The sequence below is a fragment of the Actinomyces sp. zg296 genome (assembly GCF_009829695.1).
GTDB lineage: Bacteria > Actinomycetota > Actinomycetes > Actinomycetales > Actinomycetaceae > Actinomyces > Actinomyces marmotae.
Window position 1 is genome coordinate 345,801 of record NZ_VWPG01000002.1, and the last position, 113,716, is coordinate 459,516.

At 72.0% G+C, this 113,716-nt stretch carries 102 protein-coding genes, 2 tRNA genes and 1 riboswitch (2 of these 105 only partly in view); of the genes, 65 read left to right on the forward strand and 39 right to left on the reverse strand.

The features are described 5' to 3' along the window. On the forward strand, positions 1–90 hold the end of the coding sequence (nth, locus tag GVV76_RS01805; protein WP_328703512.1) for an endonuclease III. 552 nt of this gene lie to the left of the window's left edge; 90 of the gene's 642 nt are visible here — the last part of the coding sequence; its start codon lies beyond the left edge, outside the window; it ends in the stop codon at positions 88–90. 122 nt (positions 91–212) lie between these two features. After that, complete coding sequence (locus tag GVV76_RS01810; RefSeq protein ID WP_159624516.1) at positions 213–1,109, forward strand: alpha/beta fold hydrolase; 897 nt, start codon at positions 213–215, stop codon at positions 1,107–1,109. 13 nt (positions 1,110–1,122) lie between these two features. On the opposite strand, the gene GVV76_RS01815 is transcribed toward GVV76_RS01810, so the two are convergent. The 4 genes from GVV76_RS01815 to GVV76_RS01830 all read right to left on the reverse strand — a co-directional run bounded on the left by GVV76_RS01815 (position 1,123) and on the right by GVV76_RS01830 (position 5,196). Further along, positions 1,123–1,446 (reverse strand): branched-chain amino acid transporter permease, encoded by a 324-nt coding sequence (locus GVV76_RS01815; RefSeq protein ID WP_201288693.1) that lies wholly within the window; start codon positions 1,444–1,446, stop codon positions 1,123–1,125. Beyond that, positions 1,446–2,291, reverse strand: a complete 846-nt coding sequence (locus GVV76_RS01820; RefSeq protein WP_236263151.1) for an AzlC family ABC transporter permease — start codon at positions 2,289–2,291, stop codon at positions 1,446–1,448. Before GVV76_RS01820 ends, GVV76_RS01815 begins: the two co-directional genes overlap by 1 nt. Further along, on the reverse strand, positions 2,288–4,051 hold the full coding sequence (locus tag GVV76_RS01825) for a hypothetical protein (RefSeq protein WP_159624520.1): 1,764 nt from the start codon (positions 4,049–4,051) through the stop codon (positions 2,288–2,290). The genes GVV76_RS01820 and GVV76_RS01825 overlap by 4 nt, the downstream gene beginning before the upstream one ends. A gap of 113 nt (positions 4,052–4,164) precedes the next feature. Then, a complete protein-coding gene (locus GVV76_RS01830; protein ID WP_159624522.1) occupies positions 4,165–5,196 on the reverse strand; it encodes a hypothetical protein in 1,032 nt (343 codons plus the stop codon). Positions 5,197–5,235: 39 nt separating this feature from the next. Here GVV76_RS01830 and GVV76_RS01835 point away from each other — a divergent pair, with 39 nt between their 5' ends. The 6 genes from GVV76_RS01835 (at position 5,236) to GVV76_RS01860 (ending at position 11,936) form a co-directional block, all read left to right on the forward strand. Continuing rightward, positions 5,236–6,369, forward strand: coding sequence for a cell filamentation protein Fic (locus GVV76_RS01835; protein WP_159624524.1), 1,134 nt, complete (start codon positions 5,236–5,238; stop codon positions 6,367–6,369). Positions 6,370–6,654: 285 nt separating this feature from the next. Further along, positions 6,655–8,034: a cellulose synthase operon protein YhjQ/BcsQ gene (locus GVV76_RS01840; protein WP_159624526.1), complete on the forward strand. Its 1,380-nt coding sequence runs from the start codon at positions 6,655–6,657 to the stop codon at positions 8,032–8,034. Continuing rightward, positions 8,031–9,260, forward strand: coding sequence for a TadA family conjugal transfer-associated ATPase (locus GVV76_RS01845; protein ID WP_159624528.1), 1,230 nt, complete (start codon positions 8,031–8,033; stop codon positions 9,258–9,260). The genes GVV76_RS01840 and GVV76_RS01845 overlap by 4 nt, the downstream gene beginning before the upstream one ends. Continuing rightward, the gene (locus tag GVV76_RS01850; protein WP_159624530.1) at positions 9,257–10,567 is read left to right on the forward strand and encodes a hypothetical protein; all 1,311 of its coding nucleotides are present in this window, start codon (positions 9,257–9,259) and stop codon (positions 10,565–10,567) included. Before GVV76_RS01845 ends, GVV76_RS01850 begins: the two co-directional genes overlap by 4 nt. Before the next feature lie 19 nt (positions 10,568–10,586). Beyond that, the gene (locus GVV76_RS01855; RefSeq protein ID WP_159624532.1) at positions 10,587–11,330 is read left to right on the forward strand and encodes an HAD family hydrolase; all 744 of its coding nucleotides are present in this window, start codon (positions 10,587–10,589) and stop codon (positions 11,328–11,330) included. Positions 11,331–11,423: 93 nt separating this feature from the next. After that, a complete protein-coding gene (locus tag GVV76_RS01860; protein ID WP_159522715.1) occupies positions 11,424–11,936 on the forward strand; it encodes a PH domain-containing protein in 513 nt (170 codons plus the stop codon). Between the two features lie 119 nt (positions 11,937–12,055). On the opposite strand, the gene GVV76_RS01865 is transcribed toward GVV76_RS01860, so the two are convergent. Further along, positions 12,056–12,586, reverse strand: a complete 531-nt coding sequence (locus tag GVV76_RS01865; protein ID WP_159522716.1) for a carboxymuconolactone decarboxylase family protein — start codon at positions 12,584–12,586, stop codon at positions 12,056–12,058. A 47-nt stretch (positions 12,587–12,633) separates the two neighbouring features. Then, a complete protein-coding gene (locus GVV76_RS01870; protein WP_159522717.1) occupies positions 12,634–13,215 on the reverse strand; it encodes a peroxiredoxin in 582 nt (193 codons plus the stop codon). 294 nt (positions 13,216–13,509) lie between these two features. On the opposite strand from GVV76_RS01870, the gene GVV76_RS01875 reads away from it, so the two are divergent. Next, the gene (locus GVV76_RS01875; RefSeq protein ID WP_159624534.1) at positions 13,510–14,430 is read left to right on the forward strand and encodes a phosphatase PAP2 family protein; all 921 of its coding nucleotides are present in this window, start codon (positions 13,510–13,512) and stop codon (positions 14,428–14,430) included. Between the two features lie 249 nt (positions 14,431–14,679). Here GVV76_RS01875 and GVV76_RS01880 read toward each other — a convergent pair whose 3' ends face one another. Beyond that, positions 14,680–16,350 carry a sensor histidine kinase gene (locus tag GVV76_RS01880; RefSeq protein ID WP_201292173.1) on the reverse strand — a complete coding sequence of 557 codons (1,671 nt, stop codon included), beginning with the start codon at positions 16,348–16,350 and terminating at the stop codon, positions 14,680–14,682. Beyond that, positions 16,347–17,132, reverse strand: coding sequence for a response regulator transcription factor (locus GVV76_RS01885; protein WP_159522719.1), 786 nt, complete (start codon positions 17,130–17,132; stop codon positions 16,347–16,349). The genes GVV76_RS01880 and GVV76_RS01885 overlap by 4 nt, the downstream gene beginning before the upstream one ends. Before the next feature lie 284 nt (positions 17,133–17,416). Between GVV76_RS01885 and GVV76_RS01890 the strand changes: the two genes are divergently transcribed. The 4 genes from GVV76_RS01890 to GVV76_RS01905 all read left to right on the forward strand — a co-directional run bounded on the left by GVV76_RS01890 (position 17,417) and on the right by GVV76_RS01905 (position 23,584). Further along, the gene (locus tag GVV76_RS01890; protein WP_159624537.1) at positions 17,417–17,959 is read left to right on the forward strand and encodes a hypothetical protein; all 543 of its coding nucleotides are present in this window, start codon (positions 17,417–17,419) and stop codon (positions 17,957–17,959) included. A gap of 190 nt (positions 17,960–18,149) precedes the next feature. Further along, positions 18,150–19,496, forward strand: a complete 1,347-nt coding sequence (locus tag GVV76_RS01895) for a diguanylate cyclase (RefSeq protein WP_159624539.1) — start codon at positions 18,150–18,152, stop codon at positions 19,494–19,496. Between the two features lie 142 nt (positions 19,497–19,638). Beyond that, on the forward strand, positions 19,639–22,572 hold the full coding sequence (gene topA / locus GVV76_RS01900; RefSeq protein WP_159624541.1) for a type I DNA topoisomerase: 2,934 nt from the start codon (positions 19,639–19,641) through the stop codon (positions 22,570–22,572). Between the two features lie 628 nt (positions 22,573–23,200). Beyond that, complete coding sequence (locus GVV76_RS01905) at positions 23,201–23,584, forward strand: hypothetical protein (RefSeq protein WP_159624543.1); 384 nt, start codon at positions 23,201–23,203, stop codon at positions 23,582–23,584. A 105-nt stretch (positions 23,585–23,689) separates the two neighbouring features. Here the strand turns inward: GVV76_RS01905 and GVV76_RS01910 are convergent, their stop codons facing one another. From GVV76_RS01910 to GVV76_RS01940, 7 genes are all read right to left on the reverse strand, one after another. Further along, on the reverse strand, positions 23,690–24,295 hold the full coding sequence (locus tag GVV76_RS01910) for a TetR/AcrR family transcriptional regulator (protein ID WP_159522724.1): 606 nt from the start codon (positions 24,293–24,295) through the stop codon (positions 23,690–23,692). Between the two features lie 128 nt (positions 24,296–24,423). Then, positions 24,424–25,809 (reverse strand): MFS transporter, encoded by a 1,386-nt coding sequence (locus GVV76_RS01915; protein WP_159624702.1) that lies wholly within the window; start codon positions 25,807–25,809, stop codon positions 24,424–24,426. Between the two features lie 94 nt (positions 25,810–25,903). After that, positions 25,904–26,932, reverse strand: coding sequence for a DMT family transporter (locus GVV76_RS01920; RefSeq protein ID WP_235905108.1), 1,029 nt, complete (start codon positions 26,930–26,932; stop codon positions 25,904–25,906). A 154-nt stretch (positions 26,933–27,086) separates the two neighbouring features. Then, a complete protein-coding gene (locus tag GVV76_RS01925) occupies positions 27,087–28,214 on the reverse strand; it encodes a serine/threonine protein kinase (protein WP_159522725.1) in 1,128 nt (375 codons plus the stop codon). A gap of 147 nt (positions 28,215–28,361) precedes the next feature. Continuing rightward, on the reverse strand, positions 28,362–29,327 hold the full coding sequence (locus GVV76_RS01930) for a carbamate kinase (RefSeq protein WP_159522726.1): 966 nt from the start codon (positions 29,325–29,327) through the stop codon (positions 28,362–28,364). A 3-nt stretch (positions 29,328–29,330) separates the two neighbouring features. After that, positions 29,331–30,341: an ornithine carbamoyltransferase gene (gene argF / locus GVV76_RS01935; RefSeq protein WP_159522727.1), complete on the reverse strand. Its 1,011-nt coding sequence runs from the start codon at positions 30,339–30,341 to the stop codon at positions 29,331–29,333. Between the two features lie 56 nt (positions 30,342–30,397). Then, positions 30,398–31,627, reverse strand: a complete 1,230-nt coding sequence (locus GVV76_RS01940; protein ID WP_159624545.1) for an arginine deiminase — start codon at positions 31,625–31,627, stop codon at positions 30,398–30,400. A 406-nt stretch (positions 31,628–32,033) separates the two neighbouring features. Between GVV76_RS01940 and tmk the strand changes: the two genes are divergently transcribed. Next, on the forward strand, positions 32,034–32,795 hold the full coding sequence (gene tmk, locus GVV76_RS01945) for a dTMP kinase (RefSeq protein ID WP_235905110.1): 762 nt from the start codon (positions 32,034–32,036) through the stop codon (positions 32,793–32,795). Then, a complete protein-coding gene (locus GVV76_RS01950; protein WP_159624547.1) occupies positions 32,792–34,012 on the forward strand; it encodes a DNA polymerase III subunit delta' in 1,221 nt (406 codons plus the stop codon). The genes tmk and GVV76_RS01950 overlap by 4 nt, the downstream gene beginning before the upstream one ends. On the opposite strand, the gene GVV76_RS10545 is transcribed toward GVV76_RS01950, so the two are convergent. Further along, positions 33,981–34,115 carry a hypothetical protein gene (locus GVV76_RS10545; RefSeq protein WP_268891757.1) on the reverse strand — a complete coding sequence of 45 codons (135 nt, stop codon included), beginning with the start codon at positions 34,113–34,115 and terminating at the stop codon, positions 33,981–33,983. The two genes, GVV76_RS01950 and GVV76_RS10545, sit on opposite strands and share 32 nt — an antisense overlap. Positions 34,116–34,154: 39 nt before the next feature. On the opposite strand from GVV76_RS10545, the gene GVV76_RS01955 reads away from it, so the two are divergent. Continuing rightward, positions 34,155–35,798, forward strand: coding sequence for an alpha/beta hydrolase (locus GVV76_RS01955; RefSeq protein ID WP_159522732.1), 1,644 nt, complete (start codon positions 34,155–34,157; stop codon positions 35,796–35,798). Here GVV76_RS01955 and GVV76_RS01960 read toward each other — a convergent pair. After that, positions 35,782–36,831: an asparaginase gene (locus tag GVV76_RS01960; RefSeq protein ID WP_159624549.1), complete on the reverse strand. Its 1,050-nt coding sequence runs from the start codon at positions 36,829–36,831 to the stop codon at positions 35,782–35,784. The genes GVV76_RS01955 and GVV76_RS01960 overlap by 17 nt on opposite strands. A 52-nt stretch (positions 36,832–36,883) precedes the next feature. Further along, positions 36,884–38,353: an amino acid permease gene (locus GVV76_RS01965; protein WP_159522736.1), complete on the reverse strand. Its 1,470-nt coding sequence runs from the start codon at positions 38,351–38,353 to the stop codon at positions 36,884–36,886. A 351-nt stretch (positions 38,354–38,704) separates the two neighbouring features. On the opposite strand from GVV76_RS01965, the gene GVV76_RS01970 reads away from it, so the two are divergent. The 6 genes from GVV76_RS01970 (at position 38,705) to GVV76_RS01995 (ending at position 43,488) form a co-directional block, all read left to right on the forward strand. Continuing rightward, positions 38,705–38,777, forward strand: a tRNA-Thr gene (locus tag GVV76_RS01970). A gap of 419 nt (positions 38,778–39,196) precedes the next feature. Continuing rightward, positions 39,197–39,517, forward strand: a complete 321-nt coding sequence (locus GVV76_RS01975) for a histone-like nucleoid-structuring protein Lsr2 (RefSeq protein WP_159522738.1) — start codon at positions 39,197–39,199, stop codon at positions 39,515–39,517. A gap of 175 nt (positions 39,518–39,692) precedes the next feature. Next, positions 39,693–40,430, forward strand: coding sequence for a phosphoglyceromutase (locus tag GVV76_RS01980; protein WP_159522740.1), 738 nt, complete (start codon positions 39,693–39,695; stop codon positions 40,428–40,430). A 153-nt stretch (positions 40,431–40,583) separates the two neighbouring features. Further along, positions 40,584–41,078 (forward strand): CarD family transcriptional regulator, encoded by a 495-nt coding sequence (locus GVV76_RS01985; protein ID WP_159522742.1) that lies wholly within the window; start codon positions 40,584–40,586, stop codon positions 41,076–41,078. A 38-nt stretch (positions 41,079–41,116) separates the two neighbouring features. Continuing rightward, entirely contained in the window at positions 41,117–41,878 is a 762-nt protein-coding gene (ispD, locus tag GVV76_RS01990; RefSeq protein WP_159624551.1) for a 2-C-methyl-D-erythritol 4-phosphate cytidylyltransferase, read from the forward strand. A gap of 122 nt (positions 41,879–42,000) precedes the next feature. Then, positions 42,001–43,488: an MFS transporter gene (locus GVV76_RS01995; protein ID WP_159624553.1), complete on the forward strand. Its 1,488-nt coding sequence runs from the start codon at positions 42,001–42,003 to the stop codon at positions 43,486–43,488. A gap of 37 nt (positions 43,489–43,525) precedes the next feature. Here GVV76_RS01995 and GVV76_RS02000 read toward each other — a convergent pair whose 3' ends face one another. Both GVV76_RS02000 and GVV76_RS02005 read right to left on the reverse strand, forming a co-directional pair. After that, positions 43,526–43,894 (reverse strand): heavy metal-binding domain-containing protein, encoded by a 369-nt coding sequence (locus GVV76_RS02000; protein ID WP_159522748.1) that lies wholly within the window; start codon positions 43,892–43,894, stop codon positions 43,526–43,528. 65 nt (positions 43,895–43,959) lie between these two features. Beyond that, positions 43,960–44,520: a SprT-like domain-containing protein gene (locus GVV76_RS02005; RefSeq protein ID WP_159624554.1), complete on the reverse strand. Its 561-nt coding sequence runs from the start codon at positions 44,518–44,520 to the stop codon at positions 43,960–43,962. Between the two features lie 89 nt (positions 44,521–44,609). Between GVV76_RS02005 and GVV76_RS02010 the strand changes: the two genes are divergently transcribed. The 3 genes from GVV76_RS02010 to GVV76_RS02020 all read left to right on the forward strand — a co-directional run bounded on the left by GVV76_RS02010 (position 44,610) and on the right by GVV76_RS02020 (position 49,044). Then, positions 44,610–45,575 (forward strand): hypothetical protein, encoded by a 966-nt coding sequence (locus GVV76_RS02010; RefSeq protein ID WP_328703531.1) that lies wholly within the window; start codon positions 44,610–44,612, stop codon positions 45,573–45,575. A 105-nt stretch (positions 45,576–45,680) separates the two neighbouring features. Further along, the gene (locus tag GVV76_RS02015; protein WP_159624706.1) at positions 45,681–47,270 is read left to right on the forward strand and encodes a phospholipase D-like domain-containing protein; all 1,590 of its coding nucleotides are present in this window, start codon (positions 45,681–45,683) and stop codon (positions 47,268–47,270) included. Between the two features lie 190 nt (positions 47,271–47,460). After that, the gene (locus GVV76_RS02020) at positions 47,461–49,044 is read left to right on the forward strand and encodes an IS1096 element passenger TnpR family protein (RefSeq protein ID WP_159624556.1); all 1,584 of its coding nucleotides are present in this window, start codon (positions 47,461–47,463) and stop codon (positions 49,042–49,044) included. Positions 49,045–49,056: 12 nt separating this feature from the next. On the opposite strand, the gene hrpA is transcribed toward GVV76_RS02020, so the two are convergent. After that, positions 49,057–53,670: an ATP-dependent RNA helicase HrpA gene (hrpA, locus tag GVV76_RS02025; RefSeq protein ID WP_159624558.1), complete on the reverse strand. Its 4,614-nt coding sequence runs from the start codon at positions 53,668–53,670 to the stop codon at positions 49,057–49,059. 167 nt (positions 53,671–53,837) lie between these two features. Further along, positions 53,838–54,671, reverse strand: coding sequence for an alpha/beta hydrolase family protein (locus GVV76_RS02030; RefSeq protein ID WP_159624560.1), 834 nt, complete (start codon positions 54,669–54,671; stop codon positions 53,838–53,840). 181 nt (positions 54,672–54,852) lie between these two features. Further along, positions 54,853–54,934, forward strand: a riboswitch (SAM riboswitch). 4 nt (positions 54,935–54,938) lie between these two features. Here GVV76_RS02030 and GVV76_RS02035 point away from each other — a divergent pair. Together GVV76_RS02035 and metE are read left to right on the forward strand one after the other, a co-directional pair. Continuing rightward, the gene (locus GVV76_RS02035; protein WP_159624562.1) at positions 54,939–56,015 is read left to right on the forward strand and encodes a methylenetetrahydrofolate reductase; all 1,077 of its coding nucleotides are present in this window, start codon (positions 54,939–54,941) and stop codon (positions 56,013–56,015) included. Between the two features lie 24 nt (positions 56,016–56,039). Next, on the forward strand, positions 56,040–58,466 hold the full coding sequence (metE, locus tag GVV76_RS02040; RefSeq protein ID WP_159624564.1) for a 5-methyltetrahydropteroyltriglutamate--homocysteine S-methyltransferase: 2,427 nt from the start codon (positions 56,040–56,042) through the stop codon (positions 58,464–58,466). A 31-nt stretch (positions 58,467–58,497) separates the two neighbouring features. On the opposite strand, the gene GVV76_RS02045 is transcribed toward metE, so the two are convergent. Together GVV76_RS02045 and GVV76_RS02050 are read right to left on the reverse strand one after the other, a co-directional pair. After that, positions 58,498–59,433, reverse strand: a complete 936-nt coding sequence (locus GVV76_RS02045; RefSeq protein ID WP_175993993.1) for a copper homeostasis protein CutC — start codon at positions 59,431–59,433, stop codon at positions 58,498–58,500. Positions 59,434–59,556: 123 nt separating this feature from the next. Further along, complete coding sequence (locus GVV76_RS02050) at positions 59,557–60,489, reverse strand: cation diffusion facilitator family transporter (RefSeq protein ID WP_159624708.1); 933 nt, start codon at positions 60,487–60,489, stop codon at positions 59,557–59,559. Positions 60,490–60,757: 268 nt separating this feature from the next. On the opposite strand from GVV76_RS02050, the gene GVV76_RS02055 reads away from it, so the two are divergent. Then, entirely contained in the window at positions 60,758–61,618 is an 861-nt protein-coding gene (locus GVV76_RS02055) for a trimeric intracellular cation channel family protein (protein WP_442858359.1), read from the forward strand. 50 nt (positions 61,619–61,668) lie between these two features. On the opposite strand, the gene GVV76_RS02060 is transcribed toward GVV76_RS02055, so the two are convergent. The 5 genes from GVV76_RS02060 to GVV76_RS02080 all read right to left on the reverse strand — a co-directional run bounded on the left by GVV76_RS02060 (position 61,669) and on the right by GVV76_RS02080 (position 67,040). Then, positions 61,669–61,983, reverse strand: coding sequence for a YtxH domain-containing protein (locus GVV76_RS02060; RefSeq protein WP_159624566.1), 315 nt, complete (start codon positions 61,981–61,983; stop codon positions 61,669–61,671). Between the two features lie 239 nt (positions 61,984–62,222). Continuing rightward, positions 62,223–63,359 carry an App1 family protein gene (locus GVV76_RS02065; RefSeq protein WP_159522764.1) on the reverse strand — a complete coding sequence of 379 codons (1,137 nt, stop codon included), beginning with the start codon at positions 63,357–63,359 and terminating at the stop codon, positions 62,223–62,225. Between the two features lie 10 nt (positions 63,360–63,369). Beyond that, the gene (locus GVV76_RS02070) at positions 63,370–64,671 is read right to left on the reverse strand and encodes a glycosyltransferase 87 family protein (protein ID WP_159624568.1); all 1,302 of its coding nucleotides are present in this window, start codon (positions 64,669–64,671) and stop codon (positions 63,370–63,372) included. Further along, entirely contained in the window at positions 64,668–65,933 is a 1,266-nt protein-coding gene (locus tag GVV76_RS02075; RefSeq protein ID WP_159522768.1) for an MFS transporter, read from the reverse strand. The genes GVV76_RS02070 and GVV76_RS02075 overlap by 4 nt, the downstream gene beginning before the upstream one ends. 54 nt (positions 65,934–65,987) lie before the next feature. After that, on the reverse strand, positions 65,988–67,040 hold the full coding sequence (locus GVV76_RS02080) for a variant leucine-rich repeat-containing protein (protein ID WP_159624570.1): 1,053 nt from the start codon (positions 67,038–67,040) through the stop codon (positions 65,988–65,990). A 176-nt stretch (positions 67,041–67,216) separates the two neighbouring features. Between GVV76_RS02080 and GVV76_RS02085 the strand changes: the two genes are divergently transcribed. The 11 genes from GVV76_RS02085 to GVV76_RS02135 all read left to right on the forward strand — a co-directional run bounded on the left by GVV76_RS02085 (position 67,217) and on the right by GVV76_RS02135 (position 78,035). Beyond that, the gene (locus tag GVV76_RS02085) at positions 67,217–68,041 is read left to right on the forward strand and encodes a PP2C family protein-serine/threonine phosphatase (RefSeq protein WP_159522772.1); all 825 of its coding nucleotides are present in this window, start codon (positions 67,217–67,219) and stop codon (positions 68,039–68,041) included. Further along, positions 68,028–69,152, forward strand: coding sequence for an FHA domain-containing protein (locus GVV76_RS02090; protein WP_236263153.1), 1,125 nt, complete (start codon positions 68,028–68,030; stop codon positions 69,150–69,152). The genes GVV76_RS02085 and GVV76_RS02090 overlap by 14 nt, the downstream gene beginning before the upstream one ends. Positions 69,153–69,168: 16 nt before the next feature. Beyond that, positions 69,169–70,005, forward strand: coding sequence for a hypothetical protein (locus GVV76_RS02095; RefSeq protein WP_159624574.1), 837 nt, complete (start codon positions 69,169–69,171; stop codon positions 70,003–70,005). Next, positions 69,998–70,828 (forward strand): LmeA family phospholipid-binding protein, encoded by an 831-nt coding sequence (locus GVV76_RS02100; protein WP_159624576.1) that lies wholly within the window; start codon positions 69,998–70,000, stop codon positions 70,826–70,828. The genes GVV76_RS02095 and GVV76_RS02100 overlap by 8 nt, the downstream gene beginning before the upstream one ends. A 17-nt stretch (positions 70,829–70,845) precedes the next feature. Continuing rightward, positions 70,846–71,970 (forward strand): LmeA family phospholipid-binding protein, encoded by a 1,125-nt coding sequence (locus tag GVV76_RS02105; RefSeq protein WP_159624578.1) that lies wholly within the window; start codon positions 70,846–70,848, stop codon positions 71,968–71,970. A gap of 220 nt (positions 71,971–72,190) precedes the next feature. Beyond that, a complete protein-coding gene (locus GVV76_RS02110; protein WP_159624581.1) occupies positions 72,191–73,462 on the forward strand; it encodes an AAA family ATPase in 1,272 nt (423 codons plus the stop codon). Further along, positions 73,459–74,508 (forward strand): DUF58 domain-containing protein, encoded by a 1,050-nt coding sequence (locus tag GVV76_RS02115; protein WP_159624583.1) that lies wholly within the window; start codon positions 73,459–73,461, stop codon positions 74,506–74,508. Before GVV76_RS02110 ends, GVV76_RS02115 begins: the two co-directional genes overlap by 4 nt. Beyond that, the gene (locus tag GVV76_RS02120) at positions 74,505–75,029 is read left to right on the forward strand and encodes an alpha-amylase (protein WP_175993995.1); all 525 of its coding nucleotides are present in this window, start codon (positions 74,505–74,507) and stop codon (positions 75,027–75,029) included. The genes GVV76_RS02115 and GVV76_RS02120 overlap by 4 nt, the downstream gene beginning before the upstream one ends. Then, positions 75,023–76,081 (forward strand): vWA domain-containing protein, encoded by a 1,059-nt coding sequence (locus GVV76_RS02125; RefSeq protein WP_159624585.1) that lies wholly within the window; start codon positions 75,023–75,025, stop codon positions 76,079–76,081. Before GVV76_RS02120 ends, GVV76_RS02125 begins: the two co-directional genes overlap by 7 nt. Next, on the forward strand, positions 76,078–77,205 hold the full coding sequence (locus GVV76_RS02130) for a vWA domain-containing protein (RefSeq protein ID WP_159624587.1): 1,128 nt from the start codon (positions 76,078–76,080) through the stop codon (positions 77,203–77,205). The genes GVV76_RS02125 and GVV76_RS02130 overlap by 4 nt, the downstream gene beginning before the upstream one ends. Before the next feature lie 17 nt (positions 77,206–77,222). Then, a complete protein-coding gene (locus tag GVV76_RS02135) occupies positions 77,223–78,035 on the forward strand; it encodes a tetratricopeptide repeat protein (RefSeq protein WP_159624590.1) in 813 nt (270 codons plus the stop codon). Between the two features lie 81 nt (positions 78,036–78,116). On the opposite strand, the gene GVV76_RS02140 is transcribed toward GVV76_RS02135, so the two are convergent. After that, positions 78,117–78,812: a TetR/AcrR family transcriptional regulator gene (locus GVV76_RS02140; RefSeq protein WP_159522792.1), complete on the reverse strand. Its 696-nt coding sequence runs from the start codon at positions 78,810–78,812 to the stop codon at positions 78,117–78,119. Between the two features lie 131 nt (positions 78,813–78,943). After that, positions 78,944–79,456, reverse strand: coding sequence for an NUDIX domain-containing protein (locus GVV76_RS02145; RefSeq protein ID WP_159624592.1), 513 nt, complete (start codon positions 79,454–79,456; stop codon positions 78,944–78,946). A 78-nt stretch (positions 79,457–79,534) separates the two neighbouring features. Between GVV76_RS02145 and GVV76_RS02150 the strand changes: the two genes are divergently transcribed. Both GVV76_RS02150 and GVV76_RS02155 read left to right on the forward strand, forming a co-directional pair. Next, entirely contained in the window at positions 79,535–80,275 is a 741-nt protein-coding gene (locus GVV76_RS02150) for a M50 family metallopeptidase (protein WP_236263154.1), read from the forward strand. A gap of 196 nt (positions 80,276–80,471) precedes the next feature. Next, positions 80,472–80,897, forward strand: a complete 426-nt coding sequence (locus tag GVV76_RS02155) for a DoxX family membrane protein (protein ID WP_159522796.1) — start codon at positions 80,472–80,474, stop codon at positions 80,895–80,897. Positions 80,898–81,046: 149 nt separating this feature from the next. Here the strand turns inward: GVV76_RS02155 and GVV76_RS02160 are convergent. Further along, a tRNA-Gly gene (locus GVV76_RS02160) sits at positions 81,047–81,120 on the reverse strand. Positions 81,121–81,337: 217 nt separating this feature from the next. Here GVV76_RS02160 and GVV76_RS02165 point away from each other — a divergent pair. From GVV76_RS02165 to GVV76_RS02180, 4 genes are all read left to right on the forward strand, one after another. Next, positions 81,338–81,763, forward strand: coding sequence for a TM2 domain-containing protein (locus GVV76_RS02165; RefSeq protein ID WP_159624594.1), 426 nt, complete (start codon positions 81,338–81,340; stop codon positions 81,761–81,763). A 78-nt stretch (positions 81,764–81,841) separates the two neighbouring features. After that, the gene (gene dcd / locus GVV76_RS02170; RefSeq protein ID WP_159522800.1) at positions 81,842–82,450 is read left to right on the forward strand and encodes a dCTP deaminase; all 609 of its coding nucleotides are present in this window, start codon (positions 81,842–81,844) and stop codon (positions 82,448–82,450) included. After that, positions 82,447–83,574 carry a hypothetical protein gene (locus GVV76_RS02175; RefSeq protein ID WP_159624596.1) on the forward strand — a complete coding sequence of 376 codons (1,128 nt, stop codon included), beginning with the start codon at positions 82,447–82,449 and terminating at the stop codon, positions 83,572–83,574. The genes dcd and GVV76_RS02175 overlap by 4 nt, the downstream gene beginning before the upstream one ends. Positions 83,575–83,767: 193 nt before the next feature. Beyond that, positions 83,768–85,936: a sialidase family protein gene (locus tag GVV76_RS02180; protein WP_159624598.1), complete on the forward strand. Its 2,169-nt coding sequence runs from the start codon at positions 83,768–83,770 to the stop codon at positions 85,934–85,936. A 139-nt stretch (positions 85,937–86,075) separates the two neighbouring features. Here the strand turns inward: GVV76_RS02180 and GVV76_RS02185 are convergent, their stop codons facing one another. From GVV76_RS02185 to GVV76_RS02200, 4 genes are all read right to left on the reverse strand, one after another. After that, the gene (locus GVV76_RS02185) at positions 86,076–86,798 is read right to left on the reverse strand and encodes a 3'-5' exonuclease (RefSeq protein WP_236263155.1); all 723 of its coding nucleotides are present in this window, start codon (positions 86,796–86,798) and stop codon (positions 86,076–86,078) included. 112 nt (positions 86,799–86,910) lie between these two features. Next, entirely contained in the window at positions 86,911–87,726 is an 816-nt protein-coding gene (locus tag GVV76_RS02190) for a serine hydrolase domain-containing protein (protein ID WP_159624603.1), read from the reverse strand. Positions 87,727–87,745: 19 nt separating this feature from the next. Further along, positions 87,746–88,510: a nitroreductase family protein gene (locus GVV76_RS02195; RefSeq protein WP_159624714.1), complete on the reverse strand. Its 765-nt coding sequence runs from the start codon at positions 88,508–88,510 to the stop codon at positions 87,746–87,748. 165 nt (positions 88,511–88,675) lie between these two features. After that, positions 88,676–89,488 (reverse strand): exodeoxyribonuclease III, encoded by an 813-nt coding sequence (locus GVV76_RS02200; protein ID WP_159522810.1) that lies wholly within the window; start codon positions 89,486–89,488, stop codon positions 88,676–88,678. Between the two features lie 97 nt (positions 89,489–89,585). Here GVV76_RS02200 and GVV76_RS02205 point away from each other — a divergent pair, with 97 nt between their 5' ends. The 12 genes from GVV76_RS02205 to GVV76_RS02260 all read left to right on the forward strand — a co-directional run bounded on the left by GVV76_RS02205 (position 89,586) and on the right by GVV76_RS02260 (position 100,434). Continuing rightward, positions 89,586–90,410 carry an SDR family NAD(P)-dependent oxidoreductase gene (locus GVV76_RS02205; RefSeq protein ID WP_159522812.1) on the forward strand — a complete coding sequence of 275 codons (825 nt, stop codon included), beginning with the start codon at positions 89,586–89,588 and terminating at the stop codon, positions 90,408–90,410. A gap of 123 nt (positions 90,411–90,533) precedes the next feature. Continuing rightward, a complete protein-coding gene (gene tpx, locus GVV76_RS02210) occupies positions 90,534–91,031 on the forward strand; it encodes a thiol peroxidase (RefSeq protein ID WP_159522814.1) in 498 nt (165 codons plus the stop codon). Between the two features lie 69 nt (positions 91,032–91,100). Next, positions 91,101–91,670, forward strand: a complete 570-nt coding sequence (gene pyrE / locus GVV76_RS02215; protein WP_159624605.1) for an orotate phosphoribosyltransferase — start codon at positions 91,101–91,103, stop codon at positions 91,668–91,670. Between the two features lie 139 nt (positions 91,671–91,809). After that, positions 91,810–92,145: a helix-turn-helix transcriptional regulator gene (locus GVV76_RS02220; protein WP_159624607.1), complete on the forward strand. Its 336-nt coding sequence runs from the start codon at positions 91,810–91,812 to the stop codon at positions 92,143–92,145. Continuing rightward, positions 92,142–92,981: an ImmA/IrrE family metallo-endopeptidase gene (locus tag GVV76_RS02225; protein WP_159624609.1), complete on the forward strand. Its 840-nt coding sequence runs from the start codon at positions 92,142–92,144 to the stop codon at positions 92,979–92,981. Before GVV76_RS02220 ends, GVV76_RS02225 begins: the two co-directional genes overlap by 4 nt. Positions 92,982–93,034: 53 nt before the next feature. Next, the gene (locus GVV76_RS02230) at positions 93,035–93,685 is read left to right on the forward strand and encodes a TrmH family RNA methyltransferase (protein WP_159624611.1); all 651 of its coding nucleotides are present in this window, start codon (positions 93,035–93,037) and stop codon (positions 93,683–93,685) included. A gap of 152 nt (positions 93,686–93,837) precedes the next feature. Next, positions 93,838–94,887, forward strand: coding sequence for a class II fructose-bisphosphate aldolase (gene fbaA / locus GVV76_RS02235; RefSeq protein ID WP_159522824.1), 1,050 nt, complete (start codon positions 93,838–93,840; stop codon positions 94,885–94,887). A gap of 305 nt (positions 94,888–95,192) precedes the next feature. Beyond that, a complete protein-coding gene (locus tag GVV76_RS02240) occupies positions 95,193–96,524 on the forward strand; it encodes an ABC transporter substrate-binding protein (RefSeq protein WP_159522826.1) in 1,332 nt (443 codons plus the stop codon). 126 nt (positions 96,525–96,650) lie between these two features. After that, positions 96,651–97,490, forward strand: a complete 840-nt coding sequence (locus tag GVV76_RS02245; protein WP_159522828.1) for a carbohydrate ABC transporter permease — start codon at positions 96,651–96,653, stop codon at positions 97,488–97,490. Continuing rightward, a complete protein-coding gene (locus GVV76_RS02250; protein ID WP_159522830.1) occupies positions 97,487–98,386 on the forward strand; it encodes a carbohydrate ABC transporter permease in 900 nt (299 codons plus the stop codon). The genes GVV76_RS02245 and GVV76_RS02250 overlap by 4 nt, the downstream gene beginning before the upstream one ends. Before the next feature lies 1 nt (position 98,387). After that, entirely contained in the window at positions 98,388–99,056 is a 669-nt protein-coding gene (locus GVV76_RS02255) for a DUF624 domain-containing protein (protein ID WP_159624613.1), read from the forward strand. Positions 99,057–99,147: 91 nt separating this feature from the next. Next, the gene (locus tag GVV76_RS02260; protein WP_159624615.1) at positions 99,148–100,434 is read left to right on the forward strand and encodes an adenylosuccinate synthase; all 1,287 of its coding nucleotides are present in this window, start codon (positions 99,148–99,150) and stop codon (positions 100,432–100,434) included. Positions 100,435–100,565: 131 nt separating this feature from the next. Here the strand turns inward: GVV76_RS02260 and GVV76_RS02265 are convergent, their stop codons facing one another. Next, positions 100,566–101,432, reverse strand: a complete 867-nt coding sequence (locus tag GVV76_RS02265; RefSeq protein ID WP_159522836.1) for an LppM family (lipo)protein — start codon at positions 101,430–101,432, stop codon at positions 100,566–100,568. Positions 101,433–101,518: 86 nt separating this feature from the next. Beyond that, complete coding sequence (locus tag GVV76_RS02270) at positions 101,519–102,295, reverse strand: LppM family (lipo)protein (protein WP_442858360.1); 777 nt, start codon at positions 102,293–102,295, stop codon at positions 101,519–101,521. A gap of 223 nt (positions 102,296–102,518) precedes the next feature. Between GVV76_RS02270 and GVV76_RS02275 the strand changes: the two genes are divergently transcribed. The 7 genes from GVV76_RS02275 (at position 102,519) to purQ (ending at position 109,540) form a co-directional block, all read left to right on the forward strand. After that, positions 102,519–104,363, forward strand: a complete 1,845-nt coding sequence (locus tag GVV76_RS02275; protein WP_159624619.1) for a phosphoenolpyruvate carboxykinase (GTP) — start codon at positions 102,519–102,521, stop codon at positions 104,361–104,363. A gap of 177 nt (positions 104,364–104,540) precedes the next feature. Beyond that, positions 104,541–105,794, forward strand: a complete 1,254-nt coding sequence (purD, locus tag GVV76_RS02280) for a phosphoribosylamine--glycine ligase (RefSeq protein WP_159624621.1) — start codon at positions 104,541–104,543, stop codon at positions 105,792–105,794. A 92-nt stretch (positions 105,795–105,886) separates the two neighbouring features. Beyond that, positions 105,887–106,810, forward strand: a complete 924-nt coding sequence (locus tag GVV76_RS02285) for a phosphoribosylaminoimidazolesuccinocarboxamide synthase (RefSeq protein ID WP_159624623.1) — start codon at positions 105,887–105,889, stop codon at positions 106,808–106,810. 68 nt (positions 106,811–106,878) lie between these two features. Further along, entirely contained in the window at positions 106,879–107,478 is a 600-nt protein-coding gene (locus GVV76_RS02290) for a hypothetical protein (protein WP_235905124.1), read from the forward strand. Next, complete coding sequence (locus GVV76_RS10300; RefSeq protein WP_236263156.1) at positions 107,479–108,411, forward strand: PsbA protein; 933 nt, start codon at positions 107,479–107,481, stop codon at positions 108,409–108,411. It abuts the gene before it with no gap. Positions 108,412–108,568: 157 nt separating this feature from the next. After that, positions 108,569–108,823 (forward strand): phosphoribosylformylglycinamidine synthase subunit PurS, encoded by a 255-nt coding sequence (locus GVV76_RS02300; protein ID WP_159522846.1) that lies wholly within the window; start codon positions 108,569–108,571, stop codon positions 108,821–108,823. Between the two features lie 3 nt (positions 108,824–108,826). Next, positions 108,827–109,540 carry a phosphoribosylformylglycinamidine synthase subunit PurQ gene (gene purQ / locus GVV76_RS02305; protein WP_159522848.1) on the forward strand — a complete coding sequence of 238 codons (714 nt, stop codon included), beginning with the start codon at positions 108,827–108,829 and terminating at the stop codon, positions 109,538–109,540. 565 nt (positions 109,541–110,105) lie between these two features. On the opposite strand, the gene GVV76_RS02310 is transcribed toward purQ, so the two are convergent. Further along, positions 110,106–111,551: a glycosyltransferase gene (locus tag GVV76_RS02310; RefSeq protein ID WP_159624625.1), complete on the reverse strand. Its 1,446-nt coding sequence runs from the start codon at positions 111,549–111,551 to the stop codon at positions 110,106–110,108. A gap of 176 nt (positions 111,552–111,727) precedes the next feature. On the opposite strand from GVV76_RS02310, the gene purL reads away from it, so the two are divergent. Further along, positions 111,728–113,716, forward strand: partial view of a phosphoribosylformylglycinamidine synthase subunit PurL gene (gene purL / locus GVV76_RS02315; RefSeq protein WP_159624627.1) — the 5' portion only. 393 nt of this gene lie beyond the right edge of the window; only the first 1,989 of its 2,382 coding nucleotides appear in the window; the start codon lies at positions 111,728–111,730; the stop codon falls past the right edge of the window.

Sequence of the window (113,716 nt, forward strand, 5' to 3'; positions counted from 1 at the left end):
CACGGCCGGGCCGTGTGCCGCGCCCGCTCGCCGCGCTGCGGGGACTGCGCGCTGGCCGCTGAGGGACTCTGCCCCCGCGTTGGGGTGTAGCGACGCCCCGCTTGCCGAGACCGGTCGAAAATAGGAGCGAGACCGGTCCACGGACCGGTCTCGCTCCTATTTTCGACCGGTCTCGCTTATAGGGGGTGGTGGGGCGCCGATAGGGTGGGGCCATGCCAGTCGCCATCGCCCGCCCCGGTCCGTGGACCCACCGCGACCTCACCGCCGGTGGGACCCGCTTCCACGCCGCTCTGGCCGGGCCGGAGGACTCCGACTTCCTCGTCCTCCTCCTGCACCCTTTCCCGGAGTGCTGGTGGGCCTGGCGCCACGTCATCCCGCGCCTCGCCGAGGCCGGGCACCGCGTCGCCGCCCTGGACCTGCGCGGATTCGGCGGCTCGGACCGGCCTCCCTCCGGCTATGACCTGCACACCCTCGCCGACGACGCCGTGCGCGTCGTCGCGGCCCTCGGCCACGAGCGGGCCGCCGTCGTCGGCGCCGGCCTGGGTGGGCAGGTCGCCTGGGTCATGGCCGGGATGCGCCCCGACCTCGTCGCCGGGATCGTGCCCGTCGCCGCCCCGCACCCGGTGGCGGTGCGCTCCCTGCTCGGCCGGGCCTTCTTCTCCGGCACCGCCCTGCAGCACCTGTCCCTGCGCGTCCCCGGGCTGGCGGAGCGCACTCTCACGACGCACCGGGGCATGGAGCGGGTCCTGCGCTCCTGGGTCGGCCAGGGCAGGGTGGGCCGCGTCCTGGCCTCCTCCGACTACTACGCCGACCTGCTCGCCCGGCCCGGGGCCGCGCGCGGCCCCATCGAGACCCTCAAGCGCAGCCGGCTGCGCCGCGCCGAGATGACCGCCCTGGCCGCCCCGATCGCGGTGCCCGTGCTGTCCATCCTGGGGGAGAGCGACCCGGTCCAGCCCGCCCAGGCCCATGCCCGGGACACCCACCACGTCTCGGGGCTCATGCGCACAGCGGTGCTGCACGGCGTCGGCCACTTCCCGGCCGAGGAGGCCCCTGACGAACTCGTCGAGGCGATCCTGCCCTTCCTGGCGGAGGTCGCCCCGGCCGCCTGAGGGCGCGCCCTCCCTACGCGATGGCCAGGCTCGCCGCCACGTACACGGCCGTCCCGCCGATGAGTGACAGCCCGATCGAGCGGCGCCACAGGTGCAGCCCGGCCGTGGACGCGATGCCGGCGACGGCGGGAAGCCAGGACGCCGGGGCCAGGCTCACGCCGTCGAGCGTGTAGGCCGTCAGGACGATCATGACGCCCAGCGGCATGGCGTTGGCCAGGAAGGCCAGCAGCGGCGAGCGCCTTCCGCGCAGCAGCGCGAAGGGCGCGAGGCGGCAGGCCAGGGTGATCGCGGCCACCACGACGACGGCGATCGCGATCCCGGTATTCGACAGCGGCATCACTCGCCCCCGTCCCGGCACGTCGCGCCCGGGCCGGCCGCGCACTGGTCGGCCGTCTGTGGGCGGGCCGTCTGCGGGCGGGCCCGGTCCGCGCCGCCGTGATCGAGGCCCCGGCCACCGACGCCCTCGGTGCCAGGCGCGCGACGTTGCCGCACGGCGTACAACCCGACGAGCCCGAGGGCCAGCGTCCCCAGCGCGCTCAGCAGCGCCGCCGAACCGCCCAAGGCCAGGCCCACCGCCCCCGCCATGAGCCCGACGCCCAGGGCCGCGACATCGGGATGGGCGCGCCAGTTCTCAATGGCCAGCACGACAAACAGCGCGGTGAGCACGAAGCCCAGCAGGCTGATCCTCTCGCCGACCGCGTCCGCCAGCCATCGCCCGGTCAGCGCCCCCGCCGTCGCGCCGGCGACCCAGGCGGAGTGGCTGATCACCTCCACGGTGAGCACGTACCGGCCCGTCATCGCGTGGCGGTCCTTGGAGGACAGCAGCGCGTAGACCTCATCAGTGATCGCGTGGACGGCGTACAGGCGCGCCAGGGCCCGGCCTCGCACGCGTTCTAAGGGGAAACTCAGCCCGTAGAAGACATGCCGCCCGGAGACGAACAGCGTCGAGGCGGCGATCGCGCCCAGCGGCACGCCCGCCCCGGCCAGCGGCACGAGCAGCAACTGCATCGTGCCCGAGTAGATGGCGACGCTCCACACCGGTGCCCACCACCAGGCCAGGCCCTGGGCCGCCAGGAGTATCCCCGCGGCCGATCCCAGTGTCAGATAGCCGACGACGATCGGCGTCGCATCGCGGGCGGCGTCCCTGATGCTCGCCATGGCGGCGGGCGCGGGGGCCGTCATGAGGCCTTGCGCACGCGGTCGATGACCTCCTGCTCGCGGCGCCCGGCGCGGCGCGCGGAGTGGGAGACGATCCCGACCATGAGCACCACGATGCCGACTAGGAGGAAGGTGCCGCGGGACAGGTCGAGCCACAGGAACTCCAGGAGGTCCTTGCCCAGGGAGGTGCGGTCGGCCGCCGCGCCGAGGGCCTGCTCAAGGACCCGATGAGTGGCGGCGGGGGAGATGAGGCCGGGGATGCCCGCCAGCGCCGTGAGAGCGCCCACGAGGATCGTGCCTAGGGAGGAGCGGCGCGCCATCCACAGCCCGATGCCCAGGCAGAGGGCGCTCAGGGCGATGACGATGACCCCGTTGACGCTCATCGCACCCTCGGGGTTGCGGGCGGCGGTGGTCCCGAAGGAGTGGCGCGCCGAGTGCCCGAAGAACCAGGACAGGGGCAGCAGAACGACGGCGATAAGGATCCCCGCCCAGTGCGCTCCGAAGCGAGAGGCGGGCTTGCCGACGACGGTCGAGCCATCCAGCAGCACGTCGTCGTCGACGTCTGGCTCCTCATCGACGAAAGCCGGCTTGCGGGCCTCCGCGCGACGACGGCGCCGGACGGGGGCCGCGGCGGGTGAGGCGGCGGAGGCGGTGTCGTCCTCGCCGTCGGAGGCGCCCGGGGCGATGACGGAGGACCAGTCCGGGGCGGCCTCCTCGGGCGAGGCCACCGGCGCGGCCGTCGAGGAGGGCAGCGGCGGCGCGGGGGGAAGGGGGCTGGAGGAGGGGTCCGGCGTCCAACTGGACTTGCTCGTCCAGTGCGAGCCGGAGGGCTCCGGCTCGTCCGGGGCGCTGGCCGCCTCGACGCGCAGGGCGGGGGTTCCAGCGCCGGGCGTGGGGGCGGAGCCGCCGGTGAGCGCGCTGGTGGCGCTAGTGGGACTGGTGGCGCTAGAGGCGCTGCTCGCGCTGGCGGCGCTCACGGGGGCGCCAGCGATCCCGGCGTCATCGGCGCTCGCGGAGGCCCCAGCATCGTCCACGGCCTGAGAGCCGTCCCTTGCGGCGTCCTCGACCGGGACCGTCTGCGGGAACAGCGAGCGGCGCCGCACCGCAGTCGACTCCCGCTCATCATCCGGGTCGCGGGGGCGGCTGCGGCGCCGGATGGGGGCGCCGGGAAGCGGGGGAGGGACCGTGACGGCCTGCGCGGTGGCCTCGGGCTCCGTCATGACGGGCTCGTCCGGCGGGGCCCCGGCGGCGGCCGGCTCAGCGCCGTCGTCGGCCATCCCGCCCGCGGCCTCCTCGTCCCCGGCCTCCTCGCTCCGCTGGGCGCGGGCGGCCTGGGAGGCCTCATACTCGGCCTCGATCTCCTCGTCGGAGCGGAAGGGGTCGGAGGCCGGGCGCCCCATCGGGTAGGTCGCGGGGCCCACGGCCAGGGCCTCCTCGTCCAGCGCGGCGAAGCCTTGCCCGGCGTCGTCGGCGTCGTCGGCAGCGGCGCCCTGATCGTCCTGGATGTGCCCGTCGCGAGGGGCTCCCTCAGCGTCCCGCGTCTCCTGGCCGCGCCGCGCGGCGAGGGCCGCGCCGGTGCCAGGGGGGATCGCCCCGGGCAGCCCGTCGGGAAGGGAGGGGCCGCCAGTGGTGATGATCTCGCCGTTGTCGCCGACGATGGGCGCCGGGGCGGGCAACTCCAGGGAAGGAGCGGACTCGCCGGCCGAGTCGAGGGGCTCGATGGTCTGCTCCGGAGTGCTGGCGCTGCCGAACTCATCGGGCTGGTCGGGACGATGGGTGGTCACGGGGCCTCCTTCTTCGGGGCCACCGTAGTGGCGGGCGGGCGCCGAGCCCGGGAGGCGTGCCGGTGGCCCGCGGATCGCGCGCTCGCGGGCGTGGGCCCGGCTGCGGAGCCCGCCTAGGCCTCCAGGGCGACGGCGCGCTGGTCGGCCCAGGACTCCTTCTCATCGGCGATGCCCTGGCGGCGCGCCACATGGGCCCCCCAGCCGATCGCGCTCACGACCGCGCCCAGCATGAGCACGGCGCTGGCCGTGGGGTCGGTGGTCAGATGGGGCACCAGCGCGCTCTTGCCGGAGGCGGACGCGGACAGGAAGGCCGGGAGTGCCCCGATGAACACGATCGGGCCCGCCACCCTGGCGCCCAGGGAGGAACGCGTGACGCCGGCGCCCGCCCCGATCGAAGCGAGGAGGATGCCGGCCAGAGCCCACGGGGAGACGGGCGCGTCACCGCTGGCGACGATCGCGGGGTGGGCCCGGTCCGCCAGGGCGATCGAGGCGAGTGAGCAGACGGTCACCCACGCCAGGGAGAAGAGGTGGTCATTGCGGCGCGACGGCGGGGCGGTGGGAGTGCTGCCCTGCTCCTGGTCCAAGCGCCCCAGGCGCGCGGACAGGCGCGCCCACGCGCGCCCGGTGCGGCGCGCGTGGCGCAGGCCGAGGGAGCCGCCGATCAGCAGGCCCGCCAGGATGAGCACGGCGCCGGTGGGGATGAGTTGGCGGGCCCAGGCATGCGGCGCGGAGGCGGCGCGCCCGCTGGAGGCGAGGATGGCCGCCTGCGCGGCGAGCGCCACGAGGCCGCCGATAAGGCCACCCAGGGAGGAGCGCCGGCCGAAGGCGGCCTGTACCGCCGTGCTCACGATGACGAGCGCTATGAGGAGCCCCACCCCAACGAACAGGCGGCCCTGCGAGGAGGCCTGGCCGGCGAGCCCGGTCAACGCCAGGGTGAGGGGCGCCACTGCGGCGCCCAGTGCTGCGGCGGCGATGTGGTCGAGGCGGCGCCCGCGCGGCGCGGGGGAGCCCATGGGGCTGGTCTGGGAGGCGGGGGCGGGGTCAGCGGCGGGAGGGGGCGTGGGAGCGCCGGTGGCGGCTCCACTGCCCGGTGGCGACACCGCGCTGGGATGAGCGCCCTGGGGATGGGATTCCGAGGAGGTCACGGGCTCAGAGTAGTTCCAGGAGGCCCGTAGAGTGGCAGCGTGATCACCATGGGAGCGAGCATCGGCCGGTCGTCGGGCGCCTCGGGCGGGCGCCCGGGCGGCTCCGCGGTCCCCGCTGGGACCGGTGGGGCGCGGCTCACCGGCGGCGCTGGCGGCGCTGGCGCGCCTTCCCGAAGCGCGGCGGGCGCCGGGGTGGGAGGCGCCGAGCGCGCCCTCGTCAGCGCCCTGGCGGCCATCGCCGAGGACGCTCGCGTCGCCCGGGCGCAGGAGGCCGTGCGCGAGGCCAGCGCGGAACTGCGCTGGCACGAGGCGCTTCGACGGCGCTGGCGCGAGGCTCGGGCGGAGGCCGCCATCCGGGGGGCCATCGCCTCGGGCGCGATCGAGGGAGCGCTGGTGAGCGCATCCACGCTGCGCGAGCAGGTGGCCGCGGGCCGCCTGGAGCGGCCGCTGAGCGGGGACCCCTCGCTCGACGCCGTCGCCGGGATCTGGCGCGCGGGCGTGCGATTGACCGGGTTCATGCCGGACCTGCGTGGGCAGGGCCGGCCCGCTGAGCCCTCCCCACGATCCCTCCTGGCCGGCCTGCACCGCGATCTCGCGGGCCCGCTGGCGGCCTCGGGGGCCATCGGGCTCGACGAGGTGGCCGTGCCGCGCACTGCGCTCCCGCCCGGCAGGGGCGGAGCGGCGGGCGAGAATGGCGCTGACGGCGTCGCGGGCGCGCGGAGCAGCGGGGGGGCCGTCAGCTCTGTGGCGCTGGGGGCGGCGCCGCGCGAGGGAGGGCCCGGCATGGCCCCCCGGGGCAGGGCCCTGGCCGAGCGGCTCGACGCGCTCCTGGCGATCATCGCCGCCCCCGGCGTCCCGGCGCTGGTGCGCGCCGCTGTCGTCCATGGCGAGATGATCGCCGCGCGACCCTTCACGGCCGGTAACGCGGCACTCGGCCGCCTCCTCGTGCGCCATCTCATCACCCGCGACGGACTGGAGCCCACGGGCGTGGCCGTCCCCGACGCCTACGCGCGCCGCGCCCCCGGGGCCTACAGCGACGCGGCGGCCTCCTACGCGCGAGGCGACGCCGAGGGCGTCATCGCCTGGACGATCTGGCAGGCCGAGGCGATCCTCGTGGGCATCACGGAGGGCGTCGAGCTGTGCCGCGCCATCCAGGCGGGGCGGACGGGGTGAGCGGGCGACGGCGCAGCGCCTGACGCCGCCCGGCCGCGCCGGGGCGCGGCCGGGGGCACCCAGAAGCGCCCGGCCACCGTCGCGGCGAGTTGCGGTGGGGTTGCGGCAGGGCGCGGCGGAAAGCGCGCTGGAGGGCGTGGCCGGGGGCGCGGCGGCCGGGAACCACATGCGCTCGGACGCGCCTCCTCCGGCCCCCTATGTGGAGGCCATCACCGCGGGTGATCCCCGGTGGGCGACCCTGGAGCGGTACCGCGCCCCGCCGATCCGTCCGCGAAGGAGCCCACCATGAGACACGCCGCCCCCCGCTCCACCCATCCAGGCCTCCCTGCGCTGCGCGGCCGTCCGGGAGCGCCCGCCCCCGGCGCGCGCGGCGCCGGTGGTGCCGGAGGGCCGGGAGGCGTCGAGGGCGGGCGGCCCCGCGAGGAGGATCCCGTTGACTGGCCCCTGGGTGAGCATGAGGAATGGGGATCCTCGGCCCCGGGGGGATCCGCGGGGGACGCCCTGGCCGACGGCGTCGTCGTCGCCGTCCTGCTCCGCCCCGGCCACCAGGGTGGGCCCCCTGAGGAACCACTGCCCGGATGGGCCGCCGACATCGTGCTGGCCTGCACGGGCCTGGAGCCTCAGGCGCTGGTCTGCTCATATCCCGAGGCGCCCCGGGCGGCTTCCGACCTCGTCCAACGCGCGCGAGCCCTGCGCCGCCGCACAGGCGCCACCCACGCCCTCATCCTCGTGCCCGACGACCTCCCCGCCCTGGCGGAGAGCCTGTCGCAGCGCCCGGACATCTCCGCCGCCACGCTCCACGAGGCGCTCGACGCCCCGCAGTCCGGTGCGCTCGCCTCCCTCATCATCGCGACCGGGCACCCGGGGCGCGCCCGCGTCATCGCTCTGACAGGGGCCAGGGGAGGACTGGGGACCACGACGATCCTGCTGCTCCTGGCTCGCGCCATGGCCGCGGCGGGGCGCGGTGTGGCCATCGTCGACCTCGACCCCGCGGGCGGCATCGACCTCATGATGGGGGAGGGCGTCCGGCCCGGGCTGCGCTGGCGGGACCTGCCCGAGAAGGAGGGCTCTTACCACCCCGAGCGCCTCGCCGAGGCCCTGCCGCGATGGTCGGGGATCCGCTTCCTGACCGGTGACCCCCGCGGCGGCCCGGTGAGCGCTCCGCAGGCCGCTGCCGCGCTCGCGGCGATCGAGGCCTGCCACGACGTCGTCCTGGTGGACCTCCCCCGGGGCGCCGAGCCGCCGCCAGAGGCCGAGGTCGTCATCGTCATGGGATGCGATGTTCGCTCAGCCGAGGCCGCCGAGTCCATCGTCGCCCGCCTGGGCGGGGGCGAGCCGGGCCCGGAGGATGGCGCCCGCCCGGTGGCCGGGAGCCTGGGGCGGGAGCGCGCTGAGGGGCCGCGATGCCTCGGCCTGGTCCTGCGCCAGATCGGGGAGGACCTCGCCCCCGAGGAGATCACCGGGCTCACCGGCGCGAAGGTGCTCGGGCGGGCGCCGTCGGACCACTCGGTCGCCTCCCGCATCGCCCGGGGCGACGACCCCGCCCGCAGCCGCGGGCCCCTGCGTCGGGCCATCCGCCCACTGGCCGCCCACCTCCTGGAGGGCGACGACGCCGTCCTCTCGCGAGCCCCCTGGGAGGCTGAACTGGAAGAGGGGCGGCCATGAGCCCGGAGCCCGCCCTACGCGGCGCCCAGCGCCCCGGCCACGGCACCGCCCCGGACCTCGCCCGCGTTCGTGGCGCCCTCGCCCGGGGTGCGGGTCTGGGGCGGGCACTCAGCGAGGGGGCCGCCTCCACCACCGGCGCCACGGGGATCGCCTCCCTCACCCGCCTCGTCCACGCCGACGTCGACGGCGCCGGGGCGGCCCTCACGCCCCTGCTCGAGGCTGAGGGCGTCACCGATGTGCTCGTCGGCGGCGGGATGACCTGGATCGACCGCGGCAGCGGCCTCGAGCCCGTCCCGCAGGCGCGCCTGGACGAGCCCGAGGCCCGGGCACTGGCGGTGCGCATGGCCGCCTCGGCCGGGCGCCGGCTCGACGACGCCGCCCCGATCGTCGACGCCACCCTGCCCGACGGCACCCGTCTCAACGCCGTCCTCCCACCGCTCAGCGCCGACGGCACCCTCATCTGCCTGCGCACGAAGCGCCGCCGCGCCTTCACCCTGCCCGAGCTCGTCGAGGCCGGCACGATCGCCCCCGGACTCGATCGGATCCTCGCCGCCCTCGTGGAGCGGCGCGCCTCCTGCCTCATCACCGGCGCCACCGGGACCGGCAAGACCACTCTCCTCGCCGCGCTCCTCGGGCTCGTGCCCGCCGACGAGCGGATCGTGTGCATCGAGGAGGCCAGCGAGCTCGCCCCGGACCACCCCCATGTCATCCATCTCCAGGAGCGCGGGGACAACGTCCAGGGCGTCGGCGCCGTCCCCATGACCGCCCTCGTGCGAACCGCCCTGCGCATGAGGCCCGACCGCATCGTCCTGGGGGAGTGCCGCGGCCCCGAGGTCCGTGATGTCCTCACGGCCCTCAACACCGGCCATGAGGGCGGGTGGGCCACCCTCCACGCCAACTCCCCGGCCGACGTCCCCGCCCGCCTCACCGCGCTGGGGGCGCTCGCGGGCCTCGACGAGATCGCGGTGGCCGCGCAGGCCGGTAGCGCCCTCGACGCCGTCATCCACCTGCGGCGCGAGGCCGACCCATCCGGGGCGCGTCGTCGCGTCTCCTCCCTGGGGCTGCTCTCCCGTGAGCGGGATGGCCGCCTGGCCTGCCACGAGGCCCTGCGCATCCAGCCCGATGGCGCCATGGAGGCGGCGGCGGCCCACGAGGGGCTCTTGGCGCTGACCGGGGGAGCGGGCGCCCTGGCGGGTGGCGCTCGTGGAGCGGGGGAGGGATCATGAGCGGCGCGGCCGGCGGCTCGACACCCCTCCTCACAGCACTCCTCGCTGCCACGGCGGTGGCCGTCCTCCTCCTGCCCGCCCGCCGCGAGATGCGCCCGCCGCCCGGGGTCTCGGGCGAGGGGGTCTCGGGCGCGGGAGGCTCAGCCGGTCGGGGAAGCGCGCGCGGCACCGCCGCAGGGGGCCGGGCGACTGCGCGAGCCGGCCGGGGCCGCGCGGGGGGAGCGGACATCGGGCTCACCCTCACCGAGGTCGCAGCCCTGCTGAGGGCCGGGGCCACCCCCGATCGGGCCTGGTCACGGGCCCTGAGCCGCTCGGGAGTCCCGGAGGACGCGGGCCTCATCCCCGCCGACGACGGCGTCCCGCCCGCCCTAGCCTCCCTCACATGTGGTCCCGCGCCCTCCTGGTTGCCCAGGCGCGACGCGGGCCGCTGGTCGTGGCGGCCGCCTCTCAGAGGAGCGGTCGCGGCGGACCAGGCCATGCGCGCCGCCGTGCCCGGAGCCGTCGCCGCCTGCCGCCTCACCCGAGCCCTGGGCTCGCCATTGGCCGGAGTGCTGGAGTCCGTCGCCGAGGGCGTCTCAGAGGCGGGCCGGGCCCGGGCCTCGCGGCAGTCCGCGCTCTCCGGGCCCCGCACCACCGCGCGCCTCCTGGCCGGTCTGCCGCTGGTGGCGCTTGCCCTGGGGGCGCTCGTCGGGGCCCATCCCGAGGACCTTCTCCTGGGAGGGTCCTGGGGGAGCGCGCTCGGTCTGGCCGGGATCGGCCTCATGGTCGTCGGACACCGCCTCACCCGACGGCTTGAGCGCGCCGCCATCCACGGGCCTCCCGCGCCGGGTCGATGGGGCCGGGGCGGGAGGTGGGGCCCGGCGCGGCGCGAACCGGTTGACGAGGCTCTCGTCCTCGACCTCGCCGCGGCCGCCCTTGAGGCGGGCGCCTCCCTGCCCGGGTCCCTGGGGGCCCTCGGCCAGGCGCTCGGCGAGGATCAACTCGGCGTCGTCTCCCGCGCCCTCCTCATCGGCGCGAGCTGGGGGGAGGCCTGGGACGCGCCGCAGGACGCCGCTTGGAGGGCCTCGCGTGGTCGCCTCGAGCACTGCCTGCGGCCCGGCTGGGAGGACGGAGCATCGCCGTCGTCGCTGTTGAGCCGCACGGCCACCTCGATCCGGGCGGGGCGGCGCGCCTCCGATGAGGAGGCCGCCGAGCGCCTCGCCGTCCGCCTCGTCATCCCCCTGGGCCTGTGCCATCTGCCCGCTTTCGTGCTGCTGGGCATCGTCCCCGTGGTCGCGGGTGCCGGATTGGACATCCTGGCCGGATGAGGGAGGGCAGACTGGGCGCATGAGTCCCCTCCGCCTGCCGCCGCCCACTCGCGCCGTGCTCGTTGATATCGACGGCGTCCTCGTCGACCACCGCCGCGCCTCCGACCGCGCCTCCTACCTGTGGGCCTCCGGCCTGGAGGGCTGGGAGCTCGGCCCGCGGGAGACCGCCGAGCTGTGGGAGGCCATCGACCGGCGCCACTTCGCCCGCTACCAGGCCGGCGAGCTCGACTTTTCCGGCCAGTTGCGCGAGCGGGTGCGCGAGTTCGTGCCCGGCGGGAGCGCTCTCAGCGATGCCGAGGCAGATTCCCATATGGCCGCCTACCGCGCCATCTATCGCCGTTTGTGGCGCGCCTACGACGACGTCCCCTCCTTCCTGGCCCGACTGGAGGCCCTGCGCGCCGCTCGCGAGCAGGCCGCGGCCGCCGGCGGGCCCGCCACCCCGCTGGCGGTCGCCTACCTCACCAATGGCGACGCCCCCAGCCAGGAGGAGAAGCTCGCCGCCGTCGGCGCCCGCGTGGCCGGCTGGGAGATGCTGGCCTCGGCCCAGATGGGTGCCACGAAGCCCGATCCCGCGATCTTCTTCGCCGCTTGCGCGCGCCTCGGCGTGGCACCGGCCGAGGCCCTCATGATCGGCGACGACGTCGGAGCCGACGTCGACGGCGCCCTGGCCGTGGGGATGCCGGTAGTCCACCTGCGGCGGGGCGATCAGGGGCCGTCGCGCGCGGTCCCCACCGTCACGAGCCTCGACGAGATCGAGTTCTGAGCCCCGGCTCGGCGCCCGCTTAGCGCCCGCCGTCGTCCTGGCGCCGCTCCCGGCCGCCTCGCCCCGGAAGGTGATTGCTGGCACGATGGGGCCATGGCATTGTCGAAGAAGCAGCTGAGCCAGGACGAGGTCATCGTCCGGCACATGCATACCCACCTCAAGGTCCTCCTGTGGCGGATCATCGCGCAGGTCGTCCTCATCGCCGTCGGCATTGCGGCCTCGATCCTCCTGCCGGGCGACTGGTCTCCGTGGAGCCACCTCGCCGTGTGGGTCGTCGTCCTGGTGGTCTCGGTGCCCGTGTTCCTCCTGCCCTGGTTGGTCTGGGCGACGACGACCTACACGATCACCTCCAAGCGCGTGATCACGCGCTCGGGCATCCTCAACAAGCGCGGCCATGACCTCCCGCTGTCGCGCATCAGCGACGTCCAGCAGAACCGGGCGCTGACCGACCGGATCTTCGGGGCGGGCACCCTGCGACTGGAGACGAGCGCGGGCGACCCCCTCATCCTTGAGGACGTCCCCAGCGTGGCAATGGTGCAGGTCGAGATCTCCAACCTGCTGTTCAACGACATTCAGGGCGCGATCGACGCCGATCCTGACCACTGAGGCCGCTGAGGCCCCTGGCCCGGCCGCGCCGCAGTGGCCTCGGCCCGAGCGTATGACGGATCCCCGTACCGGGCGGTACGGGGATCCGTCATACGTGGTGAGCCGCGCGTGGCGGAGCGTCAGCCGATGGTCTCGACGACGGCGACGGCCTGGGCCACGCCGGTGAGGGTGGAGGCGATACGCACGGCCTCCCAGACCTGCTCGGTGCTCAGGCCCTCGCCGCGAACGGTGGCCTCGTGCGAGGTGATGCAGCGCTCGCAGCCGTTGATCGTGGACACGGCGAGGCTCCACAGCTCGAAGTCGACCTTCTCAACGCCGCCGGCAGTGCCGATGATGTTCATCCGCAGGCCCATGCGCTCGTTCTCATAGGCGTCGCCCAGGAAGTGGCGGGTGCGGTAGGCGACGTTGTTCATCGCCATGATGGAGGCTGAGCCCAGGGCGGCATTGATGGCCTCCTCGCTCAGGTGGGCGCGGGCGTCCTCGAGGACCTGCACGAGGACGGACTCGTTGCGGGTCGCGGCGGCGGCGGCCACGAAGGTGCCCCACTGCTGCTGCTCGGTGAGCGTGGAGGAGCGGGACAGGGTGGACAGGTTGAGGGAGAGGTCCTTGGCCCACTCGGGCAGGGCGGAGCGGAGGTTGTCGATGCTCATATCTGTGTTCTTTTCTTGTCAGGGCTCGTTTGTGCGGGGGGGGGGGCTCAGTGGGCCATCTCGCCCAGGGCGTCGATGGTGGCGGCGCCGGCCTGCCAGTTGCAGGCGCACAGCTCGTCGGACTGGAGGGCGTCGAGCTGGCGGAGGGTCTCGTCGGTGTTGCGGCCCACGGAGTCGGAGGTGATGGACACCGACTGGATGACGTTGTTGGGGTCGATGATGAAGGTGGCGCGGTCGGCGACGCCGTCGGCGTTGAGGACGCCCGTGGCGGCGGCCAGCTCGCGCTTCAGGTCCGAGGCCATGGGGAAGGGCAGGTCCTGCAGCTTCTCGTGGCTGCGGCGCCAGGCGTAGTGGGTGTACTCGTTGTCCACCGAGACGCCCACGATCTGGCAGTCGCGGTCCTCGAAGTCCTGGTAGAGGTCGCCGAAGGCGGAGATCTCGGTGGGGCACACGAAGGTGAAGTCCTTGGGCCAGAAGAAGACGACGCGCCAGGTGCCGGCGGGAACGGTGGAGGAGACGGTGGTGAAGTAGTCCTCGGGCTTGCTGGCCTCGACGTCCTTGAGGTTGCCGGGGACGACGGCGGTGAGCTCGTAGGTGGGGAACTGGTCGCCGATGGTGAGAACGGCCATGGAAGAACCTCCTGGATGTGATGAAGCGCTGCTAGACCAGAGGGACGCCCTCTGTTCAGTCCTAGGGTACGGCCCCAGACCGATAAGTGCAACACCTATATATCACATCATTGGTCAACCCCACCTATTTCCGAGACCGGTCGATATCACGAGCGAGACCGGTTCTCGAACCGGTCTCGCTCGTGATATCGACCGGTCTCGGCGAGGAGGGGGAGGGGCGCGGGGTGGCGCGCGCCACCGTGAATCGCGAGACCTGAGCGCCACCGCGGCGCGGCGGGGATTTAGCATCGTTGGATGCGATCCCCCCGACCGGCCCAGAGTGCCCTGGCGCATCCGCGCGCCAGGGGCCTCGCCCTCGCGGTCGCGTGCTTCGCCGGTCTCCTCGCGCTGTGGTGGGCCTTCGTGGACACCTTGCCGGGACAGTTCCTCGAGGCCGCCGCTCTGGCGGGCTCGGAGATCGGCTCGCACCGGGTGGACGGGCATGCGCGCATGGTCCTCTCGGCCATCTCAATGCCGGCGGCGGTGCTGCTCGTCGTCGTCATCCTGCTGGTCGGCCTCCTGCGGCGCAGTCACCGGCGCGCCCTGTGGGCCCTCGTCGCCGTCATCGGGGCGAGCGCCAGCGCGCAGGTCCTCAAGCACTGGATCCTCTTCCGCCCGGACTACGGCATCACCGCGCGCTGGGACAACGCCAACACGCTCCCCTCGGGGCACACCGCGATGGCGGCGTCGGCCGCGGTGGCGCTCATCCTCCTCGTGGACGCCCGCTGGCGGGTGTCCGCAGCCTGGCTCGGCGCGGCGATAACGGTGGCGATGGGCTATTCGACGCTGGTGTGCCAGTGGCACCGACCGGCTGACGTCATGGCCGCCGTGCTGCTGGCGGTGGGCTGGGGCGCGCTCGCGGTGGCCGGTGGCGCGTGGAATGACGCGGGGCCCTCCTCCCACGCGCCCCCCGACGGCGCCGATCGCGGGGCCGGCCCGGCACCGGCCCTGGCCGCTCTCTGGCTTCTCGGGGCGTTCGGCGCGGCCCTCGCCCTCGCCCTGGGCCTGTGGGTGCTGACCCGCATGGACTCACCCCTGGGCCGTTGGGAGTACTTCGCCTCCTACGCCACCGGATCGGTCGCCCTCGTGGCGGCGAGTTGCCTGTCCATGGCGGGGCTCGTGGCGCTCGCGCCCGACGGCGAGGCTCGGGCTCCGTTGGCCCTGGAGGCTCCTTAGGCCTTGGGGCTTGGGCCTACGGCCTTGGGGCTTGGGCCGCCTCGTCATCCCCTCCATCCACTCCGAACTCACCGGCCACACCGGCCTGGGCGCCGCCGTCGCTTTCGCACCCACAGGTGCGCTCCGCACCCACAGGTGCGCTCTGCACCCACAGGTGCGGGCAGGACGCACCAGTGGGTGCTAACAGCACCGCTCAGTGTGGAACGCACCGCTGAAGGCTCCGCGAGCGCGCACGCCGCCCGGCCCGCCCTACTCGACGTCGGCGGCGGGCAACTCCACGGTGAACACCGTCCCGTGGTCGGCCTCCTCCGTGCTCGTCTCCACCGTGAGGGCGCCCCCGTGCGAAGCGACGATCGCCAGCGCGATCGACATGCCCAGACCCGTTGAGCCCGTCGAGCGCTCCCGGGAAGCGTCCCCGCGGGCGAAGCGAACGAAGATGCGATCCCGCATGGACTCCTCGATCCCCGGGCCGTTGTCCGCCACTCGGATCACCAGGCGCTTGCCGTCCCGCTCCAGGGTGGTGGTCACGCGCGTCCCCGCGGGCGTGTGCACCCGGGCATTGGCTAGCAGATTGACGATCACTTGGCGCAGGCGCGCCTCCTCGCCCTCCACGATCGCGGGAGTGGGCTCGAAGTCCTCGGCCTCGTCCTCACTCATGCCCTCCGGGGGGTTCAGGATCGCCAGGTCAAGGGACCACTCGTGGTCAGGGCCGGCCGCCCGGGCGTCGGCGACGGCGTCGACGAGGATCCCCACCAGATCCACCTCCTCGCGGGCCACCGGGCGCCCGGAGTCGAGCCTGGCCAGCAGGAGGAGGTCCTCGACGAGCGCCGTCATCCGCAGGGACTCCGAGTGGACCCGGTCTAGCGCGTAGGAGGCCTCCTCCGACAGCCCGAGCGGGCCCGCCGCTTGGCTCGCGTCTCCGGGCGTGCCGGTTCCACCGGGGTGCTCCCGCTCCCCGCTCCCGCGCCGTATGAGCTCGGTGTAGCCGCGAATCGAGGCCAGGGGGGTGCGCAGCTCGTGGGAGGCGTCGGCGACGAACTGGCGCACCTGGGTCTCCGAGCGCTGGCGCGCCGCCAGGGCGGAATCGACATGCCCTAGGAGCGTGTTGAGGGCCCCGCCGACTTGGCTGACCTCTTGCGAGGTCGCCAGGTCGGCGTCGTCGACCCGCTCGTCGATGCTCACCTCGCCGCGGTCCAGAGGCAGGGAGGCGACGCGCTGGGCAGTGCACGCCACCCGCTCCAGGGGCGCCAGCGAGGAGCGCACGAGGGCGCGGCCGCTGAACGCCGCGATCGCCGCCCCCGCCAGGGCGATGAGCCCGAGGAAGAGGATCTGGCCGCGCACCAGGTCGTTGTCCTCCTCCATGGACAGGCCCGTGATCACCTTGTCCCCGGTGCGGCTGTCGTGCTCCACGAGCACCCTGTAGACGCCGAGTGAGTCGATGCGCACGCTCACCGGCTTGCCGGTGTCCTTCAGGTCCAGCAGGGAGGAGACCTCGGCGGCGCTCAGCGCGCGATAGGTGCCGTCGTCGCGGATGTAGCCGGCCGTGATCGCACGGGACGTGGCCGGGGTGCTTCCGCCCGCCTGCTCACCCGCGATGACGGCGGTCAGCGTCCCCGCCCGCTGCCCCACCGCGTCCAGGCCCTTGGGCACCGAGTGGTCGTGATGATCGGGGGGCGTGGAGCGCGTCCCGTTATCCGCCTCATCCTCGTTGGGCACCACCTCCAGGGTCTGCTCGGGGACGTCCCCGTGGCGCCGGAACTCGACGCGGTTCGCGGCCGCCCGCACCTGGCTGTCGAGGCGCTCGATGAGGCCGTTGCGCAGGGATAGCGTGGAGATGGCGCCGATGACGGCGGCCATGATGAGGACGATGCCCAGGACGCCCGCGACCAGGCGCGTGCGCAGGGAGCGGGGCCTGCTCACCCCTGGGTCCCGGCGCCCGCCCCGCCCGGGCCCGCCGCGCGCTCGGAGCGCTCCTGGGCCTCAGTGGGCTTGAGGACGTAGCCCACGCCGCGCATCGTGTGGATCATCGGCTCGCGGCCCTTGTCGATCTTGCGGCGCAGGTAGGAGATGTAGAGCTCGACGATATTCGCCTGGCCCCCGAAGTCGTAGTTCCACACCCGGTCCAGGATCTGGGGCTTGGACAGCACGCGGCGGGGATTGCGCATGAGGAAGCGCAGCAACTCGAACTCGGTGGCGGTCAGGCGGATCTCGGTGTCGCCGCGCCAGACCTCGTGGGAGTCCTCATCCATGCGCAGGTCGCCGACCGCCAGGATGTTGGCCGGCTCGGCGGTCGAGGCCCCGGAGCGGCGCAGCAGGGCGCGCAGCCGGGCCACCACCTCCTCCAGGGAGAAGGGCTTGGTGACGTAGTCGTCGCCCCCGGCGGTCAGGCCGGCCACGCGGTCCTCGACCGCGTCCTTGGCGGTCAGGAACAGCACGGGGACGCCCGGGGTGTGGTCGTGGATGCGGCGCATGACCTCCAGCCCGTCGAAGTCGGGCAGCATGATGTCCAGGACGACGACGTCCGGCTGGATCTCCTTGGCGGCGCGCACCGCGGCCACGCCCGTGGAGGCGGTCGTCACCTCCCAGCCCTCGTAGCGCAGGGCGGAGGCCAGGAGATCGGCGAGCATCTGCTCATCGTCGACGACGAGGACGCGGACCGGTGAGCCATCGGATCGGGTCAAGGTCTCGGCGGGAGTACTCATATCGCCTATCCAACACTCCTTCCCTGTGTCTGCGCTGTGAAACTGTGACCATTTCCAGGATGACTCAGGCTGTCCTCACTTGAAGTGAATCGGGCTTCGATGGAATCGAAGCCCTACACCCTGACGGAAGTGACTCCACTGGAAACGACCATCGGGAACCGCCGCTACTTCGACGCCGAGGACGTGTTCTTCTCCTCGACAGATGACAAAGGCGTCATTCGCGCCGCGAATGAGACATTCCTTCAGAGGTCTACGGACGGGTGCGCGCCGCCGAGCGAGAGCGAATGGACTCGGGTGCCAACCGCCGCGAGGGGGCCGAGGGCCCCGCGGCCGAGATCCTGGGCGGGGCCCGCCGCGTCGAGGCTTCCAGCGACAGCCTCGTGGGCCGTATCGGGGACTTCCGGGAGGTCGTCTCCTCCCTGGGGGCCTGGCTCGACGGCGCGGAGTCCATCCGAGACCGCACCCAGCGCGCCGCCGCCCTCGTACGGGCTCTGGCCAGTGAGGATCCGGAGTCGTCCGCGCCCGGGCTGGCTGAGCGGATCATCGAGCGCTGCGAGCGGGCCGCCATCGCCGTGACCGGTCTGAAGGATTCCGTGGCCTCCTTCACCGATGCCATGGAGTCGATGTCCTTCAGTGCCGCGCTCATCCGCCTGCACACCCTCGTGCTGGGCGCCTACGCCGCCTCCGTCGTCGACGGGGCCGAGGCCGGCGAATCCCTCGCCATGCACGAGCTCGTGCACGGCCTTGAGGCCGACCTGAGCACCGACGACGAGGCCCTGGGTGGCGCCATTGAGCGGATGCGGGCCGCTCTCGCCGCGCTCAACTAGGCGCTGCGCCGTCGAGCGGTGATCCTCGTGACGGCGCCCGCACCGCTTCGATAACGATTCGGTAGCAGTGTTGAGGGGTTTTGCCGGATACTGTGTCTGAAAAGCGACCTTCGTTGGTAGGTTTCTGCTGGTCGGCGGCTTCCCGTGCGCGTCGGCTTCCTCCCTGGGATAGCAGCAAAGGACATCTACGTTGGAATCGCAGATCGGCTACGAGAGATTCTTTGACCCTGAGGACATCTTCTTCTCGACCACCGGCCCCAAGGGCGTCATCCGCCGCACGAATCGGACCTTCGACTCCCTGTCGCGCTACTCGCGGGACCGCCTCCAGCGCGCGCCGCACAACATCGTCCGCCACCTGGATATGCCCGCGGGCCTGTTCAAGCTCATGTGGGATGACCTGGGCGCCGGGCGGCCCGTGAGCGCCTATGTCCTCAACCGCGCCGCCGACGGCGTCGACTACCGCGTCTTCGCCACCATCGTCCCGATCCGTGACGGCTTCCTCTCCGTGCGCACCAAGCCCCTGCGCGAGGGCGCCCAGCGCGCCATCGAGGAGGCCTACCGCCGCGTGCGGGCCCGTGAGCGCGAGTTCGCCGGCCGGGGTGCCTCCCGCTCCCAGATCGGTGAGATGGGTGCCGCCGAGCTCGCCGCCGAGCTGGCCGGCCTGGGCTACCCCGCGCTTATCGACGCCACCCGCGCCTTCCTGCCCGCGGAGGTCAGCGCCCTGGTCTCCCAGGGTGTGCGCGTCCCGGACTCCACCGGCGTGAGCGGGCCCGTCGCCGACATCCTGCGCGCCGCCGCGGACCTCGAGCGCTCCACCAACCGCCTCGTCTTCCAGCTCGAGGAGTACCTCAGGCTCTTGGGTTCCCTGGAGGCAACGAGGGACTCGATGCTCCGGGTCGCCGAGCGCGTCGAGCTCACCGGCCGGGTCCTGGGAGCCCAGGCCCGCACCTCCTGGCAGCGCACGCGCAGCGACGAGATCGCCGAGCGCGTCGTCGAGTTGGCCGGCCAAGCCGCCCCCGCCCTGCGGGCGCTGCCGAGGCGGATGAGCGCGGCCCGGGACGGCGTCCTCGACCTGCGCTTCTCAGTGGCCCTCATGCGGCTCATGACCCTCATGGTCGGGCGCTTCTCCCGCTCGATCCTCGACGGCAGTGAGGAGGACCCGATCGGCTCCATCTCCGACCTGTGCGAGGCCCTGCACTCCGTCGTCGGCGCCATGGACGCCGTCTGCGCCCGCGCCCGCCAGGCCGCGGAGACCCTCGACGCCGATCTGCGCGCCGTCACCCCCCAGATCGATCGGATCACCCGCCGCACCCGCCAGTGGGTGGATGACAAGGCGGCGACGCGCGCCGTGACCCCGGCCGACACCATCGACCAGGACATGCTGGAGGTCCGCTCCTTCGCCCAGCAGGGCGCGCCCGAGGTGCGGCCGATGGCGGCGCTGGCCGCCGAGTGCCGCACGATCGACCTCCCCTTCGACTCCGCCGCCGCCCATCAGCTCATCGGCTCCATCATCACCGCGCTCGGCCAGCTGTCCTGACCCCGGGCGGTCCGCCGGCCGGGCGGGGAGCGCCGGGCGCCGATGGGTTAGAGTCGGCTCGGGCGCCCGCAAGGGGCGTCGAGGTTGTGCCGTCCGCTGCTGCGCGCGCGGCGGTTTCCCAACGTCGCAGGAAGGTTCCCCCGTGCCCCGCAAGCTCGTCATCGTCGAGTCCCCCAACAAGGTCCGCTCGATCGCCGGATACCTGGGCCCCGATTTCGATGTTGAGGCCTCCGTGGGCCATATCCGCGACCTCGCCCAGCCCTCCGAGCTGCCGGCGGCGGAGAAGAAGGGCCCCTACGGGCGCTTCGCCGTCGACGTCGAGGACGGGTTCAAGCCGTACTATGTCGTCAACCCCGACAAGAAGAAGACCGTCACCCAGCTCAAGAAGGCCCTCAAGGAGGCCGACGAGCTCTATCTGGCCACCGACGACGACCGCGAGGGCGAGGCCATCGCCTGGCACCTCCTGGAGGTCCTCAAGCCCAAGGTGCCGGTCAAGCGCATGACCTTCACCGAGATCACCAAGGAGGCGGTCACCCGCGCCCTGGACTCCACGCGGGACATCGACTCCCACCGCGTGGACGCCCAGGAGACCCGCCGCATCCTCGACCGGCTCGTCGGCTACGAGGTCAGCCCCGTCCTGTGGCGCAAGGTCCGCGCGGGCCTGTCCGCCGGGCGCGTGCAGTCCGTGGCCACCCGCCTCGTGGTGGAGCGCGAGCGCGAGCGCATGGCCTTCGTGCCCGCCGGCTACTGGGGCGTTGAGGCCCGCCTGAGCACGGGCCTGGGCGGGCTCGATGAGGCCGCTCGCGCCGAGGGCTCCTTCACCGCCCGCCTGGCCGCTCTCGACGGGCGCCGCGTGGCCACCGGGCGCGACTTCACCGACGGCGGCGAGCTGACGGCGTCGGCCCGCAAGGCGAGCACCGTCCACCTCCACGAGGGCGCGGCCAAGGCCATCGCCGAGGCCGTCATGCGCGCCGTCCCACGCGTGGCCGAGGTGGAGGAGAAGCCCTACAAGCGGCGTCCCGCCGCTCCCTTCACCACCTCCACCCTCCAGCAGGAGGCCTCCCGCAAGCTCCGCATGAACCCGCGTGAGACCATGCGCGTGGCGCAGGGCCTGTACGAGAACGGCTTCATCACCTACATGCGCACCGACTCCACGGTGCTCTCCGGCCAGGCCGTGGCCGCCGCCCGCGCGCAGGTCGCCGAGCTCTACGGGCCCGAGTACGTGCCCGCCAAGCCGCGCGTCTACGCCGCGAAGACCAAGGGCGCCCAGGAGGCCCACGAGGCCATCCGGCCCGCCGGCGACCACTTCCGCACCCCCGCGCAGGTCAGCGGCGAGCTCAGCGGCGCGCAGTTCCGCCTCTACGAGCTCATCTGGAAGCGGACCGTCGCCTCGCAGATGGCCGACGCCGTCGGCTCCACCGCAACCGTCCGCGTGGAGGTGCCCCTGGCGCCCGCCGATGGCGGCTCGCGCGACTCCGGGCACACCTTCTCCACCGCGTCCCTCACCGCCTCGGGCACCGTCATCACCTTCCGCGGATTCCTGGCCGCCTACGAGGAGGGGCGCGACGCCGAGCGCTACTCCGAGGCCGTCGCGGGCAGTGCCGGTGAGGCCGTGAGCGGCGGCGAGGTTGGCGGCGCGGGCGCCGGGGGCGCTGCGGGTGCTGGGGCCGGTGGTGGGGGCGCGCAGTCGCGCGAGGCGCGCCTGCCCGCCATGATCGCCGGGCAGGAACTCGCGGCCCTCGGCGCCGAGGCCGCCGGGCACGAGACCACGCCGCCCCCGCGCTACACCGAGGCCTCCTTGGTCAAGGCCCTGGAGGAGCGCGAGATCGGCCGCCCCTCCACTTACGCCGCCACCATGTCCACCATCTCCGATCGCGGCTATGTCGATCACCGGGGACAGGCCCTCGTGCCCACCTGGCTGGCCTTCGCCGTCACGCGCCTGCTGGAGGAGAACTTCGCCGAGCTGGTGGACTACGACTTCACCGCCTCCATGGAGGCCGACCTCGACCGCATCGCCGCCGGGGAGGCCGACCGGGTCGCTTGGCTGGCCCGCTTCTACTTCGGGGCGGACGGGGCGGGCTCGTCGGGGGCCGCGCGGGATGCTGGGAGCGCCGGGGGAACGGGCCAGGATGGCGAGCGCGGCCTGCGCGCCATGCTCGACACCCTCGGCGAGATCGATGCCCGGGCCATCAATTCCGTGCCGATCGGCGAGGGCATGACCCTGCGCGTGGGCCGCTACGGCCCTTACCTGGAGTCCGACGACGGCAAGCGCGCCAACGTGCCCGCCGACCTCGCCCCGGATGAGCTGACCGTTGAGCGCGCCCGTGAGCTCTTCGCCCGCGCCGCCGACGACGGCCGCGAGCTCGGCGTCGACCCGTCCACCGGCCACACGATCATCGCCAAGGACGGGCGCTACGGGCCCTACGTCACTGAGGTGCTGCCCGCCCCGGAGGGCGGGGCCGACGCGGAGGAGGCGTCGTCGTCGGGGGCGAAGAAGAAGCGGACCACGAAGAAGGCTGCCGGGCCCAAGCCGCGCACGGCGAGCCTGCTGAAGTCCATGGACCTGTCCACCGTCACCCTGGAGCAGGCGCTCGACCTGCTGAGCCTGCCGCGCGTGGTGGGCCAGGATGCCGAGGGCGTGGACATCACTGCGCAGAACGGGCGCTTCGGGCCGTACCTGAAGAAGGGGACGGACTCGCGCTCCCTGGCCACCGAGGAGCAGATCTTCACGGTCACCCTGGAGGAGGCGCTCGCGCTCTTCGCCCAGCCCAAGACCCGCCGCGGCCAGGCCGCCGCGCGCGGGCCCCTGCGCGAGCTCGGCACGGACCCGGCCACCGGCAAGCCCGTGGTCATCAAGGATGGGCGCTTCGGCCCTTACTTCACCGACGGCGAGACGAACGTGACGCTGCGCCGGGGTGATGACCCGGCCACCGTCACCCCCGAGCGCGCCTACGAGCTCCTCGCCGAGAAGCGCGCCAAGGGCCCCGCCAAGAAGCGCGCCACCCGCAAGACCGCCACGAAGAAGACGACGACAGCCAAGAAGAAGTCCCCCTCCGCCGAGACCGGTCGAAAATAGGAGCGAGACCGGTCGAAAATAGGAGCGAGACCGGTCCTCGCGAGGGTGCGCACGAGTGCGGCTGGGCGAGCAACGGCATGGAGGCGCTCACCGGAAAGCCGTCAACGAGCCGTTCCACGGGCAGTTACAGCGCGGCCGGCCTCAAGGTGGGAAATCGAGCGGGGGCACGCCGTCGCGCTCAGTTCGCAGGGGGGAGCCTTGGTCGCCCTGGGATGAGAATCCTCTGCACGACGACCACCCCAAGGACTCGAAGGGCAACGAGTTGCCGGCACGGCTGGAGGGCAGTGCTGTTCTCGGTGGAGACCGGTGGCGCTAAGGTGCAGGTCTGGTCGGCTGATGAATCCGGTGAGGTTGTGAGTGAGTTTCTTGAGGATGGATGGTACGAGCGGTGTGGTTGGCTCGTGCACCGTCGCCGTGCTGGAGACCCACCCTGGTCGGTCCGGGCGTGCGCCGGGCAGCCAGACCAGCTGGGCGCTGCTGCACATCAGCTGGCCTCCTCATCCCATCACCAGCCCCAACGAGACGGCCACGACCGGTGCGAGCGCGAGGCCATCCGCCACCCCCGGCGCCACCACGGACAAGGGCTGACCGGACCGCCTCCACCGGCCGCCTCACCCCGGACCTGACGATGCCGCTGACTTCCCGGGCGGGCATCACCGTCTCCCCGGCACGCTGCAATGAGCCGGGCGTCCTCGCCGGCGGCTCCACGGTCGTCAGCGGCGACGACGGCGTGGTGACGAACAACGGTCAGTCCTCGGTGATCAACGACCGTCACGGTGCAGGCCTCTACACCGACGGCAAGTTGAGCATCACCAACAACGGCGACGGCACAGCGCTGGTCGTCTCGCCGACCCGGAACCGCACCGTGAAGGCTGAGCCGCTGCCCAAGGCGCCGCGCGTGGGACGCTTCCCCAGCATCGATGCCGCCAAGCCGATCGAGTCCTGCGGAACGGTCGTCACCCTCACTGATGGTGTCCTGTTGCCGCCCTCCGGGACGCTGCGCCGGGGGTGATGACCCGGCCACCATCACGCCCGAGCGCGCCACGCGCTCCTCGCCGAGACCGGTCTCGCTCTTAATTTCGACCGGTCTCGCTCCTATTTTCGACCGGTCTCGCTCCTATTTTCGACCGGTCTCGGCGAGGGCGCGGACGAGGGCGGCCGCGGTCTCGCGCACGTCGCGGCGCTCGGACAGCGCGGTGACGACGGCGCCGTCCACGACCGCGATGATGATCTCGGCCGAGTAGCGCAGCGAGAAGCTCTCCGCGATGCGGCTGATGGCGGCGTTGAGCCGCTGGCGCCCCTCGCGGTAGGCCGACCCGACTGGCGCCGAGGCCCCGGCGGAGATCAACTGGAGGTAGTGGCCCAGGTACGGGCCCTTCTCGGGCAGGGTGGCGCGCAGCAGGAACTCGATCCGCTCATCGAGGCCGGGCCGCTCCTCCAGGGCCTCTACGGCGTCGGCCACCCGCTCCGCGCGCGCGGCCCACAGGCTGATGTTGAGCAGGCCGGCCTGGTGGAGGAGATCGTCGAGGCCGTCGAAGTAGTACGTGGTGGCCGACAGTGAGCACCCGGCGCGCTGGGCCACGGCCCGATGAGTGACTTCCTTCGGGCCGGATTCGCGGATGATGGCGGCCGCGGCGTCGATAATCGCCTGCCTGCGGGCCTCCCCCTTGGCAGTCGACGCCTTCTCCCGCCGGTCACTGGTTGTTTCCACGGCGCTGCACATGCTGACACGATAAGGCCAAAACGGCGCCGTGGGGATGTGAATCCAGATGACGGCGTGTGAGTCGGCCCCAGGAGCCGCGAGATCTCGCGCCCGCTGGCCGTCCGCCGTCGGCGGGGGGGCGAGGCCACTCAGCGCGATGGCAAGGATGCCGCGGACTTCGCGCCCTCCTCGGTGAAGGCGGTGAGGTCGGCGTCGGAGTGCTCCGGCGCCACGATCATCGCGCCCAGCGCGGCCAGCGCTACGACGCTGAGGTAGACCGCGGGCGCCAGTGGGGAGCCGGTGACGGAGATGAGCCAGGTAGCGAGGAAGGGCGCCGTGCCGCCGAAGAGGGCGTTCGCCGTGTTGAAGGACAGGGCGAAGCCGGAGTAGCGCACCTCGGTGGGGAAGGACTCGGCGAGGAAGGTGGCCAGGGTCCCGTCATTGGCGGTCAGGATGACAGCGAAGATCAACTCGCAGGCGAGGATGACCCAGATGTCGCCGCCCTTCATGATCCAGAACAGTGGCACGGACAGCGCGATGAAGGCCACGCAGGCGCCGATGAGCATCTTGCGGCGCCCAATGGTGTCCGAGAAGTGCCCCATGACGAAGATCGAGGAGATGTAGCCGCAGAGCATGATTGAGGTCAGCAGGTTGGAGGTGCTCTTCCCGATGCCGATCTCCTCCTGCAGGTAGGTGGGCATGTAGCTCAGCAGCAGGTAGAAGCCGACGGCGTTGAGGCAGGAGACCCCGAAGGCGATCGCCACCGTCCGGCCGTGCCTGCTCAGGACATCGAGCACGGGCGTGCGCTGCGACGGGCCGGCGGCGGCCTCGAGCTGCGCGCTCATCTCCTGGAAGGCGGGGGAGTCCTCCAGGTGCACCCGGATGTAGCGACCGACGACGCCCAGGGGGCCGGCCAGCAGGAACGGGACGCGCCAGCCCCAGGACTCCATGGAGGCGTCGTCGAGGAGCCAGTGGAGCAGGGCCACCAGGGTGGAGCCCGCGAGCAGCCCGGTCGCCGTGGAGGCGGGCACGAGGCAGGTGTACAGGCCGCGCCTGCCCGTGGGGGCGTACTCGGCCAGGAAGGTGCCCGCGCCCGCGTACTCGCCGGAGGCGGAGAATCCCTGGATGAGCCGCAGGAGCAGCAGGAGGATGGCGGCGCCCAGCCCGATCATCGAGTACCCGGGCAGGAAGGCGATGAGGAAGGTGGAGCCGGACATGATGAGGATCGACCACGACAGCGCCCAGCGCCGCCCGAACCTGTCCCCCCAGGCTCCCCAGACGACGGCGCCGATGGGCCGAAGGAGGAAGGACATCGCGAAGACGGCGAAGGTGGACATGAGCTGGACGGAGGTGTCGCTCTCGGGGAAGAAGACCTTGCCGATGACGACGGCGAGGTATCCGTAAGAGGCGTAGTCGAACCACTCGATGAAGTTTCCGATGAAGGACGCCGCCGCCGCTCGGCGTACTGTCGCCCCCTGGGCGCTGCTGGGGATCGCGGTTGAGGGGGGAGGGGCAGTACTACCGTCGGCGGTCATGGGCATCTCTCCGGGTTCGTGGACTGTCAGGGGCTGTTCAGTGGCGACGGCCGCCCCTCGCGCCATGGCGATACGGGGGCGGCCGTCGATGAGGTCAGGCGGTAGCGACAGAGCGTTTACCGGCTCGAGCGAGAGCATCGACGATGATCGGGGCGAAGCCTCCTCCCACGATCAGGGCTCCACCGATCATACCGATCGGGGTCAACTGCTCGTGGAAGATCAGCAGGCCGCAGACGATCGCCACCGGGCACTCCCAGTAGGAGATCGTGGACATCTCCACGGCGGGCAGGTTCCTTCCCGCCACGACGAGGAACCCGAGGGCGACCAGCCCGCTGAAGACGAACAGCAGCGCGGCCGAGCCCCAGTTGGAGCCGGTGAAGGCGCTCACCCCGTGCCAGGGGCGCAGGATGAGCGCCATGCTCAGCGCCGCGACGGAGGCCCACACGAAGTTCCACACGCCGCGGACGATGGAGTCCACGTCCTTGCGGTACCCGTTGAAGAACAGGGCCATGCCGTAGAAGGCGCCGGACAGCAGGCCCAGGAGGTCCCCCATGGCCTTCTTCGGGTACTCGGCCGAGGTCACCGACAGGTCCAGCCCGAAGGAGAGCGCCCCGTCCTTGTAGTCGATGATCCCGATCGTCATGAGCATTCCGACGAACACGATGAGCAGGAAGAGCCCGTTGAGGCGGCTGATCTTCTCCTTGCGGAAGATCCTGGCCAGGATCGTGCAGAACAGGGGCCCGGTGTAGATGAGGAAGACCGCGTTGGCGATCGTGGTCAGCAGCGTGGAGGAGATGTAGCAGCCCAGCGACAGGCCGATGGAGATCCCGCCCATGATGATGGCCGGGCTGAGCCGGGTGGCGCGGAATAGCGCGGCCTTGTGGGTCGCGAGGAGCAGGATGGTGAAGCCCACCACGCCCGTGAGCATGCGGCCCGAGGCGAGGAAGGAGCCGATGACGGCCTTGTCATCGGGTATGAGGCCATTGGTGGCGCCCCGGCTGAAGGTCCCCACCAGGCCCATGCCTGTGGCGGAGATGAGCATGGCGATGGCGCCGAGCTTCTTGTCCATGACGTAGGTGGACCCGGCGGCCTTGAGATCAGGGGTGGTCGAGGTGTCGTTCATTGGGGTGCGTCCTATGCGTCCTTGCACGTGGTGGATCCGGTTCAGGCGCCGTTGCCTGGAAGGCCCCGGTGGGCACAGGGACCGGGCGCGAATGCCTGGTCAGGTGGATGGTCCCTGGGGGCCGGCAGGCACCGGCCCCCAGGGACCCGGTGTCTCAGACGAGGGTCGGGTCCTCGACCTGGTTCGGGAAGTAGTCCTCGCAGCCGCCCTCGCGGTAGACGTCCGCCGTCGCGCAGTGCAGGGCACCGCCGAACGGGTAGGCGTCGCGGAACGGGACGGGGATGACGTTCATGCCGAGCTTGTCCATCTGCTCCATCTGGTGGACCTCGCTGGCCTCGCAGATGACGGTCTTGTGGTCCAGGACCAGGCAGTTCATGGACAGCCACACCGAGGAGTAGCACAGCGGCGGCGGGGTCTCGTGCGCCGGCATGGCGGCGTCGACGATCTGCCAGTCGTTGGCCTCGAAGATCTTCCTCTGCTCCTCGGGCAGGTGGCGGTGGGGGTTGTTGATGATGAGTCCCGGCCGCAGCGGCACGAAGGTGGCGTCGATGTGGATCGGGTAGGGGTCACCCGGGAAGTTGACGGCGTGGACGCGCAGGTCCGGGTAGTAGCGCTTGAACCACTCCATCGCGGTGCGGTTGGTGGTCAGGCCGTGCTGGATGAACAGGTCCTTGCCCAGCCGCAGGACGTCGGCCGCGTCCCACATGGGCTCGGCCTCGGTGGTGACGAAGTCCTTCGCGGCGGTGCGCTCGAGGCGCTCCTCCAGCGAGATCTTCTCGTCGTAGTAGTTGTGCTTGTAGGAGGCGTTGGTCAGGCGCGGGCGGGGGGCCTGCGTCCACTTGAACTCCGGGTCCTCGTCGAAGTACTTCTTCATGAGGGGCCAGTAGGCCAGGTACTCGAAGTAGCGGCAGCGGAAGGAGTTGGCCGAGGCCATGATCTCGTTGCCGATGGTCAGCAGGATGTCGCGGGGCGGCATGCAGGTCATCATCGAGTCGGTGCGGAAGTCCGGGGTGATGACGGGCTGGTTCCACTGGAGCGGGGTCGGGCGGTCGACGATGACGCCGTGGTCCTCACAGACCTTGGCGAGGTAGTCGAGCTGGGCGTTCGCCTTCTCGACGGTCTCCGTGGGGCGGGGGCCCCACATACCGCGCATCTCGGAGTCGATCGGCACCTTCTCGCTGGTGGCGGGCTCCTCGGGCGGGATGACTGAGAAGTCGGCGCGTCCGACGATGACGCGCTTGAGGGGGTCGAAGTCGTTCCACGAGTTCACGATCTTCGTCATGGGGAAATCACTCCTTTGTGAGTGCGGCGGTGCGCCGCGGGTTTCGATGCATCGAATGAATGGTTGACGGATCCGCTCAGCGGAAGAGAGGTCCTCCTTCCTGGGGCTCGTGGGCGTTCCGGGCGCTGACGGCCGATCGGCGCCCGGTCAGTTGGTCGTGCGGTCGGGCACCGGCGGCCGGATGTCGTCCGGCCCGCCGTAGTTCCCTCCCGGGGTCACGATCGTCCCGGAGACCCCCTCGATGATCCCGATGGCGTCCTCGAGGCGGCCGATGGCGGCCATGTCCCCCGTGAGCTCCACGAAGCGGCACACGGCCTCCACCTTGGGGCCCATGGATCCTGCGGGCAGGTCCATGGCGCGCAGCGAGGCCGGGGTGGCGCGGTCCACCCGCTTGGCCTGCGGTGTCCCGAATCCCTCCTGGACGCCGTCGACGTCGGTGAGGATGAGCAGGGCGTCGGCATCGAGGTGCTCGGCGAGCACCGCGGCGGTCAGGTCCTTGTCGATGACCGCCTCGACCCCCTGGAGCTTGCCGTGCTCGTTGCGGATGACCGGCACGCCCCCGCCGCCGGCGCAGATGACGACGGCGCCCGCGTGGAGGAGGGCCCGGGCCATCCGGGTCTCGATGACGCGCTGGGGCCTGGGCGAACCGACGACGCGGCGGAAGTGCTCGCCGTCCTTCTTGACCGTCCAGCCCCTCTCGGCGGCCAGCCTGTTGGCGGTGGCCTCGTCGTAGACCTCGCCGACGAACTTCGTCGGGTTGGCGAAGGCCGGGTCCCCGGCCAGGACGAGGGTCTGGCTCAACAGGGAGGCGACCTGCCTGCCGGGCAGGGCGTTCTGCATGGCCTGGAGGAGCCAGTAGCCGATCATCCCCTGGGTCTCCGCGCCCAGGGTGTCGAAGGGGTAGCACTCGCTCAGGCGGTCATCGTTGGCGGACTCCAGGGCGAGCACGCCGACCTGCGGGCCGTTGCCGTGGGTGATGATGAGCTCGTGCTTCTCGGCCAGCAGGGCCAACTGCTTGGCGGCCGCCTGCACATTGGTGATCTGGGTGCGGGCGTCGGGTTTGTCCCCCCGGCGCATCAGGGCGTTGCCGCCCAGGGCAGCGACAATGCGCATGGGTCAGTCCTCCCAGTCGCCCAAGGTGGCGACCATGACGGCCTTGATGGTGTGCATGCGGTTCTCGGCCTGCTGGAAGGAGACGTTGCGCTCGGTCTCGAAGACGTCGTCGGTGACCTCCAGGCCGTCCATGCCGGTGGCCTCGAAGAGCTGCTGGCCGACCTTCGTGTTGCGGTCGTGGAAGGCCGGCAGGCAGTGGAGGAACTTGACGTCGTCGTTGCCGGTGCGCTTCACGAGCTCGCCGTTGACCTGGTAGTCCTTGAGCAGGGCGATGCGCTCGTTCCAGACCTCCTTGGGCTCGCCCATGGAGACCCACACGTCGGTGTAGAGGTAGTCGACGCCCTTGACGCCCTCGTCGACGTCGTCGGTGATCGTGATGCGGGCCCCGGAGACGGCGGCGAGCCCCTCGGCGATGGCCACGACCTCGGCCTCGGGCTGGAGCTCCTTGGGCGCCACCAGGCGGATGTCCATGCCGACCAGCGCGCCGGAGACCAGCAGGGAGTTGGCGACGTTGTTGCGGGCGTCGCCCAGGTACGCCAGGGAGATCTCGGTGATCGGCTTGTCCACCAGCTCGATCATGGTCAGCTGGTCGGCGAGCATCTGGGTGGGGTGCCAGGCGTCGGTCAGACCGTTCCACACGGGCACGCCGGACAGCTCGGCCAGGGTCTCGACCTTGGCCTGGTCGTCACCGCGGTACTCGATGCCGTCGTACATGCGCCCGAGCACGCGGGCGGTGTCCGCCACGGACTCCTTGTGACCCAACTGCGAGCCGGAAGGGTCGAGGTAGGTGGTGTGGGCCCCCTGATCGGCGGCGCCGACCTCGAAGGAGCAGCGGGTGCGCGTGGAGGTCTTCTCGAAGATGAGGGCGATGTTCTTGCCCTTGAGGCGCTGGACCTCCTTGCCGGCCTTCTTGTCCGCCTTGAGCTGGGCGGCGAGGTCCAGCAGGCTCATCCACTCGGCGGTGGTGAAGTCCGTCTCCTTGAGGAAGTGGCGGTTGTGCAGGGGGTGGGTCATGTCGATCCGTCCTTCATTGGAATTGAGGTGAATGTGGGCGACGGGAGGAAGAGTAGTCACGAGCCGAGGGGCTCGCGGACAACGGGGCAACTCATGCAGTGCGGGCCGCCGCGGCCGCGGCCAAGCTCGCTACCGGGGATGGTCAGCACCTCGATGCCCTTGGAGGTGAGGTACTCGTTGGTGTTGACGTTGCGCTCGTAGGTGATGATCACACCGGGCGCGATGGCCAGTGAGTTGGCGCCGTCGTCCCACTGCTCACGGGCGGCCGCGCGGCTGTCCTGGGGGGTCGTGAGCACGTTGAGCTCATCGATGCCCAGGGCGGCGGCGATGGCCTCGTGCATGGCCTCGGCGGGATTCTCGATGACGTCCACCGCGCCCTCGCGCTCACCGGGGCGCAGGGTGAAAGTGGGGAGCATCCCCGCGTCGGCGTACTTGGTGAAGGTGCCGTGGTCGACCATCGTCATGATGGTGTCCAGGTGCATCTGGGCGCGCGTCTTCCTCATCTTGACGGCGATGATCTCGCGCACGCCCCCGGCGAAGAGCTGGGTGGCCAAGCGCTCCACGCCCTGGGGGCAGGTGCGCTCGGAGACGCCGATGAGCACGGCGCCGTTGCCGATGATCTGGATGTCCCCGCCCTCGGTGGACAGCGCGGGGCTGACCGTGCCGTCGGACCAGATGGGGAAGCCCCCGGCGGCGAAAAGCGGGTGCCAGGTGTAGATGGCCCGATAGTTGAGCGACTCGCGGCGCCGAGCCCGGCGCGACATGGAGTTGATCGACACACCGTTGTAGATCCAGGAGGAGGTGTCCCGGGTGAACAGGTGGTTGGGCAGGGGGCCGATCAGCAGGTCCTCGGGGTCCATCGAGGCCAGCACCATCGAGGAGACCCCCGGGATGCGTTCGAGGAGCTCCTCCTTGGTGATCCCAGCGATGAGGGTCTCGGCGAGCGCGGGCGCCTCCACGCTCTCGGCCCATTGGCGGATGGCGGGGGAGGCTGCCAGCCCCGTGGAGTCCTCGGATAGGACGGCGTCCAGCAGGAAGGCGCGCGCCTCGGGGATCTCCAGGGTCTCGGCGAGCAGGTCCTGCAGGTAGAGCACCTGGGCGCCACGGCTGCGCAGCACTCGCGCGAACTCGTCATGCTCCTGCTGGGCCCTCTCCAGCCAGAGGACGTCGTCGAAGAGGAGCTCGTCCTTGTTCTCGGGGGTCAGCCTCAGCATCTCCTTGCCGGGCCGGTGGATGATGACGGTCTTGAGGTGACCGATCTCTGAGTCGATGGATGGCGTGAGCATCGCGTCCTATTCCTCTGGAATCTGGCGCGGCGCCCGGCATGGGCGCCCGCGGGATGGCTCAGGGCTGCGTCGCCCTGCGCTGATGCGGTGATGGATTCAGGGTGTGGTCTCAGGGGTGGCAATGGTGCGGGGCCCGGGGCCCCGGATGCTCCCGGAGGGCGGCGTCACCCTCCCGGATTGGTACGTTCGTACCATTGGTACAAGCGTACCAATGGTGACGCGCGTCTACAAGTAGAAGTGACATGCATCACTATCCTCCGGTGTCCGTTGAGCGCTCCACCCGCTCCCGCCCCGGCGAGCCCCACGCCCGCGAGATCCGGCGCGTGCTGGGCGCGCTGATCCCGTGGTCGCCGAGGCGGGGACCGGGAGCGTCACCGCCAGGAAGCGGCCCCGCTACCCTGGAGCCGTGACCGACGCCCCCTCGCCCGCGACCCAGCCTCGCCCCGGCCTGCTCATCTCCTTCGAGGGGGGCGACGGCGTCGGCAAGACCACGCAGATCAAGCGCCTGGCCACCGCGCTCGCGGCCGCCCGGATCAACTACCGCCTCACCCGCGAGCCCGGCGGCACCGATCTGGGGGCCCAGATCCGCCGCCTCCTCCTGCACGGGGGAGCGGTGGACCCGCGCGCCGAGGCCCTGCTCTACGCCGCCGACCGCGCCCAGCACGTCGCCGAGGTCATCCGCCCCGCCCTGGGCCGCTCCGAGGTGGTCCTCACCGACCGCTACCTCGACTCCTCCATCGCCTACCAGGGCGCCGCCCGCTCCCTGGGGGCCGCCGAGGTCCGGTCCCTGTCCGAATGGGCCACCGGCTCCCTGCTCCCGGATCTGACGATCCTCCTGGACGCCGACCCGTCCGTGGCCGACCGCCGCACCGGGGCTAGGGGCGCCAAGGACCGCCTGGAGAGCGAGGGCGCGGCCTTCCGCGCCGCCCTGCGCGAGCAGTTCCTCGCCCTGGCCGACGCCGAGCCCGAGCGCTTCGCCGTCCTCGACGCCCGGCGGACCATCGAGGAGGTCGCCGAGGATGTCACCCAGCGCGTCGCCGCGCTCCTGAAGGCCCGCCCCGGCGCGGTGGGCGTGGAAGCGGCTCCGCGGGGAGCTGCCCCGGACGCGCATGCCGCTTTCCTCCAGGCCGCGGCGCGCCTGAGCGGCCCCGAGGGGAAGGGCGCATGAGCGTCTGGGACGACGTCGTCGGGCAGGAGGCGGTTATCTCCACCCTGTCCGGGGCGGCCGAGGCCGCCAGGGGCCTCGCCGAGCAGCGGGAGGCCCGGGCCAGCGGCGGGGCCGAGGACCCCCCGAGCGCCACCGGCCCCGGTTCCGCCATGACCCACGCCTGGCTCATCACCGGCCCTCCGGGCTCGGGCCGCTCCAACGCCGCGCTCGCCTTCGCCGCCGCCCTCCAGTGCGCTGGCGACGTGCCCGGCTGCGGCCAGTGCAAGCCCTGCCGGGACGTCATGAGCGGCGCCCACCCCGACGTCGTGCGCCTGGCCACCGAGAAGCTCATCATCACCCTCGACGAGGTCAAGGAGCTCATCGGCGAGGCGCAGCGCCGCCCCTGGACTGGCCGGTGGCGGGTCATCCTCGTCGAGGACGCCGATCGCATGGCCGAGCGCACCACGAACGTCCTGCTCAAGTCCATCGAGGAGCCACCGCCCCAGACCGTGTGGCTCCTGTGCACCCCCAGCGCCGACGACGTCCTGCCCACCATCCGCTCGCGCTGCCGGCTGATCACGCTGCGCATCCCGCCCGCGGGCGCCGTCGCCGACCTCCTCGTGCGCCGTGACGGCGCCGACCCCGCTCTCGCCGCCCGCGCGGCCCGCGCCAGCCAGTCGCATATCGGCCTGGCCCGCCACTTGGCCACCGACCCCGACGCCTGGGAGCGCCGTCGCCGCCTCCTGCGCGCCCCCGTGTCGCTGCGCAGCGTGGGTGATGCCGTGCTCGCCGCCGCCGACCTCGTCGAGAGCGCCGAGTCCGAGGCCCAGGCCCGCACCGCTGAGCGCGACGCCGCCGAGCGCGCCGACCTCATGCGAGCCCTCGGCCTGGAGGGGGAGGGGCGCGTGCCACCCGCCCTGCGCGCGCAGATCCGCGCCTTGGAGGAGGACCAGAAGCGGCGGGCCAAGAGGGCCCGGACCGATGTGCTCGACCGGGCCATGATCGACCTGCTCTCCTTCTACCGCGACGTCCTGGCCGCGCAGATGGGCAGTGACGTCGAACGCGTCAACATCGACCTGGCCGAGCAGATCGAGCGGGCGGCCGCCTCCACCGGGCCGGAGCAGTCACTGGCGCGCATCGCCGCCATCGAGGAGTGCCGCGGGAGGCTGCGCTCCAACGCCGCGCCGCTGCTCGCCGTCGAGGCCCTCATGATCCAGTTGCGCCCCCAGGCGCGCTGAGGGCGTCGCGCTGACCGACCCACGCGCGGCGGGAGGTGAGGAACTCCTTGATCTGCGCGCGCGGATCAGCGGCGGGTGGCGCGACGTCGTCGGATCGGCTCATGCGGCCAGGCTACGCGTGGGCGGCGTTTAGGCTGGCGCCGTGAGCATCCTCGACGCCTCCTCCCGTCCCCGCCGGATCAAGATCCTGGCCGCCCTGTCCGCCGTGACCGCCACCGCGGCGCTGTCGGCCTGCGGCAACCCGTCAGTCCCCGGCGCCACCCAGGCCACCGGCGCTGCCACCGCCTCCGTCCCGGCTGGTCTGGAGTCGTTCTACAGCCAGGCCGTGGAGTGGTACCCGTGCAAGAAGGACGCCGGTATGACTGAGCGCAGTGGCGACATGGGGCCGGGGACGATGAGTTGCGCGCGCGTGAAGGTGCCCCTGGATTACGGCAACCCCGGGGGCGAGACGATCCAGATCGCGATGAAGAAGCGCTCGGCCTCGGCCGATACGGCCACGGGCGCGCTGTTCATCAACCCCGGCGGCCCCGGCGGCTCCGGTGTCGACATCCTTCCCCAGATCACGTCGACTCAATTCTCCAAAGACCTCGTCACCGCTTACGACGTGATCGGTTTCGACCCCCGCGGGGTGGGTGAGTCCACGGCGATCGACTGCCTGACCGATGCTGAGTTGGACGCCGAGCGCTCCGGGACGGAGTCCCCCAGCCTTCCCGATGACGCCACGGGGGAGCAGAAGCGTGCCGCCGTGGCCGAGGAGACCACCGAGCGCGAGGCCAAGTGCCGGGCCAAGACCCGGCCCGCGGCGCTGCTCGACCATGTGGACACGGTCTCGGCCGCCAAGGACCTCGACATCCTGCGCGCCGTCACGGGCAACTCCGCCCTCACCTACTTCGGCTACTCCTATGGGACCTTCCTGGGGGCGACCTACGCCGACCTCTTCCCGGGCAATGTGGGCCGCTTCGTGCTCGACGGCGCCGTCGACCCCTCGATAAGCGGCGGCCAGGTGGCGCTGGGCCAGGCGAAGGGCTTCGAGAACGCGCTGCGGGCCTATGTGGAGAGCTGCCAGTCGGGGTCGGACTGCCCGTTGACCGGCTCGGTGGATGACGGGGTCAAGCAGATCCAGGACTTCCTGACCTCCTTGGAGTCCGGACCGATCAGGACCTCGGATGCGAACCGTCCCCTGACCCGCTCGTTGGCCACCTCCGGGATCATGGTTCCCCTCTACCAGTCCGAGGCCTGGCCCCAGCTGAGCATCGCCCTGTCACGGGCGATGGGCAAGACGACGAATGATGGGAAGCCCGACGGCGCCATCCTCCTGTACTTCGCTGACCTCGCCGCGCAGCGCGGCAATGACGGCACCTACTCCGGCAACGGCAGTGAGGCCATCGGCGCCATCAACTGCGCGGACTTCCCCGTCATGGGCGACGCCGCCTCTTGGGACCAGGAGGCCGCGGAGATCAAGAAGGCCTCCCCGACCTTCGGTGACGGCTTGCAGTACACCGACGTCGCTTGCCAGGCCTGGGGCCACCCGTCGGGCAATGAGCGCAAGGCGATCCACGCCTCGGGGGCCAACCCGATCCTGGTGATCGGGACGACGGGGGATCCGGCCACGCCGTACGAGTGGTCCCAGTCCCTGGCCGATCAACTCGACTCGGGCCAGTTGCTGACCTGGAAGGGCCACGGGCACACGGCCTACGGCCGCGCGGGCAAGTGCGTGACCACGGCCGTGGATGAGTACCTGCTCAAGGGCACGATGCCCGCCGAGGGCCTCACCTGCGAGGGCTGAGCTCGCCCGCGATCGGGCGCCCCATCGCCTCGGCGAGGGCCGTGCCGGTCAGGCCCTGGGCTAGGAGGAACTGAGCCTTGGCGTAGGCCGCCTCCAGGGTCATGTCGGCGGTGCCGACGGCGCCCGCCCGCGCGATGGCGTCCCCGGTGGCGTAGTGCCCGAGGAGCACCTCGGCCTGGTGGCACTGGGAGGCGACGACGACCGCGGTCCCGGCCCGGATCGCCCGCGCGATAGCCTCGGTCAGCCCGGGCTCGTCGCTGGGCACGTTGCCCACCCCGAAGGCCCGCAGGATGACCGCCTGGGGCAGGGGGTCGAGCAGTGCCGCCAGGCGCGCCCCGGTGATGCCGGGCGCCATGTCGAGGACGACGACGTCGTGCCGGGCGTAGGGCTTGGGCTCCGCCCAGGCGTCGGGGGCGGCCCCGGAGCCCTCGTGGCTCACGGACCACTCCCAGTTGGCGCCGTCGGAACCCGCGCGGGCCAGCGGCGGGGCCATGGGCGAGGCGAAGCCCGCGAAGTCCCAGGAGGAGGACTTCGTGGCGCGGCCGCCTGCCAGCAGCAGGCCGCCGAAGAACAGGGTGACGCCGACCACCCGCCCACTGACGGCCGCCCGCAGCGCCCCCAGGACGTTCGCCTCGGCGTCGCTGCCCTCGGCCCCGAGCGGCAGCTGGGAACCGGTGATGACCACGGGCGCCCCCAGGCCCGCCAGGGCGTAGGACAGGGCGGCCGAGGTGTAGGCCATGGTGTCCGTGCCGTGGAGGATGACGATCGGCTCGCCGGGGTGGCGGGCCGCGTGCTCGCGCGCCTCCTCGACGATCGACTGCCAGGACTCCGGCGTGGCGTTCGAGGAGTCGATGAGCGGCTCCAGGGCCGTCAACGACGTCGACTCCAGCGCCTCTAGGCCGGGGGCCGGCGGGCGCTTCGGGGGCAGGAGGCCGGCGAGCCAGCCGGCGAGATCGGCCCCCGGGACGAGGCCCTGGGGCGAGTCCACCATGCCGATGGTCCCGCCGGTGTAGATGATGTGGACGCTCCCCATGGGGCCCTCCTGCTCCCTATCCTGCCCGCTCCGCCGCGGGCGGCCGCTGCGGCTACTGCTTGTCGTCGGGGCCCGTGGTCGCCTCGTCGAGGACGTGGTCGAGCAGATCGCCGCGGATCCGGCCCCGCACCCGGTACCAGCCTGCCACCATCATGACGATGACGAGGCCGAATAGGGCGAGGGTCCACCGGCCCTCGGGCTCCTGGACATTGGCGATGACGATGAGGACGAAGAAGGCGATCGCGATGTAGTTGGTGTACGGGGCGCCGGGCATCCGGTAGGCCGGGCGCTCCTCCAGCCCCTGATTGACCCGCTTGAGGAAGGCCAGGTGCGTCACGAGGATCGCCACCCAGGTGCCGGCGATGCCGATGCCCGCCAGGTTCATGACGATGTTGAAGGCGTCCTCCGCGAGGAAGGCGTTGAGGGCGACGCCCACGAGGCCCAGCGCGGAGGTGATGGCGATGGCGCCCGCGGGCACTTGGTGCTTGTTGAGGCCGGCCGCGAGGCTGGGCGCCTCGCCCGCCACCGCCATGGAGCGCAGCGTGCGGCCGGTGGCGTAGAGCCCCGCGTTGAGGCTGGACAGCGCCGCGGTCAGGACGACCACCTGGATGATGTCCCCGGCGTGGGGGACGCCGATCCCAGAGAAGAACGTGACGAAGGGCGACTCATTCTTGGAGTAGGAGGTGTAGGGCAGGACGAAGGCCATGAGGAGCACGGAGCCGACGTAGAAGACGAAGATCCTCAGGATCATGGAGTTGATCGCCTTGGGCAGCACGGTGATCGCGTCCTCCGCCTCGCCGGCGGCCACGCCCACCATCTCCGTGCCCCCGAACGCGAAGACGACGCCGAGGGTGAGGGTGAGGACGACCCCGATTCCCGCGGGGGCGAAACCGCCGTGCTGCGTGATGTTGCTCAGGCCCGCCGTGTGGCCGCCCACCTCCGCGCCGCTGACGATCGCCCAGATGGCCACGAGCATGAAGGAGATGATCGCCGCTACCTTGATGAGGGCGAACCAGAACTCGGCCTCGCCGAACATCTTGACATTGAGCATGTTGAGCACGAAGACCAGGGCCAGCGCGATGAGCGCGAGAACCCACTGGGGGACGGCCCTGAAGGCGCCCCAGTAGTGCAAGTAGAGGGCGACGGCGGTGATGTCCGCCATGACCGTCACCGCCCAGTCCAGGAAGAAGAACCAGCCGGTGATGTAGGCGCCCTTCTCCCCGAGAAACTCGCGCGCGTAGGACACGAAGGCGCCCGAGGAGGGGCGGCGGATCGCGAGCTCGCCGAGGGCCCGCACCATGAGGAAGGCGAAGGCGCCGCAGATCGCGTAGGCGACGATGAGGATCGCCCCGCCCTGGGCCAGGCGCCCGCCGGCCCCCAGGAACAGGCCGGTGCCGATCGAGCCGCCGATGGCGATCATCTGGAGGTGGCGGCTCTTCAACTCCTTGTTGTAGCCGGCGTCCCCCTTGTCATGCGCCACGGAGTGCGCCGCGCCGGCCGGGGGATCTGTCTGCTGCGACATGCTGCTGGTCCTTTCCAGGGAGAGGAGGGGCCTGGGAGCGCCGCGAACGCGGCGGAGCCCGATCGGGTGGGGCGCGCGTGGCCGTGCCGGCGCGCCAATGTGCGTCAGCGTACGCTGACATGCGACATGGCGCGCGCCAATGCCCGTCATACGCGGCATCCCGCCGTCGCCCGGGCCATCGCGCCACTGACCGTGACTGGCGCGGCCGCTCGCGCGCGAGGCGGTCCAGGCCGGCCCAGGCCGATCCAAGGCGGTCCGAGGCTGTGCTCAGCGCCACGGGGTGGCGATGGCTCCCGCGTTGCGCCCGGCGCGCCGCGCGCTGTAGAGTCCTCACGCCGCCGTTAGCGGCGCGCCACCTTAGCTCAGTCGGCAGAGCGATTCACTCGTAATGAATAGGTCGTGGGTTCGATTCCCACAGGTGGCTCGAACAGGGCCCCGGGACCAGTGATCCCGGGGCCCTCTCTCATTGGCGGGCCCGCGCTCAGGGGCTCGCGGCGCGTAAGTTCCACCCGCGCGCCGCTCTTGCGGGCCCTCCTCCTGCCCTCCGACCGCGCGCGCAATTTGGCCCGCCTGGAACTCGCACCGCCGAGGGGCGTCATTGGCGGCTCGCGGCGCATAAGGGACGCGCTCATCGGCCGCCCGCTCGTCGAATCCCGTTCCGCGCGCCACCTCCGAGAACGGAAGAGTGCCGCTCCCAGGGTTCTCACAGAGGAAATGCATGGAGTTCAGGGCCGTGAATCCAGGAGCGATATTGCGCCCCCCGTATTCCTCCATTATCCTTCGGGTGTTCGCAAGAGGATTCATCTCAGCAATCCTCCTACGTCACGAAGAGAAGAGTGAGCCATGGCCCAGAAGACCCAGATCATCCTCGTCGACGATATCGACCAGTCCGCCGCGTCGCAGACAGTCACCTTCGGTCTTGATGGGGTTACCTACGAGATCGACCTCAATGACGAGCACGCCGCCGCGCTGCGCGAGTCCATTGAGGAGTGGTCCTCCAAGGCCCGTCGCGTCTCCGGTCGCCGCAATGTCCGTCGTCGGGGCGCCAGCGCCTCGGCCGAGACCCAGAAGATCCGCGAGTGGGCCCGCGGCCAGGGCATGGAGGTCTCGGACCGCGGGCGCATCCCCGCCCCGATCCGCGAGGCCTACAACCAGGCCCACTGAGGTCGCTCGCGGGCCCCTCGCGCCTGGCCGAAGGCGCGAGACCCCGTGCCGCGCCGCCCGGGAGGGCCCTCGCTCCCGGGCGCCGCTGCCCGCAGGCCCCCGGTCCCCGCTCCGGATGATCCCGGGTGGGACCGGGGGCCTCGCGCGCGGCGCACGCGCCTGGCAGGATAGGCCCATGGCTTACACCCTTGTGCTGCTCCGCCACGGCGAGAGCGAATGGAATGCGAAGAACCTGTTCACCGGTTGGGTCGACGTCCCCCTGTCCGAGAAGGGCCGCGCCGAGGCGGTCCACGGCGGCGAGCTCCTCAAGGAGGCCGGCGTCCTCCCCGAGAAGCTGTTCACCTCGATGCTGCGCCGCGCGATCATGACGGCGAACCTCGCCCTGGACGCGGCCGACCTTCACTGGATCCCCGTCGAGCGCGACTGGCGCCTCAACGAGCGCCACTACGGCGCCCTCCAGGGTAAGAACAAGAAGGAGATCCGCGACGAGTACGGCGAGGAGCAGTTCATGCTCTGGCGCCGCTCCTACGACGTCCCGCCGCCGGCCATCGAGCCCGGCACCGAGTTCTCCCAGGACGCCGACCCGCGCTACGCCGGCGAGCCGATTCCCGCCACCGAGTGCCTCAAGGATGTCCTGGCCCGGCTCCTGCCCTACTGGGAGTCCACGATCGTCCCCGAGATCAAGACCGGCAGGACCGTCATGATCGCCGCTCACGGCAACTCCCTGCGCGCGATTGTCAAGCACCTCGACGGCATCTCCGACGACGACATCGCCGCCGTCAACATCCCCACGGGCATCCCGCTGGTCTACGAGCTCGACGAGGAGACCCTCCAGCCGCTCAAGAAGGGCGGCCGCTACCTCGACCCGGAGGCCGAGGCGAAGATCGCGGCCGTGGCCAACCAGGGCAAGTGAGCCCCGCGCCCGCACGCGGGCGCGCTTGTCGATGATGGCGCCGGGCCCCCGCGGGCCCGGCGCCATCGCGCGCTGTGAGCAACCTCCCCCGGTATCTCGCCGCTCGGCACTGGTAAACTGAGGCTCCTGTTTGCTTGACTGGAGACCTCACCCATGACCCTTGAAGTCGGAGAGACCGTCGTCTATCCCCACCACGGCGCGGCCCGGATCATCGATATTCGCCAGCGCAAGGTGAAGGGGGAGGAGAAGACCTACCTCCAGCTCGAGGTCGCCCAGGGCGACCTGACGATCCTCGTCCCCGCCGAGTCCGTCGAGCTCATCGGGGTGCGCGACGTCGTCGACGAGAAGGGCCTGGAGAAGGTCTTCGAGGTCCTGCGCGCCCCCTTCACCGAGGAGCCCACCAACTGGTCGCGCCGCTTCAAGGCCAACCAGGAGAAGATCGCCTCGGGCGACGTCATCAAGGTCGCGGAGGTCGTGCGGGACCTGTCGCGCCGGGACACCGATCGGGGCCTGTCGGCCGGTGAGAAGCGCATGCTCTCCAAGGCCCGCCAGATCCTCGTCTCCGAGCTCGCCCTGGCGCAGAAGACCCCCGAGGAGGAGGCCGAGAGCCGCCTCGACGAGGTCCTCGCCGCTGGCGCCGCCGCCTGACGGCGCCCGGGCCGCCCCGCCCCCGAGCGAGCCCCGCCATGACCGCCGCAGCCCCCGAGGCCCTCTCCCCGGTGATCGCCGTGGTCACCGCCGCAGGCTCGGGCAGCCGCCTCGGCGCCGAGGTGCCCAAGGGCCTCGTCCCCCTCGCCGGGCAGTCGCTCGTGCGGCGCGCGGTGCAGGGCCTGCTGGCCTCCGGCGTCCTCGAACGCGTCGTCGTCACGGCGCCGCAGGGGTGGATCGAGGACTTCCGCCGCGAGGTGGCCGATCTCGGCGACGTCGAGGTGGTCGCGGGCTCCTCCGCCTCCCGGCAGGCGAGTGTCGCCCTCGGTCTTGAGGCCGCCCTGCGCGCCCAGCCCGACGCCGCCCTCATACTCGTCCACGACGCCGCCCGCGCGCTCACGCCCCCCGATGTCATCCAGCGCGTCGTCGCCGCCCTGCGCGAGGGGCACGAGGCCGTCATCCCCGTCATGCCGGTGACTGACACCATCAAGGAGGTCCGGACCGGTGAGGCGGTCGAGCCGATCGTTGCCACCCCGGACCGCTCCCGGCTGCGCGCCGTCCAGACGCCCCAGGGCTTCGCGCGTGAGACCCTGCTGGCCGCTCACCGCGCCGGCGCCCAGCGCGCGGCCAGTGAGGGCTTGGCCGCCTCCGACGACGCCGGACTGGTCGAGTCTATGGGCGCCGGCGTTGTCGCCGTCGCCGGGGACGCGCGCGCCCTCAAGGTGACCACGAGCCTTGACCTGCTCCTCGCCGAGGCCCTGCTCGCCGCCGAGGAGCGCGCGCCCGCCCAGCGCGGGTAGGCGGGAGCGCGCCCGCCCAGCGCGGGAGGCCGCGGGCAGGTGCGGGAATGCCCAACTGGACGGTGCTCCATCTGTGCCTAAGAGGAGAGCAGAGCGAAGGGCTCACGCCGTAGGCTCGGCGCATGCTCTCCCCTGATTCACTCCTGGGGTCGATCACCGCCCCTGGGCAGCAGACCAAGTCCCGCCCCCTGACCTGGCCCGTCCTGGCCTGGGGGCTGTGGGACTGGGGATCAGCCGCCTTCAACGCCGTCATCACGACCTTCGTCTTCGCGACCTACCTGGTCTCCTCGTCCTTCGGAGATCCCACCTCCAACCAGTCGCGGCTGTCCGCGGGCATGGCGGTCGCCGGCCTGCTCATTGCCCTGCTCGCCCCCGTCACGGGGCAGAGGGCCGATCGTGCCGGGCGGGCCGTCGCCTCCCTGGGGGTCTACACCGCGCTGGTCGTGGCCGTCTCCGCCGCGCTGTTCTTCGTCAAGCCTGAACCCGGCTACCTGTGGCTGGGGATCGTGCTCATGGGGGTGGGCAACCTCTTCTTCGAGCTCGCCTCCGTCAACTACAACGGGCTGCTGTCCCATGTGACCTCCAAGGAGCGGATCGGCGCGGTCTCCGGGATCGGCTGGGGCATGGGATACCTGGGTGGGATCGTCCTGCTGCTCGTGGTCTACGCGGGCCTTATCAGCCCCGAGGTCGGCTGGTTTGGCGTGACCAGCGCCGACGGCCTCAATGTCCGCGTGGCCATGCTCGTGGCCGCCGCCTGGTTCGGGATCTCGGCGATCCCGGTCCTGCTCACCCAGTCCAGCGCCGCCAGGCGGCGCCGTCGGCGCCAAGGCCCCGCGACGGGCGGCCCCGAGGCGGATGGCGCCAGCCGGATCCCCGGGAGGGGCGCGGAGCCCGTGGAGCCCGGGGACATCCCCGGCGTGGGAGGCCTCGCGGGCGCCGCTGGCGCTGGGCGCCACGAGTCGATCCTCGCGTCCTACCGGCACCTGTGGCGCACCCTGCGCTCGCTGTACCGCTCCCACCCGAATGTCCTGCGGTTCCTCCTGGCCTCGGCGATCTTCCGGGACGGGCTCGCTGGGGTCTTCGCCTACGGCGGCATCGTCGCGCGCACCACCTTCGACTTCTCCGACGCCGAAGTCATCCAGTTCGCCGTCGCCGCCAACGTGGTGGCCGGCATCACCACGATCGCCTGCGGGCGCCTCGACGACATCGTCGGGCCACGGCGGGTCATCATGGGCTCACTCGTCATCCTCGTCGTGGCCGGCAACGCCGTCTTCTTCCTCCACGACGGCGGGAAGGCCGTGTTCTGGGCGCTCGGCCTGGCGCTGTCCGCCTGCGTGGGACCCGCCCAGTCGGCCTCCCGCACCTTCCTCGCCCGCCTCATCCCGGAGGGGCGCGAGGGCGAGATCTTCGGGTTGTACGCGACGACGGGGCGCGCCGCCTCCTTCCTCGCCCCCGCCCTGTACGGGGCGGCGATCTGGGTGGGCGCGCGCTTCGCGGGGCAGGGCTCCGGCTACTGGGGGATCCTCGGCATCATGACGGTGCTCATCGCCGGGCTCGTCCTGATGGCCGGGGTCAAGGACCCCGACGGCCACCTCCAGCATCTCGCCTGACCGGGGCCGCCCGGGCCCCGGGCCGCTGCCCGGCGGGTCAGTAGCCGACGGCGCCCGCGGTGCCAGTGCCGGGGGCCTGCTGGACGGGGGTGAAGCGCACCGCCGTGCCGGAGGCCGTCACCATGAGCATGCCGTTGTCCGAGCCGAGCGTCTCGTAGTCGATATCGACACCGACGACGCCCTCGGCGCCGAGCTCGATGGCGCGCTGCACCATCTCCGCCAGGGCGGTCTCGCGGGCCTGGATGAGCTCGCGCTCATAGGACTCCGCGCGCCCGCCCACCATGTTGCGGAAGCCCGCGGCGATGTCCTTGAACATGTTGACCCCGGCGATGGTCTCCCCGCACACGACGCGCAGGTACTGGCTGACGGGGCATCCCTCGACGGTGGGGGTGGTGGTGACGATCATCGTGCTTCCTCGGCGGGTTCGATCATGGTCTCGATGGCGGCGGCGCCCGCTGACGCGGCCCCGTGTCATCCTCGCCCAGTGGGGCCCCCACCGGCAACATCGCCCTTGGGGGAGGAGGCCCCATGCAGCATCAGCAGCGCCCGCTCGTACTCGGCGCTGATGCGCCCGGGCGCCACGGGGGCGCCGTCGAGCTCCCAGTTCAGCAGGTGCGCGGGATCGAAGCGCCTGGAGCAGCGCGCGCAGGACATCGGCCGACGAGGGCGGCGCATCCGGTTGACCGTGTGGCCCACCGGGCAGATGCCCACCCACCTGCCGGGCAGGCTCGGCGCGTCCGGGGCGACCAGCCGCCTGCCGCTCGCGCCCAGGCGCCGGGCCTCCGCCACCCACACGGCGTCGTGACCATGTGCCGGCCCCACCCGCGCGTGGGCGATCTCATGCAGGATCGTCTCGCGCGCTTCGGAGGGCGAGTAGAGGGCCATCAGCGCGCGCGACAGGGTGATGCGGCGCCGGGCGTGATCGGTCTGGCCCGCGCGGCGCCGGGCGCGGTCAAGGGCCAGCCCCCAATCGCCCAGCCCGTGCGCGTCCATGAGCTCGCGGGCGAGGGCCAGGGCGTCGTGAGGATCCACGGGCCAAGGGTACGGCCGGCCCCCGCGGCCTTCGGGAGGCGGAGCCCTGACGCCTCGCGGACGTGAAGCCCCGCCCCGAGTATGGCAGCATGAGGGCAGTGCCCCCCTCATCCCCCGGTTCCCGCCGTGACCAGCCCAGCGGCGCGGGCCAGCGCCCGAGCGCCTCGGCCCGCGCCCGTTCGCGCGCGCGGCGCCGTCGCCTGCTCAGCCCGCTGACCGTCCTCATTCTCTCCTTCCTCATCACGGTGCTCGTCGCCGTCTTCGCCCTGTCCCTTGAGGGCCGGCTCGTGGTCCTCGGGACCGGAACGACCCCCACCCCCGAGGCCGCGGGGCCCGCGCCCGTCGTCCCGGACATGACGGGCTACACCCCCTCCCGCATCATCGACGACGAGGTCTTCTACGACTCCCAGGCCATGAGTGAGGAGGAGATCGCCGCCTTCATCGCCAGGGTCAACAAGGGCTGCGTCCCGGGCCACGACGGCACGCCTTGCCTCGCCGACGCCGTCTTCCAGACCCAGACCCGCGAGGTCTCCAATGTCTGCCCCGGCGGCTACATCGCCGCCGAGGGGCAGAGCGCCGCCCGCATCATCTCCGGCGTCGCCTCGGCCTGCGGCATCAACCCCCGGGTCCTCCTCGTGCTCATCCAGAAGGAGCAGGGCCTCCTCACCGCCTCCGGCAGCCGTCTCACGGCCCGCGACTACGAGGCCGCCACCGGCTACGCCTGCCCCGATGGCGGCCAGTGCGACCCGGCTTTCGCCGGTTTCTTCGCCCAGCTCTACGGCGCCGCCGCGCAGTTCCAGCGCTACCGTCTCGACCCCGGCGGCTACTCCTTCGTCGCCGGGACGCCGACGACCATCGCTTACTCCCCGGACGCCTCCTGCGGGTCCGGGGAGGTGACGGCCGCCAACCAGGCCACCGCGGGGCTCTATGACTACACCCCCTATCTGGCCAACGACGCCGCCGCCTCCGGCGGGGATGACTGTACGACCTGGGGGAATTGGAACTTCTACGGCTACTACCGCACGTTCTTCGGCTCCCCTCTTATCGCCGGCTGACCGGCCCGGGCTGGAGGCGGCGGCCCTCCGCGCCCGGGCCGGCGGTGCTCGCGGGATCGCCCCCTGCCATGGCCCGCCACGTGGCATCATGCGCCCATGAGGCTGATGACGCTCCCCACCTCCCTCGCCACCGCGTGGGTCGTCATCGAGTACGTCATCAAGATCATCGCCCTGGGGACCATCCCCGAGAACCGCCGCCCGTCGTCGTCGACGGCCTGGCTCATCCTCATCTTCCTCCTGCCCGTCGTCGGGCTCCCCCTCTACCTGCTCCTGGGCAGCCCGCGCGTGACCGGCAAGCGCTACCGCCAGCAGGTCGAGGTCAATGAGATGGCCCTGCGCTACACCGCGCACCTGCCCGACGCCCCGCCCGGGGCCAGCGAGTCTAGGCACCTCGACTCGATCCTGCGCATGAACCGGCGCCTGACCGGACTGCCCTGCCTCACCGGGGAGGTCGTCGCCCTGCACGACGACTCCCAGGCCACCTATGCCGCCATGGCCCGCGCCATTGACGGGGCCACCACCTCGGTGAGCGTCGAGTGTTACATCCAGTCCTGGGACGATGTCACCGACGTCTTCTACAGCGCCCTGGAGCGCGCCGCCGCCCGCGGCGTCAAGGTGCGCCTCCTGCTCGACCACCTGGGCAGCCGCAAGTACCCCGGTTGGAGGACCCTGGGCAGGCGGCTGAGCGCGGCGGGCATCGAGTGGTGGCTCATGATGCCCCTCCTGCCCTTCCGACTGCGCTGGCGCCGCCCCGACCTGCGCAATCACCGCAAGCTCCTCATCATCGACAATGAGCGGGCCTTTATCGGCTCCCACAACATCATCGACCCCACCTATCTGCTGCGCCGCAACCGCTGGGCGGGGCGCGTCTGGAAGGACCTCACCGTGGAGGTCACAGGAGCGATCGTCGCCGAGGCTCAGGCCGTCTTCGCCATGGACTGGCTCTTCGAGGCCGACGAGCTCCTCGACGTCTTCGCCCTGAGCCCCGCCCGCAAGCGCAAGCCCGGCGTCTCCCGGCCCGCACACAAGCGCCCCACCTCCACCATCGCCGAGGCCCTGCCCGAGGCCATCCCCGAGGTGGGCCAGGGGCCCGCGCCCACCGTGGGCTCCGCCGCGCCCCGTCCCGGGCGGCCCGACGCCGTCGTCAACGCCATGCAGCTCGTGCCGTCCGGGCCCGGCTACCCCCTGGAGCCGAACCTGAGGATGTTCCTGTCCCTCATCCAGGGGGCCACCCGGCGGGTGTCCATCACCAGCCCCTACTTCATCCCCGACGAGGCGCTGCTGGCTGCGATTACCTCGGCCGCCTACCGGGGCGTGCAGGTGGAGTTGTTCGTCGGCAAGGAGTCCGACCAGTTCATCGTCAACCACGCCCAGCGCTCCTACTACCCGGCGCTGCTGGCCGCCGGGGTGCGGATCTTCCGCTACCCCCCGCCCACCGTCCTGCACTCCAAGTACATGACGGTGGACGGCGAGGTGGCGGTCATCGGTTCGTCCAACATGGACTTCCGCAGCTTCACCCTCAACTACGAGGTCATGCTGCTGGCCTTCGGCGGGGATCTCGACGACCTCTTGCGCGCCAATGATGATGCCTACCGGGCCGTCTCCGAGGAGCTGACCGCAGAGCAGTGGGCCGCCGAGCCCCGCTACCTGCGCTACATCGACAATGTCTGCCGGCTCATGTCCTCGGTGCTGTGAGACGTTGAGCGGCGGGGCCCCGCGCTCCCCGCCCGCGCATCGCGGAATCGTGGTCTGCGACACGTCCGCCGGCTGTCCGGGACCCGCCGCAGGTGGGTGGGCCCTGAGCGGGTCGCACCGGCGCGGCCCCCAGGATTTTCCCAGGTTGGGGCCCATGCGCGCTCCGCGAGGCTATGGCAGCATCGGGACCATGGCGAGACGCTGGCAGGTCATCACCGTGGAGCTCCTGGGCGGTCGCGGCATTGACCTCGACCCGCCCCCTGGGCGCGACCTCATCGCGCCGCCGTCGACCACCTTCGCCGAGCTCGCCCACGCCATCGACCTCGCCTTCGCCCGCTGGGATCGGGCTCACCACCACGAGTTCACCCTCGCGGATGGCACTCGCATCATCGACGACGTCGCCCAGCGCGACCTCGCGGCCCGCGCCGCCACCGGCGGTCCCATCCTCGACCGCGTCCTGCCTGGCACCACCCAGGTCAAGCCGCTCCTGGAGCGCGGGGACACGATGCGCTACGTCTTCGACCTGTCCGACCGGTGGGTCTACCGCTGCGCCATCACCGACAAGATCAGCGTCGAGCGGCTCATCGGCCCCAGGATCACTGGCCCGCAGCCGATCCGCGGCTGGGGCGACCTGCCGGATCAGTACGGCCGGACCCGCCCCGACGCCGAGCGCCACCGGGGCGCGGGGAGCCGTCGCGTCGATGATGAGGGCGGTGGGGCCGGCGGGGCGCGGCCCGCACCCGAGGCCCTCGAATCGGGACCGAGCCGCCGCGCCCGCAGGGCCGCCGAGCGCGCCGGGGCCCCGGATCGCTGGGACCACCCGGGATGTGAGGGGCGTCGGGATCCGCGGGATGCGCGCGGCGAGCGGGGCCGCCCCCGGCACCTGGAGTTCCTGGAGGAGTTCGGCGCTCCCGTGGCCGAGCCCGTCGACGTCGGCGCGGTGCGCAGGGCCCGGGCCAGGCGCGATATCCCCTCGCTCGTGTCCGCCATCACCGGCGCTGACTGCCGCCACGCCCTCCAGCAGGTCGGAGCCTGTCTGGCGGGCGCCTGGCGCTCCAGTGACGGGCCCGGCCACGCGCTGCGCGAGCCCATGACCGCCGCGATGCTCTCCGCCATCACCCAGCTCGGGCTGCGCGGATGGCCCGGCGACGACGTCCTCGCCGAGCTGATCATGGCCCGGCTGCGTCAAGAGCGTCCCGCCGGCTCGCCCCTGCCGCTGCGCCTGGGAGCCCTGGTGACCTCCATCGCCGCCGCGGGGCAGCGCGACGGCGTCTGGCTGGACCTGGACACCGGCGTCGTCTGGCCAGCCTCGATCCTCGCCGCCCGGGCCGGTCGGGACTGGGCGGGGCCGATCACCCCGCCCGTCGAGGGTGATGCGGCGCTCGGGATCGCGCCCGGGCACCGCTGGCTCCACCTCGATGAGAGCGATCCGGGAACCGCGTGGTCCGATCGGCGCGCTTTTATCGCACATCTGGCCGGGGGGGCGGACCGAGGAGGAGATCATCAACGCCCGGGCCCTGAGGCGCGGCGCCGAGCGCGGGCCGGAGGCCTTCTACGCCGCCGTCGTCGATCGGGGGCTCGATTCCCTCTGGCTCACCTTCCGCGACGACCGTCGTTGGGGCCGGGCCCGGGCGGCGCTGGACGCCGAGGGCCTGCGGCCGGCCTAACGCCAGCCCGCCCCCTCCAGCGAGACCGGTCGAAAATAGGAGCGAGACCGGTCCCGGAACCGGTCTCGCTCCTATTTTCGACCGGTCTCGCTGATAGGGAGGGGTGATGGGCGGTGGGGTTAGATGGTGGCGAGGAGCTTGGAGATGCGCTGGGGGCTGACCTTCTGGGAGGTCCCCAGCGTCTGGGCGAACAGGCTCACCCGCAACTCCTCCACCATCCACCGCGCCTCGGCCAGCGCCGCCTCGCGCGCCGCGTCCGGCGGGAGCGCCGCAGCCCGCTCACGCGCCCGCTCGACACCCGCCAGGGCCTCGCGCGCCTGGTAGGCCAGGGCCGCGTCCTGCGCCGCCGCCGACGGCGAGGAGGCCGCCCGCTCCACCCTCATCGCCAGCGCCTTCAGGTACCTGGGCAGGTGGCGCAACCGGCCGGTGGGCGTGGCGGTGATGAACCCATCGGCGATGAGCGCGGCGGCCTGCTCGCGCACCTCCTGCAGCGTGGTCAGCAGCGCGAGCGAGGCATGGGCGTCCACCGCGTCCTGAACCTCCCGCTGGGCCTCCAGCGCGCGCACCACGATGAGAGCGATCCGGTGGACCTCATCCTCCAGGCCCTCGCGCATCGCCCCCGCGAACTCATCGAAAGCGGCCTTCTCGCGCACCTCGGCGAGTCCTCGGCCAGTGCCGGAGGCCCACCGCTCGGCGACGGCGCGCGCCGCCGCCAACTGGAGGTCGGCCACCAGCGCCTCGGTGGACCGGTAAGGGCTCGCCGCGAGCGTCAGCGACTCCCTGCCACTCCAGCGGCTCGTGATCCGGCCCGTCGGCAGCGCCACGCGCGCCTGTGCCAGCGCGATCACACCGGTGGGGTGCTCCCGGCCCTGGGCGACGGCGTCGGACAGGATCGTCAGATCCGCGGTGGGGGCCGTGGGCTTGCCGGGGGTCACGCCCCCGCCGCCCCCGCCGGCCCCGCCGGGGCGCAGCCGGGCCGCGCCACCACTGGCCACCAGGGCCGGGTAGCCCCGCACGACGAGCCCGGCCGTGCCGGTGGACTCCACCGTGGTGGGTATCGTGGAGGAATCCGGGCCGATGAGTCCGGCCAGGCCGCTCGGCCACTCCTCCAGGCCCGCCCGCTCGGCCAGCCCCGCGCTCATGCCGGCGGACCCGGCGCCGCCCGCCTTCGGGCCAACCGGGCCCGCCGCACCCGTGGGATCGGCGCCGGCCCTGTGACCGCGTTGGCCGAGCCGCCCGGGGGCCTGCCGGCCCCGCCCCGCCTTCCCCGCTCCGGGGCCTCGTGATCCGCCGCCCCCGCCGGAGCGGGCCCGCGCCTCCTCCATCGCCTGGGCGAGCGCCCCGCGCACCGCCGAGCGCACGGCCTCCTCGGTGCGCCCCGACAACCGCCTCCGCAGCGCCACGAGATCCTTGCCGCGCCCCAGGACCTTCCCTCGCGAGTCAAGCGCCACGAAGGCGATCGACAGGTGATCGGGCAGGCGCTCAGCGGCCTCGGCCCAGTCGTCGTCGCTGATCTCCACCCCGCGCAGGCGCCCCACCACCTGGGCGAAGGCCTCCTCGAAGGGAGTGTCCGGGCAGGAGGCCCCCGGCGGCGTCGGGTATTCCTCCCGCAGGACCGCCCACGCCTGCGCGCCCACATCCGGGGCGGGGACGAGCTGGCGGCGCACCCGCTTGGGGAGCGCTCGGATCGTGGCCACCACGAGCTCGGGGCGCATCCCCGGCACGAGCCAGTCGAAGCCGGTCGGCTCCAGGCGCCCCAGCACCTCGATCGGCACCCGCACGGTGACGCCGTCATCATGGCGCCCCGGCTCGAAGACGTAGTCCAGGCCCAGGGTCAGGTCCCCCTGCGTCCAGGTGTCCGGGTAGCCCGTGGCGTCGTCATCGCCGGGGAGCAGCAACTCTCGCGTGAAGTCCAGCAGGTCCGGGTGGCGGCCCCGCTCCCGCTTCCACCAGGCGTCGAAGTCGGCGGCGCCATGGACCTCCTCGGGCAGGCGGTCGTCGTAGAAGTCGAACAGCGCCTCGTCACCGGCCAGCAGGCCGTGCACGCGGCGCCGCCGCTCCACATCCTCCAGCTCCTCGCGCAGCTCCCGGTTGCGCTCCACGAAGCCGTGCCGGGCGTGCCAGCCGCCCTCGACGAGCCCGGAGCGGATGAACATCTCCCGGGCCACCTGCCGCGCCGACTCCGTGCCCACCGACGCCAGCGTGGAGGGGCGGTCCGCCACGAGCGTCATCCCGTAGAGCATCACCCTCTCGTGGACCATCGCGGCCCCGTGGCGAGTGGACCAGTAGGGCTCGCCGTAGACGCGGCGCAGCAGGCCCGCCCGCTCGGCCGCCTCCTCGATCCACCGCTCATCGATCCTCGCCACGGTGCGCGCGAAGAGCCGGGAGGTCTCCACCAGCTCCGCCGTCATCACCCAGTCGTAGGTCTTGCGGCGCAGCCCCGAGCCGGGCCAGATCGTGAAGCGCGTGCCCCTCGCCCCGGCGTACTCGCGGCGCCGCTCATCCCAGTTGCCCACATTGGACAGCAGTCCCACCAGCAGGGAGCGGTGGATGGCGTCGGCGTCGGGGGTGTCGGCGCTGCGGCCGAGCGCCACGACGGCGGCCGCCACATCCCCGTGGGCGATCTGGGCGGCGTGCGAGCCGGGCTCCAGGGCCTCCCCGGCGGCGCGGATGGCGCGCGCAGTCGGCAACTCGACGGGGGAGGCGCTGAGCCCCAACTGCCGCGACATCTGCCGCAGTTGGGCGTGGACGTCCTGCCACTCGCGGATCCGCAGGTAGTGCAGGAACTCGGCGCGGCACATGCGCCGGAACGCCGAGCCGGACAACTCCCGGGACTGCGTGCGCAGGTAGCGCCACAGGTTGAGGTAGGTCAGGAAATCGCTCGTGGGGTCGGCAAAGCGGCGGTGCAGGGCGTCGGAGGCCTCCTGCTTGTCCGCCGGGCGCTCGCGGACATCCTGGATGGACAGGGCGGCGACGATGACGAGCACCTCCCCGGCGCAGCCGAGCTCGCCGGCCTCCAGGAGCATCCGCCCCAGGCGCGGGTCGATCGGCAGGCGCGCCAGGCGGCGCCCGACGGCGGTCAGCCGCGGCCCGGCGGCGCTGGTGGCGCCGTCGGGGTGGATCGCGCCGATCTCGGCGAGCAGGGCGATGCCGTCGCGCACGGCCCGGCGGTCCGGGGCGTCGATGAAGGGGAAGTCCCCCACCGCGCCCAGCCCCAGGGCCGCCATCTGCAGGATGACGCTGGCCAGCGAGGTGCGCAGGATCTCCGGCTCGGTGTACTGGGGGCGGGAGTTGAAATCGGCTTCGGAGTAGAGGCGGATGGCGACGCCGTCGGCCAGGCGCCCGCAGCGCCCCGAGCGCTGGTTGGCGCTGGCCTGGCTGATCGGCTCGATGGGCAGGCGCTGGACCTTCGTGCGGTTGGAGTAGCGCGAGATGCGGGCCAGGCCCGGGTCGATGACGTAGCGGATGCCGGGCACCGTCAGCGAGGTCTCGGCGACATTCGTGGCCAGGACGATCCGGCGCGTTGAATGCGGCTCGAAGACGCGGTGCTGCTCGGCGGCGCTCAGGCGCGAGTACAGGGGCACCACTTCGACCCCTCCGGGCAGCCGTGAGCGCCCGTCGACGGCGAGGCGCGGTCCGAGGTGATCGGCCAGGGCCGATTCGGTGTCCCGGATGTCCCGCTCGCCCGCGAGGAAGACGAGGATGTCCCCGGGGCCGGTGGCTAGGAGCTCGTCGACGGCGTCGAGGATGCCGGTGACCTGGTCGCGGTCCTCCCGGGGGGTGGGCCCCGGCCGCTTGGCGCGCCCGGCCCGGGGGGCGCGGTCGGCGCCATCGGGCTCGTCCGCGCCGTCGTCGGGCTCGTCCGCGCTCAGGGGCCGGTAGCGGATCTCGACGGGGTAGGTGCGGCCCGTGACCTCGATGACCGGGGCGGGCACGCGCGCGGCGGGGGCGGCGCCATCGGGGCGCGGGGGCTCGGCGCCGAAGTGCTCGGCGAAGCGCGCAGAGTCGATGGTGGCCGAGGTGATGATGACCTTGAGGTCCGGGCGGCTCGGCAGGAGCCGGGCGAGGTAGCCCAGGATGAAGTCGATGTTGAGGCTGCGCTCATGGGCCTCGTCCACGATGATCGTGTCGTAGCGGCGCAACATGGGGTCGGACTGGATCTCCGCCAGGAGGATGCCGTCGGTCATGAGTTTGATGAGGGTGCGCGCCCCGACCTCCTCGGTGAAGCGCACCTGGTAGCCGACGATCCCCTCGGAAGAGACGCGGGTGCCCAGTTCGTCCGCGATGCGCTCGGCCACGGAGCGGGCGGCGATGCGACGGGGCTGGGTGTGGCCGATCATCCCGGTGATGCCGCGGCCGAGCTCCAGGCAGATCTTGGGGATCTGCGTGGTCTTGCCGCTCCCGGTCTCCCCGGCCACGATGACCACCTGGTTGCGCCGGATCGCCTCGGCGATCTCAGCGCGGCGGGCGGTGACGGGCAGTTCATCGGGGTAGACGATCTCCGGGACGGAGGCCGCGCGCTCGGAGAGCTGATCCGCGGTGAAACCCGGCCGGGGGTGCCTGCCCTGGCGACTCCCGCTGGGCCGGCGGACATGCCCGTCCCACTGCTGGGCGGGGTGGCGCCCCCGACGGCCCCCGTCCTCCCGCCGTCCTCCCGAGTCGCGGCGATCGCGGCGCCCCTGCTGGCGCCCGTGGCCCTCACCGGCGTCGCCGGCAGCACTGGTGGTATCCATAGGCCGCCCATTGTCCCCCATGCGGCGGGCAGGGGCGGACGGTCGGGAAGATCCCCTCGCCACCCGCCTCGTCGGGCAGGGTGGTGGCGCGCGCCCGGCGCCTCCCAGCCGGGGCGCCGGAGGGGCCCGTGGCGTGGGCGCCCGGGGGGGGGAGGCGCTGTGAGGGGCTAGCGCAGGCGCAGGGCCATCCAGTCCACCGCGGCGCGAGCGAGCTCGGCATCGGCCTCCTCGCCCGAGGAGTGGATCTGAAGCATGCGCGAGCCGTCGGGCAAGAGGGGGAAGCCCTTGGCGGCCTCGTCGGCGGCGTCGGAGGACTCCTCGACCCGCGCGCCGTGCACCATGAGGATCGGCCAGGGCAGGCCCTCCATGACGTCGTCGGGGCGCTGCATCGACACGTCCGCCAGGGTCTCCTTGGTCAGGACATCCCAGGCGCGGTCATTGGGGTTGTCATCCGGCAGGCGGGTCATGCCGTGCTTGTCGAGCTCGTCGAGCTGGCTGGGGGAGAAGACCTCCTCCCACAGGATCGACTGCGGGCCGACGATCGCGCCAACGGCCACCGCCGTGCGCACCTGCTCCGGCCTGGCGACGAGCGCCGCCGTGGCCCCCAGGCCATGCCCGTGGATCCCCTGGCGCGCGTAGCCCAGTTGGGCGAGCCACCCGCACAGCGCCTGGAGATCGGCGACCTCACCGGCCAGGGTGATGACGTCGTCGTCGGAGGCGCCCAGGCCCGAGAAATCGAACTGGAGCGTCGCCAGGCCAGCCTCCCTGTACGCGGCGGCCATCCGGTCGAGGCTGTGCCCGGGCCCGTGGCGGTCGGCGAGGAAGTCATGGGCGAGGATGACGATGGCCTCGGGGCGCCCGGGGATCGCGCCACCGGTGCCCACCACCCGCTGCCCATCGTCGGGATCGAGGTCGGGGACCCCGGCGGGCAGCACGAGTTCAACCGCGAGGCCGATGCCCCTGGCGGTATCGATGCGCGCCTCGATGCGCTGATCAGACATGGGCACCAAGGTAAGGCAGTGCCGTCGCCCCGACCATCCCCCCACAGGGGGAGATCCGCCGATTGCGCTCGAAGCGTGACTGCCGACGCGGCACGGCCCTCACAGATTCCCGCAACATGACGCCGCGTCTCAGAAAACGGACCCGGGGGCCGGTCCCCGCTGGGCTCTGGCAGGATGCGAATACCCATCCAGAGCGATTGAGAGACCTGGCTCAACGACGTCGCAGCAACCCCTGAGGGTGCTTCCGCCAGGACCGATGGAGAAGACATGTCGACCACCCCAGACGATTCGGCCCCCGCCCCGCACGGGGCGCCCACGCTCTCCCTCGAGCTCTTCCCGCCCCGCGCCGGCGCCGCTTCCTCTCAGACCTGGAGCGCCCTGGACCGGCTGCTGGCCACCGCCCCGGACTTCGTCTCCGTCACCTACCGGCCGACCTTCGTGCTGGGAGCCCGTCCCGCCGATCCCGCCGTGCGGGTCATCCGCGAGCACAACCCCGCCGAGGACGTCGTCACCCACGTGCTGGCGCGCTCCCGCACCCCGCTCATGGCGCACCTGACCTGTATCGGCTACCGCAAGCGCGACGTCGTGGAGATCGTCCGCCTCTTCCTGGCCCTGGGCGTGCGCCGCTTCCTGGCCCTGGGCGTGCGCCGCTTCCTGGCCCTGCGCGGCGATCCTCCCCGCGGGCACGACGCCGACGAACTGCCCGGCGAGCTCGCCCACGCCGAGGACCTCGTGCGCGTCATCCGGGAGGTCGAGGCCGAGTACTTCGACGACGGCGAGCGCCACCTCACGATCGCCGTCGCCGCCTACCCGGCGGTGCTCGACCACGGGCGCGGCGTTGAGGTCCTCGCCGCCAAGCAGGCCGCCGGCGCGGACCTGGCCATCACCCAGGTCTTCTATGATCCCGAGGACTACCTCTCGCTCGCCCGCGCCGCCACCTACTGCGGCGTCTCCATGCCCCTGCTTCCCGGCATCCTGCCGATGACCGACCTCGCCCGGCTCTCCCGCCTGGCCGCCCTGACCGGCGTGCCCATCCCCGCGGGGCTCGCCGCCAGCCTCAAGCCCGCCCGGGGGGCCCAGGCCGTCACGCGAGGGATCGACGCCACCCTCAGGCTGGCCACCGAGGTCCTCGACGGTGGCGCCCCCGGCATCCACCTCTACACCTTCAACCGCACCCGCCCCGCCCTCGACGTCGTCAGCCAGCTGCGGCTGGGCGGCATCCTCGGCGGCGAGCGCGCCTCGGCCGCCATGCAGCGCGACGTGCTCCGCGCCTACCTCAACGCCACGCCCGGCGGTGATCGTCGAATGCCCGAGCCGGCTCACGCCGGTCCTGCGCGCCCCTGAACCTCGATGACGAAAGCGACGACCATGACTACCCCGACTACCCCGACTAGCCCGACCACGCCAGCCGCCACAACCGCGCCCGCCCCCTCCACCCCCCTGCCCGCCGCCACCATCCTCGGCTACCCGCGCATCGGCCCCGACCGCGAGCTCAAGCGCGCCGTCGAGTCCTACTGGAAGGGCGCCACCAGCGCCGATGAGCTGCGCGCCGCCGCCGCGGGGCTGCGCCGCGCCACCCGTGAGCGCCTGCGCGGCCTGGGGCTGTCAGGGCCGGCCGCCGTCCCCGCCGACTTCGCCTACTACGACCAGGTCCTCCAGGTCACGAGCGCCCTGGGCGCCGTGCCCGCCCGCTTCGCCCACCTGCGCGGCGGCGCCGGGCAAGGGCACCCCGGCCTGGGCCTTGAGGGTCATTTCACGGTGGCGCGCGGCCAGGGAGACCTCGTGGCGCAGGAGATGACGAAGTGGATGGACTCGAACTACCACTACCTCGTCCCCGAGATCGACGAGTCCACCGTCTTCGACTACGCCCCCGGATTCGGCGCCATTGACCCCACGGACGGGCCCGCCGCTCAGGTCCTGGAGGCCCTCGCCGCGGGCGAGCCGGATCCGCGGCCGGTCATCGTCGGCCCGGTCACCTACCTGCTCGCCTCCAAGCCCGCCGACGGCGCGGCCCCCGGATTCCGGCCGATCGACCGCCTGGACGACCTCCTGGGCGCCTACGGCCACCTCCTGGCCGACCTGTGGGCCACCGGGGCGCAGTGGGTCCAGATCGACGAGCCCGCCCTCGTCGCCGACACCTGGGGCGTGCCCCGCGAGGAGGTCCTGGCCGCCGTCCACCGGGCTTACGCCTGGATCGCCGCCATCGTCGAGCGTCCGCGGGTCCTCGTCACCGGCGCCTACGGCTCGCTCGGCGACGCCCTGCCCGTGCTGGGGGCCACCGGGATCGAGGCCGTGGGCCTGGACCTCGTGGCCGGGGCGCTGCCGCGGGACGAGGACCTGGCGGCTCTGGGCGGCAAGAGCGTCGTCGCCGGGGTGGTCTCCGGCCGCAACATCTGGCGAACGGACCTTGAGGCCGCGCTGACCACCCTTGAGCGCCTGCGTGACGCCCTGCCCCAGGGCGCGCCCCTGACCGTGGCCACCTCCACATCCCTGCAGCACGTCCCGCATGACGTCGAGCGCGAGGCCCGCCTCGACCCGGCCATCCGCTCCTGGCTGGCTTTCGCCGACCAGAAGGTGGGGGAGGTCCTCACCCTCGCGCGGGGCCTGGCCGAGGGCCGGGACGCCATCGCCGACGAGCTCGCCCGTGACGCGAGCCTGCGTGCCCAGCGGGCCGCCCACCCCGGGGTGCGGCGCGCCGAGGTGCGCGACGCCGTCAGCGCCATCACCCCCGCCGACCGGGCGCGCCCGCCCTACGCCGAGCGCAAGCCGCTTCAGGACGCCCGCCTGGGCCTGCCGCTCCTGCCCACCACGACCATCGGCTCCTTCCCCCAGACCCCGGAGATCCGCGCCGCCCGCGCCGCCCACCGCGGGGGAGAGCTCGACGCCGCCGGCTACGGGGCCCAGATGAGGGCCGAAATCGAGCGCGTGGTGCGCCTCCAGGAGGAGATCGGCCTGGACGTGCTCGTCCACGGCGAGGCCGAGCGCAATGACATGGTCCAGTACTTCGCCGAGCTGCTCGACGGCTTCGCCACCACCGAGCACGGCTGGGTCCAGTCCTACGGCTCGCGCTGCACCCGGCCCTCGATCCTGTGGGGCGACGTCGCCCGGCCGGCGCCGATGACGGTCGCCTGGTCCTCCTACGCCCAGTCGCTCACCGACAGGCCTCTCAAGGGCATGCTCACCGGACCCGTGACGATCATGGCCTGGTCCTTCGTCCGCGACGACCTGCCGCGCGCTGAGGTGGCCGACCAGCTGGGGCTGGCCCTACGCGCCGAGGTGGCCGACCTGGAGGCCGCGGGCATCGGCGTCATCCAGGTCGATGAGCCGGCCATCCGCGAGACCCTGCCGCTGCGCCGCGCCGATCAGCCCGCCTACCTGGAGTGGTCCGTCGGCTCCTTCCGCCTGGCCACCGGCGGGGCGGCCAGCGCCACCCAGATCCACACCCACCTGTGCTACTCGGAGTTCGACGTGGTCATCGACGCCGTCGACCACTTGGACGCCGACGTCACCTCCATTGAGGCCTCCCGCTCCAGGATGGACATCCTCCCGGCGGTCGCCGAGCACGGCTTCGCCCGCCAGCTCGGCCCGGGCGTGTGGGACATCCACTCCCCGCGCGTGCCCAGCACCGAGGAGTGCGCCGAACTCGTCGGCCGCGCCGTCGACGCCCTGGGCGCCGGGAGCGTCTGGGTCAACCCCGACTGCGGACTCAAGACCCGCGGTTACGCGGAGACCACGACCTCGTTGCGGAACCTCGTGGACGCCGCGGCGCGCGTGCGGGGCGGCCTGGAGGGCTGAGCGCCGGGCCGGTGAGAGCCGGCCGGGCCCCTCAGCCCTCTGAGCGGCCCGGCCGGCCCGGGACCGGAAGGGCGCGCGCCACCTTGACGATCTCGCGCACCTGCTCCTCGTCGGTGTTCTGGGGCAGGTGCGGGGGCAGGCCCGGGAAGGAGCAGCGCAGGTGGATCTCCCCGGCGCCCGTGGCCTCGATGACCTCGGCGACGTTGTCGCTGCGCACCATGCCGGTGGCGATGACCGTCGGCCCCTCCTCGGCCACCATCGCGGCGATCATCCGCGCCCCGTCGAGGGCGGTGTCCGCCGCGCCACTGGTGAGCACGTAGTCGACGCCGAGTTGGCCCAGGTCGCGGTAGGCCTCCAGGGGGTCGCGGCTGGCGTCGATGGCCCGGTGGAAGGTCAGGGTGGCGCCGTCGGCGAGGTCCTTGAGGAGGCGGATGAGGCCGCGGTCGACGGTGCCGTCGTCCGTCAGGCCGCCGACGACGATCCCCAGGTCCACGGCCGGGGGCAGCGGCTGGGCCGGGTTGGAGGTGGGCACGGGCCGGGTGTACTCGCTCATCTCCCGCGCCAGGGCGGCGATCCTGCGCACGTCCGCGATCATCGCGCGCCTGCCGTCGCCGTCGTAGACGAAGCTGCCTCCCCGGGGGCGAATCATGACGCGCAGGCCGAAGGGGGCGCCGTCCTTCGAGGAGGCCCAGTGCGCGCCGATGCGCTGGCGCTTGGCCTCGACCTCCTCGGCTGCGGCCAGGATGGCGGCCTCGACAGCGCCGATCGAGGGCGTGGTGCCTCCAACGGTGACGTTGTCGCATAACTCGGCGCGATCCGCCCCCGCGCGGACCGCGCGCCGCACGCCCGCCACGTTCTCCAGGCAGATCTCGACCCCGATGTGGTCGAGGTCGCGCCAGGGGGCGGTGTGTGGCGCGGTGTGATGGCGCAGGGACGGAGCGGTCACGGATAGAACTGCTGGGTTCATGGCACGAGTGTGGCACGCGGCGCTCCATCTCGCGATCCCATGCTGCGCCGGAGCGTGTCTGGCTTCGCGCCTCGCCGGTGCGATCCCCGGCGGCGAGGACCCCGGTCCCGGGCGCGCGGGCGGTCAGACGTCGTCGAGGTCCTCGTAACTCTTCGGATCGCCGATCGGCTCGAGGTGGGCGGAGACCCGCAGGCCCGGATCCGCGCGGACCAGGTCATCGATAAGGTCCTCGGCGAAGTCGTGCCCCTGCTTGACCGTCCAGGCGTCGGGCACGAGCACGTGGAGATCCATGAAACGGCGATTTCCTGCCTCGCGGATGCGCATGGCGTGGAAGTCGATGCGGCCGGGTTCGCGGCGGGTGCCCAGCACTTCCTCCACCCGGGCGATCGCCTCGGCGGCGGGGGCGGCGTCCATGAGCCCGCCCACCGACTCGTTGATGAGCTTGAAGCCCGTCCACATGATGTTGAGGCCCGCCCCCAGGGCCACGAGGGCGTCGAGCACCGGCGAGCCGGTGAGCGCCACGATCCCCACGCCGATGAGCACGGCCGCGGAGGTGATGACATCGGTGGCCAGGTGCTTGGCGTCGGCGATGAGCGCGGCCGAGCGCTCGGCGCGCCCCGCTCGATGCAGGACCCAGGCGACCCCGCCGTTGATGACCGAGGCGATCACGGAGACCGCCAGGCCCAGCCCCAGCCTCTCGGGCATGACCGGGTGGATGATCCGCTCGGCCGCCGTGACGATGATGAGGGCCGCCGCGACGAAGATCATGACGCCCTCGACCACCGCGGAGAAGTACTCCGCCTTGGAGTGGCCGAACTGGTGGTCCTCGTCGGCCGGGCGGATCGAGACCTTGAGCACCCACAGGGCCACCACCGCCGCCACCAGGTTGACGAGCGACTCCGCCGCGTCCGAGAGGAGCCCGGCCGAGCCGGTCACCCATGCCGCCCAGGACTTCAGGGCGATGGTGGCCAGGGCTGCCCCGATGGACAGCCACGCGTACGTGGACAGGTCCTGGGGCGGGGCGTAGCGCGAGCCCGTGGCCGAGCGCCGCGGCACTGGCGGCGCTGGCGGCGAGGGCCGGGAGGGCTGCGGGGGCGGGGAGGGCTGTGACGGCACGCGCCCGATCCTCCCCCCTGGCCGGTCGTGCCCGCCAGCGGCGGTTTCGGTGAGCCTGATGCTGTGGGCGGCCCTGCTGGGCGCGAGGCCTCGCGGGCGCGCCCCGGCTCGGCCCCCGCCGCCTACCCCGGGCGGGATGGCGCTGGCCCGGTGAGTCCCCGCCCCGTGCGGGCCCTCACCGCCGCGCATCCTCTATCGTGTGGCCGTGCTGTCAGTGGTCTGCCTCCCCATCGCGCTTCATCCCGTGCAGATCACGGCGCTCGGCGCCCTGCCCGTCACCTTCCGCGCCATCGACCTGTCCGGTGTGCTGCTCAACGGGATCCTGGGGGCGCTCATCGCCCGCCGCAAGAACTTCGACCTCGTGGGCTTCGTGGTCCTGGCGATCCTCACGGCGACCGCCGGCGGCATCCTGCGCGACGTTATGATCCAGAACGGCCCGCCCTTCGCCCTGACGGACCCCTACTACCTCTACGCCGCCTGCGCCGGCGCGATGATCGCCTGGCTCGTCCCCTTCACCTCCCGCCCGGCTCGCCGCTTCCTCGTGGTGGCCGACGCCGTCGTCCTGGGGGTGTGGGCGGCCACGGGCGCCACCAAGGCCCTGGCGAACGGGCTGGGCGTGATGCCGGCGCTGCTCCTGGGCTGCCTGACGGCGGTGGGCGGCTCCATGATCCGCGACGTGTCCGTGGGTGAGACGCCGGCGGTCTTCGGCGGCAACAAGCTCTACGCGATCCCGGCGCTCCTGGCGGCGCTCACCGATGTGGTGATGGTGCGCGTCGGCTTCCACGAGAGTTGGGGCATTCTCGTGGCCACGCTCGTGGGGGCGGGCATGTGCCTGCTCGCCTACTGGCGCTCTTGGCAGTTGCCCGTGGTGGGGGACCGCGAGATGCGGCGGCGCGCCCGGGGGGAGAGGCCCCTGAAATGGGCGCTTCCGAGCGGCCCCGCGATCGGATGGCGCCGCGGGCTCATGGGCCTGCGCGTCAGGGGAGATGGCGCCCGGCGGGCGAGCGCGGGCGGCGGGTCCTCCCGGGGACGGCGCGACCGCGAGCCCCTCGCCCCCGAGGACCTCTAAGGGCCGGGGCTCTCACCGGGGCCGCGTGGGGAAGTGGGCGCCGCGCGGCGCTACTTGATGGGGCGGATTGTGGCGTCGTCGACGGCGACCGCGGCCGGTTCCGAGCCCCTCGCCGGGGCCGGGGAGGCGGGGGCGCCGAAAAGGCGCTCCTTGACGGCGTCGGCGACCTTGTCGGTGACGGCCTCGCCCTGCTGGCGCACGGCCTGCGCGACTCTCGCCTGGGCGGCGTCGACCCGGGTGCGGACGAAGGGCTGGTCGGCGACGCCCCGGGCGGTCGCCTTGATGCGCTCGTACTGGGCGCGGCCCGCCCGGGTGCCCAGGACGTACCCGGCGCCGAGGCCGAGGACGAAGGGGAGCTTGCTCATGCGTGCCTCCTAGAAGTGCGCGGCGGGCGCGTCATGCCCGGACCGCGGCGCCCAGCCTAGCGGTCCGCCGGCGCCGGGGCGAGGCGCGCCAGCCCCGCCCTCTCGCGCGGTCGGATCGGGTGGGCGCGCGCTCCTCCTGCCCTGTGCCGCTCGGCGGTGGTGATCCGTGCTCCGGGTCTGGCGCGGCGCCAGGGATGCGACATCTGGCTGAGCGGTCCGGCCGTCGGCTCGGGATCGCCTCATCCTCCGGCTGTCCCGCCACCGATCGCAGTGGGCAGGCGGGAGGCCAACTCGAAGCCATTGGTCCCCGTGACCACCGGGACATCCGCCTCCGCGAGCGTCTGGGCCGCCGGCCCGATGCCCATGGGATGAGCGGTGATGCCCCCGGCGAGCACCTGCTCGGTGGCGCTGAGCCGGCGAATCGCCACCGCGGCCACGCGATCCGCGTGCTCACGGGCCACCTCGCCGTAGATGAGGGGGTCGTGCTGGCCGTCGTCGCCCACGAGCAGCCAGCGCACCTGGGGAAGATCGATCATGAGGCGGCGCAGCTCGGTGCGCTTGTGCTCGATGCCGCTGCGAAACCACCCGGTGTTCGTCGGTCCCCAGTCGGTCATGAGTGCGGGCCCCTCGGGGAAGCCATGGCGGGCGAAGAAGGCGCGCAGCGTCGGCATGACGTTCCACGCGCCCGTGGACACGTAGAACACCGGCGCCCCCTGATGGGCCTGCTGGACGCGCCGGTACAGCCGGGCCATCCCGGGCACCGGCTCGCGCGCTGAGGAGTACTTGACCAGTTGGTTCCACGCGGCCACGAGGATGCGCGGCACGTGCGAGATCATCGCCGTGTCATCGATGTCGGAGATGATCCCCAGGGTCGGCTCCGGGCCCACCACGAGCACTCGCGCGCTGGACCGTCCCGCGCCGGCGGCGTCGATCACCGCGTCATGCCATCCCGGGCCCAGTCCGTGCCCGCGCACGACGACGTCGATGTACCCCTCGCGATCCGCCCGTGTGCGGATCCGTGCGCCGCCCACCGTGATCGTCACCGGGAGGAAGGGCACCGGTGCGTCGATGAACAGGCGCCAGCCCCGCTGCGCGTCCGCCAGAGAGATGCGGGCGTTGTCGATCACCTCCGCCGCCGAGGCCGGGCGCCTCTCCGGCAGGGAGCGGAACAACGGGCCCTCGGTGGGGGCGTCCACGGGCCGCAGCACCATCCGAGCCAGCACGCGCGCCATATCGGCGCCGTCGGGCTGGTCTGCGCTGGTTCCGTAGCCGTCATAGGCGACCACGCGTGGGCGCCAGCCGCGGCGCTTGAGCACGGGGATGACGTCGCGGTGGAACTGGTCCTCCACGGCGCGGGCGATATCGAAGAGCGGCACCTCGCTGATTTTACGGGCGCCGCCACCCCGGCGTGCCCTCGCCCTCCGGCGCGCCGGCGCCCGGGTCGCGCGCGCCGCGCGGGGCGCAGACCCACAGTGCGGCCCCGGCGGCGAGCGCCCACAGCGTGTAGGAGGAGCCCAATGGCCCCGCCCACCACGGCCAGTCCTGCTCCACGTGATTCTGCTCGGGGAACCACCAGTGCATGGCCAGGGCGAAGACGAGCCCGCCGGACGCCGTCGCCGTCATGAGGGCGGGCGAGCGCCAGCGCCAGGAGGCGACGCCGAGCCCCATGAGCAGCGGCAGGCACCACACCCAGTGGTGCGACCAGCTGATGGGGGAGATGAGCAGCCCGCAGGTCATCACCACGTCGGCCTGGAGCAGCAGGATCAGGCCGTCCGAGGCGGAGGCGCCCCGTCCCAGGGCCCTGGCCAGGAGCACGGCGCCGATCATCACCAGGAGCGCGAGCCCCGCCCACGCAGGACCCCACATCCCCTCCGGCAGGGCCCGGGCCACGAGCCCGCGCAGGCTCTGATTGCCCGAGTAGTCGGGGAGCCCCGCGCGCGAGGGGTCGAGCATGGCCTGGCCGAAGAATCGCATCGACTCCTGGGGCGAAGCCACCCACGCCGCCGCCGTCAGCCCGGCGGCCGTGACGGCCATCGTCGCCGCCGCCCGCCACTCGCGGCGCACGACGAAGACGAGGATCGCGATCGCCGGGGTGAGCTTGATGACCGCGGCCACGGCGCTGCCCACCCCGCGCCAGCGCGAACTGACGGGCACCACGAGCAGGTCGAGCGCGACGAGCATCATGAGGATCGCGTTGATCTGCCCGTACTCCATGGTCTTGTCCAGCGGCTCAGCCACCAGGCAGCCCGCCACCGCGAGCCACACCCCGCCGGTGCGGGCCGCCCTCCCGCGCGCTCCCAGGCAGCGCAGGCCCGCCCAGCCGGTGAGGGCCGCCGCCCAGGGCGTCAGCGCTGTGAGCAGGATCTGCGCGGCGCGATCGGTGATGAGCAGCAGGGGAGTGAAGGCCCATGCGGCGAAGGGCGGGTAGGTGAAGGGCCACAGCTGCCGCCCGGGGTCGGCGTACCAGTCGTAGAGGGAGCCGCCGGCATGCCACTGCGCCACGGCGTGGTAGTAGATCCATGCGTCGAGCTTGAACGAGGGCACCAGGTCGTTCCACAGTTGGTGGACGGGGATGAGCAGCAGGCCCACGCAGCCCAGGATGAGGAGGGCGGGTGAGCCGAGGGCGGTCTCCAGCGCGCGCTCGCGCGCGGCTCCTCGCGCCTGGGCCCCGTCAGAGGCTGATGTCATGCCGGGTTCTCCAAATCGGTTCTCGCCTTGGCTGATCGCAGTGTCGGCAGCCCGACGATGGTAGCGAGGACCCCCATCCAGGCGAAGCCCGCCACGAGGAGATACCCGCCATGGGAGCCGGTGCGATCGATCGCCTGGCCCGCCACGAGGGAGCCCAGGGAGACCCCCATGTTGAGCGCGGTGCCGATCCAGGCCAGGCCCTCGGTCAACTGCGAGGGGGCCACCGTCACCTGGACGATGTTGTTGCCGATCGTCACCGTGGGGGCGATCGCCATTCCGGTGAGCGCCATGACGACGGCGATCGACACCAGGCCCGGCATCAGCGGCAGGGCCGAGCACCCGACGGCCAGCCCGGTGACGCCTGCCAGGAGCTGCTTCCACAGCGGCCACCCCCAGGCGCGCGCCCCGAAGGCGAGCGCCGCACTGAGGGAGCCGACCGACCAGGCGGCGAGCACGACGCCGGCCGCGGAGGGGTGTCCGAGTTCCTTGGCCACGGCGACGGCGGCGACGTCGTTCGCCCCGAACAGCCCGCCGGTGAGCATGAACACGGTGATCACCGCGAGGACCGCCCCGTGCCGGAGCACCGGGGTCCGGGGAGCGCCCGCGCCTGACGGAGCGCCGTCGCCCTCGCGGTCCTTGCCCCGCCCGCGCCGGGGGCGGGGATGTGCCGGGGGCTCCGTGGCCCTCTGGGACAGCAGCCAGGCCCCACCGCCGGTCTGCAGCAGGGCGCAGGCGATGACGCCCGAGGCGGTGGGCAGCGCCGGCGCGGTGCTCAGGGCGGTGGCCAGCGGCGGGCCGATGACGAAGGCGACCTCATCGAGTGCCGCCTCGAGGGAGAAGGCCGTGTGGAGGTCCTGCGGGGTGGACAGCACGACGGTCCACCGCGAGCGGGCCAGTGAGCCCATCGACCCGGTGAAGGCGCCCGCCACCGCCGCCAGGGCGAGGACCGCGGGAAGTGGGGCGCGCGCCGACAGGCAGCCGATGAGTGCCGCCAGCGCGCTCGCGGAGACCGCCAGCGCCGGGCGCATGACCGCGGCCTGGCCCCGGGCGTCGACCTGGCGCGCGAGAAGCGGTGAGCCGATCGCCGAGGCGACGACGAAGGCCGCGCTGACCGCGCCGGCCGCCGAGTAGGAGCCGTAAACCGCCTCAACGGTGAGGATGAGGGAGATCCCCAGCATCGACATCGGGAACCGGGCGATGAGCGCGGCGCTGGAGAAGCGCAGGGCGCCGGGCTGGCGCAGGATTCGACGGTAGGACGGCATGCGTGGATGGTAGACGCGGGCGCGGCTCGCGAGCCCCGACGGCGCCGCGCGGGCTCAGTTCTTCGAGGTGCTCTGGACGCGCTCGCGCGAGAGCGTGAAGCCCTTGCCGGTCACCTGGCTCCAGCAGGAGATCCCGGACTCCGAGGAGGTGCAGGCGTAGTCGCCGCGCATCGCCGAGGCGCCGTAGTTGAGCGTGACGCCCCCTCCGGAGAAGGAGGTGGCGCACCTGCCGGTGGCATCGCTGCCGCTGACGGTGGCCTCGTAGGGGGAGGATACGCAATTGCCCTGAGAGAAGGAGTGCTCCTTGATGGTGCAGGTCGCGCCCGAGTCAGTCAGGGTGCAGGAGATATTGCCCGAAGGCGCCGTGAAGGCTGCGAGCTCGGTGGCGTCCGACGGCGCCGGGAAGGCCTTCTTGCTCGTCGGGCTCGCCGAGGCGCTGGCCGAGGGGCCGGTCGAGGGGGGCGGCGCCGCGCCTTCCTGGGCGGGGCTCGAAGCCGCAGCCTGATCCGTGCTCGCCCGGCTGGCCTTAGTGGCGTCGTCGTCCTCGGTGGCGACCCAGAAGGCGATCGCCCCGACGAGGGCCAGGACCACCAGGGTCAGGAACCACAGGAACAGGTTGGAGCGGTGATGGCTCTCCTTGTTCGGCGGCGCGGGCTCGCCGACTCCGAGAAGGAGCGCCTGCTGGTCGTAGCCCTGCGCGTAGGGCTGCTGGCCCACAGCGTGCGCGCCCTGCTGGCAGGCGGGCTGGAACGCCTGGGGGCCGGCCTGCTGCGCGGCCCACGCGGGGTCCGAGGGCTGCGCCGACGTGCCCTGGGCCTGGGGCGGGACCGCGATCGTGCCGGGCATGGCCCGCGCGCTGGGGCCGCCCATGGTGGCGGGATCGATGGGGCTGATGGGGCTGGCCGCGATGGGGCGGGACGCCAGCGCGGCGTCGATGGCGGGGTCCCCCAGCGATCCCAGCCAGGTCAGCAGGTCCGGGTAGGTGTTCGGATTGCGCGCGATGTACGGGCGCAGTCCCGGGTAGTTCTGAGCGAGCTCGTGCAGGTCCGCCCAGGGGGTCGTGGGGTCCTGAGCGCGTGCGATGAGCTCGTCCTGAGCCTGAGACATGAAGGTCCTTCAGCGGCGATCGAGGGCCGGGACGCGCCGGGGGAGGCGAGGGTCCCGGAGTGCCGGGGGGCACTTGCGGCTGCGAGCCTACCTGAGGGACCCCTGATGGCCATAGGGAGGCGGAAGCAACGGTATGGTCAGCCCCAGCGCGGCAACAAGGAGGGCGGGACCAACCGATGAGCGATACCACTGAGCCGGTCGCCGGCGCGTCCCGGGCCCCCATCGTCGGTGCCGCCACCGATGTCGGCCGCATGCGCACCGCCAATGAGGATGGCTATCTGGCCCTGGAGCCCGTGTACGTCGTCGTCGACGGCATGGGGGGGCACTCCTCCGGGCGCCTGGCCGCTCGCACCGCCCTGGAGCGGATCTCCGCCCTGGCCGGGAGCGTCATCAGCGACGCCGCCCAGGTCATCGAGGCGATCGAGGAGGCCGGGGAGGAGGTCGCTGCGCTGCCCTCCTCCGCCGCTCACCGGCCCGGCGCGACCGTCGCCGGAATCGCCCTGCTTCACCCCGACGGCGTCCCCGCCTGGCTGGTCTTCAACCTGGGTGACGCGCGCGTCTACCTCCTGCGCGATGGCGAGCTCCACCAGGTCACCACCGATCACTCCAAGGTCCAGGAGCTTATCGAGTCCGGTGAGCTCAGCCGGGCCGACGCCCGCGGCGACTTCCGCAAGAACATCGTCACCCGTGCCCTGGGCGGGGGGCTGGCGGGCCCCTTCACCCCGAGTGCGCGCCTCCTGCCCGCCACGGGGGGCGAGCGCTTCCTCGTGTGCTCCGATGGCCTGAGCGACGAGCTCGACGACGACGAACTCGCCCTCATCCTGGACGCCGGCCTCACCCCGCAGCGCACCGCCGAGGCCCTCGTCGCCGCCGCCTTGGAAAACGGCGGGCATGACAACGCCACGGCGGTGGTCGTCGATCTCGTGGAGCGCCCGTCGCTCGGCGGCGTCGTCACGGCTCCCGAGCAGTCAGGGGGAGGTGCGTCGGATGGCCCCGGATGATGAGGGACACGCCCCCGAGGGCGGCTCGGCGGGGACCCTGGCCGAGGCCGAGCGCGGCGAGGTGATCGTCGGGATGCTCGGCACGGCACTCCTGGTCCCCGGGGCCCCCGAGCGCGTGGCGGCGGCCGTGCTGGCGGCCCTGGGCGGCCCCGTGGTCCAGGGCGACGCCGGCGCCGTCAAGGGCGCCGCCGCCCAGGCCGCCATCTCCACCGGGCAGGAGCCCCCCGACCCCGATGAGCCCGACCGGCTCGTGGCCCAGGACGAGGCGGGCGACGGCACGGAGGACGCTGACCCGTCCCCGGGCTCCCCGGCCGCGGCTGTCGCCGCCGGCGCTCCGACCCCCGATGGGCCGGCCTCGGCCTGGGACGCGATCGACGGCGTCGACGACGAGGATCTGCCCGCCACCGGCGTCTGGGTCGAGCCCGAGGAGGAGGACGCCGGGCCCCCGACGGCCGCGATGCCCGGGCCGGCGCCGGACCCCGAGGATGACTCGGGCAGTTACGACCTGAGCGCTTCCTTCCCTGAGCCCGAGCCCGGCTCGGGCCGGCGCCGCCACCGCGGCTCCTCGGTGCCCACCGCCGGCAGCGCGTCCGTGGGGAGCCCCGCGACCGGCCCTGGGGGAGAGGCGCCGGCGGGCAACGCGATCAACACCCTGCCCTCATCGGCCGTGGCCGAGGCCCTGGCGACGGCGATGGTGCGCGACGCCCGCCCCGTCCTCGCCCTGCTGCGCCTGTCCACCGGGCAGGACGTCCTCGTGCGCGCGGGCGGCGAGGTCGTGATCGGCAGGGCGCCCCAATCGGCCAGCGCGCGGGCGGCGCTCGTCGTCGTCCCCTCGACCTCCCACATGGTCTCCCGATCCCACGTGCGGATCACCACGGCCGGCTCCTCCGTCCTCGCGCAGGACCTGGGCTCCTCCAACGGCACGATCCTCCACCGCCCCGGCTGCCCGGCGGTTCTCATCGCCTCCGCCCTGCCCACGCCTCTGAGCGTGGGGGACGTGCTCAGCATCGGTGATGGCATGACGCTCAGGCTGGTCGCCCCCTCCGCTCCGATGGGGGCGGGACCGCCCTCTCCGCCCTCGATCCACCCATTCCAGCACTACCAGCAGTAAGCAAAGGATTCTTCCCATGACCAGCGACGCAACGTGGACGGAATCGCTGCCCACCGTCGACCCCGACCGCCCCGAGGAGCTCGTGCTCGACTTCTCCGGCGAGGTGCACAGGATCGCCCCGGACGAGACCTTCGTCGTCGGCCGCGGCGGGGACCTTGACATCGACGACAATCCCTACCTGCACCGGCGCTTCGTCGTGCTCGCCCGCGAGAACGGCCTGTGGTGGATCGCCAATGAGGGCTCGCGTCTGTCGGCCACCCTCACCGACGGCGATGGGCTCGTCCAGTCCCGCCTCGCCCCCGGAGCGCGCATGCCCCTGGTCTTCCCACGGGTCATCCTCACTTTCTCCGCCGGTCCCACCACCTATGAGATCGACCTCATCACCGCCGGCGAGGATCACTTCGCCGGGATCGAGGGCGCCAGGCAGTCCACCGGCCAGACGACGATCGGCGTCACCCCGATGACCCGCTCCCAGCTCCTGCTCATCCTCGCGCTGTCCGAGCCGGTGCTGCGCCGCGCGGGCACCGGCGCCGCGGAGATCCCCTCCTCGCAGGCCGCCGCCGCGCGCCTGGGCTGGTCGATCACCAAGTTCAACCGCAAGCTCGACAATGTCTGCGAGAAGCTCGACCGCGTCGGCGTGCGGGGGCTGCGCGGGGGCCGCGCCGAGGGCGCCGCCTCCAACCGCCGGACGGCGCTCGTCGAGCACGCCGTCTCCACGCTCATGGTCACCGCCGAGGACCTGCCCATGCTCGACGACGAGCTCGCCGCCAACCGCGCCGCCGCCGCGCCCGTGACCACCGCCCCGACGAAGGTGGGCGGCGGCGCGAAGGGGGCGGGAGCCGACCGTGCCTGAGACCTCCTCGCTCGCGTCCTCCCTGAACCCCTCGCCTGCCCCCTCCGCTGCTAGCCCTTCCCCCCGCCGGGGACGCGCGCTGGCCGTCTCGGCCGCCTGCCTCGTCGCCCTGCTCACCGTGGGCAACTTCACGGCGCGGCCCGCCCTGGACTCCTACCTGTCCGGGCGGGTGGCCGCCGCCATCCGCCAGGCGCTTCCCGGACTGGACAAGAACGCCTCCATCACCACGGGTGATGACCTCATCCTCCAGCTCCTCCACGGCCGCATCGACTCGATCGGCATCGACGCCTCCCGACTCGACCTGCCCGTGAGAGCGGATACGGCCAGCACCCTGAGCGTGTGCGATGTCCACGCGGAGCTGACCGGCGTGAGCGCCTCCGACCCGCATCGCGCGAGCAGCGCGCGCGCCACGGGGCTCATCGACTGGCGGGGGGCCAACGACCTGGTGACCACCGCCGACATCAACCCCAAGGATGTGACGGTGGACGTGGTGCGCCCGGGCACGGACACGGACCCCGGCAGTGCCCGCGCCTCCGGCGTCGGCTACGGCTCCGCCTTCGAGATCGTGTTCGAGCCGCGGGTCACGGCCGACGGCGGCCTGGGCATCACCGTCACCTCGGCGAAGGCCGACGGGGTCGAGGTGCCCATTGACGGCCCCAACTCCGAGGGGGGCAGGATTCTCGCACTGCTGGGCATCCCGATCAGCGGCGTGGAGATCACCCCCGATCAGCTGCCCCACGGCCTGAGGATCAGCAAGGTCATGGTCACCGCCGACGGCCTGAAGATCTCTCTCGCCGGCAGCGACGTGACCATGAGCGAGTAAGGCGGGCAGGAGCGGTCATGACCGACGAGGACCTGGGTGAGCGCGAAGCCGTCGCCAGTGCCGGGGCCCCTGAAGGTCCTGACGGCGACGACGAGCGCCCCGGCCCCATCGGCGCCGACTGCGTTGACGGTGGTGACGGTGGTGACGGCGCCGAGGGCTCCGAGGCCGCCAACGGCGCCGACGGCGCCGATGGCGCCGAGGGCTCGCAGGGCCCTGAGGGTGACGGCGTCGAGCCCCGGCGCCGCCTCCTGACCTGGCGACGGGGGATCGCCGTCGTCGTCATCCTGGCAGCGCTCCTCGGCCTGGCCGGAGTGGGGGCGGAGCGCTACGCGCGCCATGAGATCACCTCCCGGGTCCTCGGCTCTCTCCACGGGCTCTCCCCGGATGCCAGGCTCAGCCTGGACGGGCCCGTCCTGCCCCAGGTCGTGCGCGGAGAGATCGACAGCCTCAGCATCACGGCCTCAACGCTGACCGTCATGCGCGCAGGGGCCCCCGCGACCGAGGCCGCCACGCCCGCCCCGGAGCCCACGGCCGAGCCGACCCCGGGAGACGGGGGCCTGCTGGGCGGGCTCCTCAATATCGTCACGGGCGCCCAGGGCTGCTCCGCCCCCAGGGTCGGGGATCCCGCGGCGATCCAGGGCGCGCAGCTGAGCGACGTCGCCCTGACGATCGAGGGGCTGAGCACCTCGGGGGCGCATCACGCCGACCACGTCGTCCTCAGCGGGACCCTGCCCTGGGCCGAGGTCGATCGCATGGCGGGCCTCGTCGTCGGCGGCGTGTCCTCTCCCTCCTCTTCTCCGCTCCAGGAGGGCGCGGCTAACTCCCCCGGAACGGCGATCCTGCGCGGGACCGTCTGCGGCCAGGGCGTGGGGATCCACCTGGCGCCCGTCGTCACCGAGGCGGGGGGCGTGAGCCTGACCGTGACGAGCATCTCGTGGGCGGGCAGGGACATCCCCGCGGATCAGAGCATCGCCGGTAAGACGGTGCTGGAGTGGCTGGGGATGGGGCCCTCATCGCTCGGGCTCCCGGCCGATGCGCTTCCGACCGGGTTCCGGGTGACCGCTGCCCGGGTGGGGGGAGGCGGCATCGAGGTCAGGATCGAGGCCTCGGACGCCGACCTGTCCGCCCTCACCCCACCATAGCCCCTCCCTCTATGCGAGACCGGTCGAAATCATGACCGAGACCGGTCGAAATCATGACCGAGACCGGTCCGCGGACCGGTCTCGCGAACGGGAGGGAGAGGATCGCCTGGAGGGAGCGGAAACGTGGGTGAGGGTACCCATCGCCGGAGGTATCGCCTCAGCAAGGCTCCGTTATAGCCTGCGTGCGGCAGAGCGCCCACCGCACCTCATGAGGAGATGTATGAGCACCGACCCCGCGCAGCACCGGCAGCCCGCCGCACCGACCGCGGCCGGGCCGTTCAGGGGTGCGGTGCCCGCCGTCCCGCCGATGCCCCAAGCGCCGGCCCAGGCCCCGCAGGCCCCGCCGGCGATCGCCCCCGGCGCGCGCCGCGACATCCGCCCCGCCCCGGGAGAGATCCCGCAGTCGGGAACCGTCCCCACTGTCCCCCGCGAGCGCGCGTACCCCGCGCCGACCGGCCCCCTGCCCACGCGCGAGGCCCTGCGCGCCGAGGCCGCCCGCTCCTCCCGCTCCCGCCACCCCGAGGAGGACGTGGAGCGCGCTCGCGCCCTCATCAAGCGCATCCACCAGGTCTTCGAGCAGCGCCTGGTGGGGCAGGAGCAACTGCGCCTGGCCCTCATCTCCACGCTCATCGCCGGTGGGCACATCCTCCTGGAATCGGTCCCGGGCCTGGCTAAGACCACCGCCGCCCAGACCCTCGCCTCCGCCGTCTCCGGCTCCTTCACCCGCATCCAGTGCACCCCGGACCTCATGCCCAACGACATCGTCGGCACCCAGGTCCTCCAGTACGCCACCGGGGAGATGACCACGCAGCTCGGCCCGGTGCACGCCAACATCGTCCTGCTCGACGAGATCAACCGCTCCAGCGCCAAGACGCAGTCCGCCATGCTCGAGGCCATGCAGGAGCGCCAGACCTCCATCGGCGGCGTCGTCTACCCCCTGCCGCACCCCTTCATGGTGCTCGCCACCCAGAACCCTATTGAGGAGGAGGGCACCTACGTCCTGCCCGAGGCCCAGATGGACCGCTTCCTCATGAAGGACGTGCTGAGCTACCCCAAGCCCATGGAGGAGGTCGACGTCCTGGACAAGATCTCCTCGGGTGCCTTCGAGGAGCCCCTGCACGCCCAGCCCATCAGCACCGATGACGTCGAATGGCTCCAGGGCGCCGTCGAGCGCGTCTACGTGGACCCGGTCATCAAGCAGTACATCGTCGCCATCATCAACACCTCCCGCGGCGGCGGCCCGCGCCCCGTGCCCGGCCTGGAGCGCCATGTGCGCGTCGGCGGCTCGCCGCGGGGCTCGATCGCCCTCATGCGGGTCTCCCAGGCCCTCGCGCTGCAGGCCGGCCGCACCTACGTCACCCCCGACGACGTCGGCCTGCTGCGCCACGCCGTCATGCGCCACCGCCTGGTGCTCACCTACGACGCCCTCGCCGATGACATCGCCCCCGAGGCGATCATCGACGCGGTCTTCGCGGCGGTCCCGACGCCGTGAGCCGCCCTCCCACGGCGGGCGCCATCGAACTGCCGGCCGAGCCAACGCCGCGCGGGTCGCGCCTGGCCCGCGTGCGGGGGCGCCTGTCCCTGCCCACCCTGCGCCGCGCCATCGGGCTGCTCGACGGGCGGCACAAGTCGGTGCTCCTGGGGCACGGGCAGGATTTCGACGACCTGTCCGCCTACCGCCCCGGCGACGACGTGGGAGACATCGACTGGAAGGCCTCCGCGCGCATCGGCCAGCCCGTCATCAAGCGCTACCAGCGCGAGTCCAACCTGCCCCTCGTCCTGGCCATCGACACCGGCCGGACCATGGCCGCCCAGGCCCCCAGCGGTGAGGACAAGCGCGAACTCGCCCTCGCCGTCGCCGAGGTCATGGCCTACCTGGCCCGCCTGCGCGGCGACTCCGTGGCGCTTGTGGCCGGGGACGCCTCCCGGATGGTCTCCCGCCCGCCCCGGTCGGGCGCCGAGCACGCCGAGACGATCCTGTGGCTCATCGCCCGGCAGTACTCCGCCCTCACCGAGCTCCCGCGGGGCGCCCCGGCGAGCGCCCGTATGCGGGTGGGGCAGGTCTCCCCCCGGCGGGACAGCGGCGCCGCCATCGGCGAGCTGGTCGCCGGCGCGCCCGCCTCCGACCTGCCCGGCCTGCTCGGCAAGGTCATCAGCCTCCACGGCCGCCGCAGCCTCGTGGTGCTCCTGACCGACACCTCCCACCCGGACGCCACCGCCCACGACCAGCTCCGCAGGCTGTCGGCGCAGCACGAGCTGGTCGTCATCCAGATCGCCGACGACGCCCCCATCACCGGCGACCCCGGCGCGGTCCGCGATGTGGAGATGGCGGAGGACCTGCCGGTGTTCCTGCGCTACGACACGGCCCTGGGTGCCCAGCTCGCCCGGGCCGACGCCGCCCGGCGGGCCGGCGTCACCGCGCTGCTGGACTCGCGGCGCATCGAGCACGCCGTCGTCGCCTCCGAGGAGGGCCTCGTGGACTCCATCGCCGAGGTGCTCGGCCGTCAGCGCCTCGCCACCGCCCGAAGGAGGCGATGACCGTGGAGATCAGCCCTCCGCAGCTCATGCCCGCCTGGATGGCGGTCACCGCCGTCGTCATCCTCCTGCTCGCTGTCGCCGGACTCCTCTGGTCGCTCCTGAGCCACCGGGTCCGGGACGGCTTCATCAGCGACATCCCCATGGCTCCCGGGGAGCGCCGCCGCTGGATGAGGCTCATCGAGCGCGCCGCGAAGAAGTACGACGCCGGGCAGATCGACCTGCGCGTCCTGCACCTCGAGTTGGCCTCCGCCCTGCGGGGCTTCGGATCCGAGCGCAGCGGTGAGGACCTGACCACCGCGACCGTCACGGAGATCATGGACATGTCCGCGTCCACCGAGTCCGAGGACGTCGAGACCCGCCTCAAGCGCGCCAGGACCGCGGCGCAGCCCCTGGACGCCAATCCCCTGGGGCATGTCGGGGAGCTCCTGGCGATCTGGGAGCAGCCCTCCTTCGATCGCGACTCCGACGCCGTCGCCGCCCGGGCCATCGAGCACGCCAGGCAGGTGGTCTCCAGATGGTGATGCCCTGGCTTCCCTGGTTCCTCATCGGCGCCGCCGCGTTGATCATCGGCATCACCGCGCTGCGCGCCGCCCGCGGGGGCGAGCGGGCCCCGGCCGGCCCGACGCGCCGCGTCGCCAACGCGATGCCGCTCCTGCGCTCGCCCGCGGTCCTGCGGCGCCTGCGCCGACGCCGCGCGCTCCACGCGCTCCTGGGCGCGCTCATCGTCGCGGCCATGGTCTCCTCGGCCCTGCTCGCCGGGCGCCCAGTGAGCAAGGACGTGCGCAACGATGCCCTGGCCAGCCGCGACATCGTCCTGTGCTTGGACGTCTCGGGCTCCATGCTCGGCCTGGACTCCCAGGTGCTGGAGACCTACACCCAGCTCATCGACTCCTTCAACGGGGAGCGGGTGGCCCTGATCGCCTGGAACACGACGGCGCAGACGATGGTGCCCCTCACCGACGACTATGAGACCCTCAAGACCGAGATGGGCAAGATCACCGATCTCCTGGACTCCGCGTCCACCAGCCTCTCCTCGGCGCGCAGCCGCTACTCGCGAATGTTCTCCGGCACGATAGCGGAGGAGCTCAACGCCTCCTCGCTGGCCGGCGACGGCCTGGCCTCCTGCACGCAGGCCTTCGACAACTCCGGGGCCGCCAGCGCCGACGAGCGCCCCCGCTCCATCATCCTGGCCACCGACAACGTCGTCTTCGACAACTCTCACGTCCAGCTTTTCTCCCTGCCCGAGGCCGCCGAGCTCGCCACGAGGAAGAAGATCCGCCTGTTCTCCATCTACGGCTACGACCAAGGGCTCAGCTACGGCGACCTCGCCTCCCAGGTCGAGTCGGCCCGCCAGGAGCTGGAGAGGGTCACGCGGGACAACGGCGGCAAGTTCTACCAAGTGGGGGACTCCCGCACGGCCGGGCGCATCGTCAAAGAGCTGGAGAAGACCCAGGCCCAGGAGTACAGCTCCGACAATGAGGTGCGGCTGACGGACACCCCCAGGGTGGGCGCCATCTGGCTGGTTCTGGCCGCCGGCTCTCTGCTGCTCATCGCCGCCTGGAGGCGCGCATGACATTCCATCCTCTGTTCGGATGGCCCTTCACCATCCTCATCGCCCTCATCGGCATCGGCGCCGTCGTCATGAACTGGTGGCGCCTGCGCCCGCCGCGCCCCCAGGCGGCCCCCGCTCCCTACGGCCCGCGGGGCCTGACCCCGCGGGGGGCCGGCGCTGCTCTCCCGCCCGCCCGCCGGCTGTCGCTCTCGGCGCGCCTCGTCGTCGCCCGCCGGGCCGCGCTGGTGGTCACCCTCGTGCTTATGCTCGCCGGCCCCAGCACCTACCAGTACGATCAGCGGGTCACCTCCACCACCGAGGTCTACCTCGTCGTCGACCGCACGGGCTCCATGGCCGCCGAGGACTGGGCCGGCGGCGCCGGGACCCGGCTCGACGGCGTGCGCGCGGACCTGGAGGCGATCCGCAAGGCCCTGCCCGAGGCCCGCTTCTCCATCCTCGCCCTGGACTCCGCGGCGGCCAGGGAGATGCCGTTGAGTACCGACACCAACGCCGTCGACTCCTGGATCAAGACGCTCCGCCAGGAGGTGACGAGCCGATCCACGGGCTCCTCGCTCGAGCGCATGCTCCCGCTTCTGACCGCCACCCTCACCGAGGCCGCGCAGGTGGCCCCCCAGGACGCCCGCCTCGTCTACATCCTCTCTGACGGCGAGGCCACCGACGATGGCGCCGGGGCCAAGGACGCCGCCTCGCAGGGCGTGGCCTGGAAGGATCTCGCCCCCCTCGTCGACGGCGGCGCGGTGCTGGGCTACGGCACCGCCCAGGGTGGGAGGATGCGCGAGTACGACGGCGGCACGACCCCCGCCGACCAGATGCCCTACATCAAGGAGAAGGGGCACAGCGATGACGCCGTCTCGGTCCCGGACGTCCAGGAGCTGCAGGCGGTGGCGAAGGACCTCGGCCTGCCCTACTACCAGCGCGACGGCGAGGGCGATGACCCGACGAGCGCCTTCACGAGCGTCGACGTCGAGCAGATCCTGTCCGACGGGCACCACGGCAAGCGCTCCAGCCGCTACCTCACCTGGCCCCTGGCGCTCCTGGTCTTCGCGCTCATGACCTGGGAGGCAGCGGCGCTCGTGCGATCCGACATCGAGGTGCGCCGCCTGGCGCGGTCAGGGGGCCGGTGATGGGATCGCGCGAGCCAATGCCGAGGCGCCGCCGGCTACTGATCGGGCTCAGCCTGACCTCGATCCTGCTCGTCGTGGGCCTGTGGCTCGCGGCGGTGTCCACGGGCACCACCCTGGCCAACCGCTCCCTGTACGCGGGCGACTACTCCACCGCGGTGGACCGCTACCGCATGGTGCGCACGATCAACCCATGGCTGCACAAGTGGAGGGCGCGCTACAACCTGGGCACCGCCGAGCTCCTGGCGGGGGACTACGACCGCGCGATCGCCGACCTGGAGTCCGCCCTGCCCGATGCCCCCCAGGGAGTCATCGACATCGCCTATGACACCGCGGGCAACGTCATCCGGCAGCGCACCGGCGTGTGCATGACACGCGTCAACCTCTTCGTGGCCCATATGGCCCTGGCCGGGCGGGCCCAGGAATCGGGGGACACGACGGCGGCGCAGGCCCAGGTCGACGCCGCGAAGGAGGCCGCGGGCGACTGCGAGGTCCCCCCGGCCCAGTCCCCGCAGCCCCAGCCGACGACGCCTCCCACCCAGACCCCGACACCCTCGCCCACCCAGACCCCGACCGAGCCCGGGACCCCCTCCCCGGACGCGTCCCAGAGCCCCAGCAGTGGTTCATCAACAGATCCGAGCCCCTCCGGCTCCTCCTCGCCGACCGCGGAGCCGACCGCCCCCGGGGCGAGCGAGCCCACTGCGGGCGAGAGCGGCTCAGCCAGCCCAACGCCCACGGAGGGCCAGGAGAAGGAGAAGAGGCTTCAGCGCCGCAACCAGGGTCGTGAGGAGCGCTCGGCAGCGCCCAATGACGGCGCCAAGCGCCGCTGGTGAGCCAGCGGCGCTGCGACGAGAGGCCATTGAGGCGAGTGACCGCGGGCGAGGCCGGGGCCGGCGCTGGGGGGCTTGGTCGGCTCAGCCGGCGGCGGCCCGCTCATGCGGCGCCTCCTGGGCCCTCTGGGCCGACGCGTCCTCCGTGGCGTGGGTGCGACGGATGGCGGGCACCGCGTGGTCCGGCAGCCGCGCTCCGACGGCTCGCAGCACGAAGATGTCCAGAGCGTCGAGGTAGGCGGCCCGCGCCGCGGGGTCCTGGGGGGTGGGCCGCCCGCCCATGACGCAGGCGTTGAGCAGGGGGATGAGCATCCCCGGGTCCTGCCGGGGGATGAGGCCCTCATCCATGGCGTCGGAGAGGATCGAGGCGAGCATCTGGCTGATGAGCCCACCGTGGGCGCGCAGCCGTCCCGCCGTGTTGCGCGAGACCGAGCTGGCCAGCGGCCCGGTGGTCGGGAAGTGGAAGTGGCGCTTGAGGAGGGCCTGCTGGCGCACGTACACGCGCAGGCGGTCGAGGGGGTCCTCGATGCCCGCCAGCGCGATGGACAACTCCTCGGAGTAGCGGACGACCTCGTGCTCCATGAAGGCCAGGAGCAGGTCCTCCTTATCGGCGAAATGGTTGTAGACGGCGGTGCGGCCCACGCCGGCGCGCGAGGCGACGTCGGAGAGTGTGATCTTGTCGAAGGAGCGCTGGCTCATGAGGAGGGACAGGGATTCGAACAGCGCGTTGCGCGTGCGCTCGCGGTGCTCGGCGAGGGAACTACCCATGATTTTCGGCATGAGGCCAGCCTAACTCACGACGTGACGTTGTGGGGCTCAATGTCAGCAAGTGTGGGCGCCGGTGTGGGCTGCGGCCTGGGAGGAAATCGCGTTTGTGCGAGAGATCACGGAAAGGGTGTTGGTCCCCGGGATCAGGGCCGCGCTCCCGGCGCGAGCACCGACCGGATCGCGCGAAGGATGGGCGCGTCCGCCGGCAGCCAGGGAAGGGCGTCGAGCTCCCCCAGCCGCGCCCAGCGCAGTGACTGGTGCGCCTTCCCGCATCGGGGTGGGCGATCGCCGTCGGGCTCGGCGAGCCAGACCCTCATCCGGTGCCCGTTCATCGCGGCCCAGGCCGGGGCGTCGTCGCCCGGCCACTCCCGCCGCGCCGGGGGAGGCGGAACCGCCAGGGCGGCGGGTGGCACGACCTCGGCGCCCAGGCGCACCGACGCCCCGATCTCCTCGGCGAGCTCGCGCGTCAGCGCGGTCACCGGCTCCTCCCCGCTCTCGACCTTGCCGCCCGGCAACTCGTACTGGCCCGCGTGCTGGGGAGGGTAGGAGCGGGCGGCACAGAGCATCGCCGTCGGGCGGGCCAGGGAATCCAGGATCGCGGCGGCGACGACGAGGCGGCCCGAGGAGGGCCGGGCGGGGCGGGCGGGGGTGCTCATGTGCCGACTGTAGAGCCCCGGCCGCGCCCTTCCCGGAGCGCGCAGGGCGCGCATGAGCGCATGGGGCACAATCCCACCGTGACACCCAGTGGGCTCCTCCTGGACGCCGTTGACCGCATCCTCCCGTCCACCGCGCCGGACCCGGCGGCGGTATGGCCGGGGATCCTCCTGCTCGTCCTCGTCCTAGCCGTGCCGACGGCGCGGCGCTGGGGGCGCGCGGCGGTGACCGTCATCCACGAGGCCGGGCACGCCGGCGTCGGACTCCTCGTCGGCCGCCGCTTCGAGGGCTTCACCGTGGACGCCGGGCTCGGGGGCCGGGCGATCACCAGCGGGCGCGGCCGGGGTCCGGGCAGGATCGCCACCGCGTGGGCGGGCTATCCCGCGCCCGCGCTCATCGGCTGCCTCCTCGTACATGCGGCACTGGGCGGCTGGGTTGGCCCGATCCTCACCCTCGCCCTCATCGCCGAGCTCGTGCTGCTCATCAAGTCCCGCTCGGCGCGCACTCTCGGGCTCGTCCTGCTCATCATTGCCGCCACCACCGCGCTGTGGTGGGCGGGCTCCAGCGTCGTGTGGGCGGGCCCGCTGGCCCTCGCGCCCCGCGACGCCCTGACGGCGGGGGCCGGCCTGGTGCTCCTCCTGGGCGCCTGGGACGCGCTGCGCGACGTCGCCGCCAGCCGCGACCCACATCAGGACCACGGCTCACTGGCCGGGCTCACCCACCTGCCGGGCTGGTTCTGGCTGGGCACCTGGTGGCTGGTGATCGCCGGCGCTACGGCGTGGTCCGCCTGGGGCCTGGCGCGCAGCGCCGGGTGGGCGTGAGCGGCTTGCTGGCCCGTTGGCCCGAGCGCCGGGGCGCTGGCGCCCAAGAGCGGTCCGCGGAGCGCGGGCCAGGGCGATCCGGCGGGACCGGATCGAGCCGCGCCGATGGCCAGGCCGCGCGGACCGCCGGGTGGTGGCACACTTGACCCTGCTGATCTATTTTCCCCGATTGGCCCGGTTGAAAGGAGTCCCGACCATGTCCCGCGCACCGCTTGTCATCCGCGCCCTCCTCGCCGGGCCCTTCATCCACGGGGGCTGGGCCCAGGTCGGCGGCGCGGACGCCCTCGCCCACCAGGCCGAGCCGATCGCCGAGGCCCTCAACGCCTCCGCCGGGCCGACCGCCCAGGCCCTCCTCGGCCGCGAGGTCACGGGGAGGGACCTCGTCCTGCTCAACGGCGGGGCGATGATGGTGGGAGGCGCCGCGCTGGTGACGGGCGTGGGGGTGCGCTGCGCCGCGGGCGGCCTCATCCTGTCCCTCCTCCCCACCACCGCTCAGGGCCATGCCTTCTGGAAGGAGGAGGGCGCCAAGCGCTCCCAGAAGCTCCAGGGGGCGCTCACCAACGGCGCGCTCGTCGCCGGGCTGGCGCTCCTGGCGCTGCGGGGATCTCGGCGTCGGCGCTGATCGCGGCCAGTTGGCGCTCGGCCCGGCGGGTCCGCCCCTCGGGCCGAGGCGTCCGCCCCTCGGGCCCGGCGTGATGGGTGGCGCGGTTGGGAACGGCAGGCACGAAGGAGTCCGCGGCACCGTGGGACGGTGCCGCGGACTCCTCCACGTGGAGCGGATGACGGGAATCGAACCCGCGCTATCAGCTTGGGAAGCTGAGGTTCTACCATTGAACTACATCCGCAGATGCTCACCACCAGGCGCGCGGGAGCAGCATACCCCATTGCTGCGCCCATGTGGAAACGCCGGGCGAGCGCCCTGCCGCTCATCCCCTTCATGCCAGATGTCCGCCATGCCTGAGGGGCATCGTTGCCGGGAGGGCCGAGGCGAGTCGGTTATTGTTCGGGGCGGCCCGCCTACGGTCGGCCTCGCTCCCCAACGTCTGATGGAAGGTACTCCCGATGAGCGATCCCAATGCTTTTGCTGGCGACGCCACACTCGCTGAGGGGTCGGGCCCTGGTGCCCGGCAGCCAGCACCCTATTCGGGCACAGGCGCGTACCCGGCGCAGGGCTACCAGGCTCCCGCCTCCCAGGGCCCGTACGTCGGCCAGCCGATTGCGCCCCAGGTCGCCTACGGGCACAACCAGAAGTCGAAGGTGGCCGCAGGCCTGCTCGGCATCTTCCTGGGCGCCTTCGGCATCCACAACTTCTACCTCGGGCACACCGGCAAGGCCCTTGCCCAACTACTCATCACGATCCTGTCCTTCGGTATCTTCTCCTTCATCTCAGGCATCTGGGGTCTCATCGAGGGCATCATCATCCTGTGCTCGGCGCCGGGCGCCCGGCCTTGGGGCGTGGATGCGCAGGGCGTGCCGCTGTCGAACTGAGTGATCGGAACGGCCATGGCTGGTCTCGGCGACAGCCTGCCGGCCGCGGCCGGCGGCCGCGCCTGGCACAATCGTCCCGTGCTCCTCTCCGACCGTGACATCCGTGCCCAGCTCGACGCCGGCCGCGTGGTCCTCGACCCCTGCGACCCGGAGTTGATCCAGCCCGCGTCCATCGACGTCCGGCTGGATCGCTCCTTCCGGCTCTTCGACAACCATCGCTACCCGGTCATCGACCCCGCGATCGAGCAGGATGGGCTCACCCACCTCATCGACGTCGGCCCCGACGAGCCCTTTGTCCTGCACCCTGGCGAGTTCGTCCTGGGCGCCACCTACGAGCGCGTCACCCTGCCCGACGACGTCGCCGCCCGCCTGGAGGGCAAGTCCAGCCTCGGGCGCCTCGGGCTGCTCACACACTCCACCGCCGGCTTCATCGACCCCGGCTTCACCGGCCATGTCACGCTGGAGCTCAGCAACACGGCGACCATGCCGATCAAGTTGTGGCCCGGGATGAAGATCGGCCAGCTCTGCTTCTTCCGACTGTCCAGTCCCGCCGAGGCCCCCTACGGCTCGGGCGCGCGCGGCTCGCGCTACCAGGGGCAGCGGGGGCCCACGGCCTCCCGCTCGCATCTGAGTTTCGACCGCCTGCGCATCGAGGACGCCGGCCTTCCCGTCGAGGCGTCCGAATGAGCGCCTCCTCGGGGGACCTGGCGGTCTCCCTGCCCGTCGACACCACTACCTTCACGGCTACCTCCATGCTGCCGGTCGGCCTCGTGGACTCCCGTCACCTGCTCCTCCTGGCCGACGACGTCGCCGTGGAGGAGATCGAGGCCCTCGCCCTGTCCCTGGACGAGCGCGCCGGCTGGGTCGGGGCCTCCCGCCTCCAGCTCTCCCCGGGCGCGGAGTTGCACGGACCGTGGCCCCTGGACGGCGACATGCGCCGGATTCTGGGCCTGCCCGACTGGGTCGCCCAGGTCATGCTCCTGGAATGCGCCCCCCAGCGCGCCGGCGCGCTGCCCCCCGAGCTCGCCGGCGTGGACCCGATGGCCGACGCCTTCCCCACGGCCATGCCCACCGGCGCCGAACTCGTCGCCCTCATCCACCTGCGCGCCATCGCCCGCCGCCTGGCCGGCGCCATCCGCCTGGTCGACACCTCTCCCGACGATGGGAATGCCCGCATCACCCTGGTGATCCCGGACCCGGAGTCCTCGGTCATGCTCGCCATCTACGCGCCGGTGTGGATCGCCCCCGACGCGCTGGCCGCCCTCCTCGACCCCATCGCCCCGGGCGCCGTGCCCGCCCTGGAGACCTCCGCCCCGGGTGGCGCGGTCGGCTTCGACGCCCTGTCCCACGACGACCTGGAGCGCCTCACCGAGACCATCGGTGCCGACGTCCTCGACGCGGTCTGGCGGCGCACGGAGCGCGAGCGGGCCCAGGCCGAGCGCGAGGAGGCCGAGGCCCTGGCCGCCGGCGAGGAGCTCGTCGAGTACCGCGAGGGCTACGCCGTCGTCGCCCCGATCGATGCGGCGGCCCCCGGCTGGGGCGGCATCGAGGTCCGCGTCGAGGGGACGAACGAGCTGCCGATCGCCGTGCGGGGGGAGCCCTGGGCCGTCGACGGCGTCGTCGTCACCTCAGTGGTCTGGCGGCCCGTCGACATCGCGGACGCCCACGCCCTCACCCTCAGCCGCACGCGCCGCCGCGAGCGCACCGCGGCGCGCTCGCTCATCGAGCGCGTGGCCGCCACGATCGCCCGCGAGTCGGGAGGCGTCATCGTCGACGAGGACGGCTTCCTCGTCGGCCTCGACATCCTCTGAGGGAGCCGAAGCCGTATCAGGTCGTCCACGCGAGACGGTTATTCCTGATGCCGGTTGACCTGTGCGGTTGCCATAGGCGTTGCTGATTTGACATCGATCCATATCTGGGCGTTATCGTCGTGATTGTCAGACGTCTGACACTCCCGTCCGCTAAGACCCCAGGCAACGTTGCCGAGCACTGAACGGATCCCCTATGAGAACTCATCACCTCCGTATCCCAGCGATCCTGGGAGCCGGTGTCATCGCGCTCACCGGGCTCACCATCGCCCCGACGGCGCAGGCGGCCAAGACCGCCGATGGCCGCATGGACATCGCTATCACCCAGGCCGGAGCCCCGCCGAACGGACTCTACCGCGTCGGAAGCACCCTCATGTTCGACATCCGGGTGACCAACCTGGACGCTGAGGCCCGTTCCTTCTCGGTCGACAAGACCAATCTGGGCGGAGATGTCCAGAAGTGCCGGTGGACCCGCATCGAGGCCCAGGCGAGTAAGGCGGACTGTGTGGGCTTCGCCACCCACACCGTCACGCAGGAGGATCTCGACAGGGGCTCCTTCACCCCGGAGATCTCCTACAAGATGCAGCAGCCCGCCTACAAGGGAGCGGTCCTCAACACCCCGGAGACCATCCGCGGAGCCACCGTCCCCATCAAGCCCGCCCCTCCTGGGAAGGACCTTCCCGAGGACCCGCAGGAGCCCGAGGAGGAGAAGGGCGACTTCCCCAAGGCTGAGCCCGCGCCCCTCCCGGACGCCTCGACGTCGCTGCCCGCCTCGATGAGCGACGGCACCGCGGTGGCCACGGGCACTGTCAAGAACAATGTCCGCATCCCCGCGATCACCACCGCGCCCAACGGTGACCTCCTCATGGCCTACGACCGGCGGCCGATCACTGGCTGGGACGCCTCCGGGGGCGATTCCCCCAACCCGAACAGCATCGTCCAGCGCCGTTCCACCGACGGCGGCAAGACCTGGGGCGCGCCCACCTACATCCACAAGGGTGAGACGGCGTCGAAGCAGACCCGCGTCGGGTACTCCGACCCCTCCTACGTCGTCGACTCGGCCACGGGGACGATCTTCAACTTCCACGTGAAGTCCTACGACGTCGGCTTCGTGGCCTCCCGGCCCGGCACTGACGCGCAGGCCCGCAACGTCATCCAGGCCGAGGTCTCCACCTCCACGGACAACGGCCACACCTGGACTCACCGCGTCATCACCTCGGACATCACGAACGACCCCTCCTGGTACTCCCGCTTCGCCGCCTCCGGCCAGGGGATCCAGATTCAGCACGGCGAGCACAAGGGACGCCTCGTCCAGCAGTTCACCATCCGCTCGGGCACCCCGGGCTCCTTCCAGCAGCGGGCTGTCTCCGTCTACTCCGACGACCACGGCGCCACCTGGAAGGCCGGAACCCCTGTCGGCACCGGCATGGATGAGAACAAGGTCGTCGAGCTCTCCGATGGCCGGCTCATGATGAACTCCCGCCCGTCCGCTGGCGCCAGGCTCCGCAAGGTGGCCACCTCCACCGATGGCGGCCAGACCTGGTCCGAGCCGGTCTCGGACAAGAACCTGCCGGATGCCATGAACAACGGCCAGATCATCCGCGCCTTCCCCAATGCCGCCCCCGGCACGGATCGCGCCAAGGTCCTCCTGTTCACCAACTCCCCGAACCAGACCGGGAATCGTGATCAGGGCACGCTCTCGCTGTCCTGCGACGACGGCGCCACCTGGACGCACAAGCTCTTCCGCAAGGAGTATGTCGGCTACACGACGCTGGCCGTGCAGCGCGACGGATCGCTGGGCCTGCTCAGTGAGGACGTCATCAACAAGAGGATCACCTACCGCAACTTCTCCCTGGCCTGGCTGGGCAGCGACTGCCCCGCCCTCAAGGACGCCCCGAGCCCGGAGCCGAAGCCCGAGGCGCCTCCCGCCCCGAAGGCCGGCTGGGAGCAGGATGGCGGCAACTGGCGCTACCGCGATGCTGAGGGCAACCTCGTGACCGGTTGGCTCAAGGATGGTGCCGCCTGGTACTACCTGCGGGCCGACGGGACGATGGCCACGGGGTGGGTCAAGGACGGCGGCGCCTGGTACCTCCTCCAGGACAACGGCGCCATGGTCACCGGCTGGGCCAAGGACGGTGGGAAGTGGTACCACCTGGGCGCCAGCGGGGCGATGACCACCGGCTGGCTCCGCCTGGCCGGCACCTGGTACCACCTGGGCGCCAGCGGGGCGATGACCACCGGCTGGCTCCAGGAGGACGGCTCCTGGTACTACCTGCGGGCCAATGGCGCCATGGCCACCGGTTGGATCACGGTCGGCCCGAGCCGCTACTACATGGACCCCGTCACGGGGGCCTGGCGCGGCTGACCGTTTCCGGCGGTGCCTGATCGGGGCCCGCGCGGGGCTGGGGACTCCCAGTCTCCGCGCGGGCCCCGACGCGTGGCGCCCAGTGGCGCTGATGCCCCCGAGTGGCGCTGGTGACCCCGAGTGGCGCGTCCTGCCCGCGCTAGTGGGCGCGGATGGCGTCGGTGGGGTCAGGCGCGGCGGCCCGCGTCCGGCCCCTCATCGCCAGGCGCGAGCGGGCGGCGTCGGCTCGCTGGTCATCCCAGCGCAGGCCGGTGAAGGCCGCGGCCGCGTCCAGGGCCTCCCCCCAAGCGGGGCGGTCCTGCCCGCGCTCGCGGCTTACCGCCAGGTAGTGGCGCAGCAGGCCAGCGCAGGCCAGGGCGTCGTCGAGCGCCGTGTGATGCGCCGCGAGGGGGACGCCGGCCGCTTCGCAGCAGGCGGTGAGGCGGCGCGACGGCGTCGTGAGATAGTCCCGGGCGCGGCGCATGGTGCAGACCTGGGGGATGGGCGCGTCGGCGTCGAGGATGCCAAGACTGCCCAGCGCGTGGCTGAGGAAGCCGAGGTCGAATCGGGCGTTGTGCGCCACGACGACCCTGCCGGCGAGGTCCCGGGCGATGAGGTCCGCCAGATCGGCGATCCGTGGCGCCCCGATCACATCTGAACTGGTCAGGCCGTGAATGAAGGTCGGTCCGACCTCGCGGGTCCCGTCGGGGCCCGGTCCGGGGTCCACCAGGGAGGTCCAAGCGCCCTCGATCCCGCCGCGTGCGTTGAGGTGGACGAGGCTGATCTCCAGGATCGCGTCCGCGCTGGGGGATAGGCCCGTGGTCTCCAGGTCCACGACGGCGTAGCCCGGCCCTAGCGGTCGGGCGGAGGCGGAACTGGACATCCCCCGCATGCTATCCGCCCCCGCCCCGCCCCCTTTCATCGAGACCGGTCGAAAATAGGAGCGAGACCGGTCCGCGAACCGGTCTCGCTCCTATTTTCGACCGGTCTCGCGCCTATGGGAGGGCGAGGATCTGGTCGTTGAGCGCGGTCCAGGCGCTCCGGTGCGTCTGACCGAAGGGGCGCTCGCCGAGGAAGACCGCCTGGCGCCCGGCCACCGGGTCCACCCAGATGAAGGAGCCCGACTGCCCGAAATGCCCGAAGGTCGCGGGCGAGTTCCCCATGCCGGTCCAGTGCGGCCGCTTGTCACCCCGGATCTCCACCCCCAGGCCGAAGAGGTTGGGGCTCTGCCTCCCGTATCCGGGCAGGACGCCGGCCAGGCCGGGGTAGACGGGGGCGCATGCCCGCTCGGCGAGCCCGGCCCTGAGCAGGCGGGGGGCGGCGAGCTCACGGGCGAAGACCGACAGGTCGCGGGCGTTGCCCTGCCCCGAATGCGCCGGTGAGCCGGGGATGAGCACGCTGGCCATGCCCAGGGGCTCCAGCACGGTGGTTTCCACCCAGGCCTCCAGGTCCGTGGCCGTGGCCTCGGTGAGGCGACGCCCCAGGACCTCGATGCCCCGGTTGGAGTAGATACGCCGCGTGCCGGGGGCGGCGAGCACCTCGCCGGAGTCGGGGGCGACGCCGCTGGCGTGGGCGAGCAGGTGGCGGATCGTCGCGCCGTCCAGTCCCTCGCCGGCGGGTTCGTCGAGGCCGAGCATGCCGCGCTCGACGGCGATGAGCGCCGACCAGGCGACGATCGGCTTGGTCACAGAGGCGAGGGGGAAGACGGTGTCGATCTCGCCCGCTTCGGCGATGACCCGGTCGCCTTCGGTGACGACCAGCGCCGTCGGGAAGTCGAACAGCCCCAGGGCGGGGAGCAAGTCGTTGATCATCTGCGCCTCCTCATCCGCCTCAGTGGAGGCAGAGCCGCTGGCGGTGCAGGACGTCGAGGATCGGGGCCTGCGCGGCCCGCCCCTGCCCGACCGCCCGCGCGATCTGCTCAGTGAAACTGTCCACGCGGCGCGAGGCGTCCCGAAGGTCGTAGTACTCGGTGACGCGCTCATCGTAGGCGGCCAGCTCGGCGTCGTGCTCCTCCAGCGGGGGATAGGAGTCGATGCCGACGGTGATCCGCTCCGGCAGGCGCGGCTTGTACTGCGGCTCCTGCGCCGGGTGGCCCACGAGGAGCCCGAGGAGGGGGAAGGTCCGCTCGGGCAGCCCCAGGGCGGCGATGAGCCCGGCGGGATCGCCGAGTATCGAGCCGAGGTAGCAGGTGCCCAGGCCCAGGGACTCCGCGGCCGCCACCATGGACTGTGCGGCGATCATCGTGTCCTGGCATCCCTGGAGGAAGGCGTGGGCGCGCTCCAGGGGCTCCAGCGAGGCCCCGGCGCGCTCACGGATGACGGCGTTGCGGTGCAGGTCGACGACGAGCACCAGCAGCTCACCGCGATCCCCTCCCACGTAGGGCTGCCCGGAGGCGGCGTGGACGGCCTCGCGCACGACGGCGTCGCGCACGCGGATGATGGTCGCCTGCTGGAAGTAGGAGGACGTGGCCGAGGCCCGCGCGACGCTCAGCAGGGTCCGCATGACCTCCTCGCCCACCGGCTCGTCCGTGAAGGCGCGGATCGTGCGGTGCGCCAGGAGCGCGTCAATGGTCGCGTTGCGCACGGGGGCCGTCATCGGCTCGCGCAGGGCCCCGGGCGCGGTGGATGTCGACGGCGCGGCGGAGGGGGCCGATGACTCAGTTGGAAGGGGTGTCGCGGCGCTCATGCCACGAGCCTAATCCGATGTGCTGGCGCTCGTGGGCCGCGAGGCCTCGGCCAGTACGGCGCCCGGCCCGCCCGGTCAATCCACATCCACGATGACCGGCACGTGGTCGGAGGCGCCCTTGCCCTTGCGCTCATCGCGGTCGATGAGCGCGCCCGCCACCCGCGCCTCGAAAGCGGGGGAGCCGTAGACGAAATCGATGCGCATCCCCTCGTTCCTGGGGAAGCGCAGCCTCTGGTAGTCCCAGTAGGTGTAGTTCGTGACGCGCTCGCGCGTGGCCTCCACCATCCCCAGCGCCTCGAAGGAGCCGAAGGCCTCCCGCTCGGGGGCCGAGACATGCGTGGCTCCCTCGAAGGCGGCCATGTCCCACACGTCCTCGTCGCGGGGCGCCACGTTCCAGTCGCCGACCAGTGCCAGTGGGAGGGAGGGATCGGCTGCGAGCTGGGAGGCGACCTCATCCCTCAGGGCGGCCAGCCAGGCGAGCTTGTAGGCGTAGTGCGGGTGGTCCAGCTCGCGCCCGTTGGGAACGTACAGGCTCCACAGGCGCACCGGCGCCCCATCCCCCAGTGCCTCGCCGACGGTCGCCCCCAGGGCCCGCGCCTCTACAACCGCCTCAGCGCCCTCACTCGCGGCCCAGGCCGGCTGCCCGGCGAAGGACTCGGCGACGTCGGTCAGGCCCACGCGCGAGGCGATCGCCACCCCGTTCCACTGGTTCAGGCCGTGGATGGCGAGCTCGTAGCCCGCCGCCTCGAAGGGCTCGCGCGGGAACTGATCCGGGCGGCACTTGATCTCCTGCATGGCGAGGGCATCGACGCCGTGGCGCTCCAGTACGCCCACGACCCGATCGACTCGGGTGCGGATCGAGTTGACGTTCCATGTGGCGATGCGCATGGAAGGAGGCTACCGGCCGGAGCGCGGCCCTGACCCCGGGTGGGGCGCGCGGCGCTCCCTTCCCGGGCACGGCGGGCCCTGGCGCTAGCCTGATGTCATGGGAACCGCACTCATCACCGGAGGCACATCGGGCATCGGACTGGAGCTCGCCTGGCAACTCGCCGAGGCCCATCATGACCTCGTGCTCGTGGCCAGGGACGCGGCACGGCTCGCCGCCGTCGCCGAGGAGATCCACCAGGCAGCGGGCGTCGGTGTCCAGGTGATCGAGGCCGACCTCTCCGTCCCCGAGGACCTCGAGCGCGTGGCTTCTCGCCTGCGGGACGGCGTGACCGGCGCCGTCGTCGGGGCGCAGGGCGTGCACAGCGCCGAGCAGGTGGCGGCCCGTCCCATCGACCTGCTCGTCAACAATGCCGGGTTCGCCGTTGGCCAGGCCTTCGTCGGCGGCGACCTGGGCCAGGAGAGGCGCGCCCTCGACGTCATGGTCGGCGCCGTTATGACCCTCACCCACCAGGCCCTTCCCGGCATGGTGCGGCGCGGGCACGGCGCCATCCTCAACATCGCCAGCATGACCGCACTGACAGCCATGGGGACCTACGCCGCTCACAAGGCCTGGGTGCGGACCTTCACTGAGGGGATCGCCTCCGAACTGGTGGGCACCGGGGTGACCGCCACCGTCGTCAATCCCGGTCTGACCCGTACCGAGTTCCACGACCGCGCCGGCATGGATGGCTCCCACTGGCCCGAGGTCATGTGGCTCGACGCCGCCGACGTCGCCCGCGCCGCGCTCGCGGCGGTGCGCCGGGGCCAGGTCATCTGCACGCCGTCGGCCCGTTACCAGGTGGGCAACGCGGCGTTGAGGCTGGCGCCGAGATGGTTCGTGCGCCGTGTCGCCGGGCACGCCTCGGCGGCCACCCAGTACTGAGCGTGCTCACGCCCGCTGCCACCGCCCCGGTGGGCGGCCCCGCCCCGGTGGGGCCGATGCGCGCCGGTTCGCGGTAGGCGGACTGGGCTCGATGAAGGACGATGGTCCTGCCATGATGGCGGCATGGCTCAGATCACCCTTCATGGAGACCTCATCACGACTACCGGAACCCTGCCCGCCGTGGGGGCCGAGGCTCCCGCCTTCGAGCTCGTCGGCGCCGACCTCGCCCCGGTGACGAGCGAGTCTCTGCGCGGCAAGCGCCTCGTGCTCAACATCTTCCCGTCCATTGACACCGGCGTGTGCGCCTCCAGCGTGCGCGAGTTCAACAAGCGCGCCGCCTCCTTGGGCAACACCACCGTCCTGTGCGTCTCGGCGGACCTCCCCTTCGCGCACGCCCGTTTCTGCGGCGCCGAGGGAATCGAGAACGTCGTCACCGCCTCGAGCTTCCGTTCCACCTTCGGCCACGACTACGGCGTGACCATCGCCGACTCTCCCATGGCTGGGCTGCTCTCACGCGCCGTCGTCGTCCTGGACCCCCAGGGCACGGTTCTCCACGCCGAGCAGGTCCCCGAGGTCGCGCAGGAGCCCGACTACGAGGCCGCGATCGCCGCGCTCTCCTGAGCCCAGGCCCCATCCGGGTCCCGGCCGCCCAGACGGGAGGCCGGGACCCGGATCGTCTAACCTTGGGGTGTGAGCACCAATGACCCTCAGCGCGCCCGCCTGGCCGAGCTCGTCGGCGAACTCGCCGTTGTGCGAGGCGCCGTCACTCTCGCCTCCGGCCTGACCTCTGATTTCTACGTGGACATGCGCCGCGCCACCCTTCACCATGAGGCCGCCCCCCTCATCGGCCACGTCATGCTCGATGTGCTCGAGGAGGCGGGCCTGACCACCGAGGACTACGACGCCGTCGGCGGCCTGACCATGGGGGCGGACCCGGTGGCCACCGCCATGCTTCACGCGGCCGCCTCGCGCGGCCTTGAGCTCGACGCCTTCGTCGTGCGCAAGGCCGCCAAGGACCACGGCATGAAGCGCCGCATCGAGGGCCCGGGTGTGGAGGGGCGCCGCGTTGTCGTCCTGGAGGACACCTCCACCACCGGTGGCTCCCCGCTGGAGGCCGTGGAGGCCCTGCGCGAGGCCGGTGCTGAGGTGCTTGCCGTCGCCGTCGTCGTTGACCGCGCGACCGGTGCCCGCGAGCGCATCGAGGCCGCCGGCGTGCCCTACCACGCCGCTCTGGGCCTGAGCGACCTCGGGCTGGGCTGAGCTCGCGGTCCAGTCCACGAGTGCTTGTCATCGTGCGCTCTGCTCGTGGACTGGACGCCCGGGTTCGCCAGGCTGATGTGGCGTACTCCGTCTTCGCCCCATCTTTCGATAATCGAAACTCGCGGGTACGCTTGAGAGTATGGGCTCCATCGGTACGCGCATCAAGGAGACGTTGGCTGAGCGCGGCCAGACTCAGGCGGCTCTGGCTGCCGCCGTCGGTCTGAGCGAGTCGGCGATGTCCAAGGCCCTCGCCGGGACTCGCTCCTTGTCATCGATCGAGGCGGCGCTCATCGCCGAGCATCTTGGCCTCACGATGCACTGGCTCGTCACCGGTGAGGCGGATCCCTTCGAGGTCCGCGCGGCTGCGCGCCACAGTTATGACCGGCCCACGGGCACCTATTCGTGTGATCCCTCTGCTGATCGGCGGGTGCTTGAGGACATCGCCCTGGTCTACCGGCAGGTGCATTCGGCGTGAGCGGCCTGAGCGTCCAGCGGGCTGCGGCTGAGGCTCGCTCTGCCCTGGGGGAGGGCTTCGTCTCCTGCTTCTACGACCGGGTCGAGGACGCCCTCGGAGTCGAGGTGATCGTTGTCCCGCTGTCCGAGGACGGGTGCTCGCTGACTCTCGGGGGGCACAAGGTCATCGTCGTCGCTGCGACGGAGCACTGGTACCGGAGCAACTTCACCCTCGCCCATGAGCTCGGTCACTTCCTCGTCGAGGGTGCGTCCTCATTGGGCGGTCAGGAGGCCGAGGACATGGCGAATGCCTTCGCGGCCGACCTGCTCATGCCCGTGGAGCGTGTCGGTTCCGTTGACTGGGGGCGGGCGACGGCCGCGACCGTCGCCCAGTTGTGCTGGGAGTTTGGAGTGTCCACCCAAGCCCTGGAGGTCAGACTGAGGTACCTGCGTGTGACGCCCGGCGACGAAGCGCGCTCGGCGTTGGCCAGATCGACGGCAGTGCTGCTGAGGAACTCGCTCGCATCATCGGTGGCGTCGCCTGCCGATGTGTCTGCGCGTGTGCAGTACTCCGCTCGCCGTCGGTTCCCTGAGCGGGTTGTCACGGGGCTGCGCCGTGCGGTCGCGGACGGAAAGGCTCCCCAAGCATCGCTCTGCTGGGTGCTCGGCCTGCCCGCGCAGGAAGAGCGCGACGACGACGATGAGGCGGTCGACTCTCACGGGCTCGACAGGAACCAGGCACACGAGGCACTGGCCACCTTGAGGAAGCACGACCGTCACGTCCGCCCCGACGGGTTACGACCAGATCGTCGACGACCTGTGGGAGAAGCAAAGACAACGTGGGACGCAGCGCCGTGACTGATGATGTTCAAGAGGCATACGGTCCCGGCGGGAGCGACTACTGGGCTGGCATGCCGCCTGAGGAGGACCGGCCGGCGGATGACCGGGAGGTCGGCGTCGGGCCCTGGCCCGGGGGAGAGGGCGCCTGGCCCAAGGACCCCCGTTACGACCCCGAGCTCCTGCGCGAGGGGGACCGGCGCAACGTCGTCGATCGCTACCGGTACTGGAGGGTGGAGGCCGTCCGCGCCGACCTCGCCTCCCGCGCCCACCCGCTCCAGGTGGCCATCGAGAACGTCAGCCAGGACCTCAATATCGGTTCCATCGTGCGCAGCGCCAACGCCTTCAACGTCTCCGGCATCCATATCGTGGGGCGGCGCCGCTGGAACCGTCGCGGCGCTATGGTCACTGACCGCTACCTCGACGTGCGCCACCACCCCGGACCGGAGGGCCTCCTCGCCTGGGCGATCGCCGAGGGCTATGAGCCGATCGCCATCGACAACGGCCCCGGCTCGACGCCGTTGGAGCAGGCGCGCCTCCCCGAGCGCTGCCTCATGATCTTCGGGTCGGAGGGCCAGGGCATCAGCGAGCAGCTCCTCGCGGGCTGCTCCCGCCTCCACCGGATCGGCCAGTACGGCTCCACCCGGTCGATCAACGTCGCGGCGGCCGCCGCCGTGGCGATGCATGCCTGGGTCCTCCAGCACGGCGGTCCCGCGCCCGACTGACCGCGCATCCGCCGGTGCTACCGGGCTGCCGCGCTGCCGCGCCCGAGTCGGAGTGAGCAGGGGTCCCGGGACCATCGCCCGGTACCCGATCGACCTGATCCGTGGAAGAATCAGTGCCGCACCATTGCCACATCTCACCCAGGAGGCACCCAGTGGCCATCGCTACCCCGGAGTCGTACGCGGACATGCTTGATCGCGCGAAGGCTGGCAAGTACGCCATCCCCGCCATCAACGTCACCTCCTCCCAGACTCTCTCCGCCGCCCTGAAGGGTTTTGCCGACGCTGAGTCGGACGGCATCGTTCAGATCTCCAACGGCGGCGCCGCCTACTGGTCCGGCTCCTCCCGCGCCGACAAGGTGAAGGGCTCGATCGCCTTCGCCGCCTACGCCCGCGCCGTCGGCGACCTCTACCCGGTCCAGATCGGCCTGCACACCGACCACTGCCCCAAGGCGATGCTCGAGCCCTGGATCATCCCGCTCCTGGAGATCGAGGCCGAGCAGGTCAAGCGCGGTGAGCTCCCGATGTTCAACTCCCACATGTGGGACGGCTCCGCCGAGTCCCTCGACGACAACATCGAGATCGCCGTCGACATGCTCGCCCGCGCCAAGGCCGCCAACGTCGTCCTCGAGATCGAGATCGGCGCCGTCGGTGGCGAGGAGGACGGCATCAAGGGCGAGGAGAACGCCAACCTCTACACCACGGCCGACGACGCCTGGCGCGCCATCGAGGCCCTGGGCCTGGGTGAGAACGGCCGCTACATCACCGCCCTCACCTTCGGCAACGTCCACGGCGCCTACAAGCCCGGCCACGTCAAGCTCCGCCCGGAGATCCTCGGCGAGATCCAGGACGACGTCGCGAAGCGCCTCGGCGACCGCCTGTCCACCAAGGTCGGCACCCAGGACTCCCCCTTCGACCTCGTCATGCACGGCGGCTCCGGCTCCACCGACGAGGAGATCGCCACCGCGGTGCGCAACGGCGTCATCAAGATGAACGTCGACACCGACACCCAGTACGCCTACACCCGTCCGGTGGCCGACTGGATGCTGAAGAACTACGACGGCGTCCTCAAGATCGACGGCGAGGTCGGCAACAAGAAGACCTACGACCCGCGCGCCTGGGGCAAGGCCGCTGAGAACGGCATGGCCGCCCGCGTCGTCGAGGCCTGCGAGCGCCTCGGCTCCGTCGGCTCCGCCAAGCGCTGACCAACCGCGCGGAGCGCTGGATGTGAGCGCGTCACCCGGCTGACGCTCCCATCCGGATGACAGGCGGCCCCGATGCCCATGCGGCATCGGGGCCGCGCCGCTCCGCCGCGGGCCAGGGGCCCGAGCCCCTTGCTGAGCCGCGGCGCGGCGATATCTGGCCTGAAAGACTTGCAGCAAGGGGGGCAGGATGTGCAATGATGGGGTGTCGCCCGCGACATCGGACCTACCCCGGGCTCGTCGAGCGGGCAGTCGCTCACGCGGGGCTTTCCTCGCCCACGCGGTTGTCTTGTCCAAAGGAGGACCTCATGCGACTCGTTTCCCGCCGCTCCATGCTCTGTGGCTCCGCCGCGCTCGCTGTTGCTGCAACCCTGGCAGCCTGCGGTGAGTCCGGTTCCTCTGGCAAGGGCGGTGTCTACTTCCTCAACTTCAAGCCCGAGGCCGAGGAGGCCTTCAAGGCCATCGCCGAGGCCTACAAGGCCAAGACCGGAGTTGAGGTCAAGGTCGTCACCGCCGCCGCCGGCAAGTACGAGGAGACCCTGACCTCCGAGGTCGCCAAGTCCGCCCCGCCCACCCTGTTCAACATCAACGGCCCGGTCGGCCTGGCCAACTGGAAGGATTACGCGACCGACCTGAGCGACACCGCCGCCGCCAGGGCCCTCACGGACAACTCGCTCGCCCTCAAGGGCGACGACGGCAAGATCTACGGCGTCCCGCTGGCCACTGAGGGCTACGGCATCATCTACAACAAGGCCATCCTCGACAAGTACTTCGCCATGGACGGCGCCAAGGCCGCGAGCGTCGGCGAGATCAAGGGCTTCGCCAAGCTCAAGGAGGTCGTTGAGGACATCCAGGCCAAGAAGGACGAGCTCGGCATCAGCGGCGCCTTCGCCGCCACCTCGCTCTCCCCGGGCGAGGACTGGCGCTTCCAGACCCACCTGGCGAACTACCCCGTCTTCTACGAGCTGCGCGACCTGGGTGCCACCGATTCGAAGGACCTCAAGCTCACCTACTCGGAGAACTACAAGCAGATCTTCGACCTCTACCTCAACAACTCCACCATCGCCCCCACGGAGGCCTCCGCGAAGGCCGTCACCGACTCCATGTCCGAGTTCGCGCTCGGCAAGTGCGCCTTCGTGCAGAACGGCAACTGGGCCTGGTCCCAGATCTCCGAGGTCGCGGGCAACACCGTCAAGCAGGAGGACATCCACTTCCTGCCCATCTACGTGGGCGTCGAGGGCGAGGAGAAGTACGGCATCGCCCTGGGCACTGAGAACTACCTGACGATCAACTCCGAGGCCCCCGATGCCGCCAAGGATGCCACCAAGGACTTCCTCAACTGGCTCCTCACCGACGCCGAGGCCGCCAAGATGCTCGTCGACAAGTCCGTCGTCTCAGTGGCCCCCTACTCGGCGTTCTCCAGTCTCACCCCGGCTGACCCGCTGGGCAAGGAGATCGTCTCCTACCTCAACAACAAAGAGCTCTCCCCCGTCAACTGGGTGTTCCCGACCTTCCCGAGCCAGGAGTTCAAGGACCAGCTCGGCCAGCACCTGTCCCAGTACGCCTCCGGCAAGGAGGACTGGACCGCGGTCAAGGACTACTTCGTCAAGGGCTGGGCCGAGGGCAAGGCCAAGGCCTGATCCTCCGCCCTCGCGGCAATGCTCCGCCGACGGCGCCCGGCCACCCGGCTGGACGCCGTCGGCTGAGCCACCCACCTCCCGCCTCCATTCGGCCCGGCAGAGTCGCCGGGCGCTGCAAGAGGAATCATGAACAGCGCACTCAAGAAGTACTTCCCGATATTCGCCGGACCCACGATCCTGGCCTTCCTCATCGCCTTCCTCGTCCCGTTCTTTATGGGGCTCTACCTGTCCTTCACCAAGTTCAAGACCCTGACGAACGCCAAGTGGGTGGGCCTGGATAACTACTCCAAGGTCCTTGAGTCGGACTTCGGCTCGGCGCTGTGGTTCACGGTCATCGTCTCGGTGATCTCCATCATCACCGTCAACCTCGGGGCCTTCACGCTGGCCTACCTGCTGACGCGCAAGCTCAAGGGCACCAACTTCTTCCGCTCGGTGTTCTTCATGCCCAACCTCATCGGCGGCATCGTCCTGGGATTCACCTGGCAGGTCATGCTCAACGCTATCCTCAAGCACTGGGGCCAGACCATCGTCAATGACTGGCACCTCGGCCTCCTCGGCCTCATCCTGCTGGTGAACTGGCAGCTCATGGGCTACATGATGATCATCTACATCGCGGGGCTGCAGAACGTTCCGCCCGAGCTCATCGAGGCCGCGCAGATCGACGGGGCGAATGGGTGGACGACGCTGCGCAACGTCACCATCCCGATGGTCATGCCCTCGATCACCATCTGCCTGTTCCTCACCCTGGCGAACACCTTCAAGATGTTCGACCAGAACCTGGCGCTGACCAACGGCGCCCCGCTCAAGAAGACCGAGATGGCGGCCCTGAGCATCTACAACACCATGTACCACGCCCGCAACCAGATGGGGCAGGCGCAGGCCGCCGCGGTGATCTTCTTCCTCATCGTCGCCGCGATCGCGCTCGTTCAGCTGCGCGTCACCCGCGCCAAGGAGGTCGACGCATGAGCGCCGCCAGCACCGCCGTCCGGCCCACCACCGCCCCGGCCCGCGCGAGGGCCGCCGAGCCCAGCGGGAGCATGGGGAGGTCGATCATCACCGCCCTCCTGGCGATCCTGTCGCTCGTGTGGCTGGTCCCGTTGGTCTTCATCCTGATCAACTCCTTCAAGGGCCGCTTCCACATCTCTGACAGCCCCTTCTCCCTGCCCACGGGTGAGCGCTTCTCCGGATTCACCAACTACGCCTCCGGCCTGAAGCTCAACGGCTTCGCGCAAGCCATCGGCTGGTCGCTGTTCATCACGGTGGGCTCGGTCGCGGTGATCCTCCTGCTGACCGCGATGACCGCCTACTACATCACCCGGGTGAAGACCTGGTGGACCTCCGTCATCTACTACGTCTTCGCCTTCTCGATGATCGCCCCGTTCCAGCTCGTCATGTTCCCCACCTCCAAGGTGGCCGATCTACTCGGACTGGCCAGCCCGTGGGGAATGATCGTGCTCTACCTCGGCTTCGGTGGGGCGCTGTCCGTGTTCCTCTTCGCGGGGTTCATCAAGTCAATCCCCATGGAGATCGAGGAGGCCGCCTACATGGACGGCTGCTCGCCGCTGCAGACCTACTTCCGGGTGGTCATGCCGCTGCTCAAGCCGACGGCGGTCACGGTCGCCATCCTCAACACCATGTGGGTGTGGAACGACTACCTCCTGCCCTACCTGGTCATCGGCCACGACGAGAACTACAAGACCATTCCGATCGTCATCCAGGCGCTCACCGGCTCCAACGGGAACAAGGACCTGGGCGCGCAGATGGCCATGCTCGTCCTGGCGATCATCCCGATCGTCGTCTTCTACCTGGTGAGCCAGAAGCACATCATCGAGGGCGTCGCCGCCGGCGCCGTCAAGGGCTGACGTGGCCGGACTCCTCCGGTTCGACTCGCCCTTCCACAGGGCGTGGTCAGCGGCCGCGGACCTCGTCGTCATCAACGGTCTCACCCTTCTGGGGTGCCTGCCCGTGGTGACGGCGGGGTCCGCCCTCGTCGCCTGCCACCGCGTGACCATGGAGATGGCGCGGGAGGAGGATGTCTACACGGTCCGCTCCTGGTGGCGCTCCTTCCGCGTCAATCTGCGCGGCTCGCTGGCCTGGTGGCTGCCCATGCTCTCCCTCATCGTGCTGGCCGCCGTCGAGCTCGTCGTCCTGGGCGGGCGGCCGGGCGCCGCGCCCCCGGGAAGCGCCTCCCGCCTCGCCTCGGGCGTCTCGGGCCTCGTGCTGGCGGCTACCCTCGTCCTGGCCGGCGTGGCCGCCTGGCTCCTGCCCCTGGTGGCCTTCTTCGACAACACGGCCTCCGGTCACCTGGGGAACGCCCTGCGCCTGGCGGTCGGGGCGCTCGGGCGCACGGGCCTGTGCCTGGTCATCACCGCGGCCCCGATCGCCTTGCCCCTCGCGCTGCCGAGGACGCTGCCGGCCGTGGCCTGGTTCATGGTCATCATCGGCGTTGGCTTCCAGGCCTACCTCATCGCCCTCGTTCAGCGCGGCGTGATCGACCGCCTGCGTCGGGCCGCCGGCGCGCCCGATGCCTGAGCACTGATCGGCGGGCCCGGCGCGCCCGGCTCTCGGGTAGCCTGGGCGGCGGCGCGCGCACCTGCCCGCCTCAGAGCAACAGGAGAGAGACATGCCAGGCATTGTCGTCGTTGGAGCCCAGTGGGGCGATGAGGGGAAGGGCAAGGCGACCGATCAGTTCGGCCAGGACGTCGACTACGTCGTCAAGTTCAATGGTGGCAACAACGCCGGCCACACCGTCGTCATCGACGGCGAGAAGTTCGCCTTCCACCTCCTTCCCGCGGGCGTCCTCACCCCGGGCGTCACCCCGATCATCGGCAATGGCGTCGTCGTGGACCTGGAGGTCCTCTTCGCGGAGATCGCGGACATCGAGGCGCGCGGCAAGGACGCCTCCTCCCTGCGCATCTCGGCCAACGCCCACCTCATCCCCTCCTACAACCGCATCATGGACCAGGCCACCGAGCGCTACCTCGGTGACCGCCAGCTCGGCACCACCGGGCGCGGCATCGGCCCGACCTACTCGGACAAGATGAATCGCGTGGGCCTGCGCGTGCAGGACCTGTTCGACGAGTCGATCCTGCGCCAGAAGGTGCGCGGCGCCCTCGACCAGAAGAACGGGGTCCTCACCAAGATCCTGGGGGCTGGAGCCGTGGACCCCGATGCGGTCGCCGATGAGCTGCTGTCCTACGCCGAGCGCGTGCGACCCATGGTCATCGACTGCTCGCTCGTGCTCAACAACGCCCTCGACGCGGGCAAGACCGTCCTGTTCGAGGCGGGCCAGGCCACCATGCTCGACATCGACCACGGCACCTACCCCTTCGTCACCTCCTCCAACCCCACCGCCGGCGGCGCCTGCACCGGCACAGGGGTCGGCCCCACGCGCATCGACTCCGTCATCGGCGTTGCCAAGGCCTACACCACGCGCGTGGGGGAGGGCCCCTTCCCGACCGAGCTCACCGATGCCACGGGCGAGCGCCTGCGCGCCGAGGGAGGGGAGTTCGGGGTGACCACGGGCCGCCCGCGCCGCTGCGGATGGCACGACGCCGTCGTCACCCGGTACGCGGCGCGCGTCAACGGACTGACTGATCTCGTCCTCACCAAGCTCGATGTCCTCACCGGGCACGAGGAGATCCCCATCTGCGTGGCCTACGACGTCGACGGTGAGCGGACCGATGAGATGCCGCTGACCCAGACCGGCTTCCATCACGCCACGCCCATCTACGAGGTCATGCCCGGCTGGGCCGAGGACATCACGGGCGCCCGGGAGTTCTCAGACCTGCCCCGGCCCGCGCGGGATTACGTGGAGCGCATCGAGGAGCTGGCGGGCTGCCGCGTGTCGGCAATCGGCGTGGGCGCCGGGCGCGAGGCGACGATCGTGCGCCACCGGCTCCTCGGCTGACGGCGCCCGCTCGCGCGGCTTCGGCCGCGCGAGCGCGGGCCGATCGACACGGCAGAGCCCCCGGCATCCGCGGATGCCGGGGGCTCCTATCGCGTGGCCGGGCCCAAGAGCCTGGCCGCGCTCAACCGGTCTCAGTACTGATTGCCGTAGGGCTGCTGGGGCGGCTGCTGGTGGTTCTGCTGCCCGGGCTGGCCGTACTGCTGCGGGTAGCCGGGCTGCGCCGCGCCGTAACCGGCGGCGGGGTCGTACCCGGGCTGCATGGGCTGGCCGGGAACGGCGGGAGCGCCGTAGGGCAGCGCCGAGGCCGCGGCCTTCTTCTTCTTGGAGGCGACGACCGCCGCCACGATGCCACCGATGACGAGCAGGGCCACGACCCCGCCGATGCCCAGGATGAGCGCGAGCTTCGAGTCGGAGGAACCGGAGGAGGAGCCGGAGCCCTTGTCCTTGCCGACGGCGTGCAGCTTGGTGTCGGACTCGGTCAGGATGTTCTTCCAGGTCACCTTCGTGCCATCAACCGTGGAACTGCCGGAGTGCTCGGTCACCTCGCCGGGGAAGGTGACATTGGCCGAGACGGCGATTCCGGGAGGCGTGCTCCGCGAGCTGTCCCGCATGCTGGACACGTCCCAGTCGAAGACGTACGTGTCGCCCTCGTGCTTGATGCCCTCGCCGTTGGTTGACTTCGTGTCACTGAGCTTGACGCCCTTCATCTCCATGGTGCACGAAGGACTGCCGTCCTTGTCTCCGAAGGTGTAGGTCGGCTTCACCCCCTCCGGGAGACCGGACTTGCCGAATCCCTGGCCAGCCATCGTTTCCTCCGAGCAGGATTCCTTCGTCAGGGCTCCGGAGTTCGTGCTGTCCCACACGGTCATCGTTAGGTCGAAGGTGTCGTCGTCATGGATCTTGAAGTCGACGCTGCCACCGCAGGCGGTCAGGGTGAGAGCGGCAGTGGGGAGAAGGAGGGCCGCTGTGATCTTGCGGCGCAGCGAGGAGATAGCCATAGGCCCAGCATAGGGATGAAATGCTCCTGAGCACCACGGGGAGTCCGCCCCATGGGCGCCTTCGCGTGGGAAGCGCCGCGGGACCGTCAGCCCCGCGCTCGGCGGCGCCTGAGAGCGGCCACCGCCACGGCCGCCGCCAATCCTGCCGTGCCGCCGATGACCCACCAGGAGTAGCGGTCCCAGAAACTCAGGCCGGCGTTCGCCCGCGTGTGCCCGGTGGCATGGATCCCCGCGAGGATCGTGTCCGTGTCCTCCCAGGTGACGGTCCTGCCATCGACGCTGCCGCCGCCGCCGTCGACGACGGCGCCCGGGAAGGTCACCGAGATCCTCGAGTCGAGCGGCGGGGCGGTCGGCCCGGCCCCGACGGTGGGCGCGGGGCCCTGGGGCCCCTGCGAGCCGCCCCTGCCCGAGGGGGCGGAGTCGCCCCCGGCGCCCGCCTTGCCTGTGGGGGTCGTGAGGCCGTCGGTGAGCCTCGTCAGATCGACCGCGTACAGATCGTCCTCGCGCACGACGAGCGCGTCCGAACTGGCCTGGTCGGACGCGGGGATCTCCACGCCGCTCACGGTGATCTTGCAGGCGATCTCGTCGTCATCGGCCTCGACGACCTCGGCCTGCGAACTCGCGGAGGTGCCTGCGACGGCCTTATCCGCCAGTCTCTGGCAGTCATCCTTGGAGGTGAGCACCTTGCCCGTGGAGTCCCGCATCTCGATGACGGCGCTGTACCGGCCGTCAGCGCCGATCTCCATCTCGAGGTTGGCCGTGCAGGCGCTCAGCGCCAGGGGCACGGCGAGCGCGGCCAGGCGGGCCGCGCGGCCCCGTCGGCTCCGGGAGTGCGCGACGCGGGCGATTCGGTCAGGGTCCATGCTCTTCACGGCCCGACCGTACCCCGGCTGGCAAGGGCGCCGGGGCCGGTGGCGGGCACGATGAGGACGACGAGGATGTGGCGCAGGCCATGGGCCCGTCCCACCTCTGCGCTTCTGGTGAAAGCGTCTCGATAGGACCAAGGTGCGCGTGACTCCCAGCGCGTTGTGGGGGAGGATTGGCCTCGACCGATTGAGGGTCAACCAACCCAAGGAAGGGACTCATATGACCGCCACTGCGCAGGACGTCCGCGCTGCTGCTCCCGCCAACGCGCCCGAGGATGTCATCGACTTCGCCATCCGCCTCGCCGAGCTCGGCAAGCCGGAGAAGGTCTACTTCTGCGACGGCTCCCAGGAGGAGTGGGACCGCCTGACCTCCGAGATGGTCGAGTCGGGCATGTTCACCCGCCTCAACCCGGAGAAGCGCCCCAACTCCTTCCTCGCCCGCTCGCTTCCCAGCGACGTCGCGCGCGTTGAGTCCCGGACCTACATCTGCTCCGAGAAGGAGGAGGACGCGGGTCCCACCAACAACTGGTATGACCCGGCCGAGATGAAGGCCATCCTCAACGAGAAGTTCGACGGCACCTACGCCGGCCGCACGATGTACGTCATCCCCTTCTCCATGGGCCCCCTGGGCGGCCCGATCTCCCAGCTGGGCATCGAGATCACCGACTCCCCCTACGTCGTCGTCAACATGCGCATCATGGCGCGCATCGGCGCCAAGGCGATGGACCTCATCAACGAGGGCCGCACCTGGGTTCCCGCCGTCCACTCCGTCGGCGCCCCCCTCGCCCCCGGCCAGGAGGACACCACCTGGCCGTGCAACGAGGAGAAGTACATCACCCACTTCCCCGAGACCAACGAGATCTGGTCCTACGGCTCCGGCTACGGCGGCAACGCCCTGCTGGGCAAGAAGTGCTACGCGCTGCGCATCGCCTCGACGATGGCCCGCCGCGACAACTGGATGGCCGAGCACATGCTCATCCTGCGCCTGACCGACGAGAAGTCCGGCAAGCAGTACCACGTCACCGCCGCCTTCCCGAGCGCCTGCGGCAAGACCAACCTCGCCATGCTCCAGCCCACCATCGAGGGCTACAAGGTCGAGACCGTCGGCGACGACATCGCCTGGATGCGTCAGGGTGAGGACGGCCGCCTGCGCGCCATCAACCCGGAGGCCGGCTTCTTCGGCGTCGCCCCGGGCACGTCCTACAAGACGAACCCGATGGCCATGGAGACCATGAAGGCCAACACCATCTTCACCAACGTCGCCCTGACGGACGACGGTGACGTGTGGTGGGAGGGTATCGACGCTGAGATGCCCGACCACCTCATCGACTGGCTCGGCAACGACTTCACCCCGGCCGACGCCGCCGAGGGCAAGAAGGCCGCGCACCCGAACTCGCGCTTCACCACCCCCGCCTCGCAGTGCCCGATCATCTGCCCCGACTGGGAGGCTCCTGAGGGCGTCGCCATCGACGCGATCCTCTTCGGTGGCCGCCGCGCCTCCAACGTGCCGCTCGTCGCCGAGCAGTACTCGCCCGCCCACGGCGTGTTCATCGGCGCCTCCGTGGCCTCCGAGGTCACCGCCGCCGCCACGGACGTCAAGGCCGGCTCCCTGCGCCACGACCCCTTCGCCATGCTGCCCTTCTGCGGCTACAACATGGCCGACTACTGGGGCCACTGGCTGGAGATCCAGGAGCAGTTGGGCGAGAACTTCCCGAAGGTCTACCAGGTCAACTGGTTCCGCAAGGACGAGGACGGCAAGTTCCTGTGGCCGGGCTACGGGGACAACTCCCGCGTCCTGGACTGGATCGTGCGTCGCGCCTCTGGCGAGGTCGAGGGCATCGAGGGCGTCACCGGTATCTACCCCAAGCGCGAGGACTTCAACCTTGAGGGCGCCGGCGTGAGCGAGGCCGACTGGGACAAGATGTACGACATCGACCCCGACGCCTGGGCCGCCGAGATGGACGACACCGAGCAGTACTTCTCCCAGTTCGGCGACAAGGTCCCCGCCGCCATCCGCGAGGAGCTGGCGAAGTTCCGCGAGCGCATCGCCGCCGCCAAGGCCTGAGGGCTGACACCACCTCACCCATATGAGTGAGGGCGGCTCCAACGGGGGCCCGGACCGCGCCCACGGTCCGGGCCCCCGTTCGCTACCTCCCGCGCTCACGCCCAGGCGGTCCTCCCGCCCTGCTCGTCCCCCGGAGGGCGGTTCCACCAGCGCCGCTCACCCGGCTACGCTGGCCACGTGAAGATCCTGCTCCTGGGCTCCGGCGCGCGCGAGCACGCCCTGGCCCGCGCCCTCGCATCCGACCCCGCCACCACAGAGCTCGTCGTCGCCCCCGGGAACCCCGGCACGGCCGCCATCGCCACCAACATCAGCGCTGACGCCGATGACCCCGAGGCCGTCGTCGCGCTCGCCCAGCAGATGGGCGCCGACCTCGTTGTCATCGGCCCAGAGGCGCCTCTCGTCGCCGGGGTCGCCGACGCCGTCCGCGCCGCGGGCATCCCCTGCTTCGGCCCCGGAGCCGAGGCCGCCCGCCTTGAGGGCTCCAAGGCCTTCGCTAAGGAGGTCATGGCCTCCGCCGGCGTCCCCACCGCCGAGGCCGCCGTCTGCGACACCCCCGCCGAGCTCGAGGCGGCCCTCGACCGCTTCGGCGCCCCCCACGTCGTCAAGGAGGATGGCCTGGCCGCCGGCAAAGGCGTCGTCGTCACCCCCGATCGCGCCACGGCCCTCGAACACGGTCTCGCCTGCCTGGCCAAGCAGGGAGGGCGCGTCGTCGTCGAGGATTACCTCGATGGCCCAGAGGCCTCCATCTTCTGCGTCTGCGACGGCGCCACCGTCCGCGCCCTCGCCCCCGCCCAGGACTTCAAGCGCCTAGGCGACGGGGACACCGGCCCCAACACCGGCGGGATGGGCTCCTACACGCCGCTGAACTGGGCTCCCGCCGACCTCGCCGAGCAAGTCGTCAACACCGTCGCCCAGCCCGTCATCGACGAGCTCGCGCGCCGCGGCACCGCCTTCGTCGGCCTCCTTTACTGCGGCCTCGCCCTGACCTCCAAGGGCCTGCGCGTCGTCGAGTTCAACGCGCGATTCGGCGACCCCGAGACCCAGGCCGTCCTTGCGCGCCTGACCTCCTCCCTGCCCGAGCTCCTCCTGGCCGCCGCCACCGGCCGCCTCGCCGAGGCCCCCGAACCCACCTGGAGCGCCCGGGCCGCCGTCGACGTCGTCCTCGCCGCACCCGGTTACCCCGGCACCGTCATCACCGGCGGGGCCATCACCGGCATCGAGGAGGCCGAGAGCGTCGACGGCGTCCATGTCCTTCACGCCGGCACCGGGCGGGATGATGACGGCACCCTCATTGCCACCGGCGGGCGGGTCCTGTCCATCGTGGCCCTCGGGGAGTCGGTCGCCGACGCGAGGGAGCGGGCTTACCAGGCGATCAGCCGCATCCACCTCGACGGCGCCCAGTACCGCGCTGACATCGCCGCCGGGCGCTGAGCCCCGCGCGCCCGCCCCGCGCCACCGCGCACCCTGGGGCAATGGGCGGATCATCGCTGCGCGCGGGCAGGTCAGGGTGGCAGGATGGGTGCATGAGCACCACGCCAGGACCCGCCCCCCTGACAGTCCCAGGCTGGGCCCACCGCTCCAGCGGGAAGGTCCGCGATGTCTACGCCCCCGATGCCACCAGCCCCTGGGCGGGCCAGGACGTCCTCCTCATCGTCGCCTCGGACCGCATCAGCGCCTACGACCACGTCCTGGACACCACCATCCCGGACAAGGGCCGCATCCTCACCGCCATGTCCGCCTGGTGGTTCGAGCAGCTCGCCGATGTGGTCCCCAACCACCTCGTCACCCTCGACGTGCCCGAGGAGGTCGCCGGGCGCGCCATGATCTGCCGGCGCCTCGACATGCACCCCATCGAGTGCGTCGCCCGCGGCTACCTCACCGGCTCCGGCCTCATCGAGTACCGCCTCAACAAGACCGTCTGCGGCCTGCCACTGCCCTACGGCCTGACCGAGGCCTCCCTGCTGCCCCAGCCGATCTTCACCCCCGCCGCCAAGGCCGAGGTCGGCGAGCACGACGAGAACATCTCCTACGAGCGCGTCGTCGAGATGGTGGGGGAGTCCACCGCCGCCAAGCTCCGCTACGTCACCCTCGCCCTCTACACGCGCGCCGTTGACATCGCCGCCCGGCGCGGCATCGTCATCGCCGACACCAAGTTCGAGCTCGGCGCTGGCCCCGACGGCTCCCTCATCCTGGGCGATGAGGTCCTCACCCCCGACTCCTCCCGGTTCTGGCCGGCCGAGGAGTGGGAGGAGGGCAGGCCCACCCCCTCCTTCGACAAGCAGTACGTGCGCGACTGGCTCGTCTCCCCGGCCTCCGGCTGGGACCGCGCCTCCGGTGACAGGCCCCCCGCCCTGCCCGACGATGTCGTCGAGCGCACCCGCGCGCGCTATCTCGAAGCCTACGAGCGCCTCACCGGGGCGCCGCTCGACCTCGGGGAGGCCCGGTGACGACCGCCGGCCGGGGCGCCGTGCCCGGGGGCCCCGCCCCCGGCGCGTTCGGGGGCCCTGCGCCCCGCGTGACCCGCAGCTTCCGTCCCGGGCGGGGTTTCGTCGTACTCGTCGTCGTGGCGACGGTCGTCGTTATTCTCGCCCTGGCCGCCGCGCTCGCCAGCGCCCTGGGGGCCCGGGGGACCTCCGCGATCCTCGGGGGGATCGCCCTGCTCGTCGTGGGCCTCGGGCTCATCGTCGCCCTGCGGGTCCCCGCACGCTCGCTCGTTGTCAACGCCCCGCGCCTGCGCCTGGATCGCAACCGCGCCGCGGCCGCCCGCAAGCGCGCCTTGGCCGAATCGGCCCGCTTCGGCCAGGCGGGTCCTCAGGGGCGCCCCGGCCGGCCCGCCGCCCCCGGCGCTGATCTGACCGTCATCCCCACGGGCGGCTCCACCGCCATCGCGCTGCCCGAGCCCAGTGTCCGTCGCGAGCTCACCGCCCTCGACGTCGTCTCCGGCCCCGTGTCCACCGCCCTGGTCTCGACCCCGCTGGGCCGCGCTGCTGACGAGCGCCTCTCGGGCACCACGACGGGCGAGTCACTGCTGCGCCTCGGCCAGATCCTCGTGGCCGCCTTCGGCTTCCTCCTCATCTCCCTCGGGCTGGCCTCCATCCTCGGGCAGGTGATCTGAGTGGCCCCGCCGATCGGCCGGGATCGTCGGCCCGCGTCCGAGCGGGGGCCCGTCAACTGGGGCCAGTCGCGCCCCTCGCGAGGATCCGGCAGGAGGTGGCGCACCACCTGGTCCGAGGCCGAGATCATCGATGCCGATGAGGACCTGGGCCCCAATGCCCCAGGCTTCGCTCCCCGCCCCGCCGCGGACGACGGCCCCTCGGAGCCCAATGCGCCCGGTGCCCCCGGCCCGAGCGGCCCTGCCCCATCCGGAGGACCCCGCGATCCCCGGGGAACCGACTGGGGCGTTGGGCGCGGCCGCTCCACGGAGCCCACGCCGCTGCAGCGGGCCCGCACCCCCTGGCCGGCCTCGCTCGTGCGCCAGCGCCTGGCGGGCATCGCATGCGCCCTGGTCGGCCTCGTCCTGGCCACCACCTCGGCGATGCGCCTGGCCACCGCCGCCAACGCCGGGCATCCCTGGGTGCCGCCCTGGCTCGTCGTCGTCCTGGGAGGCGCTGGACTCGTGTCCGCCGCCGGGTACCTCGCCTGGGCCGGCGGCACGCCGGTGCGCGGCGAGGCCGAGCGCTGGGAGCCCAGCCTCGTGGATGCGGCCGCCGGGCTGACCAATGGCGATGTCAACGTCGCCGACCCCCAGCGCCTGCTCACCTCGGGTGTCGAGAACGATCCCGCTGGGCTCGCCTCCACCGGGGCTGGGCCGCGCGTCGCCGTCGGCTCAGGTCCGAGGCCCCTCATGGGGACCTCCACGGTGGACCAGTCGAGCCAGGCCCCCGCGGGCGTGGCGGGCGCCGTCGGCGGCTTCATGCTCGCCGCCGCCGTGGTCTGCGCCGTCATCGCCCTCGTGCTGGGCCCCGCCTGGCTCATCGGCACCTGCGCCCTGGCCATCGGCGGCATCCTCGCCCTCAAGCTCGCCGGAGACTGGCTCGGGCGCATCTAGGCGCCGCGGCGCCCCGCGCGGATCATCCCCGGCTCCGTGGCTGTCGATCGGCGGCAAGGCCCGCCGGTGATCGACGGCGGTGGACAGCCCCGGAGGCGCGGGCGCGGACTGGTTACACTGGTCGCGCCGCACTTCCCCCAACTCCCAGGAGAGCACATTGGGACGCATCGTCGTTGAAGTCATGCCCAAGCCGGAGATCCTCGACCCGCAGGGCAAGGCCGTCATGGGGAGCCTGCCCAGGATCGGCCTCACCGGATTCACCGGAGTACGGCAGGGCCGCCGCTTCGAGCTCGCCGTCGAGGGGCCCGTCACCCAGGAGCACCTCGACGATGCCGAGCGGGCCGCCAGCACCCTGCTGTCCAACCCCATCATCGAGGACGTCGTCTCCGTCCACCCGCTTCAGGAGGACTGAGCCGTGAGTGACAGCCCCGTCGGCGCCCGCATCGGAGTCATCACCTTCCCCGGCACGCTCGACGACGTCGACGCCGCCCGCGCCATCCGCCTGGCCGGCGGCGAGGCCGTGAGCCTGTGGCACAAGGACGCCGACCTGAAGGGCGTGGACGCCGTCGTCGTCCCCGGCGGCTTCTCCTACGGCGACTACCTGCGCTGCGGCGCCATCGCCCGCTTCGCGCCCGTCATGGGCGAGGTCATCAACGCGGTAGGCGCCGGGATGCCGGTCCTGGGCATCTGCAACGGCTTCCAGATCCTCGCCGAGGCCCATCTGCTGCCCGGCGCCCTCATCCGCAACGACCACCAGAAGTTCTACTGCCGCGAGCAGCGGCTGCGCGTGGAGTCGACGACGACCGCCTGGACGTCCTCCATGGACGATGGCGAGGAGATCGTCGTCCCGCTCAAGAACGGCGAGGGCAACTTCATCGCCTCCCCCGAGGAGCTCGACCGCCTTGAGGGCGAGGGCCTCATCGTCTTCCGCTACATCGACAACCCCAACGGCTCGGCGAGGGACATCGCCGGGGTGCGGAACGAGCGCGGGAACGTCGTCGGCCTCATGCCCCACCCCGAGCATGCGGTGGAGCCGGGTTTCGGCCCTGACTCGCCTGCCGGCCCCCGGACCGGCACTGACGGCCTGCGGATCTTCCAGTCGGTCATCAGCTCCCTCGTGGCGGCCTGAGCCGCTTCTTATCGATACGGTCCGGTGGGCGCGCCGCGCGCCCACCGCGCCGGATCGCGCGCCCGGCACGACGGGGCCCGGGCGGTGGGGCGCCCGGCCGCGCTCGTGGGGCATGATCGGGAACCTGTAAGAAGCCTGGGAGTTATCCACAAGCTTGCTCGGCGGGCTGTGGACAATCCGGTGTTGATCGCTCTGAGACCGAAGGTCCCGAATCGTGTCGGCATCGTGATCGGGGAGGGGCAGTCTCGCGCCGGGGCCGGCCTCCCGGGTGGCTCCCTGGAATGGCGGGCTGCCGCGGGAAACGGGGGTTCGAGAGCTCTGATCGTGAGAAGAACCGCATGATCTCAAGGATTTGACCGATCCTGACAAGACCCTGTAGGTAGCCTGAGAAGAGGCTCGCGCCCCCGCATGTGGTACATACGGGGGCGCAATCGTGAGTGTGAGGGCGCCTTCACAGGCGGAGGCCCGTCATCTCGCGGCTCGTCCCCCACTGCGCACATGCCTGTGGAGGAAGCCTGTGGAAAACTCTGGGGGAAGGCGCGCGGCCGGCCGCTGGGGCCGAGCCTCAGGGCCGCTCAAGGGCCGCCGCGAGGGCGTCGAGGACCTGGAGGAGATGCCGGTCCGGCAGGAAGGAGCGGCGCACCGACTCGTGCGCCGTCGCCCCCATCTCGGCCGCCCGCTCGGGGAAGAGCAGCAGGTCCGCCACCGCTTGAGCCCAGGCCGCGCCGTCATGCGGATCCACGAGGACACCGTCAACGCCATCGGTCACCTGCGTGCGGATCCCCCCGACGCCGGAGGCCACCACGGGGGCCTTCTTCCACATCGCCTCAGCCACCGTCAGCCCGAAGGCCTCGACGATCGAGCGCTGGGTGACCACCGAGCTCACCCGCTGCACGGCGTTGACCACGAGCGCGTTGACCTCCCGGTCATGGGCCGGCACCGCCGCGATGTGAATGCGCGAGCGCGCCGCCGCGGGGAGGAGCTCAACGGCCTCGACGGCCTCGTCCAGCACCCGCTCGGCAGCGCTCCTCTTGTCGGGGCAGGGGCCCACCAGCAGCAGATGGGCGTCATCGGGGAGCGCCTCCAGGTTCTCCGCGAAGGCGATCGCCAGCTCCTTCATCCCCTTGAGCCGGTCCCAGCGCGAGACCTGCGTGACCGTCCGCGCTCCCAGCGGCACCGGGCCCCCGGCGCGCATGACGCCGCCCTCGGCCGCCGCGGAGCGCAGCGCGTCCGTCCGCCCGTCGCCGCGGATGAAGGGGAACGCGTCGAAGGGGGGCTCGCCGTCGAAGATCCCCGCCAGGCGTGCGATCGACCAGGCCTCATCCATGTCGAGGACCCGGTTCTTGGGGCTGTCGGGGTCGATGGAGGGTGGGATGACGGCGCAGGCCTCGGGCTCGGTGAAGGGGGGACGGTACTCCTCGCAGGAGACGATCACGTAGTCCGCGTCCTCCAGGTAGCGGTCCAGGAAGGCCCAGGCGCGCTGGGCGTCCTCAACGCCCTCGGGGCTGGCGGTGGCCAGATCCGCGCCCGCGTGGCAGCGCCACACGACGACGGCGCCCGCCGCCTTGAGGGGGCGCGCCAGGCCGGCGGTCGCTGGATCGTGGAGGATGACGATGTCGCCCTCGCGGATGTCCCCGGCGACGTTCTCCGCGTTGGACGCCAGCGTGTGCTCGTAGAGGTCGCGCTCCTTCTCTCCCAGGCGGCCTCGGTCCCCAATATCCCCATGGATCCAGGAGTGCAGGCGCCCGCTGAGGGCGGTGAACTCCGCCGGAGCGTCCAGGCACAGCCATCGGGCGTCGACATCCAGGCCGCGGGCATAGCCCGCCAGGGGGGCGACGGTCTCCACCGGGCCAGCGCCCGCCTGGTCCGTGGGGGTCACGATCCACAGGGCGCGCCCCTCCAGGAGCGCCTGGGCGGCCGCCACGCCGTCGCGGAGCCGGTGCGCGGCGACCTCGTCGAGGTGGGGCTCGAGCTCGGACAGGGGCAGTGGAGCGACGTCGATGGTTCTCATGGCACGATCTTGCCCTGTCCGCGTGTGAGAGGGCGCACCTTTTGGGGCGCGTCTTCATCTCTAATCGCCGAGCGCCTCGCCCGACCCGCTCACCTGGGGGACCCATGACCTGCCGCTCCCACCTGCCGGGTATCCTCGGGCATGGCCCCCTCCCGCTCACCCCCAGGAGCAGCCGCATGGCTCACACAGCCCACACCGCCGAGACCGCCCCCCGTCCCGTGGAGCATCCCGACACCGTCGCCGATGCCGCGGCGACGCCCGATCAGCAGATGCCGTGGGCCGAGCTCGGCCTCAAGGCCGATGAGTACGAGGACATCAAGCGGCTCTTGGGCCGCCGTCCCACTGCCGCCGAGCTCGCCATGTACTCCGTCATGTGGTCCGAGCACTGCTCCTACAAGTCCTCCAAGATCCACCTCAAGCAGTTCGGCGCCAAGGTCACCCCCGAGATGCGCGAGCACCTGCTCGTCGGCATGGGGGAGAACGCCGGCGTCGTCGACATCGGCGACGGCTGGGCCGTGACCTACAAGGTCGAGTCCCACAACCACCCCAGCTTCGTTGAGCCCTACCAGGGCGCCGCCACCGGCGTGGGCGGGATCGTCCGCGACATCATCTCCATGGGCGCGCGGCCCGTGGCCGTCATGGACCAGCTGCGCTTCGGCGCCGCGGACCACCCCGACACCGCCCGCGTCGTGCACGGCGTCGTCGCCGGCGTCGGCGGCTACGGCAACTGCCTGGGCCTGCCCAACATCGGCGGCGAGACCGAGTTCGACCCCTCCTACCAGGAGAACCCGCTCGTCAACGCCCTGTGCGTGGGGGTCCTGCGCCACGAGGACATCCACCTGGCCAACGCCTCCGGCGCCGGCAACAAGGTGGTCCTCTTCGGTGCGCGCACCGGCGGAGACGGCATCGGCGGCGCCTCCATCCTGGCCAGCGAGTCCTTCGAGGACGGCATGCCCGCCAAGCGCCCCAGCGTCCAGGTGGGCGATCCCTTCATGGAGAAGGTCCTCATCGAGTGCTGCCTCGACCTGTTCGACGCCGAGCTCGTCCTGGGCATCCAGGACCTGGGCGCCGCCGGCATCTCCTGCGCCACGAGCGAGCTCGCCTCCAACGGCGACGGCGGCATGCACGTCGACCTGGAGAAGGTCCTCCTGCGCGACCCCTCCCTCACCGCCGGCGAGATCCTCATGAGCGAGTCCCAGGAGCGCATGATGGCCGTCGTCGCCCCCGACAGGCTCGACGACTTCATGGCCGTCATCGACAAGTGGGACGTCGAGGCCGCTGTCATCGGTGAGGTCAACGGCTCGGGCCGCCTGACCATCGACCACTTCGGTGAGCGGATCGTCGACGTCGACCCCAAGACGGTCGCCCACGAGGGCCCCACCTACGAGCGCCCCTACGCCCGCCCCGCCTGGCAGGACGCGCTCAACGCGGACTCCTCCGAGCGCCTGGCGCGCCCGGCCAGCGCCACCGAGTTCACCGAGCAGGTTCTCGCCGTCGTCACCAGCCCCAACCAGGCCTCCAGTGCCTGGGTCACCGACCAGTACGACCGTTTCGTGCGCGGCGACACCGCCCTGGCCCAGCCCGACGACGCCGGCGTCATCCGCGTCGATGAGACCACCGGCCGCGGCGTGGCCATCTCCACCGACGCCAACGGGCGCTTCACCAAGCTCGACCCGGCCACCGGCGCGGCCCAGGCCCTCGCCGAGTCCTACCGCAATGTCTGCACCGTTGGCGCCACGCCCCGGGCCGTGACCGACTGCCTCAACTTCGGCTCCCCGGAGGACCCGGACGCCATGTGGCAGGTCGTTGAGGCCATCACCGGCCTGGCCGACGCCTGCCAGCAGATGGGCGTGCCCGTCACCGGCGGCAATGTCTCCCTGTACAACTCGCACGGCAAGGTCAAGGGGCTGCCCGACTCCTCCATCAACCCCACGCCCGTCGTCGGCGTCCTGGGCGTCATGGACGACGTGCGCCGCGCCAACCCCTCTGGCTGGTTCGAGGAGGGGCTGGCGATCATCGCCCTGGGCGCCACCGCCGATGAGCTGGACGGCTCGGCCTGGACGCGCGTGGTCCACGACCACCTCGGTGGTCTGCCCCCGAAGGTGGACCTGGAGGCCGAGATGGCCCTGGGGCGCGTCCTCGTGGCGCTGAGCGAGGCGGACCTG

Bases quoted from the DNA above. Each gene is read 5' to 3' on its own strand.
- GVV76_RS02010 (WP_328703531.1), top strand. From the start codon at position 44,610: ATGAGGGCAGTGCCCCCCTCATCCCCCGGTTCCCGCCGTGACCAGCCC.
- GVV76_RS01840 (WP_159624526.1), top strand. From the start codon at position 6,655: ATGAGACACGCCGCCCCCCGCTCCACCCATCCAGGCCTCCCTGCGCTG.
- GVV76_RS02165 (WP_159624594.1), top strand. From the start codon at position 81,338: ATGAGCGATCCCAATGCTTTTGCTGGCGACGCCACACTCGCTGAGGGG.
- GVV76_RS02095 (WP_159624574.1), top strand. From the start codon at position 69,169: ATGACCAGCGACGCAACGTGGACGGAATCGCTGCCCACCGTCGACCCC.
- GVV76_RS02310 (WP_159624625.1), bottom strand. From the start codon at position 111,551: ATGAGAACCATCGACGTCGCTCCACTGCCCCTGTCCGAGCTCGAGCCC.
- GVV76_RS01930 (WP_159522726.1), bottom strand. From the start codon at position 29,327: ATGCGCATTGTCGCTGCCCTGGGCGGCAACGCCCTGATGCGCCGGGGG.
- GVV76_RS02000 (WP_159522748.1), bottom strand. From the start codon at position 43,894: ATGATCGTCACCACCACCCCCACCGTCGAGGGATGCCCCGTCAGCCAG.
- GVV76_RS02240 (WP_159522826.1), top strand. From the start codon at position 95,193: ATGCGACTCGTTTCCCGCCGCTCCATGCTCTGTGGCTCCGCCGCGCTC.
- GVV76_RS02060 (WP_159624566.1), bottom strand. From the start codon at position 61,983: ATGAGCAAGCTCCCCTTCGTCCTCGGCCTCGGCGCCGGGTACGTCCTG.
- GVV76_RS02230 (WP_159624611.1), top strand. From the start codon at position 93,035: ATGCCGCCTGAGGAGGACCGGCCGGCGGATGACCGGGAGGTCGGCGTC.
- GVV76_RS01995 (WP_159624553.1), top strand. From the start codon at position 42,001: ATGCTCTCCCCTGATTCACTCCTGGGGTCGATCACCGCCCCTGGGCAG.
- GVV76_RS02075 (WP_159522768.1), bottom strand. From the start codon at position 65,933: ATGCCGTCCTACCGTCGAATCCTGCGCCAGCCCGGCGCCCTGCGCTTC.
- GVV76_RS02250 (WP_159522830.1), top strand. From the start codon at position 97,487: ATGAGCGCCGCCAGCACCGCCGTCCGGCCCACCACCGCCCCGGCCCGC.
- GVV76_RS01985 (WP_159522742.1), top strand. From the start codon at position 40,584: ATGACCCTTGAAGTCGGAGAGACCGTCGTCTATCCCCACCACGGCGCG.
- GVV76_RS02200 (WP_159522810.1), bottom strand. From the start codon at position 89,488: ATGCGCATCGCCACATGGAACGTCAACTCGATCCGCACCCGAGTCGAT.
- argF (WP_159522727.1), bottom strand. From the start codon at position 30,341: ATGACCCACCCCCTGCACAACCGCCACTTCCTCAAGGAGACGGACTTC.
- GVV76_RS01910 (WP_159522724.1), bottom strand. From the start codon at position 24,295: ATGTGCAGCGCCGTGGAAACAACCAGTGACCGGCGGGAGAAGGCGTCG.
- GVV76_RS02020 (WP_159624556.1), top strand. From the start codon at position 47,461: ATGGCGAGACGCTGGCAGGTCATCACCGTGGAGCTCCTGGGCGGTCGC.
- GVV76_RS02125 (WP_159624585.1), top strand. From the start codon at position 75,023: ATGGTGATGCCCTGGCTTCCCTGGTTCCTCATCGGCGCCGCCGCGTTG.
- GVV76_RS01905 (WP_159624543.1), top strand. From the start codon at position 23,201: ATGCCGCTGACTTCCCGGGCGGGCATCACCGTCTCCCCGGCACGCTGC.
- GVV76_RS02135 (WP_159624590.1), top strand. From the start codon at position 77,223: ATGCCGAGGCGCCGCCGGCTACTGATCGGGCTCAGCCTGACCTCGATC.
- GVV76_RS02110 (WP_159624581.1), top strand. From the start codon at position 72,191: ATGAGCACCGACCCCGCGCAGCACCGGCAGCCCGCCGCACCGACCGCG.
- GVV76_RS01820 (WP_236263151.1), bottom strand. From the start codon at position 2,291: ATGACGGCCCCCGCGCCCGCCGCCATGGCGAGCATCAGGGACGCCGCC.
- GVV76_RS02205 (WP_159522812.1), top strand. From the start codon at position 89,586: ATGGGAACCGCACTCATCACCGGAGGCACATCGGGCATCGGACTGGAG.
- GVV76_RS02195 (WP_159624714.1), bottom strand. From the start codon at position 88,510: ATGACGGCCCCCGTGCGCAACGCGACCATTGACGCGCTCCTGGCGCAC.
- GVV76_RS01870 (WP_159522717.1), bottom strand. From the start codon at position 13,215: ATGGCCGTTCTCACCATCGGCGACCAGTTCCCCACCTACGAGCTCACC.
- GVV76_RS02220 (WP_159624607.1), top strand. From the start codon at position 91,810: ATGGGCTCCATCGGTACGCGCATCAAGGAGACGTTGGCTGAGCGCGGC.
- metE (WP_159624564.1), top strand. From the start codon at position 56,040: ATGACTACCCCGACTACCCCGACTAGCCCGACCACGCCAGCCGCCACA.
- GVV76_RS02190 (WP_159624603.1), bottom strand. From the start codon at position 87,726: ATGATCAACGACTTGCTCCCCGCCCTGGGGCTGTTCGACTTCCCGACG.
- GVV76_RS01860 (WP_159522715.1), top strand. From the start codon at position 11,424: ATGGCATTGTCGAAGAAGCAGCTGAGCCAGGACGAGGTCATCGTCCGG.
- GVV76_RS01920 (WP_235905108.1), bottom strand. From the start codon at position 26,932: ATGAACGACACCTCGACCACCCCTGATCTCAAGGCCGCCGGGTCCACC.
- GVV76_RS02035 (WP_159624562.1), top strand. From the start codon at position 54,939: ATGTCGACCACCCCAGACGATTCGGCCCCCGCCCCGCACGGGGCGCCC.
- GVV76_RS02070 (WP_159624568.1), bottom strand. From the start codon at position 64,671: ATGACATCAGCCTCTGACGGGGCCCAGGCGCGAGGAGCCGCGCGCGAG.
- GVV76_RS02145 (WP_159624592.1), bottom strand. From the start codon at position 79,456: ATGAGCACCCCCGCCCGCCCCGCCCGGCCCTCCTCGGGCCGCCTCGTC.
- GVV76_RS01815 (WP_201288693.1), bottom strand. From the start codon at position 1,446: ATGCCGCTGTCGAATACCGGGATCGCGATCGCCGTCGTCGTGGTGGCC.
- GVV76_RS01810 (WP_159624516.1), top strand. From the start codon at position 213: ATGCCAGTCGCCATCGCCCGCCCCGGTCCGTGGACCCACCGCGACCTC.
- GVV76_RS10545 (WP_268891757.1), bottom strand. From the start codon at position 34,115: ATGAGCCGATCCGACGACGTCGCGCCACCCGCCGCTGATCCGCGCGCG.
- GVV76_RS01915 (WP_159624702.1), bottom strand. From the start codon at position 25,809: ATGACCGCCGACGGTAGTACTGCCCCTCCCCCCTCAACCGCGATCCCC.
- GVV76_RS02270 (WP_442858360.1), bottom strand. From the start codon at position 102,295: ATGGACCCTGACCGAATCGCCCGCGTCGCGCACTCCCGGAGCCGACGG.
- GVV76_RS01875 (WP_159624534.1), top strand. From the start codon at position 13,510: ATGCGATCCCCCCGACCGGCCCAGAGTGCCCTGGCGCATCCGCGCGCC.
- GVV76_RS01980 (WP_159522740.1), top strand. From the start codon at position 39,693: ATGGCTTACACCCTTGTGCTGCTCCGCCACGGCGAGAGCGAATGGAAT.
- GVV76_RS01865 (WP_159522716.1), bottom strand. From the start codon at position 12,586: ATGAGCATCGACAACCTCCGCTCCGCCCTGCCCGAGTGGGCCAAGGAC.
- GVV76_RS02265 (WP_159522836.1), bottom strand. From the start codon at position 101,432: ATGGCTATCTCCTCGCTGCGCCGCAAGATCACAGCGGCCCTCCTTCTC.
- GVV76_RS01950 (WP_159624547.1), top strand. From the start codon at position 32,792: ATGAGCGTCTGGGACGACGTCGTCGGGCAGGAGGCGGTTATCTCCACC.
- GVV76_RS01960 (WP_159624549.1), bottom strand. From the start codon at position 36,831: ATGGGGAGCGTCCACATCATCTACACCGGCGGGACCATCGGCATGGTG.
- ispD (WP_159624551.1), top strand. From the start codon at position 41,117: ATGACCGCCGCAGCCCCCGAGGCCCTCTCCCCGGTGATCGCCGTGGTC.
- GVV76_RS01940 (WP_159624545.1), bottom strand. From the start codon at position 31,627: ATGCTCACGCCATCCATCGACTCAGAGATCGGTCACCTCAAGACCGTC.
- GVV76_RS01890 (WP_159624537.1), top strand. From the start codon at position 17,417: ATGGACTCGGGTGCCAACCGCCGCGAGGGGGCCGAGGGCCCCGCGGCC.
- GVV76_RS02120 (WP_175993995.1), top strand. From the start codon at position 74,505: ATGACCGTGGAGATCAGCCCTCCGCAGCTCATGCCCGCCTGGATGGCG.
- GVV76_RS02285 (WP_159624623.1), top strand. From the start codon at position 105,887: ATGAGCACCACGCCAGGACCCGCCCCCCTGACAGTCCCAGGCTGGGCC.
- GVV76_RS02155 (WP_159522796.1), top strand. From the start codon at position 80,472: ATGTCCCGCGCACCGCTTGTCATCCGCGCCCTCCTCGCCGGGCCCTTC.
- GVV76_RS01975 (WP_159522738.1), top strand. From the start codon at position 39,197: ATGGCCCAGAAGACCCAGATCATCCTCGTCGACGATATCGACCAGTCC.
- hrpA (WP_159624558.1), bottom strand. From the start codon at position 53,670: ATGGATACCACCAGTGCTGCCGGCGACGCCGGTGAGGGCCACGGGCGC.
- GVV76_RS02175 (WP_159624596.1), top strand. From the start codon at position 82,447: ATGAGCGCCTCCTCGGGGGACCTGGCGGTCTCCCTGCCCGTCGACACC.
- GVV76_RS01965 (WP_159522736.1), bottom strand. From the start codon at position 38,353: ATGTCGCAGCAGACAGATCCCCCGGCCGGCGCGGCGCACTCCGTGGCG.
- GVV76_RS01885 (WP_159522719.1), bottom strand. From the start codon at position 17,132: ATGAGTACTCCCGCCGAGACCTTGACCCGATCCGATGGCTCACCGGTC.
- GVV76_RS02140 (WP_159522792.1), bottom strand. From the start codon at position 78,812: ATGCCGAAAATCATGGGTAGTTCCCTCGCCGAGCACCGCGAGCGCACG.
- GVV76_RS02180 (WP_159624598.1), top strand. From the start codon at position 83,768: ATGAGAACTCATCACCTCCGTATCCCAGCGATCCTGGGAGCCGGTGTC.
- GVV76_RS02275 (WP_159624619.1), top strand. From the start codon at position 102,519: ATGACCGCCACTGCGCAGGACGTCCGCGCTGCTGCTCCCGCCAACGCG.
- GVV76_RS01855 (WP_159624532.1), top strand. From the start codon at position 10,587: ATGAGTCCCCTCCGCCTGCCGCCGCCCACTCGCGCCGTGCTCGTTGAT.
- GVV76_RS02185 (WP_236263155.1), bottom strand. From the start codon at position 86,798: ATGTCCAGTTCCGCCTCCGCCCGACCGCTAGGGCCGGGCTACGCCGTC.
- GVV76_RS02015 (WP_159624706.1), top strand. From the start codon at position 45,681: ATGACGCTCCCCACCTCCCTCGCCACCGCGTGGGTCGTCATCGAGTAC.
- GVV76_RS02045 (WP_175993993.1), bottom strand. From the start codon at position 59,433: ATGAACCCAGCAGTTCTATCCGTGACCGCTCCGTCCCTGCGCCATCAC.
- GVV76_RS01925 (WP_159522725.1), bottom strand. From the start codon at position 28,214: ATGACGAAGATCGTGAACTCGTGGAACGACTTCGACCCCCTCAAGCGC.
- GVV76_RS01850 (WP_159624530.1), top strand. From the start codon at position 9,257: ATGAGCGGCGCGGCCGGCGGCTCGACACCCCTCCTCACAGCACTCCTC.
- GVV76_RS02245 (WP_159522828.1), top strand. From the start codon at position 96,651: ATGAACAGCGCACTCAAGAAGTACTTCCCGATATTCGCCGGACCCACG.
- GVV76_RS01845 (WP_159624528.1), top strand. From the start codon at position 8,031: ATGAGCCCGGAGCCCGCCCTACGCGGCGCCCAGCGCCCCGGCCACGGC.
- GVV76_RS02105 (WP_159624578.1), top strand. From the start codon at position 70,846: ATGACCGACGAGGACCTGGGTGAGCGCGAAGCCGTCGCCAGTGCCGGG.
- GVV76_RS02085 (WP_159522772.1), top strand. From the start codon at position 67,217: ATGAGCGATACCACTGAGCCGGTCGCCGGCGCGTCCCGGGCCCCCATC.
- GVV76_RS02130 (WP_159624587.1), top strand. From the start codon at position 76,078: ATGACATTCCATCCTCTGTTCGGATGGCCCTTCACCATCCTCATCGCC.
- GVV76_RS02080 (WP_159624570.1), bottom strand. From the start codon at position 67,040: ATGTCTCAGGCTCAGGACGAGCTCATCGCACGCGCTCAGGACCCCACG.
- tpx (WP_159522814.1), top strand. From the start codon at position 90,534: ATGGCTCAGATCACCCTTCATGGAGACCTCATCACGACTACCGGAACC.
- GVV76_RS02030 (WP_159624560.1), bottom strand. From the start codon at position 54,671: ATGTCTGATCAGCGCATCGAGGCGCGCATCGATACCGCCAGGGGCATC.
- GVV76_RS02260 (WP_159624615.1), top strand. From the start codon at position 99,148: ATGCCAGGCATTGTCGTCGTTGGAGCCCAGTGGGGCGATGAGGGGAAG.
- GVV76_RS02090 (WP_236263153.1), top strand. From the start codon at position 68,028: ATGGCCCCGGATGATGAGGGACACGCCCCCGAGGGCGGCTCGGCGGGG.